The sequence below is a fragment of the Paenibacillus sp. FSL W8-0186 genome, from assembly GCF_037969765.1.
GTDB lineage: Bacteria > Bacillota > Bacilli > Paenibacillales > Paenibacillaceae > Fontibacillus > Fontibacillus woosongensis.
This window is the reverse complement of record NZ_CP150207.1, coordinates 4591028-4705433: the sequence shown is the minus strand read 5'-3', so window position 1 is coordinate 4705433 and position 114406 is coordinate 4591028. Positions and strand designations below refer to the sequence as shown.

The window sequence follows — 114406 nt, the reverse complement described above, 5'->3', positions numbered from 1 at the left end:
TACGGCTGCTTCGGAATAGCAGCTTATTATGCTGCGAGAAGCGCCGAGGGCAGGAAATTGCTGCAGGCAGGCTGGAGTATCATCGGATTGGTGCTCGGCGTAACCGGGCTTGCATCGGTTTACGGGCTATTTCCGTACCCGGGTGCTATTTTTCGTACGGATGAGACGGACCTTGCTGCAGGCGGCGCGCGGTTAGGCGGACTGCTGCAGTACCCGAACGCCTTCGGGGCGGTGATGGGAGCCTATCTCCTGGAGCGCCTGATGCTCCTGGCCCGGCTGAGAGCGGCGGACTTTACCCGCGGGTGCCACTGGAGAGGGTATATTGTTTCAGGCAGCGCATTTATTTATATGCTATGCCTGCTGCTGACAGAGTCGCGGGGAGCTAGCCTGGCGACCGCTGCTGCGGGGATTGCCGGGCTGTGCCGGCTGCGGCCTGTAGATCGGCTCCGCTTTGCGAAGCAAAGCGGATTGCTGCTGCTTTGCGGTGCGCTTGCCGCAGGCCCATTGGCCGCCTCGTCGCTTGCGCCGCCGCTGCTCCCCGGGCTGGTTCTGCTCGGGGGAACATCAGGCGCAGCCATCGTTGCGGCGAAGTATTTGGCAGGCCTGGGACGGCGCAAAAAACAGGGAAATATACATAAGCGCAGACACGGATATCGAAATCGCTCTCGATTTCTGCCGGCAGGCGGCATGCTGCTCACAGCTGCCCTTCTTGGCGCGGTGTTGAGCCCGGGACTGGTTGAGCGGTCAAGCCGGCTGGCGACCGCTTCCGCCCGTATCCACATGTATCGCGACGGAGGGAGCTTGTTTCTTCTCTCGCCGTGGTTCGGACAAGGGGGAAAGACATGGGAAGCGTCGTTCCGGAGCATACAGAGTTCTCCTTACGTCGGGGAGGAAGTGCATTGCGGCTATTTGAACATCGCGCTGGATACGGGGCTGCTCGGGCTGGCTATTACACTGCTCTGGCTTGGGGCGATCGGCGCTGCTTTGGCCCGTGCGCGCAGCAGAATGCTGCCGCCCTTCCTAGCGGTGCTTCTGCATAGCGCGGCCGACTTCGATATGAGCTACGGCCTGACGTGGCTGCTCATCATTTGGATGGCCGCCGCTGGCATCACCCGCACGCCAGGCTGCGCTGCGCAGCCTGCCTGCCCGTCAGCACTGCGCTTGCTGCCCCGCGGCTCCCTTATTGCCCTGGCCGGGCTGCTTCTGCTAGCGAGCGCGACGGGTGCGCGGCAGGCCGTCAGCCTGTCCCGCGAACGGCAAGCGCTGGCGGCTGCCGCCTCGGGCAATATCGGGCAGGCCACGGCTCTGTTGGAGCAGGCTCTAGCGCTGTGCCCTGCCCGGACCTCGGTCCGGCTGCATCTCGCCAGCCTGTCCGGTGCTGCCGCTCAGGCTGGCATGCTGCGGCAGGGGCTCGCCTATGACCGGGCCGATCCCGAGCTGTGGGCCGCCTTGGGGCAGGCGCTCTCCGGCTCGCGGCCGATGGAGGCTGTTGCCGCCTGGGAGCAGGCCGTGCAGCTCGATCTTTACAGCCGGCAAAGGCAGACGGAGGCGCTAAGCGCTCTTGCTTCCCTCGCCGGCAGGCTGCGAGAGCACTACCCGCAGGAAGCTGGCGCTGCCGCCGCGGCTGGATACAAACTGTACGTACGCTACGAAGAGCTTGCCATGCGGCTGGCGGGTACCGCTAACCTGCGCAATGACCGGCGCTTTACCGTGACGGCGGAAGCGAAAGACCGCGGGCGTGAGCTGGGAGAGTATGTGCTGCGCTACTCTCCCGTTCATCGCTAGCCGCCGAAGGCAGCCCGGAATGCCTTGCATAGCGCTTCGGTGTCCAGGCCCCACAGCCCGGCGAGCTCGGGGCCGACCTCCTTATCCCACCAGTCCGCCAGAAGCTTGCGGTTGCTGCTGTTTTCGCCGATCCAGAGGAGGTTGGCAATGACTTTTTTATAGTACAGCGCTTCTCCTTCCTTGAGCAGATCCTCGGGAATGTATACACCGAGCCGTTTGATCGTTCGGTATAGCTCTTTGCTGCATCCACGGCGGATTTTGCGCGGCGTCGGGAGGGCGGTTTTGTGCTTGCCATGCAGCTTGTTCAGAATGATCGCCTCCTTTGTTACAGCATATGCGCCCCGATTCGGGCGGGACACTCAGTGTATGTAGGCCCGGGCCGAATTTGGCCCAACTAGAAGGCATGTCTCAGGCTATGATAGAATAGACTAGGTATTAAGAAGATTTTGGGGAGAGGACGAGTATTGGAATGGTTGTCAAATATAGTCGGAGCCTTGTTTGAGTGGATACAGCAGCTTGGGTATTTCGGCATTATGCTGGGGCTCATGATCGAGGTCATCCCAAGTGAGATCGTGCTTGCATACGGGGGGTATCTCGTATATGCAGGGCGGATCAGCTTTATCGGCGCAGTAATCTTCGGCGTTATCGGCGGCGTCATCGCCCAGTTGTTCGTATATTGGATTGGACGCTATGGCGGCCGGCCGATTCTGGAACGGTACGGCAAGTACATTCTGATCCAAAAGAAACATATCGATTTATCCGAGGCATGGTTTCTGAAGTATGGCTCAGGCGTTATTTTTACCGCCCGTTTTATCCCGGTGGTTAGGCATGCCATTTCCATTCCGGCAGGCATGGCCAAGATGCCCGTAAGCAAGTTTCTATGGCTGACGACGCTTGCCGTCATTCCTTGGTCGATATTGTTTGTCTACTTAGGCATGGTGCTGGGAGAACAGTGGCAAGCGATTGATGAGAAGGCCGGGCCGTACATCATGCCGATTCTGCTCGTTGCTCTTGCGCTTTTGATCGGGTATTTTATCGTAAAATGGTATGGGGCGAATAAGAAGAAAGGAGCAAAGTAATATGAGTGTAAATTTAAAGGATAAGTTGGGCAAAGGCATTTCGCCGCAGCAATTCATGGAAGGAATGCAGCATAATCAAGAAGCGTTCCAATCCGGTTATGACAGCTTCAAATGGGTGAACGAGGATGACCGGCTGTTTTTTGAAGGACTGCAGAAAAAACGGGATGATTTCCGCGTGCTAATTCTTGCGGCAGACTGGTGCGGCGACGTCATTCGCAACGTTCCGGTCATTTTCCGGGCGCTGGAGACAGCGGAAATCCGAACGGAAATCCTTATCCTGGAGGAGCATCAGGACGTCATGGACCATTTCTTGACCATGGGCGGCCGCGCCGTTCCCATAGTGATCGTGGCGGACGCGGAAGGGCATGTGCTTGGACATTGGGGGCCGCGTCCGGCTGACGTACAGGAGCTCATGACCCGCTTTAAGCAGGAGAACCCGGATCGTGAAGCAGCGGACTATGAGGAGAAAATCGCCGTGGTTCGCAAGGAAATGGCCGTGAAATACGAAGAAGGAGCGGGAGTTAACGGCAAGGTCGTATCTGAACTGCGCGCGCTGCTCTCGAAATTTTAAAATGCTGAACATCGAGACATTTTCTTTGGGACCGCTGGAGACCAACGCTTATTTAATTCGCGGGAAAGAGGAAGGGAAAGCGATTATTGTCGATCCCGGAATGAATCCTGCTCCTTTGATCCGCAGAATTGAGGGGCTTGAAATCGAAGCGATTCTGTTAACGCACGCCCATTTCGACCATATCGGCGGAGTGGATGAGATACGCCGCTTAAAGCAGTGCCCCGTTTACCTGCATTCCCTGGAAAGCGATTGGCTCACAACGCCGGCGCTTAACGGTTCGCTTCGCTGGGCGGAGGTATCGCCGCCCATCCAGAGTGATGCCGCAGAGTATGAGCTTGCCGAGGGACAGAAGCTGAAGCTGATCGGTCATGAGTTTACTGTATTCCATACGCCAGGTCATTCTCCGGGAAGCGTCAGCTTCCTGTGCGGAAACGACCTTTTCTCCGGAGATGTGCTGTTTCGCATGAGCGTAGGCCGCACGGATTTGCCGGGAGGCCGGGAGGCCGACCTGTATAATTCCATCCGCGGCAAGCTGTACCGTCTGCCGGATGAGGTAACGGTATATCCAGGTCACGGTCCAAAAACGACGATTGGGTTCGAAAAAGCCAATAATCCGTACGTTTCCTGACCAGGTGATGCGAATTAGTGAGAATTTGCTACAAAAAGTACAAAAATACTAGACAAAACTACATTCCTTTGCTAGGATGTATATTAATTAAATGTTTGTAACCTTTGCGAAGCACGCAAGCTGTGGAATAAGTCCCGGTTTGCGTTCTTTTTTTGTCTTTTTCGGGTTGTGCAGCAATGCAGAAAAGCAGGCGAGCCGGCAGAATCAGGAAGGAGAGGGCAAGGTGAAGCGCAGTGTATCCTATATTACGGATGAAGGCTTTGGCTATGAAATGGGAAAGAATAAGGAGGACATAGCGATTGCAGAGTCTTCGGCATCCGACATTTTCCGTTCATGGCGTCAGGTTGTCATTGCTGCGGGGCTGATTAACCAGCCCTGGCACCATAAGCTGAGGCAAATACGCAAGGAACGATATGAATAGTCATGCTCGGAGGAGCTGAATGAGAGGTGCGGCATACCATCATTTAGCTCTATTTTTTTGGAAATCATTTTTTTATTGCCCGTATTGAACGATTTGTGCCGCCTGGGCGTATTATAGGTGTTATCGACAAAAGGGGTGACGCGATGCCTCAGGAGAGGGAATGGATCAAACGAGCTAAACAAGGAGATGCCGCCGCTCTCGCCTCACTAATACAACATCATTATTCGTATGTGTATAAATATTTGGTGAAGGTAACCATGGAGCCTAAAACGGCCGAGGATTTGACCCAGGACACGATGCTGAAATGCATGGAAAATATACAGAGATACGATGGAACCTCCGCTTTCTCCTCATGGCTGATGACGATCGCGACGCGGCTGTTCATCGATGTGACCCGCCGCCGGAAAAGGGAAAAGCAGTGGCTGGCGGATGAAGGCCGACCCGATCGGCTGAAATGGCATTTCGAGGCCAATCAGGAGGAATGGAGCGATTTGCTTGAGCTGCTCTCCAGGCTGTCTGCCGAGCACCGGATCGCTATCCTGCTGAAGCATTATTACGGATATAGCTATGATGAAATCGGAAGCATGCTGAATATTCCCGCAGGGACGGTCAAATCCCGAGTCGCTTATGGATTGCGAGAATTGCGAAAGGAGTTGAATCCCCATGAATCATAATGGACAAGACCGGGAGTTCGAGGACGAGCTTATTCATGAGCTGCTAAAGGACTTGCAGACGCTGGACCGCGTCGTTCCCGAGAAGCGCGGGCCTTCAGCGGAGTCTTGGGAGCTGATTGTGAAAGAGCGCTGGCGCACCATGACCTGGATGAAAAGATGGGAAGTGATGCTGTTCTGTCTCGTCGCCCTGCTGATGATTAGCGGCGGGTTTCTGTTCGCGCTGTCGACGCCGGTCATCTATGGGCTGCTGCAAGGCTTTGGAGTCATCGCGGCGGTAGTGGTTGCCGTGGCGCTGCGTCCAGCCAGAAGGGGGCGGGCGGAATGAATTGGTCGTTAATCGTTTCATCCGAGCCGCTGCCTCCGTGGTGGGTGTTCGTGATATCCGCCCTGCTGCTGCTGGTTCAAGGAACGTGGATGTTTATCGATGCCCGCAAACGGGGGAGAAAAGCCTGGTTCTGGGGGTTATGGGGGGTTGTCAATCTTCCCAGCCCGCTGATCGTATACTTGCTTGTCGTCGTGTGGGGCGATTATCGCAAAGCCAAAAGGAAAACGGGGGAATAGAAATATGGACATCGATATCAATTGGGGTTTGCTTGCGCCCGTAATCGCGCTGCAGCTCATTCTTATGATTACGGCCCTGGTTTCACTGCTCAAGGCACAAACCGTGCGGGGAACAAAATGGATCTGGGCTCTGGTCATTATTTTCGGAAATATGATCGGAAGCATCGTTTATTTTATTCTCGGAAGGAAGGAGACCTAGATGTCATTTCTTCAAGTTGACCAATTGACAAAGAAGTTCGGTTCGCGCATTCCGGTCAATGGGATTTCCTTTCAGCTGGAACGCGGAAGCTGCACCGCGCTGCTCGGGCCAAACGGAGCCGGCAAGACGACGACGATGCGCATGATTGCCGGATTGATCTCGCCGTCCGCGGGACGGATTGCCGTTCAGGGACGGCTGCACTCCAGCGGGGAATACCGCTCGTTGATCGGATACCTGCCGCAGCATCCTGCATTTTACGGCTGGATGACCGGGGAGGAATTCGTAATGTATGCAGCAGGCTTAAGCGGCCTGAACCGCCAAGATGCCCGGAAGCGGACGCTCGCGGTGCTGGAGCGTGTCGGCTTGAACCAGGCGGCAAAACGGCGGATTGCGGGATACTCCGGGGGAATGAAGCAGCGGCTTGGCTTGGCTCAGGCGCTGGTCCATCAGCCGCAGCTGCTGCTGCTCGATGAGCCGGTATCCGCGCTTGATCCGATCGGTCGCCGCGAGGTTATGGACTTGCTGCAGTCACTCCGGACGGAGACGACAATCTTATTCTCGACGCATGTGCTGCCTGATGCAGAGGAGGTCTGTGACCGGATCATGATGATGCGGGACGGAGAGATCGTGGAGAATGGAGAGCTGCAGGTGCTTGCGGATAAATATCGCAAACCGCAGCTTATCATACAGGTAGAGCGGAATAATGCTGCAAATGAATGGCTCCAGTCGCTCCGGAGCCGGCCGTTTGTCCAGAATGCGCAGATTCAAGGCAGCACTGCCCAGTTAACGGTCAACAATATGGAGGATGCCAGACGTCTTATTTTGGGCGAGGTCGCTTCGCGGAATATTCCTTTGCTAAACTTTGAAACGGGAGCAACCTCGCTGGAGGAGATGTTCATGAAGGTGGTGACAGCATGAGGCAGGCATGGTTAATATATCGCAAGGAACTGCTCGGCATGGCTCGCAGCTATCAGCTGCTGTGGGTTCCCGTCGTACTGATGCTGCTCGTCGTCATGCAGCCGGTCACTTCGTATTACTTGCCGGAAATATTGGCTGCTTCAGGCAGCATGCCCGAGGAACTGATTGCGGGCTTCCCGATTCCTGGGTCTGCCGAGGTAATGGCGGGCGTACTTGGCCAGTACAGCACGATCGGTGTGCTTATTCTGGTCATTGCCGGAATGCAGGTTGTAGCCGGCGAGCGTTACGGGGGAACTGCTGCCTTGGTGCTTGTCCGGCCCGTAAGCTCGGCTTCCTTCATTTCTGCGAAGTGGGCGGGGCAGATGACTTTGATGCTTCTCTCCTTTACTGCAAGCTACGCAGCATCCTGGTATTATACCGTGCTGCTGCTTGGTCCGGTAACCTGGCGAGAGGGATTGATTGCCGGAGGGTTCTATATTCTGTGGCTGACGTTTGCGGTATCCTTGACCGTACTGCTTAGCACTTTATTGCGAGGCAGCGCAGCCGCCGTGATTTCGCTGCTGCTCATGGGTGCACTGTCGCTAGGATATAGCCTAGCTCCCGCTTGGTTTACCTGGAGTCCGGGCCGATTGCTCGTGGAAGGGACTGCCGCATTCGGGGGTTCGCCGCTTAAATCGGCAATTTTTCCTAGTATAATGACCGCATTACTGAGTTTTGTTTGCATAATTAGTGCTGTATGGAGCCTGCGCCGGCAATCCATCCCTGATCTTAGGGGAGACTGAACCTTGAATTTCGCATTTTGCTGCGGAAGTCTATTAAATCCTTGAAACGCTTGACCAATCTCGCTTATTTTTAGTAGGATAGTAAAATAACTGAGAGTAAATATCAGGGAGGTAGACGATGCTGCAATTGGGAGAGAAAGTTGTTATCGTCGGCGATGCTTTTGAGCAGAATCTTCCTGTTGGGGAATATGGCTATATTATTGCTTATGACCGTAACCCGGACAATGTGTTTGATTACGTTGTGCGGTCTCCAAAGACGGGGCGAAATTATTTTGTCCCATCCCAGGATGTGGAATCTGAAGAGCGGCTGATTGAGCAAGAAGTAGAGCGCACCACCCAGGAAGCGTTGATCGACTACGCACTGGCTACGTACAACGAGAAGCTGTTTCATCAGATCATCAATGGAGAAGATTCTCAAGCGGAGGAGCAAGAAGAACCAACAAAGGAAGTTATGTCTCAGGCGGAATTCATCAAACAGGTGAATTTGCGAGCTTGGATTTAGAGAAAAAGGCCGGCTATGCCGGTCTTTTTTGAGTTTTGTTGTGCTTTGCGGCCGCTGTTTGAGTTTATTCATGCTTCGCGTTAACGGATTGAATTGTCGGATAATCTACAATATAATTTTAATCATCTATGCGGACATGTTAGAATGGACAAATCAAGTCCCGTCAGGGAAGGTACGAGGAGGATTACAGTATGAGCATCGAGACTAAAGATGTTGAGCATGTGGCCAAGCTGGCCCGTTTGAATTTAACGGATGAAGAGCGGGATATGTTCACAGAACAGTTGAACGCTATTTTACAATATGCGGAGAAGCTGAACGAGCTGGATACGGAGGGCGTCGAGCCGACGACTCACGTGCTGCTCCTCAGCAATGTCATGCGTGATGATGTTGTCCAGGACAGCTTGACGCAAGAGCAAGTATTCCGCAATGCTCCTGATGAAGAGGATGGGCAGTTCAAGGTGCCTGCCGTTCTGGAGTAAGCGGAGCGTATGCATAGGCTTAGTTCTGCAGACGAAGCGGCAAGCGCGTTTGAAAGTGCTGCCAACAAATGTGATGTCCCAGAGGACGCACTGCCAAATTACGGAAGGAGGAAGCGGTTGTGACGCTTTTTGATTTACGTTTACAGGATATACATAACCAGCTCCGCAGCAAGGAGTTATCGGTTACCGACCTCGTTAATGAAGCTTTTGCCAAGATCGGGGAAAGGGAGGAACGGATCGGCGCTTATTTAACGCTGAATGAAGCAGGCGCGCGCGCGGAAGCGGCGCGGCTGGATGACAAACTAGCTCGTGGAGAGGATCTGGGGCTTCTGTTCGGTCTGCCGATCGGCGTGAAGGACAATATGGTGACGGAGGGACTGCGTACAACCTGCGCAAGCCAGTTCCTGTCCAACTATGATCCGATTTACGACGGAACGGTGGTTTCCAAGCTGAAGCAGGCAGAATCCGTAATGATCGGCAAATTGAATATGGACGAGTTCGCAATGGGCGGCTCCAATGAGAATTCAAGCTTCCATCCGGTACGCAATCCTTGGGATTTGAATCGGGTACCGGGCGGCTCCAGCGGCGGTTCAGCTGCTGCCGTGGCTGCGGGCGAAGCTTATTTTGCTTTAGGCTCGGATACCGGCGGCTCGATCCGCCAGCCGGCTTCGTATTGCGGGGTTGTTGGCTTGAAGCCAACCTATGGCCTCGTCTCCAGATATGGTCTGGTGGCCTTTGCATCGTCGCTCGACCAAATCGGGCCGATCACCAAAAATGTGGAGGACGCCGCTTATCTGCTGCAGGCGATCGCCGGATACGATCCAAAGGACTCCACATCGGCCCAAGTGGATATCCCGAATTATGCCAGCGCGCTGACCGGGGATATCGCCGGGCTTCGCATCGCCGTGCCGAAGGAATACCTGGAGGGTGTTGATCCGCAAATCAAGGCTTCCGTGATGGAGGCACTACGTCTGCTCGAAAGCCTGGGCGCCGTGTGGGAGGAAGTGTCGCTTCCGCATACCGAATATGCTGTAGCTGCGTATTATTTGCTGGCTTCTTCAGAGGCATCTTCGAACCTGTCGCGCTTTGACGGCGTTCGCTACGGGGTTAGGGCCGACCATGCCGGCGGCCTGCTTGATCTTTACCACGAGTCCCGCAGCCAAGGCTTCGGGCCCGAGGTGAAGCGGCGTATTATGCTCGGAACTTACGCTCTTAGCTCCGGATACTATGATGCTTACTATTTAAAAGCACAGAAAGTGCGCACTTTGATCAAGCGCGATTTCGACCAGACCTTTGAGAAATATGATGTCATCGTCGGACCGACGACGCCAACGACAGCGTTCCAGTTAGGCTCCCAGGTGGATGATCCGCTGACGATGTATTTGAATGATATATTGACGATTCCGGTCAGTCTTGCCGGAGTGCCGGCGCTGAGCGTGCCATGCGGCTTTGCGGACGGGCTTCCGATCGGTCTGCAATTTATCGGCAAAGCGTTCGACGAAAGCACGATATTGCGGCTTGCTCACGCCTTTGAAGCGAATAGCGACCATCACAAGCGCCGCCCGGCGTTGTAAGGGATAGCAGGATTGTTTCACTAAAGTGTTCAGGAGGATCAATATGTCAACATCCAAATATGAAACGGTAATTGGGCTGGAAGTGCACGTGGAGCTGCATACGAAATCGAAAATTTTCTGCGGCTGCTCTACTGAATTCGGTGCCCCGCCTAACAGTCATACATGCCCGGTGTGTCTTGGACATCCCGGCGTGCTTCCTGTGCTTAACCGCCAGGCTGTGGATTACGCGATGAAAGCTGCGATGGCTCTCAATTGCGAAATTGCGGACGTCAGCAAATTTGACCGGAAGAATTATTTTTATCCCGACTCCCCGAAGGCTTATCAAATTTCCCAATACGACCAGCCAATCGGGGAAAATGGATATATCGACATCGAAGTTGACGGCAAAACAAAGCGCATTGGAATTACCCGTCTCCATTTAGAGGAGGACGCGGGCAAGCTAACCCATATTGATGGAGGTTATGCCTCGCTTGTCGACTTCAACCGCGTTGGTACTCCGCTGGTGGAGATCGTCTCTGAGCCGGATATTTCCTCGCCGGAGGAGGCGAAGGCTTATTTGGAGAAGCTGCGTGCGATTATGCAGTATTGCGACGTCTCCGACGTAAAGATGGAAGAGGGCTCGATGCGCTGTGATGCGAATATCAGCCTTCGTCCGGTAGGCCAGAAGGAACTGGGCACCCGGGCTGAGCTTAAGAACATGAACTCGTTCCGCGGCGTGCAGCGCGGACTGGAATATGAGCAATACCGTCAGGCTGAAATATTGGATGAAGGCGGAGAGGTTGTTCAAGAGACGCGGCGCTGGGACGAGACTCAGGGCAAGACATTCTCTATGCGCGGCAAGGAAGAAGCGCATGACTACCGCTACTTCCCGGACCCGGATTTAGTTACGCTCTATATCGATCAAGCGTGGAAGGATCGCATCCGGGCATCCATTCCTGAGCTTCCAGACGCCCGCAAGGCGCGTTATACCGAGCAGTTCGGCCTTCCTAGCTATGATGCTGAAGTCATTACCTCATCCAAAGCGCTGGCCGATTTGTTCGAGAGCAGCCTAGAGTTTACGAAGGATGCCAAATCGGTGTCCAACTGGATTATGGGCGATTTGCTCGGATATTTGAATACGAACGGGCAAGAGTTGTCCGATGTGAAGCTGACTGGCCAAGGCCTGGGCGAAATGATCGGCCTGATCGAGAAAGGAACGATCAGCTCCAAGATCGCCAAAACGGTGTTCAAAGAAATGCTGCAGAGCGGGAAGCTGCCTCAGCAAATCGTCGAGGAGCAGGGGCTTGTCCAAATAAGCGACGAAGGAGCTATTTTGGCGATCGTAAATGAAGTCATTGCCGACAATCCGGCTTCTGTCGAGGATTACAAGGCCGGCAAAGAGAAAGCGATTGGCTTCCTTGTAGGTCAAGTGATGAAGCGCAGTAAAGGAAAGGCCAATCCAGGGCTTGTTAATAAGCTGCTAGTCGACGTATTGAAAGGCTAGAGGTATGCGGTTCCTACACGTCTAAATGAAGAAGGGGGGCGGAAGCATGATTACACCGCTATCGCTGCGGGATCCGGAAATCGCAGAACAAATTTGGAGCTTACAGCATGCGGCGTACCGACTTGAGGCGCACGCGGTAGGAGTTAAGCATCTGCCCCCGCTTCCGGACACCTTTGAGTCTGTGAGGAACAGCCCTGATACTTTCTACGGAGAAGTAACCCCGGAGGGTGAAGTTCTCGGTGCGATTGCTGTTACCCTTAAGAAGGACGGGGCGGTTGAGATTACACGACTTATGGTACACCCTCAGCATCTCCGGCAGGGCATCGGCAGATCATTATTGCGGCATGTCATTGGAGAATATCCAAATACGGCGCTATTTGAGGTAAAGGCTGGGAAGTTAAACACTCCGGCCGTCTCGCTGTATGAGCAGCAGGGCTTCGTTGCCGCTGGCACATTAATGGCGGTACCGAATGTAGAATTGACGATATACCAGCTAGAACCTCTGAAACTCTCCTCTTTATAGGAGAGTTTCTTTTGCTTCCCTGGCCAGCCATAATGCAGGTACCTAGTCTTCGCCAGTACCTTCCAAGTTACGAACAGTCCAGAAATCGGTTATTATTAGTCAAAAGAGGAGGATGGATATGACACCGGATCAAATGACCGCCAGCGACACAGCGCGGCACAACAAAAAGTCCGTGCCAAAGGGAAAGATCAGACGTTACAGACCTCGGCGCCTCAAGCGGAAATTCATGGCCTGTATGCTCTCGGCTTTGCTTCCGGGTCTGGGCCACCTTTATTTACGAATGTTCTGGCGCGGCATAGCTATTATATATTTTCTACTCCTGGATGCTTCGGCATTGATTTATTTCTCGTCTGTGCGCATGACCATTAATATTCCTTTTCTGTTCCTGCTTGGAATATTAATCCCTATGATGTATTTCTACAGCATCTATGATGTGCTGCAATCTACGGATGTCGTCAATGCGAGAGTAAGAAGTGAAACTACTCAGAGAGAAGAGGCAGCCGGGGCGAAAGAGCATGTTTGGAAAGGGATTCTGTCGGGACTTTTGCTGATGGCGGGCGGCGGTCTGATCTTTCTGCTTAGCCAGAAGCCGCCATGGCTTGCTGCTGTCATTCAGGCCAATGCGGGTTATGCGGCAGCGGTGCTGCTTATTCTAAGCGGTGCGGCATTGATAGTTCGGGAAGGCCGCCGCCGCCGGTTTAGAACCGGTCGGATGACCGCCTCGCTGCTGCTTATAGGGGTAGGAATCATTCTTCTGATTGATGTGGCCACGGGAAGCAACTTTATGCTTCATTTGCTGAAGTGGTGGCCGCTGCTGTTCGTCGTCGCCGGATTAGAGCAAATCTATGTGTTCCTGTGGAATCGCCGAAAAACAGCTTATCCTTTGCGGCTGCTTCGCGTTGATCTCAAAGGGCTTTTACTATCGCTGTTTGTGGCGTTCTCCGTTTTTGCGGTAACCCAGCAGGATCATTATATGCATTTATGGAACAGGGTCAGTCTTGATTTAACGGCGGCCGGCACGGATTTCAGCGCAGAGGAAGGCTACTCCCTGATCAAGGAACAGCTGGAAATCCCCATTGATCTAAGCACGGAGCAGATTGTCCTTAATGGCATTAATGGAAATATTGACGTCAGGAGAGCGGAAATTGAAGGGATTCGCGTAGAGAGCACGGTATGGGTGGATCAATTGCCGGCTGAGGAGGCCAAGTTAGTGGCGGAGGAAACCGAGCTTCAGATAACCGAAGGGAAAACGTTGACCCTGAATGTGAAGGATAAAGTCTACGGCGCTTCCGGGAAAAGGCATCCTCGCATGAATATGACTGTATTTTTGCCAGAAAACCGTTTTTTGGATATCGATATAAGTACCTCTAACGGTAAAATCAAGATGAGCGGAGTTCGTGCCTTGAAGCAGATCAAGCTGCAGACGGGCAACGGGGATCTGAAGCTTTGGGACGTCAATGGCGATGTGACGGCAAAGACGCTAAACGGTGATGCGGAAATGTACCGGATATTCGGCAATGTCAGCGTGGATACTCAAGGCGGAAACATGATGGGGAATATGATCACGGGACAGGTGTCGATGTCCACGCTAGTCGGCAATATTGCACTAATGAATGCGGATGACGACATCCATGCGGCGACAAAAAATGGCAACATCGTTATCCATGGCGTTGCCGCGGCATTAAAAGCCGAGTCCTTAAACGGCAAAATCCAGATTGAATCGCCGCAGATCGAAGGGGATTGGAATGTGTACAGTGCGGTAGGTGAAATGACAATAACCATTCCGGAGGAAGGAGACTACACGCTGGAAGGTTCCAGCGGATATGGCGATATTATAACTGAGCTGCCTTTTGCCGTTGATAATAAAACCATCCATGGCATTGTCGGTTCCGGGGAATATTTGGTCAAGGTAGAAGGAAACAGTAATTTATATGTGAACCAACGGATAACCGATGAATCCGCACTCCGTTGACAAACGAATTATTGTAAAAGTACAATAAACTTGTAAGAAGAAGAAGAGGGACTGTAAACGACCTCTTAAAGGCGGTGGACATAATGACTACGCGGGTACAGCATGCTCTGGATCAATTGAAACAGAGCGGGGTTCGAATTACGCCGCAGCGTCATGCCATTTTAACGTTTCTTATGGAATCGATGGGCCATCCGACGGCAGATGAAATCTACCGTGCTTTAGCGCCCCGTTTTCCGAATATGAGCGTGGCAACAGTTTATAACAATCTTAAGATGTTTATAGAAGCTGGCATGGTTCGGGAGCTGACCTATGGGGATAACTCCAGCCGTTTTGACGCGGACGTCTCGAATCATTATCATGTAATATGTGAGAAGTGTGGAAAAATAAAAGACTTCACATACTCCTCGCTGGAGGATGTGGAACAAAAGGCCGAGGAGATGACCGGCTTCCAGGTGCACGGTCACCGATTGGAACTTTACGGGGTTTGCGGCGATTGCCGGAAACAATAATCATTTGACCTGCGGGTTTGGAAGAACGTGACGGATTCCTTCGTGAATTCTTCACGTTTTTGTTTTTTAGCCCCATACGTGGTGCTGTATCGCAATTATAATTTCTTTACTAATGGAGGTACTGAGGATTGAAGAATAGAAGAACGGCTCGCATGAGGCGCAAGCGCGGGGGCCGATTCAAGTGGTTCATCGTGCTTGTACTGTTTGTGGCCGGGGCGTATTGGGCCGTGTCTGAGCTTCTGCCGAGCTGGGAGCATGCCGACCCGGACTGGAAGGGGAAATTTGATAAGCCGATATTCGTAGCAGGCGAAGTGATGGATTTGCCCGCCTTGGATAGCGGGGAGGGGCTTAAGCTGCCTTTTTCCATGATTCAGTCGGAAATTGACCCCAATGTAAGATATGAAGAAGAGACGAAGTCAGTCATTTTGACTACGCAGCGCAAGCTTGTCTTGATGAAGACGGACGATATGAACGGAAAAATCAACAACAAGCCGGTTCAGCTGTTGTTTGCTCCGGTCGAAAAGGAAGGGAATTTATACTTGCCGGCCTATTTACTGAAGGAGTTATATGGCATCGAGGTACATGAAGATACCGCTTCCGGTACAGTGCTGGTATATCGGGCCGGGGAGACGATACGGAAGGCTCAAGTTCACAGTACCAGTCGAAGGAAGGATAGCACGGTGGCTTTAAGGCAGGGCGATAGCATTCATACCCCGATTTTAGCGGAGATGAAGCCGGGAGAGCAGCTGCGGATTTTGGACGAGACGGATAACTGGTATTATGTCCAGCTGAATAACGGCTATGCCGGATATGTGAAGAAAAAAAATGTCGCTCTGGAAGAGCAGATCGTGGTTCCACCCATAGAGGAGCAGGCGGTTCCTCCGGCCAAGCAGAAATGGCAGTCCAAAGCCGTCAATTTGACCTGGGAGGCCGTATATAACGTAGCGCCAAAGCCTTCGTCCATCGGTGAAATGCCTGGCGTGAACGTAGTCAGTCCGACTTGGTTCTCGCTTGTGGACGGCAAGGGAAATGTGCAAAGCAAGGCCGATCACGCTTATGTGAAATGGGCCCACGGCAGGGGCATGCAGGTGTGGGGGTTGTTCAGCAACAGCTTCGAGCCGGAAATTACGTCAGAATCCTTATCCACATTTGAACGGCGCATAACGACGATCTTGCAAATGCTGCATTATGCAAAATTGTACGATTTAGACGGCATTAATATCGATTATGAAAATGTTTATACGAAAGACGGGGCCAATTTGACCCAATTCATGAGGGAATTATGGCCCCTGGCACAGGAGCAGGGATTGGTGGTTTCCATAGATGTGACTCCGAAGTCGAATAGCGAAATGTGGTCTGCGTTTTTGGATCGCAGGGCTTTGGCGAAGGTTACGGACTATTTGATCGTGATGGCTTACGATGAACATTGGGCGGCAAGTCCGGTTGCTGGTTCTGTAGCATCCTTGCCATGGGTCCGTTCGTCAATGACGCGGATTATTAATGAGGATGATGTCCCCCCAAGCAAGCTGATTCTTGGCATTCCGTTATATATGAGGGTATGGACCGAAACCGTAGAAGAAGGGGCAACCAAGGTAAAGTCCAAAGCCATCGGCATGAAAAAAGCCCAGGAGATTATCAAGGAGAAGTCCTTGAAGCCTGAGTTTTCGGAAGAGACCGGACAGAATTACGTCGAGTATCGGGAAAACGGAGTTCTCCAGCGAATTTGGCTGGAAGACAAAGATTCGCTGGCTCGCCGGGTAGAATTGGCGAAGTCGCTGCAGCTCGGAGGGATAGCAACGTGGAATCGGAGCTTTGCATCGAGTGATGCCTGGGACGTGCTGAGCAAAATCGCGGAATAGGTTTAACACAAAGAAAGGCGGGAACCTTGGGAGGTTCCCGCCTTTCTTTGTGTTATCATCAGTCGGCTGATTGTGCCGCAGTTTTTTGTTGTTGCAGTTGATCCGCTGTGATGTTTGCCCGTTCTGGATCTAACGTTAACATGGTTCTGCAGAACATGCAGCGATCCGTTTTACCCAGCATTTTGGTTAATTTATGACATTCCGGGCACTCCAGCTGTACGGCAGAGGTGGACAGCATCCCGGCAATGAAATAAATGGCCAAGCTTCCGAGCATAGCGATAAGTCCGATGACAAGGCCGATTCCGGCAATGACTTTACCGGATTGTCCCCAGAAGACGATGCCGGCTGTTCCGAGGACCATAAGCCCCATGCCCATCATGGTCAGGAGTAGGCCCCATAGTCTGAATTCATTGATTTTGCTTGACTTGAAGAACATTTGAGCAAACCTCAATTCATGTTTTTTTTTAGGACGCTGCCTTAAAAAAAGCAGGAAACTTTAATATAGCGTAGAACTATATTATAACGAATTGGTTGAGTAACGCCAAGGTAGGGGGATATCGTGGAACCATCTATTTTTTCATTGGTTGATGAAGACAGCGTCGGCCGGCAAGCCTTAGGCGCTATCGGATACCGTCATGACAAAGGGGAATATCGCAGTTCGCTAGTATACGACTTTGAACTGGTTGTTATTACGGTATGTGAAGGGCGAAATGAAGCTGGCATCGAAATTGAACATTGCACGAACGGAGATGCTCAATACCAGTTGCTCTATATCGGTAACAATGATTTAAAACGCTGGGTAATGACCGGTGAGAACCGGGAAATTGTACAGTGTTTTTTACATGGAGAAATTATTTGGGATGTTGAAGGGGAATTGGCTCGATTGCGCAAGGAAATAATTGATTTTGGGGAGGATATGAAGGAACAACGCAAGTTTATTGAATTTGCCAAGTTTCTGAAAGTGTATATAGAAGCGAAGCGATATACCCAGGATCTTGATTTCCTCGATGCTTATTACCATGTACTTCAGGCTTTGAAGCATTATGCTAGGATCGAATTGATCGAACAGGGAATGCTGCCGGAGAATAGCGTGTGGGAACAGGTGCGTCCCCTTAATTCCGTCGTTTATAAATTGTTTGACGAATTGACGGATAATAAAGAGACATTGGAACAGCGCATTCAGCTGGTGCTTCTGGCTTGTGAGTTCACAATCATATCCAAAATGGCCGACTGCTGTGCGGTGCTGCTTCGCATATTATCAAGCCGCAAAGAGGGGTGGAGCATTCAAGAGCTTAGACAATTGCCCGAGCTTGTTCATGTCAGTGAGGAAGTTCCGATGATACTGCGCAAGCTGGTGCACCACTCCTTGGCGAAAGAGGTTACAAGAGATCCGAAAGGATGCGGCGGCGAGGACCGTGAGATCAAGTATTTAGCAAGCAAATTATGAAGTCATTCATTTCCAATAAAATAAATATAAATAGAGATTGACTCTTCTGTATAATCTGTGTTAAATTAAATCTCGCCCCTTCAAGGCAGCAAGTTCTGAAGAAACATATACAGGCAGCAGCCTAAAAAAGTTTTTAAAAAAACTTGTTGACTTAATTCGGGCGAACGTGATATATTATAAGAGTCGCTGCTGAAACAACGGCGACACGCGAAACAAGGTTGATCTTTGAAAACTGAACAACGAGTGAGCGGGTTTCACGGAAGTGAAATCTAAATAATAGAGTCAGATGCAAATCTGATCTCGTCAGATTCAAAATGAGCAAGTCAAACACCTTAGCTGAAAGAGATTTTACCATTGGTAAAACTTCCTTTCATCTCGGATGAAAGATCCCATCCATTGGATATGCGATGCTTTCATCCTTTATTGGAGAGTTTGATCCTGGCTCAGGACGAACGCTGGCGGCGTGCCTAATACATGCAAGTCGAGCGGAGTTATTTTGGAAGCTTGCTTCCGAAATAACTTAGCGGCGGACGGGTGAGTAATACGTAGGCAACCTGCCTGTAAGACTGGGATAACTGCCGGAAACGGTAGCTAATACCGGATAAATCATTTCGCCGCATGGCGGGATGCTGAAAGACGGAGCAATCTGTCACTTACAGATGGGCCTACGGCGCATTAGCTAGTTGGTGGGGTAAAGGCCTACCAAGGCGACGATGCGTAGCCGGCCTGAGAGGGTGAACGGCCACACTGGGACTGAGACACGGCCCAGACTCCTACGGGAGGCAGCAGTAGGGAATCTTCCGCAATGGACGAAAGTCTGACGGAGCAACGCCGCGTGAGTGATGAAGGTTTTCGGATCGTAAAGCTCTGTTGCCAGGGAAGAACGTCTTGGAGAGTAACTGCTCTGAGAGTGACGGTACCTGAGAAGAAAGCCCCGGCTAACTACGTGCCAGCAGCCGCGGTAATACGTAGGGGGCAAGCGTTGTCCGGAATTATTGGGCGTAAAGCGCGCGCAGGCGGTCATTTAAGTCTGGTGTATAAACTCGGGGCTCAACTCCGAGTCGCACTGGAAACTGGGTGACTTGAGTGCAGAAGAGGAGAGTGGAATTCCACGTGTAGCGGTGAAATGCGTAGAGATGTGGAGGAACACCAGTGGCGAAGGCGACTCTCTGGGCTGTAACTGACGCTGAGGCGCGAAAGCGTGGGTAGCAAACAGGATTAGATACCCTGGTAGTCCACGCCGTAAACGATGAATGCTAGGTGTTAGGGGTTTCGATACCCTTGGTGCCGAAGTTAACACATTAAGCATTCCGCCTGGGGAGTACGGTCGCAAGACTGAAACTCAAAGGAATTGACGGGGACCCGCACAAGCAGTGGAGTATGTGGTTTAATTCGAAGCAACGCGAAGAACCTTACCAGGTCTTGACATCCCTCTGACCGGCGCAGAGATGTGCCTTTCCTTCGGGACAGAGGAGACAGGTGGTGCATGGTTGTCGTCAGCTCGTGTCGTGAGATGTTGGGTTAAGTCCCGCAACGAGCGCAACCCTTAGGTTTAGTTGCCAGCACATGAAGGTGGGCACTCTAGATCGACTGCCGGTGACAAACCGGAGGAAGGTGGGGATGACGTCAAATCATCATGCCCCTTATGACCTGGGCTACACACGTACTACAATGGCCAGTACAACGGGAAGCGAAACCGCGAGGTGGAGCGAATCCTATCAAAGCTGGTCTCAGTTCGGATTGCAGGCTGCAACTCGCCTGCATGAAGTCGGAATTGCTAGTAATCGCGGATCAGCATGCCGCGGTGAATACGTTCCCGGGTCTTGTACACACCGCCCGTCACACCACGAGAGTTTACAACACCCGAAGTCGGTGAGGTAACCGCAAGGGGCCAGCCGCCGAAGGTGGGGTAGATGATTGGGGTGAAGTCGTAACAAGGTAGCCGTATCGGAAGGTGCGGCTGGATCACCTCCTTTCTATGGAGTACCTCGCTTCCGCAGCGAAGCGGTACAAATTTAGCTCGCTCGTTGGTCAGTTTTGAGAGTTCAACTCTCAAGCGTTTGGTGGCAATGGCGGAGGGGTTCCACACGTACCCATCTCGAACACGACCGTTAAGCCCTCCAGCGCCGATGGTACTTGGACCGCAGGGTCCTGGGAGAGTAGGACGTCGCCAAGCGCACCCCGTTTTATGGGTGTTATTTAAATTGAACATTCCTTGTATGGGCCCTTAGCTCAGCTGGTTAGAGCGCACCCCTGATAAGGGTGAGGTCGGTGGTTCGAGTCCACTAGGGCCCACCATACAACTCCATATTTGCTTACGCTTCTTATTGGAGTGATATGGGGCCATAGCTCAGCTGGGAGAGCGCCTGCCTTGCAAGCAGGAGGTCAGCGGTTCGATCCCGCTTGGCTCCACCATAAACAATATCTCTTCCATAACTTACCGCTTGAATGGTGAGTGCGGATTTGATAAGATAGTCTTCCGCCAGTCAAATGGCGAAAGAAACTTGATCCTTGAAAACTGGATATACGAAACGAAATTTGCGTTTTAGAAAATTCCTTTTAGCTGAACTTGTGTCAAAACAAGTTTAATTAAAAGTAGCTAGCGAACGTTTTGGGATAGGCGATCCTTTGGGAGTTACTTTCCACCTTGGTTGAATTTATTCGATCAGGAAAGTGACGGACAACAGAGCGAATAGCCCAAAATGAGAGCGATATGGTTAAGCTACTAAGAGCACACGGAGGATGCCTAGGCGCTAGGAGCCGAAGAAGGACGTGGCGAACAACGAAACTGCCTCGGGGAGCTGTAAGCAAGCTTTGATCCGGGGGTGTCCGAATGGGGAAACCCGGCTGTGGTAATACGCAGTCACTCACATCTGAATACATAGGGTGTGAAGAGGCATACCAGGGGAACTGAAACATCTAAGTACCCTGAGGAAGAGAAAACAAAAGTGATTCCGTCAGTAGCGGCGAGCGAACGCGGATTAGCCTAAACCAGAGAGCTTGCTCTCTGGGGTTGTGGGACGTCTCACATGGAGTTACAAAGGAAGAGGTTAGACGAACAGGTCTGGAAAGGCCGGCCATAGAAGGTAAAAGCCCTGTAATCGAAAGTCTGTTCCCTCCGAGACGGATCCCGAGTAGTGCGGGGCACGTGAAACCCCGTATGAATCTGCCAGGACCATCTGGTAAGGCTAAATACTCCCTAGCGACCGATAGTGAAGCAGTACCGTGAGGGAAAGGTGAAAAGCACCCCGGGAGGGGAGTGAAAAAGAACCTGAAACCGTGTGCTTACAAGAAGTCAGAGCCCTATTTATGGGTGATGGCGTGCCTTTTGTAGAATGAACCGGCGAGTTACGTTCCCGTGCAAGGTTAAGGTGAAGAGCCGAAGCCGCAGCGAAAGCGAGTCTGAATAGGGCGACTTAGTACGTGGACGTAGACCCGAAACCGGGTGATCTACCCCTGTCCAGGGTGAAGGTGCGGTAACACGCACTGGAGGCCCGAACCCACGTATGTTGAAAAATGCGGGGATGAGGTGGGGGTAGCGGAGAAATTCCAATCGAACTCGGAGATAGCTGGTTCTCCCCGAAATAGCTTTAGGGCTAGCCTCGGTAGGACAGTCGTGGAGGTAGAGCACTGATTGGGTGCGGGGCCCGCCAAGGGTTACCAAGCTCAGTCAAACTCCGAATGCCATAGACTGATTAACCGGGAGTCAGACAGTGAGTGCTAAGATCCATTGTCAAGAGGGAAACAGCCCAGACCATCAGCTAAGGTCCCCAAGTGTGTGTTAAGTGGGAAAGGATGTGGAGTTGCACAGACAACCAGGATGTTGGCTTAGAAGCAGCCACCATTTAAAGAGTGCGTAATAGCTCACTGGTCGAGTGACTCTGCGCCGAAAATGTAACGGGGCTAAACACACCACCGAAGCTATGGCTTGATGCATTGCATCAGGGGTAGGGGAGCGTTGTATGCGGATTGAAGTTGGACCGGAAGGACTGGTGGACTGCATACAAGTGAGAATGCCGGTATGAGTAACGAAAAGATCAGTGAGAATCTGATCCGCCGAAAGCCCAAGGTTTCCTGAGGAAGGTTCGTCCGCTCAGGGTAAGTCGGGACCTAAGGCGAGGCCGAAAGGCGTAGTCGAAGGACAACAGGTTGAAATTCCTGTACCACCGTAATCCGTTATGAGCGATGGGGTGACGCAGTAGGGTAGTGACGCGAGCTGATGGATGCTCGTCCAAGCAGTGAGGCTGATGTGTAGGCAAATCCGCACATCGTAAGGCTGGGCTGTGATGGGGAGGGAAAATTTACAGTACCGAAGGTCATGATCTCACACTGCCAAGAAAAGCCTCTAGCCAGGAGAAGGTGCCCGTACCGCAAACCGACACAGGTAGGCGAGAAGAGAATTCTAAGGCGCGCGGAAGAACTCTCGTTAAGGAACTCGGCAAAATGACCCCGTAACTTTGGGAGAAGGGGTGCCCCGGTAGTGTGAATAGCACGAGGGGGCCGCAGTGAAAAGGCCCAAGCGACTGTTTAGCAAAAACACAGGTCTGTGCGAAGCCGTAAGGCGAAGTATACGGGCTGACGCCTGCCCGGTGCTGGAAGGTTAAGGGGAGCGGTTAGGGAGCAATCCCGAAGCTGTGAACCGAAGCCCCAGTAAACGGCGGCCGTAACTATAACGGTCCTAAGGTAGCGAAATTCCTTGTCAGGTAAATTCTGACCCGCACGAATGGCGTAACGACTTGGGCGCTGTCTCAACGAGAGATCCGGTGAAATTTTAATACCTGTGAAGATGCAGGTTACCCGCGACAAGACGGAAAGACCCCATGGAGCTTTACTACAGCTTGATATTGAACTTTGATGCGATTTGTACAGGATAGGTGGGAGCCTAAGAATCCGGAGCGCCAGCTTCGGTGGAGGCATCGTTGGGATACCACCCTGATCGTATCGAAGTTCTAACCTAGGACCGTGATCCGGTTCGGGGACAGTGTCAGGTGGGTAGTTTGACTGGGGCGGTCGCCTCCTAAAGAGTAACGGAGGCGCCCCAAGGTTCCCTCAGAATGGTTGGAAATCATTCGCAGAGTGCAAAGGCAAAAGGGAGCTTGACTGCGAGACTGACAAGTCGAGCAGGGACGAAAGTCGGGCTTAGTGATCCGGTGGTACCGCATGGAAGGGCCATCGCTCAACGGATAAAAGCTACCCTGGGGATAACAGGCTTATCTCCCCCAAGAGTCCACATCGACGGGGAGGTTTGGCACCTCGATGTCGGCTCATCGCATCCTGGGGCTGAAGTAGGTCCCAAGGGTTGGGCTGTTCGCCCATTAAAGCGGTACGCGAGCTGGGTTCAGAACGTCGTGAGACAGTTCGGTCCCTATCTGTCGTGGGCGTAGGAAATTTGAGAGGAGCTGTCCTTAGTACGAGAGGACCGGGATGGACGCACCGCTGGTGCACCAGTTGTTCCGCCAGGAGCATAGCTGGGTAGCTACGTGCGGATGGGATAAACGCTGAAAGCATCTAAGCGTGAAGCCCTCCTCAAGATGAGATTTCCCAATTAGTAAGACCCCTTGAAGACGACGAGGTTGATAGGCCTGAGGTGGAAGTGCAGCAATGTATGGAGCTGACAGGTACTAATCGGTCGAGGGCTTATCCAAGATACCCCACAAAGTGAAGCGGAGGCTTCGAAGAGTATACCGAATACTTTTCGGGGGCCCCGGTGAACCAAGTAAGGGCTAACACGCAAATGAAGTTTCGTATCCAGTTTTCAGGTGATCAATTCATCTGAATATGATAATGTTCCCTGATAGCTCAGTCGGTAGAGCACTCGACTGTTAATCGAGTTGTCACAGGTTCGAGTCCTGTTCGGGGAGCCATATGGAGAGGTGTCCGAGTTGGCCGAAGGAGCACGATTGGAAATCGTGTAGGCGTCACAAGCGTCTCGAGGGTTCGAATCCCTCTCTCTCCGCCATCATTATTTTTTTAGTATCATAGCAGTGTGTGATACATATGTGGCCCGTTGGTCAAGGGGTTAAGACACCTCCCTTTCACGGAGGTAACAGGGGTTCGAATCCCCTACGGGTCACCATTATTTAACTGCTTCAATTGGGGATGAGAATTCCTATAAGTTTTTAAGAAAAAGCTTGATTTCTAACCGGGTAATATGATACAATAGAAATTGTCTTTCCTCGGAGGCTTAGCTCAGCTGGGAGAGCATCTGCCTTACAAGCAGAGGGTCAGCGGTTCGATCCCGTTAGCCTCCACCATATATAATTTATTACTGACGCGGGGTGGAGCAGCTCGGTAGCTCGTCGGGCTCATAACCCGAAGGTCGCAGGTTCAAATCCTGTCCCCGCAATTGCAATATCTAGTGTGGAGCCGTGGTGTAGAGGCCTAACATGCCTGCCTGTCACGCAGGAGATCGCGGGTTCGAATCCCGTCGGCTCCGCCATTATAACCTCAATCTAAGAGGTGAGAATCCGCAAGGATTCACAGCTTGCTCTGGAAACCGTCACTTTAATGAGCTGGTCGCAGCGGAATAGGTGAAGAGGATCCAACGAACTATTCCTATAAGGCTCGGTAGCTCAGTCGGTAGAGCAGAGGACTGAAAATCCTCGTGTCGGCGGTTCGATTCCGTCCCGAGCCACCATGATTTATCTGATAATTGAAAACGCCGGTGTAGCTCAATTGGTAGAGCAACTGACTTGTAATCAGTAGGTTGGGGGTTCAAGTCCTCTCGCCGGCACCACATGGAGGCTTAGCGAAGTGGCCAAACGCAGCAGACTGTAAATCTGTTCTCGTACGAGTTCGGTGGTTCGAATCCATCAGCCTCCACCAGTTTTACCACATAGGGGCATAGTTTAAAGGTAGAACAGCGGTCTCCAAAACCGTTAGTGTGGGTTCAATTCCTGCTGCCCCTGCCAGTAAAACAATAGAATATTTATATTATGGCGGTCGTGGCGAAGGGGTTAACGCACCGGATTGTGGCTCCGGCATTCGTGGGTTCAAGTCCCATCGATCGCCCCATTTTTATCTTAAAAATCACATATTGGGGATTAGCCAAGCGGTAAGGCAACGGACTTTGACTCCGTCATTCCATAGGTTCGAATCCTATATCCCCAGCCATATGTTGCGGACGTGGCTCAGCGGTAGAGCATCGCCTTGCCAAGGCGAGGGTCGCGGGTTCGATTCCCGTCGTCCGCTCCATTTTTATATACGGCGCCATAGCCAAGTGGTAAGGCACAGCTCTGCAAAAGCTTTATCCCCAGTTCGAGTCTGGGTGGCGCCTCCATTTAATTCCCTGCGGGAGTGGCGGAATCGGCAGACGCACAGGACTTAAAATCCTGCGGTAGGTGACTATCGTACCAGTTCAAGTCTGGTCTTCCGCACTTGTGAAGTGATGGATTTATAGTGTGCCGATGTGGTGGAATTGGCAGACACGCCGCACTCAAAATGCGGTGCCGAGAGGCTTGCCGGTTCGAGTCCGGCCATCGGTATTATCGATAAGAAGGTATATGAAATTGTTTCTAGGAGCAATTTCATATACCTTCTTTTTTGTGACTAATATTCAGAGGAACGAAATTTGACATTAAGGATCGTAAGGTTTATTTTGGTTAGGGAGACGATGGGCAAACGATTCAAATTAGAGGAGGCGTCATACGAGATGAATCACATTCAATCTATGGTTACCTTGTCCAATGGAAGACAAATGCCGTGGCTGGGCCTCGGTGTCTATAAGATGAGTGAAGGCCAGGAGGTCACCGCTTCTATAGAAGCTGCCATCCGCAACGGTTATAGAAGCATTGACACTGCTGCTTTGTACCAGAATGAAGAAGGGGTAGGCCAAGCGATTAAAGCATCCGGCATATCCCGCGAAGAACTGTTTATTACTACGAAGGTCTGGAACTCCGATCAAGGCTACGATAGTACGCTGAAGGCTTTTGACGCGAGCATGAGCAAGCTTGGCCTCGATTATTTAGATCTCTATTTGATTCATTGGCCAGTTAAGGGCAAATATAAAGAAACGTGGAAAGCGCTTGAGCAGTTACATAAGGACGGACGTGTTCGCTCTATTGGCGTATCGAACTTCCAGATTCATCATTTGGAAGACCTGCTGGCAAACGCAGAGGTAAGACCGGTAGTCAATCAGGTGGAGCTGCATCCGCTGCTCAGCCAAGTGGAATTGAGGGAATACTGCAAGTCGCAAGGAATCCAAATCGAAGCCTGGTCCCCTCTTGCCCAAGGCAAGCTGCTGGACAACGAAGTACTGAAGGCTATCGGGGCAAAATACGGCAAATCCACGGCTCAGGTTATTATCCGCTGGGATCTGCAGCATGGCATTGTAACCATTCCAAAATCATCTAATCCAAAACGGATTGTTGAAAATGCTAATGTATTTGATTTCGAATTGACTGCAGAGGAAATGAAGCAAATTGATGGTCTGAATCAAGATCAGCGCGTTGGTCCTGATCCGGACAATTTCGATTTCTAATATTCCGTTAGCATAATTTATAGTGCTAGAGAAAGTAAGAAGCGCCCTAAGTTCAATTGAAACTTAGGGCGCTTCTTCATGCCGTCAGAGAGGCAAGGTGCTTCTTATTGTAAACTTCGAATGATACTGTTACAGAAAAAACTAAGCACTTCCGTTCAGAAGAATCTGACGGATCTGCTGCTGGTGCAGACGTTCGCCGATTACGACAACCAATGCGCCGGCAGTAAGGAGCAAATCCGGTCCAGGATTGATATGTTTGGAATGATTGCTCTCAACGACAGCAATGATCGTGGCGCTGGAACGTTGACGAACGCGCAACTCGCCGATCGTCTTGCCGATCGCTTTGTAGTGAGGTTCAAGTTTATACCATTCAATAATGAGATCGCCTAACGCGACTTCGATATTCTCCAATGGTGTAGGCTTGTAAGTAACTCCGCCAATAATGGCAGAAACATACCGGGCTTCCTCGTCGGTTAAAGATATTTTAGAGATGCTGTCGTCCGGGTTATCCGCTCCATAGTGATAAACTTCACGACGACCATCATCATGGATAGTAATAGTTAATTTCTCACCACTGCGTGTTTCGATTTCGAATTTTTTGCCGATGCCTGGCAATTCGGTTTCTTTAAGATTCATTAGCTTCCGACCTCCAATATTAAGAAGTGTTATTTGTATAAGGTGTGTTTAATACAACCGCCGATCTTCCTTCACGAGCATGGGCGATAATTCTAGTTACTTATCATTTACATGTAAATCAAGCAGCATAAATGCTAGTAAATTTGATGGGTAACAGAAGGATTCGCTTCATGAATTGATAGAAAAATGGACGGAAATAGATCCCTGCCAAAGCAATTATACTACTGGCTGCGGCGGGGATGACTAACAGGTAAAACGGGGATAGATCGTTGCCAAGCTTGACATGTGCAGGCGTCAGAAGGGCTGCCTTGTTCTCCGATTTGCGGAGGGGCTGCTCAGCTTCAACGGCCGTATGTTCGAAACTTGCGACATGTCCTGGATTTAGAGCTGGATGAGGAATAAAGAAAATCATGATTAGCGCAAAGACAGAGGCAAAAAACCATACCATCGTTTGCCGAATATGTATCATGATGCTTATCCCCTCTCTAAAATAGCTGCTAACCTTAAGGATAGCACACAATCCTTAGTATCTCAAAAGAATGATGATAAATTATTCGCCCAATTTCAAGGAAATCCTTCCGGATGAGAGGACGGTACGATCCGGATGTATTCCCGGGGCTGAAACGCAGCTGGGTTTCTTAATCCAATATTTAATTGCTTGAAGTATAAGCGCGATTGTTCTAGGGACATGAGTGGCGACAGCTGGCGGGCAAGAAACGCGGCACTGCAAATAATCACGAGAAATATGGATGAGCAGACGAGGATTTGGCGGATCGGCATGGAAATCACTCTCCTTTACTATAGAAAGTGATTTCCTTAATGAGCTATATATATACAGTTAGATTCGTGTTTACAACCGCTCAAAAAAAGGATATACTTTTGGATGTGCTTCAATTGCACGACAGCCTTAACCACATATTGATTTATCGGAGGAGCCTGCCAAACGCGGGCTCTTTTTGTGTTTTTTCAGGGATACCGTATTTATGTTCTGATTTAAATATGGCTAAGCTGATGAGACACAGGTTATATAGCACGAGTAAGGAGGAAGCATGTTGTCTATTTTGCACGCAGCAATCATTTTACCATTTATTCTGGCTGCAGGAATGCCTCTGCTGAAGAGACTGCCGGGAAAACCGCACCCGGGATGGGCCGTTATGTTAGCGCCAGCCGTACTCTTTGTTTACTTCCTGAGGCAGATCCCCATTGTTCAATCGGGTCATGATATCGTAGCCGCAGTCCCCTGGATCACCTCGCTTGGCATCGAGTTCAGCGTTCAGTTGGACGGGTTGTCATTGCTGTTCACTTTGCTAATTTCGGGGATCGGTACACTGGTCGTTTTCTATTCCATTTTTTATATGGATAAGGAAAAAGAGGCCGTTCATCGCTTCTACGTGTATTTGCTTCTATTTATGGGGGCTATGCTGGGAGTTGTCCTATCTGATAATCTGATCGTGCTTTACGGCTTCTGGGAATTGACGAGCATCTCTTCCTTTCTGTTGATCGCTTTCTGGCATCACCGGGAGCGTTCCAGATATGGGGCGTTCAAATCCATGCTCATTACCGTGTTTGGCGGTCTAGCGATGTTGGCTGGCTTCGTATTGATTTATATTATGACCGGCACGTTCTCGGTGAGAGAAATCATTCAGAGCTCCGATATGATCATCGGCCATTCCCTGATGCTGCCTGCACTGCTGCTGGTGCTGCTCGGAGCCTTCACGAAATCTGCCCAGTTCCCGTTCCATATTTGGCTGCCGGATGCGATGGAGGCGCCGACGCCGGTGAGTGCCTATTTGCACTCGGCAACGATGGTCAAAGCCGGGTTATATCTGGTAGCGAGATTTACGCCGGTGTTCTCTGGACAAGCGTCCTGGTTCTGGCTCGTGTCGGGCGTAGGGCTTATTACGCTGATCTTTGGTTCGTTCAAGGCGATCAAGCAAACCGATCTGAAGGCGATGCTGGCCTTCTCCACGATTAGCCAGCTGGGATTGATCATGGCTTTGCTGGGGCTCGGTTCGGCCTCGGGGTATTACACGGACGTCCAGCAGTCTTTGTTCTATTCCAAGGCAACGATGGCCGCCATATTCCATTTGATGAATCATGCGGTATTTAAGGGAGCGTTATTCATGGTTGTCGGGATCGTAGATCATGAGACGGGAACGCGAGATATCCGCAAGTTGGGCGGATTAATGTCTATCATGCCCGTAACGTTCACGGTCGCTGTCATAGGAGCGTTATCGATGGCGGGCATACCGCCGTTCGGGGGCTTTCTTAGTAAGGAAATGTTCTTTACGGCAGTTCTGAATGCCCGGGAAATGGGCATATGGAGCATGGATACCTGGAGCAGCCTGTTTCCTGTGATCGCTTGGGCTGCCAGCGTCTTTACCTTTGCTTACAGCATGGTACTGCTGGTCAGAACATTTACCGGCAAATTCAAGCCGGAGCAGCTGAAGCTGCAGCCGCACGAGGCTCCGGTCGGTATGCTTATACCGCCAGTGATCATGGCCGCGCTTGCGCTCGTGTTCGGCCTGTTCCCCGGATTGTTGTCGTACTCGCTCATCGAGCCTGCGATGGCAGCAGTTATGCCGGGCCTGCTCGGGCCGGGAGAGAAATTCCTCGTATCCATAGAATTCTGGCATGGCTGGACGCCGGAGGTATTCATGACACTCGGCGTTATCGGCGCAGGCATTCTGGTCTTTGTTCTGCAGCCTAAGGTCAAGGTATTGAATAGCCCTGGATCACCCCGCTTCTCCTTGAACGGCGTGTATGATTCGGGCCTGGGGATGCTGGAGCGGTCGTCAAAGTGGTTAACGGATAAATATATGACCGGTTCTGTACGGCATTACTTGATTTATATTTTCACGTTTCTCGTAGTTGTACTTGGAGCCATTATGCTTGCGTTTGACGGCTTCAACCTGGATAGCAGCAGCTACGCTCCAGTCACGGTATACGAGGCAGCTATTTTGCTTGCCCTCATTATAGCCGCGATCGCGGTGCCCTTTGCCAATTCGCGTCTGCTGGCGATTATTTTGACGGGGGCCGTCGGTTACATGGTGTCCTTGTTCTTCGTCATATTCCGGGCGCCGGATCTGGCGCTTACCCAGCTCATCGTGGAGACGGTATCGGTCACGCTATTCCTTCTGTGCTTCTATCATTTGCCGAAGCTAAAGAAAGAGCTGTCCGTCCTTAAATTCAAGCTTACGAATTTCCTGATTGCGCTGGGAGTAGGGCTTATGGTCACCCTGATTGCACTCAGTGCTTTAAGCGCCGGGAACAGCCACCCCTTCGAGTCAATATCGAAGTTCTTTCTAGAGGCAAGTTACACACTGGCTGGCGGGAAAAATGTCGTCAATGTCATCCTCGTAGACTTCCGCGGCTTCGATACGATGCTGGAAATTGTAGTGCTCGGCATTGCGTCGCTTGGCATCTATTCCATGATTCGCCTAAGTTTGGACGAGAAGCAGGAGCAGCTCCCTCCCCGCTTAGGCTCTAACAAGCAATTGAGAGGCGGGCTTATACCGGTAAGAAGCAACGATGTCATTCTGCGGATGACCTCAAGGGTTGCCATGTTTATTATCCTTACGTTCTCCTGGTATCTGTTCTTTGCCGGCCACAATAATCCGGGAGGCGGATTCATCGGCGGACTGATGACTTCGGCCGCGCTCGTGCTGCTTGCAATCGCCTATGGACAAGAGGTTATGCGCAGCATCGTTCCGCTTAATTTCCAGAAGGTCATGGCCACGGGCCTGCTTATCGCTTTTCTAACAGGGCTAGGCTCGCTGTGGTTCGGCGTGCCGTTTCTGAGCCATGCGTTCGGACATGAGTATTTGCCGATTCTCGGGGAGGTCGAGCTGGCTACGGCGGTCATTTTCGACCTGGGCGTGTATTTAACCGTCGTGGGGGTCACGATGACGATTATTCTTGAGATCGGGAGGGATCGGTAATCATGGAATTAATGATGTCAATAGCCGTCGGCATCCTGTTCATGGTCGGAGTGTATCTGATCCTTACCAGGAGCTTGCTGCGCATCATACTCGGGACCTCTCTGCTGACGCATGCGGTGCATTTGCTGTTGTTAACAATGGCCCGTTTGAAGAAAGGGGCGCCTCCGCTGCTTGGAGAGCATGCCTCCGCCTATACGGATCCGGTTCCGGCGGCTCTTATATTAACATCTATAGTAATTAGCTTCGGAGTCACATCTTTCTTCTTTGTACTCGCCTATAAGGCGTACCAAAAACTGAAGACAGATGATATGGAGCAGCTAAGGGGGGACGAAGGTGAATAATTTACTCGTATTTCCGCTTATCATTCCTCTGCTGACTGCAGTTGCTCTTATTTTTGCCCATAGCCGGGTCATGCTGCAAAGATGGATCAATGCCACAGGGGCAGTGCTGAATATTCTCGCGGCGGTCCTCATCGTCCGAGAGGTTAGACTGAACGGTATCCAGACTTTGCATATGGGAGGCTGGGCGCCGCCATACGGAATCGTATTTACGGCGGATATGCTGGCGGCGCTGCTCGTATTAACGACGACAGTGCTAAGTACGGCTTGCCTGTTCTATGCGTTCGGCAGCATCGGAAGAGAGAGGGAGCGGCATTATTTCCATCCGTTCTTCCAATTTCTGATCGTAGGCGTAAACGGATCGTTCCTGACGGGGGATTTGTTCAATCTGTTTGTCTGCTTTGAGGTGATGCTAATCGCTTCCTACGCCCTGATCGTGCTTGGAGGCACGAAACGGCAGCTGAGGGAGACGCTGAAATATATTCTGGTCAACATCGTGTCCTCCAGCTTCTTTGTAGCGGCGATCGCCTATCTATATGGTGTTACCGGTACACTGAACATGGCACATTTATCGCTTCGCATAGCCGAGGTGGGACAGGGCGGGATAATTAATGTCATCGCCGTGTTATTTCTCATCGTATTTGCGCTTAAAGCGGGCCTGTTCCTGTTCTTCTGGCTGCCGGGCTCATACAGCGCCCCGCCAACGGCGGTGAAGGCTTTGTTCGGCGCGCTGCTGACCAAGGTCGGCATTTATGCGATTGCCCGAACCTTCAGCCTCATATTCTATCACCAGCCGGAGCTTACCCACTCGCTCATCGGTTGGATGGCTGTGGCGACGATGATATTAGGCGGGATAGGTGCAGTCGCTTATTCCGATATCCACCGGATCATCAACTATAACGTTGTGATCGGGATCGGCTTTATTTCCTTCGGAATCGCCACGGCGAACAAGACATCTATGGATGGCGTCGTCTTCTATCTGATCCATGACATGATCGCCAAAGCGCTGTTGTTCCTGCTGGGGGGAATGCTCATCAAGGCCGCGGGCACCAGTGACTTGAGGCAAATGGGCGGGCTGATAAGACGCTATCCGCTGCTGGGCTGGATGTTCTTTATCGTCACGCTCGCGATCATCGGTGTGCCGCCGCTCAGCGGCTTCACAGGCAAGCTGTTGATCGTCCAGGGCGGGTTTGCATCGGGGCATTATTTATGGACAGGAATTGCGCTTGCGTCCAGCCTGATCGTACTTTATTCGTTGATGCGTGTATTTATCGGAGCTTTTTATGGCGGCGGGGAGCAGCCTGCAGCCATCCAGGAGCCAGTCCGGATCAAAGGGCTGCTATCTAGTGCAGCTGCATTGTTCGCCCTTATCCTTGTGATCGGGATCGGCTCTGAGTGGGTATACTCTCTTGCGTCTCAGGCCGGGGATGTCTTAACGAACCCAGCAATTTATATCGATGCCGTGCTGAAGGAGTAGATGATATGGCGCTTCAAATTTTATTGAATTTCCTGATCGCTGTGATCTGGATGTTCTTGAACAATAACTGGTCGGCCTCTGGACTGATTGTGGGTTATATGATCGGCTTGGCCTTGATAGGCCTGTTCGGCCGCTTTTGGCCGCAGGGCTTCTATATGAGGAAGGTGTGGGCGATGATCAAACTGCTTGTGTTGTTCATTAAAGAGCTCTTTAAATCGAGTTTTGTGGTCATCGGACAGGTGCTGTCTCCGAAGCTGAATATTCGTCCCGGTATTTTCGCTTATAAGACCGAACTGACTGGCGATTGGGAAGTCACGATCCTGGCTAACCTCATTACGCTGACACCGGGAACACTAACGCTTGATGTATCCAGAGAAGGTTCTACCTTATATATCCATGCTATGGACATCGATGATGTCGATAAGCTCTGCAGCGATATTAGAAGCACGTTTGAAAAAGCAATCCTGGAGGTGACGAGATGATCGACGGGTTCTTGTTTGCAGCCCTCGTCATATTATCGTTGGCGATACTGGGATGCTTGTACCGTTTGATGAAGGGGCCTTCCATGGCTGACCGCATTACGTCTCTGGATACGATTGGCATCAATCTGCTGGCCATGGTAGCCGTACTCTGCATGCTGATGAGGACGGAAGCATATTTCGAAATCATTCTTCTGATCGGTATTCTATCTTTCGTTGGAACGACCGCCTTTGCCCGGTACATTGAGCGTGGTGTTGTCATTGAGCAGCGAGGTGATGATGATGATCGGTGAGCTTCTGATTGGCATGCTCGTGTTGTTTGGGGCCGTAGTCAGCGCGTTAAGCGCTTTTGGGCTGATACGGCTTCCCGATGTATATTTGCGGTCGCATGCGGCCACGAAAAGCACGACGCTTGGCGTATTATGCATATTGAGCGGGGCCTTCCTGTATTTCATGTTCTATCTGGATCATGTCAGCGCCAAGCTGCTGCTCGGTATCGTCTTCGTCTTCATTACCGCGCCGGTGGCAGGTCATCTGAACGGCAGGGCCGCTCACCGGACCGGAGTGCCTCTATGGAAGGGTAGCGTTCGGGACGACCTGAACGAGGCCATGAGACGGGAGAAGCAGGGACGGCAGATGCAGCAGGGAGACGGAAGCAAGCAGGAGTAAGACTGGCTAAATTAAAAGCAAGGATATATGACACAGCAAGAAGCAATAGCAACTACTGTATAAGCAACTGCAGGAGTAAATGTATAGATATTGCAGTACAATGGCGGTAATATACAGGAACAAGCGACCTGCACCAAGTCAGGTAACAGCAACTTCAATAGGAATGTGCAGCCTGCCCAAGTTACCCGGGCAGGCTGTTGCTATTTCTCCAGTAGTCGGACACCGGGTCTTCAGGGTCTTAAGGCCACCTCGACTTAGGTCTAGGAAGAAAAACCGTCCGTAGTCCGTTTTGAATAAACGCTTTTCCACCTACAATAAGGACATAAGGTTGATACTTACGAAAGGCGGTGACTAATAAATGAGAGCAAATCGATCAAGCGGGTTCGCAATCGTACTTATTGTCCTGGGGGGATTAATCCTGCTGGGCAAGCTTACCCCGCTGCTGGGCAGTCTATTCGGATTGTTGTTCGCAGTAGCATTGATCGGTCTTGGTTACTACGGTATTCGCCGGGGCAACGCATTTTTTGGATGGATTGTTCTCCTCTTTGGGATCATATCCTTAATGAACAAATTGGCGTGGCTCATCGTACCGGCAATCGGGATCGGCTTGATCGTCTTCGGCATTTATTCACTGAATGGAAGACGGCGGGGATATTGATCACATATATCGAATAATGATGAACCGATTTGGTTAGGAGGGATGGGATGTCATGAGTGTATTTCGTCGAGTACGGGATATTACGGTAGCTAATTTAAATGAACGGTTGGAGCAGTCTCAAGATCCGGTGCGGTTAATCGATCAATTCCTGATCGAGACCCGCCAGGAGATCGCCGAGGCAGAGAAGCTGCATCAGCAGTATGCGGGGCATACGAAGCAATTGAAGCAGCAGGTGGATCAGGCCAAGGTGATGCGCGACCGCAGGGAAGAGCAGGCGCTGCTTGCCCTTAAAGCGGAGGAAGAGCATCTGGCGAAGCTGGCTCTGCAGGAAAAAATGCTCTATGAAGAGAAGATCGAGCAATACTCTGAACTGTACGCACAAAGCCTGGAGTCTTTGCAGGAACTGGAAAGCCAGCTGAATGAATTGAAAACAGAATATCAAGTGGTATACAGCAAACGGCAGTATTACTACGCAAGAATGGAGACGCTCCGTCTGCAGCAGCGTATGAACCAGCGGATGAGTGGGTACGGTACACAAGACGTGCCGAAAATGTTCCACCGCCTGGAAGACCGGGTGTCCGATATGGAATGGGAAGCCCGCAGTCTGCGGGAACTGAGAAGATCAGGCCAGGATTTCCTAAATCAGGCTGGATCGGCTCTGCAATCGACATTGGAACAGGAGCTCTCCCGTTTGAAGCAGAAGCTGAATAACAAAGGAGAGGAGTAGGATCGATGGGAACTCTATACCGTTCCAGACGTGATCGTTGGTTCAGCGGTCTGATCGGCGGACTTGGCGAATATTTTGGCATCAGCGTAACCGCGCTTCGGCTGCTGGCGATTATCAGTGTATTCATTACAGGCGGAACTACCATCGTGATTTATCTGATTGCAACACTGGTGATTTCGAAAGAGCCTTATATTCCCCGCGATCCATACTACAATGGAGGCTGGCAAGGCGGCGGTCAGCATAACCACGGGTACGGCAATCCAGGCAACCCAGGCAACCCGGGCAATCCGGGCAATCCGGGCAATCCGTACCGCGACCCGCAGTATGCCGATCCGCGTTACGCCGGACCCAGCTATAACGATCCGCGTTACCAGCAGCAATCGGCATTCGGCGGCAGCGCATCGAATTTGGATTCGATGATGGAAGATATTGAGAAGAAAGCGATGGAGAAAGAGCTGGAGGAACTCCGCAGAAAATTATCCAAATACGAGAATGAGAAGGGAGATAAATAACCATGGGAGTATTCAAAAGAATAAAAGACATTACGAAAGCGTCCGTAAATGACATGCTTGATAAAGTAGAGGATCCGGTAGTGATGCTTAACCAGTACCTGCGCGACATGGAGACCGAAATCCGCGACGCAGAGGTAACGGTAGCGAAGCAAATGGCGAACGAGCGCAGAATGAAGCATCGTCTGGAAGAGGCAATCCGCATTTCCGCACAAAGAGAGAGCCAAGCTGAGGCGGCGCTCAAGAACGGGCAGGAGGAAGTAGCCCGTAAGCTGCTCGAAGAGAAGATTCTGTATGATCAAAAACAACTGGAGTTCAGTGATCTGCACGTCCAAGCGGAAGCACAGGCTCAGGAACTCAAACAACAGCTGCATGACATGAAGGATGAGTATTACAAGCTGCGCAACAAACGTAACGAGTTGGTCAGCCGCGCGCAAATGGCTAAAGCCAGAAAGCAAATGTCGCAAATCAATACGCTCAATACGATTGAAAGCGGCAGCGCCTCCCTCGGCTTCCACCGGATGGAAGAGAAAATCATGCAGCTTGAGGCAGAAGCTGAAGTAGCCGGAATCGGTTACCGCGGTGTTAGCAGCTCCGGCTCCTCGTACATCAGCCCGGCTGACGCTGAGAAACAGGTTAAGGTGGATGAGCAATTGGAAGCTCTGAAAGCTAAGCTGAACCCTTCTGCTAAACAAGCAGAAAGCAAGGAATAACAGCTACACGACTACAGGACATTGTGATATGCTATGTAATGGTAAAGCCATGCGGTATGATTTATACTGTTATGGCTTTTCCACTTACATTCTCACATATGAACTGATCTGGAGGTGCGGCATGGATAGGCATAGAAGCTTATTGGCCATCGGATTGATCGGGCTGGGCATATTTATTATTTTCGGCCAGGGGCTGGGCTTTTTTACCATCGTCGCGATTTTTATATTAGGCTATGGCATTTATAAAATCCGTCTTGGGGACGACGTGAAAATCGGTTATATTTTACTGGCGATTGGCGGAGGCATGATTCTGCTGCATCATTTTATGTTCGTAGTCGCCATTGTCATGATTTCGCTCGGTTTGTATTATGCAAAGATGAAGAAGGTAATTCCGGCAAGAAACCATGTTCAGAAGCAAAACGTTACATCGAGCATTCACTGGGATCGCGATCCGTGGACGCTGCGGAATACAAGCATGTGGCATGTGCTTGGGGAAGTGAACATCGATCTGTCGCTTGCCATGGTGGAAGACGAGAATAATGTGCTCATGTTCCAGGGAATTGTCGGCGACATTGATTTGGTCGTATCCGAGGATTACGGCGTGGAGGTTGAGGCCTTCGCTCTTTTCGGGCAAATTGATTTAGATGATGAGAAGGAAACGGGAATGCTGAATCGCGTATACTGGAAATCTCCGAACTACGAGCAACGGGATCAAAAGGTGAAAATTATAATTTCCTACCTTGTAGGGAATGTCGATATACATTTGACTTAATTACAGGAGGATTGACCTGCCATGAGAAAGAAAAAGCCGTCCAACATGGTATCTCGCAGTATGCGGGATGGGATCCTCCTGTCTTTTGTGCTGCTTGCGGGAATCATTTATATTTTGTATACATACGGGTATTTCTTACCCTCAACATCCTGGAAAACCGGCATTCAGGCCGGATTGACCTTATTTACTCTGCTCCTTGTCATTGGGGCGGTGTATGGCTTCCTTCAGGGCTACCGCGCCAAACGAAGGATCGATTTGCTTCGTGATTCTTTGCTGCAATGGGAGAAGGGGAATCAGACAGGAACGGTTCCGAAGCTGGGCGAGGATGAACTGGGCCGGCTTGGGGAACAGCTGGAGAGGATCGGGAAACGCTGGGAGGAGCAGGTAACCTCCTTGCAGCGTTTGTCTACGCATAATGCTCAGCTGGCCGAGCAGGCGAGGGTATCGGCGATCGTCGAGGAGCGTCAGCGGCTGGCCCGCGAGCTCCATGATGCGGTCTCCCAACAGCTGTTCGCGATATCGATGACGGCGACGGCGGTAGGCCGTACCTTGGAGAAGGATTTCGACAAGGCCCAGCGCCAGGTGGAGCTGATCGAGGAAATGGCCTCGGTGGCCCAGTCGGAGATGAGAGCTCTGCTGCTGCACCTCCGCCCGGTCTATCTGGAGGGCAAAGAGCTGTCTCAAGGTCTGCTGGAGCTGGTACGCGAGCTGAAGACGAAGGTTCCTATGGATTTAACGCTGGAAATCGATGAGGATTTGAAGCTCAGCAAGGGCATAGAGAACCATTTATTCCGCATTATCCAGGAGGCCATGTCGAATACGCTGCGGCACGCCAAGGCCGATAAGATGGAGATTCGGATCCATAGAAAGGCGGAGACGGTCAAGGTTATTCTCCGTGACAACGGGGTAGGTTTTGAGCTTGACGAGAAGAAGCAGGCGTCCTATGGCTTATCCACAATGCAGGAGCGCGTACATGAGATCGGCGGCTCGATTCAATTCATTACCGCCCCGGGCAAGGGGACGCGGATCGAAATTACCGTACCGTTAATGACCGAAGAGAGCGGAGAGGAGGAGTATCATGGAGATGGACAATGATATCAAAGTACTGCTGGTGGACGACCATGAAATGGTCAGGATCGGCCTGGCTGCCGTGCTCGGCACGGAAGAAGGCATTGAAGTGGTCGGCGAGGCCAGCAGCGGAGAAGAAGGAATCAGGCTCGCCCAGGAATACAAGCCGGACGTCGTACTGATGGATCTCGTCATGGAAGGAATGGACGGAATCGAGACGACGCGGCAGCTGCTTAAGCTCTATCCTGATTGCAAGGTTATCGTCCTGACGAGTTATCTCGACGATGAGAAAATGTACCCCGTCATCGAGGCGGGTGCGTTCAGCTATCTTCTAAAGACGTCGCGCGCTTCCGAAGTGGCCGACGCGATTCGTGCTGCGGCGCGTGGCCAGTCTGTTCTCGAATCGCAGGTCGCTTCCAAAATGATGAACCGGTTCCGGCAGCCGAAGACCGAGACGCCGGCTCATGAGGAGCTTACAGAACGGGAGATGGACGTGCTGCGCCTGCTCGCTCAAGGGAAATCCAATCAGGATATCGCTGACGATCTAGTGATCGGCATAAAAACTGTGAAGTTCCACGTCACGAATATTTTGGCCAAACTGGGTGTAGAAGACCGCACTCAAGCCGCTATCTATGCTTACAAAAACGGGCTGGCGGAATAGGGTTAACTGTTGCATGGCTAATGATATTTGAGCTTGTAGGTGCTGGAATGCATCAGCTTCACATCTACGTCCGTATCTTCAAGCTGTAACGATGAGAAAAGGTGATCCTGGCCTCCCGGGCCGGCGGTCATCTTTTTCCATTGTTTGTTGAACCTTCGATATAGAATGTCCTCAATCCCGTAAATATCGATTTTTTTTGCCTTGGCGGCATGGAAATTGCCGGTGATTTGTTGTTTGATTTGAGCGGCTGCGGCTTCCTTGATTTGGAGGGAAGTGGGCGTAGGATCTCCAGCCACCTCGGAAACCGCAGCTTTTACTTTGATTTTTACCGTAAATTTAATTTCCCCTCCGTCCAAACGCACCCTCACCAATGGCTTCGAATTTAGAATATTGATTTGGGCCTGGCCTCCGTCTTTTATTTTCAGCAGCAAAGGATATCTGTGCATGTTCTTGAAGGCCACCCATCTGGCTCCGCTCAGCAGGCCGTCATCCAGAAACCCCTTATTCTCACCCTTGGAAATCACGTAAGCCCCATCCAGCCTGACCAGCGAAATAGGCTTCTCCTTCGATGACCATACCTGATCCGTCAGCTTAATGGACGGGATTAATACGGTTGCAGCAGGCTCCCTAATCCCGTTCATCAGCTTAATGAGACGCAATGGCTCTATCGTGGAGAACTGCTCATATACCTCCCGGGGATCCATCAGCTCGGAGTTTAGGGCGGACTGATTCAATAGCGATACTCCAGATAAAATAGAAGGAATGTCCTGATCGGTTCCGTAGACCCAAGGCGTATAGCGCAGCTCGCTGGAGCGCAGGAGAGAGTTCAGGCACTCGGTCAGATTGCTGTTAAGCAGCGATTTGGAGAAGACGATGGCTTTGACATGAGTCCATAACGTCTTCTGCTGCGAAGCCGGGTAGATGCTCATAAGAGCTTTCGAGATTGTCTCGCCTTTGCCAGTAGCAATCCATACATGAGTCTCTTCCGTGTTAGCGGAGCTTTCCTGCTTGGAAATGTCGCCGAAGGCAAGAACCTGCGCATAGATCGTATATTCTCCTTTAATGTAATCAATGCCTAGTGCCGTAACGAAATTGACGCTCTGGGGTTCTTTGGCGTCCCAGCAGCCGGATAACAGGACAGCCATACAAGCGGCGATGAGGGCAAACTTTCGTTTCACCGGCTATTCTCCTTTCGAAGTATTATCCCGAGGCTGAAATGTCTCTGCCCGCTGATTACTGCTGCCAGACGGCCTATTTATGATGGCTTGGACGATATCCTTCCTGTGGAACGGAGACAGCGGTGACAAATAGGGAACGCCGTATGACTCGAGATAGGCTAAATAAAAGACGAGGCCGATAACGCTGACCAAAAATCCGAACATGCCCAGGATGGAAGAAACAAACAGAATATACAAGCGAAACTGCGATACCGTTCCTGTAAGTGATTGGTTCACAAGGGTGTAGGTCGCTACCATTGAGATGGCAACCGCTACGATAATCGTCGGCGAGGTGATGCCCGCCCGAATGGCGGAATCGCCGATGATCAGTCCGCCGACAACGGTTACCGTCTGTCCCACAGTCTTGGGCAAACGCCGTCCGGCTTCATTGAAAATTTCAAACAAAAACAGCATGATGAAGGCCTCCATCTGAACGGGAAAGGGAAGGCCATGCCGTGAGTTGCTGATCGTTGCCAGCAGGGGAAGCGGTATCTGCTCCAAATTAAAGCTTGTGAGCGCGACATAAAACCCTGGCAGCAGCATGGAGATCAGCAGGCCCAAAACGCGGAGAATTTTCTGCATGGCTACAATGTAGCTGGAAGTATTCTCATCCTCCGGTGAGGTAAAAAGGGTGATGATCGACACGGGAGCAAGGATGGCCACTGGAATGCCGTCCACGATGACGGCAAATTTCCCCTTGAGCAGTGCATCAACGGTAAAATCAGGCCGCCCGGTGTAATCTGATAATGGGAAGAAGGCACTTTTTTTATTCGCTACGATACTCTCAATGTAAGATGTGCCTACAATCGCGTCGGTGTCAATTTTGCTTAAATTTGTACGTATTTCCTGCAGTATTTCTTCGTTAATAATGTCCTGAATATAAAAAAGGCCGATCTTATTCTCGCCGCGCCTCCCGGCAGTAAAATGCTCCACGCAAAGGGAATGTGTCCGCAGGCGCTTGCGCAGCAGTCCGGTATTTGTAGTCAGTTCCTCGGTGAACCCGTCATGCGGCCCCTTGATGGAGGGTTCCGTTGTAGGCTCCTCGGGGTTCCGGGCCGGCGGGGCGGCAATGTCGAGACTGAAAAAGGCATTCTGCTTCTGAAAATAGATGATTAAGCTTCCGCTGTACACCTTCGCGGTCAGATCCCGCAGCAATGTGTTTTTGGGCAGCAGGCTTAGAGGAAGATGGCGGTTACGCTCGATATTTTGAACTGTCGGTTCGGGGAATTCCTCGAATAGTGCTGTCGGCCGGGCAGGGCAGTCTGGTTCAACTGCTTCGTGTCCGTTACGGCTTCGCAATATATGATGGTGACAGGCTGTTTTGCCTCTTTGTCCCCTCCTTCCAGGTCGTGAACGAGAACATCGGCCGATTTCGAGAAATATTCCCGCAAAAAAGAAGTGTCGATATGCTCGGGTTCTCTCAGTGCCCGTGATGACGATGGATCAAGTATCATGTGCCGGATTCTCCTTTCTTATGGGCTGAAATAAAGACGGCAAAGGCTAGCAGCAGGGTAACGATCAGAATGAGGCCCGTATTGAACGGAAACATGAACCGGATCATCAGATGCTGAAATTGGATATCCGTAAAGGTGGTGAGGCACAGCAGGGTCAAGCCAACGGCGTAGAACAACAGCAGTGCACTGCGCTGGCGCTTCTTGCTGATATTCCATATGTCCGTCGCGATGAATAAAGCTACGGCAATACGGACAGTTACTCCGGCCAGCCATTGGTAGATCGAGAAGAAATCGGTCTGGGAGACGTACTTTCCAAACCCTGCGATCCTCCACTGTTCATAGGCGGGATAACGCTGAAGGGACGCTTCGTGCGGATTGAATTCCGCGATGGAACCGGTGAGCGGGCCAAGTGTTAGACCGACAAGAATGAAGCCAACGATCATAAAATGCTTGTTGGTCAAAGGTGTTTTTAAATAAGGCTGCAGAAACAGAAGAAAAAAAATCTCGAACAATCCCGTACATGCGTAAATGATACCCTTTAAGGGCGGAGCCCAGCCATGCTCCAGAAGGGGCAGCAATTGGTGGTAATCTTTGTATTGAACATTAACCGTCGCTACATAAAATCCCAAAAGAACAACGAACGGCAGCAGGACGCCGGAGGCGTAGGCCATGGAGTTAACTCCCAGCTGAGCGGCAATCAGGCAGATCAGCATTAACACGGCGGCCGTGATGACCATCGGCGTGTAGGGCAGGAACGTTACCTTCGTCCACATAATGGTGTCGAACAGAGCGAACCAGGCCGTGCCAAGAAAATAGGCGGCGGAAATGAATTTGAACGGAATGGACAGCCTTTTCCCATAATTGCTTTCGAGCCAGTCAGGCAAGGATTTACCTTTGGTACGGGCAGAAATATACGCAATCAGCAGGGTAAGCAGGGCAAATGGCACGATCGATAGAATGACGGAAAACCAGGCATCCCTCTTAGCGACCTGAAGCAGCGCGGGAATAATAAATACATGGTTCGTGATGCCGACCGTGAGCATGATGGTCATGATGGCTTGCAGGGCCGTAGGTTTCGGGGGGTTCATTCACATCAGCCTCCAGTCGGGTTCAGGTGCGCTTAGTATTTTCCAGGCAGAGGAAGGATATGCAGACGTATAAATTTCTCTCTATCTGGCAAATCTATTGATAGATTTGTAACATGCTTGGGGAGAGATGGTGCGTGAAAAATCGTTGGGGAATTCTCATGGTGGTTATTGTTGTCGGAGCAATCATTATCAAGTCGTTGAACACAGCTGGCACAGCCGCTATGGCAGATGCCGCAAATTCGGCCGAGGCTGCATCATCCCGGACGCAGCTCAGCCAACTGCTGGCTGCAAGCGAAGGTCTGATCCAGGGCAGCAGGCAGGCCACCGTAAAGTGGCAAGGGGAATGGCATACGATGTTGTCCTTGGAGGCAGCGGGGGAGCGGCTCGCTGATCGTTTGGGACTGGCGGATCGTTATACGGAAAAAGTGCATGGAAATCAGGTGTTTTACGCTGAGGGATCTTCCGGAGAGGCGGAAGACGTTATCCATGGCAAGCTGGCGTTAACGCTGCAGGAGGAAGGGAGCTATTATGTCATTCTGCGGCTGGAGAATGGAACGGACGAAAGCTTGCAGCGGCTGCCAGAGGCCGGAGAGTCCTGGGGAGAGTTGCTTCTCAGAGAGGGAGTACGCGCTAAATGGAATGCCGCCCTTCAGGGGGAGGCTGCTGTCGTTAGTGCGCCGGACTGGCCAGATTTTTGGCAAAATGATTCCGCCGGAGCAGGAGAGGCCAATCCTATGCCGGCCCTGGCTGCCTTTGCCAAGCTTGAGTCGCGGATAAAGGAGCAGTTGAAGCTGCGGGCGGTGGAGAGTTTTGCGGACGAGCGGACGGTCAGCAAATCTTATTCTACCGAGGACTTGCCGATTAAGGCACGGAGTGCCGGACAAGAGATCAGCCTGCAGATTGGACTGCATTGGAATACAGAGTCGGAGCGTTATGACGTATCCATCGGTTCGCCGTTGTTGACTGTCGAATATTAACTGATCTTAGATAAATATTAGATGAATTTTCGATGGACATAACTAAATTTGATATGAATTTGATGGCATCCTTGTAGTGAATATGCTAAAATATCATCACATGCTTTGATGCTGTATAAGGTTAAGGCATTGATGGGAGAATGAATAAATATACACTATATTACATAGAAAGAATGAGGAGCCATGACTGAAATACAAAATCTAGATTCAGTGAAGACACCAGGGGCGGTATATTTCATTTTTGGAGCAACCGGAGATTTAGCTCGGCGCAAGTTGTTTCCCGCAATATACTCGTTGTATCGCGAAGGGAAGCTCGGTGAAGATTTTGCGGTTATCGGTGTGGCGCGACGTCCCCGCTCAGGAGAAGAATTCCGTGATGATGTATATCGTTCCATTCAGGAATTTTGCCGTTATTCGGTCGAGGATGATGCGGAGTGGAGTCGTTTTGCAGAGCATTTTTCGTACAAATCACTCGACATTAACAATATAGACGGGTACCGGGAGCTTTTGCAGCAGACTGAGGAAGTAGAGGCGCGCTTCGGCATCCCTGGCAATCGTCTGTTCTATCTGGCGCTTGCTCCGGAACTGTTCGGCAACGTATCCTTCAACTTGCAGAAGGGCGGCATGCTGGACAGCAGCGGATGGCATCGCCTTGTGATCGAGAAGCCGTTCGGCTACGATTTGATCTCCGCTCAGAAGCTGAACGAAGAGTTGAACCAAGTGTTCAAAGAGGAAGAGATCTACCGGATCGACCATTATCTCGGTAAAGAGATGGTACAGAATATCGAAGTAATCCGCTTTGCGAATGCATTCTTCGAGCCGCTTTGGAACAACAAGCATATTTCCAATATTCAAATTACGTTGAGCGAGACTGTCGGTGTGGAAGAGCGCGGCGGGTATTACGACAATGCCGGGGCGCTGCGGGATATGGGGCAGAACCACATGCTTCAGCTGCTTACGATGATTGCCATGGAGCCGCCAAGCCGACTGCTTGCCGAGGATATTCGCGATGAGAAGGTGAAGGTGCTTCGTTCGCTTCGCCCTTACGCATCGGCGCAGGAAGTGAAGGAGAACGTGGTGCGCGGACAATATGCCGAAGGCGAAAGCGGCGGCAAGACGCTGCCGGGCTATCGTCAGGAGGATAAGGTAGATCCGAATTCCAATACGGAAACGTATTTCGCAGCCAAGGTCTATGTGGACAATTTCCGCTGGGCTGGGGTACCATTCTATATTCGCACGGGCAAACGCCTTCCTGTCAAGACGACAGAGGTCGTTGTCGAATTCAAGCAAATGCCTACCAACGTATACTTGGGCCAGAAGCACAAGCTTGAGCCGAACCTGCTCGTTATCCGTGTCAACCCGATGGAAGGGATCTATATCAAGATCAATGCGAAGAAACCGGGAACGGAATCGCAGATCAGCCCGCTGGCAATGGAGTTCTGCCAAAGCTGCCAGGTCGGCATCAACTCGCCTGAGGCTTACGAGCGATTGATCCATGATGCCGCCAACGGCGATTCGACTTACTTTACCCGCTGGGATGAAGTAGCTACCGCGTGGGCGTTCGTAGACCGCATCGCATCTGCCTGGGCACAGGAGTCCGGCGATATCAGCACCTATGCGGCTGGATCGTGGGGACCGGAGGAAGCTGATCAGTTGCTTGCGCAGGATGGTTTCCACTGGTGGCCGGTTAACGGACAGGAAGAAGATAACGTTATCTGGATCAAGGGTTAACATGAAAGCCGTCTGTCAGCTTTAGGCTGATGGGCGGCTTCGTTTATTGACAAATGCAGGGTGTCTTGTTATTGTAGAAAACAACAAAATAATTATTCTCATATGAATAGTTAGGATTATAGTCGGCCATTCGAATGGAGGCATTCCCGGAATAAGGGGATGCCTCCATTTTGTTTGGCAGGAGGTGAATGGCATGCGGGAGAAGAGATTTGATTTATCCGCGGACGTATTGATTATCGGCGGCGGACCGGCTGGTGCCTGGGCGGCAATTACAGCTGCAAGGAAAGGAACTCAGGTCGTTCTGGTCGATAAAGGGTATTGCGGCACGAGCGGGGCGACAGCCCCGTCAGGTACGGGCGTATGGTACGTCAAACCAGAGGCGGCCGCCCGGGAAGAGGCGAAGCGCAGCCGTTACTTTCTGGGAGGGCAACTGGCCGACGCACAATGGATGAACCGCGTGCTTGATCAGACGTATGACAACATGGGCATGCTCGCCGAATGGGGATATCCTTTTCCCGAAGATGGGCAGGGGCAGCAGCATCGGCGGGGATTGCAGGGTCCGGAGTATATGCGCTTAATGCGCAGGACGGTGAAACGGGCGGGAGTGAACATATTGGATCACAGTCCCGCCCTGGAGCTGCTGGCCGATGAATACGGTGTGGGAGGGGCTGCGGGGATTCGCACTCGGACTGGGCAGACCTGGTCCGTTCGTGCAGCCGCTGTCGTCATTGCCACCGGAGGATGTGCCTTCTTGAGCAAAGCCCTAGGCTGCAACGTACTGACAGGAGACGGTTACCTGATGGCCGCCGAAGCCGGAGCGGAATTCTCGGGCATGGAGTTTTCCAATGCTTATGGGATTTCGCCTGCCTTTGCTTCCGTAACCAAGACGGCTTATTACCAGTACGCCTCGTTCTACTATGAAGACGGGTCGCTGGTCGAAGGAGCCGGATCAAAACAGGGGCGCTCCATCATTGCCCAAAATTTGCTGGCCGGCCGGCAGGTGTATGCACGGCTTGACTTGGCGCCCGCGGAGATACGGCCGCTGCTGCGGGTAGGCCAGAGCAATTTTTTTCTGCCCTTCGACCGCTGCGGGATCGATCCGTTCGAGGATTTCTTTCCCGTTACGCTGCGCCTAGAGGGAACAGTCCGCGGAACCGGGGGCATTCATATTGTCGACGCATCATGTGCGACGAAGGTGGCGGGGCTGTATGCCGCCGGAGATGCGGCGACCAGGGAGCTCATTTGCGGCGGATTTACCGGCGGAGGCAGCCATAACGCCGCCTGGGCGATGTCGTCCGGCAGCTTTGCCGGAGACGGCGCTGCGGAATATGCCCGGCGGCTGGGGCCGCGTGCTGCTCAGCGGCGGGTTAAGGGGCTGTCATCCCTCTCGCTGCCGCTGGACAGCCGTGCCTCAGAGAGAAGAGGGCATACTCCGGAGCAGTATGCAAAGATGGTGCAGGAGGAGGTCATGCCTTACGACCGGAATCTGTTTCGCTCTGAGGCAGGGCTGGAGGCGTCGCTTGCACGGCTGGAACAGGTGTGGCATACGCTCCGGAATGACCGGGCCGGATGGGATCGTGAAGGCGTGAAGCTGCGCGGGGCGGCGGCGATGACGGCTACGGCACGATGGATGTATCAGTCCGCGCTAGCCCGCCGTGAGTCCCGGGGGATGCATAGGCGCGACGATTATCCCCAGCAGGATCAGACCCAGCACCACCGCTTGATCACCTGGGGACTGGATGAAATCAGCGTCAGGCCGGAGCCGATCGGCAAGGAGGCTGTGCTGCAATGATCGAACTGATTAGCGAGAGCCGCTGTGTGAAATGCAATCTTTGTGTCAGCGTCTGCCCAACTGACGTCTTTGATCAAGGAGTTAACGGCACTCCGGTAATTGCCCGTCAGGACGATTGCCAGACCTGCTTCATGTGCGAGCTGTATTGTCCCGCCGATGCGATGTACGTATCGCCCTTTGCGGAGGGGCGCGAGGAGGTGCAGGAAGCGGTGCTGGAGGATCGCAGGCTGCTTGGCGGCTACCGCGAGAAGGTCGGATGGGGTCCGGGGCGCAAGCCGGTGTCATCGCATGAATACATGCATCAATTGGCCGTTCGTGCGATTCCATAGAAGCATCCATTAGAACCCTGCATATCGAAAAGTAAAATAAATAACTTATAGCCATAATGAGAGGAGTATCAAAGTATGAGTCATTCGGAACTAGCAACCATACCTGTATCGGCAAATTCTATGAAGGAAGAGGCTCTGTCCCGCATAGCGGAACATGGAGCCGACCCATTATTCGTTAACCGCTGGTCATCCCGCGCATTTGCCGCCCGGCCGGTGGCAGAGCAAACGCTGCTGGCGATCCTGGAGGCTGCGCGTTGGGCTCCTTCCTCCAATAATTTTCAGCCGTGGCGTTTTATCGTAGCCAGGGAAGAGAGCCAGTTGAAACTGTTCCACGAGTTTATTGTTCCCGGCAATCTGGAGTGGGCGGCTCAGGCGCCTGTGCTTATCCTTCTATTATCCTCAGTGCAAGAGGATGGGAAGATGAATGGGGCGCATGCTTTCGACACAGGGGCAGCATGGGCAAGCATTGCACTGCAGGCCTCCTTGCTAGGACTGAACACCCGGGCCATCGGCGGATATGACCGGGTAAAGGCCAGGGAGCTGCTGAGCATTCCGGCAAATTTTGAGCTGCATGCTGTAGTTGCACTCGGATATCCGGGCAGCACGGAGCTGCTCCCGGATAAATTCAAGGATAGGAATGTGCCGAGCGGCCGCCGTCCACTGCAGGAAAGCATCATTTGGGGAGATTTTTCTACCGAATCTAATGGCCAAGTGACCAAATAGCGCCTGTAAGCATAAGCTAATACCGGGCAAGCACAAAAGCATCCTCGACATCTCCCAAGATGTGAGGGTGTTTTTGCGTACAAAGAGACAAAATATGTTACAATATACAACGTGAATTTGTGGAATGAGAGGACTAGTGATACATGAGCAAAGCATTGGGGCAAGTGCTGCAGGAGGAAGTGAATAAGCGGCGGACGTTCGCGATCATTTCCCACCCGGATGCCGGGAAAACCACATTAACCGAGAAATTATTGCTGTTCGGCGGCGCGATCCGTCTGGCAGGATCCGTTAAGGCTCGCAAGGCAAGCAAGCATGCGACAAGCGACTGGATGGAAATCGAGAAGCAGCGCGGAATTTCCGTCACTTCTTCCGTCATGCAGTTTGACTATAACGGCCATCGGGTCAACATACTGGATACGCCGGGCCACCAGGATTTCAGTGAGGACACCTACCGTACATTGACTGCTGCAGATGCAGCTGTCATGCTGATTGACGTGGCCAAAGGCGTCGAGGTACAGACGATCAAGCTGTTCCAGGTTTGCGCCAAGCGGGGCATTCCGATTTTTACCTTCATCAACAAACTGGACCGGGAAGGCCGGAATCCGTTTGATCTGATGGAGGAGCTGGAGCAGGTGCTGGGCATCCGCTCTGTGCCGATGAACTGGCCAATCGGTTCGGGACGCGAGCTGTCGGGCATTTACGACCGGATGAACAATCAGGTTGAATTGTTCCAGGGGAATGATCATTCCCAGATCCAAGTGAAGAAGGTCGAGAATTATCAAGACCCTGTGATCCGTGAATTGGCCGGGGAATACCTGCATGATCAGCTATGCCAGGACTTGGAGCTCCTTGATGTAGCGGGTGATCCCTTCGATATGGAGAAAATCAGCCGCGGTGAGCTGACTCCGGTCTTCTTCGGCAGCGCCGTCAATAATTTCGGTGTCCAGACGTTCCTGGAAAACTTCCTGCGTCTTGCTCCAAAGCCGGAGCCGCGCCATAGCTTGACCGGATTGGTCGAGCCGACAAACGAGAAGTTCTCCGGCTACGTGTTCAAAATCCAGGCGAACATGAACCCGGCGCACCGCGACCGAATCGCTTTCCTGCGCATCGTGTCGGGCAAATTCGAGCGAGGCATGTCGGTGAAGCATGTCCGGGCAGGCAAAGAGATCAAGCTGTCCCAGCCGCAGCAATTCCTGGCTCAGGATCGGGATATCGTCACCGAGGCTTATCCTGGCGATATTATCGGGCTGTTCGATCCCGGCATTTTCCGGATCGGCGATTCGCTCAGCCAAGGAAGCGAGATCGAATTTGATGAGCTGCCGACCTTCTCGCCGGAGATTTTTGCCAAAGTCACCGTAAAGAATGCTCTGAAGCATAAGCAGTATCAGAAGGGGATCGATCAGCTGACGGAAGAAGGGACCATTCAGGTGTTCACGACGGTAGGCTTCGAGGACATGCTGCTGGGTGTCGTAGGGCAGCTTCAGTTCGAGGTGTTCGAATACCGTATGAAGGCTGAATACGGCGTCGATGTCCAACTGCAGCGGATGCCGTTCCAATTCGCGCGCTGGATTGTCGCGGATAAGGTGGATCCTTCGAAATTCCGGATTAATTCAACGCTGGTGACGGATAAGAAGGGCAATTATGTCGTCTTGTTCGAGAACGAGTACGCGATGAGAACTGCGATGGAGAAAAATCCGGATGCGAAGTTCCTGGAGACAGCGCCATAAGGCAAAAATGAGCCGGAAAGGCTCATGCTATAAGCCGAGGCTATGCTTAGTTTCGCTCCAGTACTATACAACAAAGAAGCCTCCTTACAGGATCACAGGTAAGGAGGCTTCTTGTGTTGCGATGATGGCGGGCTATCCTTATTTCAATGGCTTCAGCTCGGCAGAAGCAAGCTCTCTGCTCAGGAGAGAGATCAATTCATCTTTCTTCGCGTCGTCGATATGCTTCCAGATGATCTCAAAAACGACGCCAAGGCCGGGAAGCGCAGTCTCCTGGGCATCGATCGAGCCCTCTACCATATCCCGCAGGCCTGCTTCGTTTTTGCCGTGCATTTTATGCACAACCGCTTGTCTAAGGTCAAGAGTAATTGGCATATCTATACCTCCTTGAAATAGTCATTGCCCGGTGTTAATGTTCCCGGCTCTTGCTCTGAAAATACAAGTTTGGGACGGGTTGTGGTATACTATTTCGCATAAATATGGACTCGGGTAGGTGGAAGCATGGCACAATCCGCAAAAAAACAATACGCTGTCATCGGCATGGGCCGCTTTGGGCTCAGCGTGGCCAGCGCTTTAAGCAATATGGGCTTTGATGTCCTGGCGATCGACGCCAACGAGCAGCGCACGCAGGCCGTATCCAATATCGTGACGCATGCCGTATCCGCAGACTCTACGGACGAAGAGGCGCTTCGCGCGCTGGGCATACGCAATTTTGATGTCGTGGTCGTGGCGATCGGCGAGAATATTCAAGCCAGCATTTTGACGACGCTGATCCTTAAAGACTTGGGCGGGCCAATCATTATCGTTAAAGCCCAGAATGAGCTGCACGGCAAGGTGCTGAATAAGATCGGTGCAGACAAGGTGATCTATCCGGAGCGGGATATGGGGCTTCGCCTGGCCCATCACCTGACCTCGCCGAACATCCTCGACTACATCGAGCTGTCGGACGAATACAGCATCGTTGATCTGCAGATCACGAAGGCGATGGTTGGCAAGAACCTGAAGGAGCTTGATATTCGGGCCAAGTTCGGCTGCAACGTCATGGCGATCAAGACGGGCAGCAAAATGAACATTTCGCCGGCGGCCAACGACCGGCTTGAAGAAGGCGACGTGCTTGTCATTGTCGGCGAGAAGAATGATTTGACGAAGCTTGAGCTGGCTTATTCGGAATCATAATCGAAGGGGTTGAACGACTGATGCAGCAAATTACTTCTCCGAACAATCCCCGCGTGAAGGAATGGGCCGGACTGCTTGAGAAGAAAAACCGGGATAAGCAACTGAAATACGTAATTGAGGGCATTCATCTGGTGCAGGAAGCGCTGAAGGCGCGGGCTGATCTGGAATGCGTATGCTATGAAATTGAGCGGGGGATCCCCGCCGAGCTGTCAGAGGCGGCTGCCGCCTCGCTGGATGTGGAGTGGATCGGTGTAACGGCAGCTATCATCGCCAAATGCACCGATGCAAAGACGCCGCAGCCGGTGTTCGCGATCGCCCGCAAAAACCGCGGCGAGCTTGAGCCCTTGCTGACAGAGGAACGCAGCCTCGTCGTCGTGCTGGACGGTGTGCAGGACCCCGGGAACGTCGGCACGATCATTCGCAGCGCGGATGCCGTTGGTGCGAGCGGCGTGATCGTCGGCCTAGGCTGCGCGGATATATACAACCCGAAAGTCATTCGTTCAACCATGGGCTCCTTATTCCATTTGCCCGTCATTGAAGGTGACCTGGCCGACATTCTGCCCCAGGCCAAAGCCCGGGGGATCCGGCTGGCCGGAACGAGCCTGCAGGCGGCAGCGAGCTGCTACGCATATGACTTTACAGGGCCGGTATGGCTGCTGTTCGGCAGCGAAGCAAGAGGCCTGAGTGCGAACGTGCGTGAGCTGATGGACGACGGGCTGCTTATCCCGATGCGGGGGCAGGCGGAATCGTTGAACGTGGCCATGGCCGCTTCGGTGCTGCTGTTTGAAGCGCAGCGGCAGCGGTATTATAGACAATGAAAATGCTTTTTGCCTCATAAAAGGGCTGGGGCGTAGATGGTTTCAGAGTTGGACGCCAGATTATTTTCCACCCTAACTTATGCTTATGTAAATTTCATATCAGTAAAAAACGCCCAACCTCTGTTGAAGAAGAGGTTGGGCGTTTTGCGGCAGATTATAGCTCGGGAAGATCCTGTGGATTATTCTTCTCATCTGGTCTTTCCAGCAGTCCGCCGATGCCGTATTCGCTGACATTTTTGATGAACTGCAGAGCTTCAGCGCGCGTTAAGGCGCTTTTGCCTTCATAGCTGTCCACGCTTACGATATTCGGGTCTTTACCCGTAGCGAGCCCGAAGGCAAGCACGTAGTGGATGGCATGATCGCCGCTGAAGTTGACGCCTTCCGTGGCGGTGACCAATTCGGCAACCTGCTCCCGGGAAATCGGTTGATTTCTAGATAAAAGCTCTTTGTAGCCGATGACCGGATAATTTAGCTGCTGCGCCCGGTTATAATAAGCATCCACCCAATGGCCTTGCTGGGCGGAGGTGACCAGCTCCGGCTCGAAAGCCCGCAGCAGCATAGCGAGGAATTCGGCTTCGCTTACCGTTTGCTGCGGTTTGAATGTCCCGTCAGCGTACCCTTTGACCATATCCTTGGAAACGGCCCATTGCACCGTCTCTTCATACCAGGAGCCCTTCTTAACGTCCGTGAAGGAAATCTGCTCTGCAGCATGAAGGCCTGACGGTAGGGCTGGTCCAAGAAGAGACAGGCCCATTGCAGATGTGATGACTAGTTTTGTAAGTGTTCGAATTTTCATAGTTGCAAACCCCTATCTTGTTGTGAACTCTAAAATCAACGGGTTTTTCAGTTCAAAGCTGTCAGACGCACTCGGATCCGGCTTGCCTTTTACTGTCGTGTCCATAATGATGGTGTAGGTTTCTTTGGCAGCGAACTTGCCTTTCTTCGGCGTTACATGAATTCGATTGAACAGTATTTTGATCTCTACCGTATCGTGTACGGCTTCCCCTTTGCTGTTCAAGACGAAGATGTTCTCGCCAGGCTTTAGGGACGATGGATCAATGTATTTATAGTTTGCGCTTTTCATGGCCACTTGAAGACTGATGCCGATCGGTATAGTAGAACGAACCCCTAGTTTGGACGGCAGATCCTGAATGCTCAGCTCTTCCTTGAGGCGATTCAATTCCTGCCGGAACTCTTCGCGCTTCTCTTGGTCAGTCAGCCTTTGAACGGCCATTTTAGCCTGGACGAAGTCACCGATGGTTAGCGTCTGCTTGGCCTTATCTAGCGATGCTTTGGCTTCTTGAAGCTGGTTCCCTGCAGCTGCATCCGCTTCGTCCTGCTCCCCGACTTGTGCCGTATTTCCTGCCGGGGCAGGTGTTACGTTAACCGGAACCTGAATGATACCGCCTCCCGGAGCTGATGGTCCTCCTGACGCAGGAGGCGTCGAAGGTGCGGGATGATTTACGGCCGGAGCGGGTTGCGTCCTTGCCGTTAGCGAAGCTCCATCAGATACGTTGCCATGGGTGTCTACGGTCTTGACCACGATCTTATAGGCGGTGTCCGCAAGCAAACCGTTGAATTGGTATGATGAAGCTGCTGTATCCGTAATGTAATTATTGTTGATGTATAGCTTGACCATGGCAAAATCGGGATCTGCCGGGTTGCTCCAACCGACCTGCAGCGATGAGCTTGTCGCTTTAACCAGCGCCAATTGAGTTACTTCTGCTGGAGCCGTTGTATCCGCTGCAGGCGGCTCATGACCAGGGCCTGCTGGATCAGCAGCACCTGCAGCTAGGGTGGAGGCAGTAATACTCAAGCCGGATGAAATATTGCCAGCAAGGTCTGCTGTTTTTACCCCAAAGCGATAGCTTGTATTCGGGGTCAACCCTTCGAATTTATAAGATGTTTCTGCAGTCTCGTGTACCTTGGTTCCGTTAAGGTAGAGATGGACTTTTGCAAAATCAGGTTCTGCAGGATTGGTCCAACCTAGCTTCACGTAGGTGGAGGACGTTGCTGTGACCACGAGATCTGATACTTCTGCCGGGGCAGTCGTATCCGGAATTCGAGGAATATTGTCTGTAATGACCGTGACTGTTTCCCCAGAAGATTCGTTTCCGCTCCTATCCGCCGATTTAACGGTAATTGAATAGGACGTGGTTGGCTGCAGTTGGGTCAAGGTATACGTTTGGCCCGCTGCGCTGCCTGCATAAACGCCATTGGCGTAGATATTATTGGTTGCAAAGTCCGAATTCACCGGATTATTCCAAGCAATCGAAATCTCTGAATCCGTTTTTCCTAGGACTTGAAGATTCGTGACATTCGCAGGCGGGGTCTGATCAAGTGACCGGTCGAAGCTCACCATACCGTAGCCATATTCGATATCCCGTCCGGCGGGTCCCAGATCCATTGCATATTTTTTGATTTCCTCGCGAAGCTGTACGTTCGTCATTCCGGGATCTTTCTGTTTGAGCAGAGCAATCATGCCGGAAACATGCGGAGCAGCTTGCGATGTTCCGCTGGATAACGCATAAGCGGGAGCGCCGCTGCTTACATAAGTCGATAGGATGTCCACGCCAGGTGCTGCGACTTCAACTTCATCGCCGACTGAGGAGAAAGCGCCGCGTGCGTTATTGGCATCCACCGCCGCAACAGCAATTACGCTGTCATATTTAGCGGGGTAATTGATTGTATAAGTGCTTAAGGGAACAGGGACGATATTGCCGTTCGCATCTTCCGTCGTCTGGCTGTTGCCTGCCGAACCGACGACGACGATACCTTGGGCATTTGCTAGGTCTACCATCTCTTTTAACAGCTCGGAATGCGTATCCGTTCCGAGAGATAGGTTAATAATATCCATATGGTTTTGAATCGACCATTCGATGCCTTCAAGGACGTCCTGAAGCGTTCCTTCGCCGTTCTGATCCATCGTTTTTACGGCATAGAGCTGGACGCCGGGCGCGATACCTACTGTTCCGCTGCCATTGCTTTTGGCGGCGATAATGCCTGCGACATGTGTGCCGTGTCCGTTATCATCCGTGTAACTATTCGTGTAATCTACGGTCGATATCCCCCCGGCAATCGCTAGTTCAGGATGCGGATAAATCCCGGAATCAATGACGGCCACTTTGACGCCTGTGCCCGTATAGCCTGAGTTCCACATCAGGGTTGGCTGAACAGCCTGAAAGCCCCATCCGTTTTGCTCGGAGGGAATGGACGCTGTTTTGAATTCCCCGCCCGTTATCCGAAAGGTAATATTGCGTTCGATCAGCGCGATATTCGGATCGGCTGCCAATGCAGGCAGATCGTGATTGCTTACCGTAGCAGCTACGGCAGGGATGGTGTCGAATTCATGAAGAATATCAATACTTTCGTTGTATACTGTGTCCTTGCCACCCTCGTTTTTATAAACGACAATGACCTCCTGCTGCATTCCGGACAGCGAGGCGTTGGCATTTGCCGACCCTAATCCTAGGGTCCCCAAATGGAGCAGCAGCAAAATGGCGAGAACAGATGCGATAATCTTGTTTGTCAGTCTGCTCATAGAGTGTAAATCTCTCCCTCTTATTTATCTGTTAATACTAAGAAGCATTTGAAGTAGAGCACCCCTTTCTGCTTGAATAATATGCGGTTCAATCATTATATCGGCAGGTAGATGAACGTTTTTAATAGAATCAAAGACTTTAGACCTATGGAAAAACATGACTATTGACCTTCCTCTCCTCATGGAGCTCGCTGCATTTTCAGCAACAAAAATTCCCGTCCAACGCTTAAATAACTGTCTCTGACTAAAAATAACTGTCCCTAACAAGCAAAAGACCGGAAGAGGATCAATCCTCATTCCGATCTTTCACAGTCTTTTTTTACTGGTTAGAGCAAAGTTGCCTCTGCGCATAAATTTTATAAAGGGCTGGGATACTATTCTATAGCGCTAACTAAAAATTACAGGAGAGAAAACCTTCAATGGATAAACAAATTGAACATGGCAATGATTACCATTATATTCCGGTTACCTCTGTAGGCAGTGGTGTTGGTGTGGAAGTCGTACCAGATTTATATAGCTATACCATTCAAATTGTTAACATCGGCTTGGTTGGTCAGCGGGACTCGAAGGAATTCGTATTAATTGATACCGGAATGCCGGAATCAGCTGGTGAAATCATTGCTGTCACTGAAGAACGTTTTGGCGCAAACAGCCGTCCTAAGGCAATTATTTTAACGCATGGTCACTTTGATCATGTGGGAGCTGTGGTTGACCTGGTAAAACATTGGAATGTTCCTGTATATGCTCATGAATTAGAGTTGCCGTTCTTGACAGGGCAAATGAGTTATCCAGAGCCGGATGCCACTGTTGAAGGCGGGGCGGTAGCCAAGATGTCACCCTTCTTTCCGATTGAACCAGTCAATCTAGGGGATCAGGTCAAAGCCCTTCCTGCTGACGGAACTGTACCTCATTTGCCTGATTTTCGCTGGATTCACACCCCGGGCCATTCACCAGGACATGTGTCATTGTTCAGGGATAAGGATCGCTCCCTTATTGCAGGAGATGCCTTCGTAACAGTAAGACAGGACTCGCTGTATAAGGTGTTTACTCAAGAGGTAGAGATTAATGGCCCGCCAAGATATCTTACGACGGACTGGCCAGCGGCATGGGATTCAGTTAAGAAATTGGCGGCGCTAAACCCATCTGTGGCGATTTGCGGTCACGGAATGCCTGTGTCTGGCGAGCTATTGTCCAGAAATCTTGAAAAACTGGTAAAGCAGTTTGACCAAATTGCGATTCCTGATTACGGCAAATACGTAAATAAGCATTAGACAGCAAAGATATAGGGCGCTGAGGGCTGCAATGAGGCAGTCCTCTTTTATTGTGTTTAGCCTGCTGCTTGGATGGTACCCTGAATTACTTGTGATATGTACGTTCGTTTGCAGCATACCTCCAGGGAGTATTTTATGATACCATATAACTACATTGAAAATATAAGGGCGCGTTTCATGCATCCTAATCATGAAGCCAGTAAGCAAAATTTCAACGGGTAATTCCATTGCTTAAATACCCAGTATAGGTATATGTGGGGTGATGATTTCACCGTCAGTATACAACTGGGAAACCTGGTTTAATGGATATTTAAACGGGGTATTATAATGGTGAATTCAGATTGAAAAAATAAATCTTAAAAAGATATCAATATCATATTGAAATACCCTACGGGGGTATGGTAATATGTAAATGAAATTAGTTATACAATTAAAATTCACTTTTTGGAGGGAGAAGCCATGGAACAAACAACACTCCATGTTAAAGGGATGTCCTGTGGACATTGTATCAACTCTATAGAAGGTAATGTCGGAAAAATGAACGGTGTGGAGTCCGTCAAGGTAAATTTGAATGAAGGAACTGTGGCTGTATCATTTGATCCTAAGGCTGTGTCCTTGAAGGAAATTAAAGAGGTCATTGACGAGCAGGGTTACGAAGTGGATGGAGCGCACGTCTAAAGGCAATCTCTATAAACTGCGGTAAGAAGCTGTACATTGAGAGTGGTAAATGGAATTCAGAAAATAAATCGTGCTGCCGAGGCACGATTTATTTTTGAAACTCTTTTCATAATAAAATTAAAGCTTATGAGCAAAGCTTGGCTCATACATGACCATTAAGGAGTGAAAAGAATGAGCGATACCAAAGAAATCAATCTGCAGATTTCCGGCATGACCTGCGCGGCTTGTGCGGTAAGAATAGAAAAAGGTCTTAACAAGCTGGAGGGCGTAGAAGAGGCTAACGTGAATTTTGCCCTTGAAAAAACGAAAATCAAATATGACCCGAGTAAGACGGATGTGAGTAAGTTTCAGCAAAAGGTCGAGTCGCTGGGCTATAAAGTTGTGACTGAAAAAGCTGAGTTTGATATATCCGGCATGACCTGCGCGGCATGCGCAGCTAGGATAGAGAAGCGGTTAAATAAACTGGATGGCGTTAACAAGGCGGCCGTAAACTTTGCCGTTGAAACAGCCCTTGTAGAATACAATCCTGATGAAGTATCCACTGCAGATATGATGGAGGCTATTAAAAAGCTGGGGTATTCTCTCATCCTGAAGGTGGAGAATGCTGAGAAAGGCGACCATAAAGAACGAGAAATCCAGCAGCAAAAGGGAAAGTTTATCTTTTCAGCTATTCTGGCCTTCCCGCTGCTATGGGCAATGGTAAGCCATTTTGAATTTACATCCTTCATTTGGCTGCCGGAGATGTTCATGAACCCTTGGGTGCAGTTAGCGCTTGCCACACCGATACAGTTCATAGTAGGGGGACAATTTTATATCGGTGCCTATAAAGCCTTGAGAAATAAAAGCGCCAATATGGATGTGCTGGTGGCTCTCGGCACGTCTGCGGCTTATTTTTACAGTCTCTATTTGAGCTTTGCTTCCATCGGGTCGGACTCCCATATGGTGGAGCTCTATTATGAAACAAGCGCTGTGCTCATCACTTTGATCATTCTGGGGAAATTATTCGAAGCCAAGGCCAAAGGGCGATCCTCTGAAGCCATCAAGAAATTAATGGGGCTGCAAGCAAAGACTGCCACAGTCTTAAGAGACGGCCAAGAAATAAGCATTCCCATTGAAGAAGTACTGACAGGGGATATCGTATATGTAAAGCCAGGCGAGAAGGTGCCTGTAGACGGCATTATTGCTGAAGGCCGCTCCGCTTTGGATGAGTCGATGATCACCGGTGAAAGTATACCTGTTGATAAAACGATCGGCGACACAGTCATAGGCTCAACCATTAACAAAAACGGGTTTCTCAAAATCGAAGCAACGAAGGTTGGCAAAGATACGGCTTTGGCGCAAATTATAAAAGTAGTGGAGGAAGCCCAAGGCTCGAAAGCTCCGATCCAGCGTCTGGCCGATACGATTTCCGGAATATTTGTACCGATTGTTGTAGGCATAGCCATTGTTACTTTTTTAATCTGGTATTTCTTTGTAACACCTGGCAATTTCGCTGAATCCTTAGAGAAGTTCATTGCCGTTCTCGTTATTGCTTGTCCTTGTGCCTTGGGCTTAGCCACTCCAACGTCCATTATGGCCGGTTCAGGCCGGGCTGCGGAGTACGGAATCCTATTTAAAGGCGGCGAGCACCTGGAGACCGCTCATCGGATCGATACGATTATTTTGGATAAAACAGGAACGATTACAAACGGCAAACCAACGCTGACCGATGTCATTCTGGCCAATGAGCACAATGAGCCGGAATTCCTGCGGCTGGTCGGGGCAGCTGAAAAAAGCTCCGAGCATCCGCTTGCTGAGGCCATTGTTGAGGGAATTAAAGAGAAGGGAATTCCGCTTGGGTCCTCCGAAAGCTTCGAAGCCATCCCAGGATTCGGTATTCAATCACGGGTAGAAGGGAAGGATTTATTCATAGGAACGCGCAGGCTTATGAAGAATCATAACATTTCAATTCCAGATGCTCATTTAGCCCGAATGGAGGACTTGGAGAAGCAAGGGAAAACGGCGATGCTAGTGGCGGTAGACAACGAATTTGCCGGAATCGTAGCTGTAGCGGATACCGTGAAGGATACCTCCAAGGAGGCGATTGCCCGCCTGAAAAAATTGGGGCTGGATGTAGTCATGATTACAGGCGACAATACGCAGACAGCCAAGGCTATTGCCCATCAGGTCGGGATTGACCATGTGATCGCCGAAGTTCTGCCGGAAGGAAAGGCAGAGGAAGTGAAGAAGCTTCAGCAGGCCGGGAAAAAGGTGGCTATGGTAGGCGACGGCATCAACGATGCTCCTGCTTTGGCAACAGCCGATATCGGCATGGCTATCGGGACAGGAACGGATGTGGCGATGGAGGCGGCAGACATTACGCTAATACGTGGAGATTTGAACAGTATTGCCGATGCCATTTACATGAGTAAAATGACAATCCGGAATATTAAACAAAATCTGTTCTGGGCGCTTGCCTATAACAGCCTCGGGGTGCCGATTGCAGCACTAGGCTTCTTGGCTCCGTGGGTTGCCGGGGCAGCCATGGCATTTAGCTCTGTATCTGTAGTACTGAATGCCTTAAGATTGCAGCGAATCAAATTGATAGCTTAACAAGAATGGGGGATAAGCCATGAAGCCAAAGACGGTTCTATACTGGACTCTTTCCGCTGTCCTGTATCTGGGGATAGTTATCGGAGGGTACAGCATATATGCTAGCGCCAGCACCTCATCTGACACCCACGAGATGGACGAAGTATCCGGTCATTCAGACATAAACGATCATGAGCATTCGCCGAACGGAACAGGTGCGGTTAGTGAAGTAAATGTAGATGTCGGTTATCAAGATCATGTCATTACGATTGATTTGAAAGATGCCAACAATAGAGCGCCACAGCTGGAAATCAGCCATGAGAAGGTGATGCATCTTATTGTTGTAAGCGCAGATCTGGAGGATTATTATCATCTGCATCCAGCCGATCAAGGAAACGGGGTATTCACACAGGAGGCTGACTTGAAGGATAATTTATATAAAGTCTTTGTAGATATTAGCCCCAAGGACGTAGCTTACCAGGTCAGCCCTGTAGAATTGCATGTAGGTGAGCGTACCGCTCTTCATGAAGGGAACCAGCTTCAAGCCGACACTCTAATGGAGAAAACCATTAACGATAAAACGGTTGAATTGAGGATCGATTCTCTAGCAGCCAATCACCCCACGACGCTGACCTTTGTGAGCAAGGACGGAACACCGGATCCTTACCTGGGCGCTCTGGGACATGTTGTTATTCTCGACGAGGAAGGAGAGCAGTTTATCCACGTTCATCCAGCCTCTGATGATGCAACAGTCTTTAACACGCAATTTAATCAGCCGGGCACCTATAAACTCTGGGCAGAGTTCAAATTTGGCGATCAGGTTAACGCCTACCCGTTCGTTATCCAAGTAAATTAACCTGTAACGGGAGAAGCCGTATTTGAGGATAGATTAGAAAAACGCAAATGGCAGGAGCTGTTCGACCCCTGCTATTTGCGTTTTTCCTTTGTTTTTAATGCGGATGAGCATGCGCATGGGCATGTGGCGTATCTGCTTTGGTGGTGCAGAAAATGGAGTTTTCATGATTATGCTTTTCCGATTCGGCCTGCAAGGTCACGTGCCTAATCTCTTTATGCTCTAAAATATGTTCAATTTTTTGCAAAATGGCTTCTGTCTCATAAATGGTCTTGTCTCCGTCGACCACGATATGGGCTGTAAGAGCATTCAGGCTGCTTGTAATCGACCAAATATGAACATCGTGAACTCCCTTTACTCCGTCTACCTGCTGAATAGTATCCGTAATCTCATTTAAATTTACATTTTGCGGCGTCCCTTCCATCAGGACATGCAAGGACGATTTAGTAACAAAGTAACCGCTTCGCAATACAAGGGCAGCTACGATCACACTAGCCAGCGGGTCCGCCCAGCCCCAGCCGAAGAAGATCATCAGCAAGGCTGCGGCAATGGCACCAACAGAACCAAGCATATCGCTGATGACGTGTAAAAAGGCGCCGCGCATATTCAAGTTGTTCTCCGTGTCGCCTCCGCGCATCATAATCCACGCGACCAGTATGTTGATCAGCAAACCGATAATACTAATAATCAGCATACCTGTGGTGGCAACCTCTGGAGGATGACTAAAGCGCTGAATGGCTTCATAAAAAATATATACCGAAATGCCAATCAACGTTATGCCGTTAAGGGAGGCCGCTAAAATTTCGAAACGTCTGTACCCGTACGTTTTCCCTGTATTTACAGCCTTTTCTCCGAACCAGAAGGCCAATAAAGCAATGGCTAGAGCAATGGAGTCGGATAGCATATGACCCGCATCGGAGAGCAAGGCCAAGCTATTGGTAACCATGCCGCCAACGGCCTCTACGATCATATAAAGGGTAATGATGAGGAATGAAAAAAACAGTGTTTTCTTATTATTGGTGTGAACATGGCTATGCCCAGCATCATGACTGTGGCCGTGGTTATGGTGTTCAGACATATTCGACAGCTCCTTTTATACATTAACATATGATCATCTGTTCATATGTTTTATTATCTTTATTAATATCATGTTCAAAAACGAATGTCAACCAAGTTTCTATTTTTGGAAGCAGAATATATAATAAGCCCTATAGGCGGTGATTGAATAAATGGACAAACCCGTTAAAACAATTAATAAATACGATGCGGCCTGCCCGGAAGAAGAGGCGAATCTGCAATCCCTGCGCACTTCACTTATGGATCAGGAGACCTCTTCGGAGATGGCCAACTGGTTCAAGACCTTTAGTGACCCTACTCGTCTTCGTATTATGGATGCTCTGCTGCAAAAGGAATTATGCGTGCAGGATCTCACGGTGCTTCTCGACATGGGGCAATCGGCCATTTCCCATCAACTGAGAATACTCCGCAACATGCGCATTGTTAAGAGGCGGAAGGAAGGCAAGACGGTGTTTTATTCCCTGGATGATGAGCATATCGAGCAGATTTTTCTGCAAACGCTCCAGCATATTAAACATGGCTAGCTCATTTTTCGGATGCACTGTGGGCATTCCAGTGATGGCTTGCTTTAAGAATATATGCAAAGTACGAAAGCTGCTGGATGTTGTTCCAGCAGCTTTTTATATTCCGTTGAATACCCACCGGGGGTATGTTATTATTGTTTTTGGGTTATGAATGTTTTTAAATGAGAAGGAGGGAGAGGGTATGGAGGATTCGAATGTTAAGATAGCCATTAATGGCGGCATTGGATTCGGTTCAAAATTGAATGCAAAACAGCTGGCTGTTATTACAAAATACATGCATGAAAATGACGAATTAGAGTTAACCACTTTTCAGCAATTATATATTACGGTGCCTGAAAGCGATGTAGTGATGCTCAAGGAGGAGTTTGAGCAAGTTGGACTTGCGTGTTATCCTGTTGGAAACTTTGTAAAAAGCTTAAGGACCTGCAATTTTTGTAAAGGAGCTGAGGAAGAAGGCATGCCGGTAGCCGTCGAGCTGAATAGAATATTGGCGGGCAGGCCAGTTCCTTTTACGCTTCGTCCGGCGTATACAGGCTGTCTCATTGGGTGCGGCGAGCCTTTAATTCATGATATAGGCGTAATGAAGGTCAGAGGCGGGTACAATCTTTATATTGGCGGCAAATCCAAGGGGGCAGATGCCAGGGTCGGTGTTTTGCTCTTGGAGGAGGCGACGCCAGAGGAGCTGTATGGTGCTGTTGAACAAATCATTGAAATCTATTCGGGGCAGGGTAAAAGAAGAGAGCCCTTTGCTAAGTTCGTGGACCGGTACGGATTTGAAAATATATACCATGCAATCACAGGTTCAAGTCCCCAGTAATTGGGGACTTTTTACGCTGCGATCTGAGTTCTGTTGAAGATGAGCATGGTACAATAAACGGGCAGACAGAGGGCAAATCGCGACTTGGGCAAGTTTCTACGGAAAGATGGCTTTTCAAGCCGTTTGGGGTAATGATAAGTTTATAGAGAGGTAGAAGGGAGCTACGTATTAAAATGTCAATCGATCATACTCAAAAACAAATCACTGAAGCATTACATGTCAAGCCGAGCATCGATGTACAAGCGGAAATCCGCAGCCGGATCGACTTCTTAAAAGCTTATTGCAAAAAGGCTAGTGCGAAGGGTTATGTTCTAGGCATTAGCGGAGGCCAGGACTCCACGCTGGCCGGCCGGCTGGCGCAATTGGCGGTAGAGGAGCTCCGTGCCGAGGGGTACGAGGCGACATTCTATGCGGTGCGCCTGCCTTATGGGGTGCAGAAGGATGAAGCCGATGCCGTGGCGGCCATGGAATTCATTCAGGCGGACCGGGAATTTGTCGTTAACATTCAGGAGCCTGTCTTGGCTCTGGCTAACGTGGTAGAACAGAGCACCGGCCAAAAACTATCTGATTTCAATAAAGGCAACGCCAAAGCGCGCATGCGCATGATCGTACAATATGCCATCGGCGGAGAAACCGGCTGTCTGGTCGTAGGCACAGATCATGCCGCTGAATCGGCCACGGGCTTTTTTACGAAGTTCGGTGACGGGGGGGCCGATGTGCTGCCGCTGGCTGGACTGACTAAGGGGCAAGGACGCGAGCTTCTGATGGAGCTCAAGGCAGCTGAACAACTCTATCTGAAAATACCGACGGCCGATCTGCTGGATGACAAACCTCTGCAATCCGACGAAACCGAGCTCGGCATCTCCTACGAGGTGCTGGATCAATATTTGACGGGAAATGCCGTTGACCCGCAGGATAAAGCGAGCATCGAGAAGCGGTATGCCATTTCCCGGCATAAGCGGGAGCTTCCGGCCACGCCTTTTGATACGTGGTGGAAATAGGTGATGCAGCAAGAATACCCCTTTTTTATACGCAAAAAACAGCAAATTGCTGTTCATCTCAATGAAGTGCAGCAGCAGGCGGTTCTGCATACGGAGGGCCCCTTGCTGCTGCTTGCTTCGCCCGGCTCGGGAAAGACGACGACGCTGCTGATGCGGATCGCTTATCTGATTGAGGAGAAGGGAGCACAGGCTTCGCGAATTAAGGCGATTACCTTCAGCCGGGCGTCAGCCGGGGATATGAAGGAGCGATATCAGCGATTTTTTCCGGAGCTGCCGCCCGTTGATTTTTCCACGATCCACAGCCTGGCTTTCGAAATTGTGCGTGAATCCTTCCGCATTCAAGGATTATCCTTTCAATTGATCGAGGGGCATGGGGCGAATCATGATGTAGAACCGAGAGAGGCAGATGAACTGGCAGCTCCCTACTTGCATAAGAAATTGATATTGCGCGATATATTCAGGGCAGTCACAGGAGAGAACATTACAGATGACCAACTGGAAGAGTTAACGACATATATTAGCTATATTAAAAATAAAATGATCCCGGAGAACAAGCGGGGCGATGTGTCCTGCGGCGTGCGCCATGCGGAGCAAATCCTCAGCGAATACGAAAAATATAAGATAAAGCATCCAAGCGGTTTGCTCATCGATTTCGATGATATGCTGACGATGGCTAATGATATTCTCGGCAAAGATGCGAGACTGCTTCGCAAATATCAGCGGCGCTATGATTACTTGCTCACAGACGAAAGTCAGGATACGTCGCTGGTGCAGCATGCGATCGTTGAAAAGCTGGTAGCGGTGCATCGGAACTTATGTGTGGTAGCGGATGACGACCAATCGATTTATAGCTGGCGAGGAGCGGAGCCGTCCTATTTGCTGGAATTTCAGCAGAAGTATCCGGAGGCGCGGATTCTATATATGGAACAGAACTATCGTTCCTCAAAAAATATTGTCGAGACAGCCAATCAATTTATCCAACGGAACAAAAGCCGTTATAACAAGCAAATGTTCACGCACAACGCTGAGGGGCAGCCGATCTCTATCAAGCTCTTGCCCGACTATAAGCAGCAAACCAAGTATTTAGTCGAAGAAATTCGCAAGCTGGGTAATTTGGGCGAGGTAGCGGTACTATATCGGAACAATGCTTCCTCCATTGATCTGATGAATCAATTTGACCGCGCCGGGATTCCGTTCTACATGCGTGATGCGGATAATCGTTTTTTTTCGCATTGGGTGGTACAGGATATTCTTAATTTCATGAGGATGTCGTATACCGACCGGAGGCCGGATATACTGGAAGCCATTCATACGAAATTCAACGGCTATATTACAAAGCAGCAGATGGCTGCATTAAAGGATATAAACAACAATGAATCCGTATTTGATAATTTGTTGAATTACGTGCCATTGCAGGATTACCAGCAGAGGCAGCTGCCGCAGTGCAAGTGGATTTTTGAACAGATGAAAGGCATGCCGCCTTTAGAGGCGATAGATGTCATTCGGACGAAGCTGGGTTATGACAAGGCCCTTGATAAAATGTGCGAGCGTCTCGGCTTCCGGAAGGAATATTTGCTGGGCATCCTTAATTCGCTGGAGGAGATTGCGGATTCCTTGAACACAATGGAGGAGTTCGCGCAGCGCCTCAAACATTTGGAGGCTTTGTTGAAGTCCTCCAAATCTAGAAAAGGTCAGCATGCCGTCACGTTTTCGACCTTCCACAGCGCCAAAGGCCTGGAATTCAAGCATGTATATATGATCGATCTGATTAACGGCATTATTCCATCCAAAGAGGATTTGAAGGGAGGCGACCGTAACGGCGCGCTGATGGAGGAAGCGGCCCGGCTGTTCTATGTCGGCATGACAAGAGCCAAGACGCAGCTTGAGCTGCTGACATATCAGCAAAGGGAAGGGGAGAAAGCGACGGAATCTGTGTTCCTTACCGAGGTTCGGACGATTCTGCATCCTCCGCGGCTTCAAGTGAGTCTGGACTCCGGGCGGCAAATAGCCAGCGGCGGGGCTGTTGCTGCGGCTCCCTCGATGAACGCGAATACAATCCGTTCGGCAGAAGAACTGTCCCCTGGAATGCAGGTTCTTCACCGGGCATTTGGGTCGGGAGAGGTGATCAGGGTATCCGGTCCTGCCGATCTGATCGAAATGCGGTTTGCTGCTGGAACCAAGCGGCTTTCCGTTCGGACATGCCTGCATATGGGCCTGCTTGAGCTTCTGGAGCCTGTGGAGATTTCGGGGTGATGGAGAAGGTACAGACCGGGAGTTAGTCCTTCTTTTTCATGATAGTTCTGCATAAACTGGGTGGTGAAGCAATTGAGCGCTGCCTGGGGGGATAGAGAATGCGGATCAGAAGGGGATGGCACAGCCGAAGAAGAGGAAAGCTCAGCAGGAGAAATATCTGGTTTATTGTTTTCGTCTTTTTGGTTACGGCCTTCGTGCTGTTTGGCCAATATGTGGAGCGTAATATGATCGGTCCCATCAAGCACCTGGCTCAGATCCGGGTGAAACAAATTGCCACTGAATCGATAAATGAGGCGATTACGGCCCAAGTGGCCAACCGGGAGCAAATCGATAACCTGATCGATTGGAAGACCGATTCCTCCGGCAAAATCACCGGCTTCATGCTGAATTACTCCGCGCATATGCAGATTACGTCTGATACGATTCAGACGGTTCGGGCTACGATTGATGATGTGTCTAGGTTATCGGAGCATATCCCTTTAGGACAGGCGCTGGGTAGTCCCATTCTGGCCTCCTTCGGCCCCAACATCCCCATCCGTATCGAGCCGAAAGGCGACGTAAAGGTCGATCTGAACACGCGCCGCCAGGAGGCAGGAATCAATATGATTCTCGTGGAGGTGTTCCTGCGGGTGCGGACGGAGCTGGCGGTCGTCGTTCCATTCGATATGGGAGCTCAGGCCGTGGAGACGGAGATCCCGGTATCCTATATGCTGGTAGTCGGAGATGTTCCGATGTATTACTACGACAGCAAAGGCAATCCCGTCGGCGAGAATGGCGTGAACGCACCGAATATCGCTTTGCCTTCGATCCCGGAGCAGCCAGGAGCAAGTTCAGGCACGGAACCCGGACATGAGTGAAAGAAATAAAATATTAGGAAAATAAGGGTGGCCCATCAGGAGGCTCCCTTGTTGTTTTGCTTCTTCACTTTTTCAGATTTTTCCCATTGCTGGAGCAGGGGGAAGGGGTTAAACGCCCAGTCCCTCGTTCCTGTATCTTTATAGATGCCATAGTGAAGATGGGGCGGGAATCTTCCTTGTGTACCCGGAGGGCCGTAGCCGCTGCTGCCTACCCAGCCAAGCATCTGGCCAGGGCTGACTGTGTCGCCGATATTGATTTTCTTATCGAAGCCTTGTAAATGTGCGTAGTAATGGTAGCGATTGTTCAAGTCGCGAATTCCGATTCTCCAGCCTCCGTAAGGATTCCAGCCTTTGGTTTCGACGATGCCGTAGCAAACGCTGCGAACGGGCACGCCATAGGAGGCGAACAGATCCGTCCCTTCATGCGTGCGCAGTCCGCCCCAGCCGCGCCGGTCTCCCCACGTGTCCCGGTATGTATAGGTGCTGGTTACGGGAAGCGGAAAAGCGTTATCGGAAAGGTCGATGCGGTTAAAGGTTTTGTATATTTTAGCAAACTGGCGAATCCGCTCGACGGACGAATCGTTCTGGTAATAGCGCCAGAGGGCGATGCGGATATCGTCGTCGCTATAACCGAAGTGAAGCAAATAAGCCGCCATCGTATATAAAGCATCCCGATCATTTGTGGGGTCGGCTTTTGCGTCTGAAGAAGCATCTTTGCCGATGCCGCCGAACAGGGCGATCGTTGCGGGATTGATATCATTGGGGTTGGGATTTAAGGGACCCGCCCACACGGCTTCCTTAAAGCGGATTCGGATCATTCTATGGTTCATCTCCGCCTGCTGGCTGCGCGGAGTGATCGACCGCTCATACTGATCGATCGCGGCCAGCCAGTGCCAAGGAATCTGCGTCAGCAAACCAATTTCTTCGTACAAGCTCCGTCTAAGCTCATAATCGTTTTTGGGGAGAGACGAGCCCGGCTTGCCGGGGGCTTCTGCTGCTGATGCGCCAAAACCGGGAATGTTCCATAATGACGTCAGTACCGTCACCCCAACGAGGCAAGGAATAATCCTGCTGACGAAGAATAAACTCGACCTCAAGATGAGATCTCCTCCTTTAAAAATCCGTCGCCGATTCTCCATAGGGAAACAGCGTTTTTTTAGGTTGGGATAAAAGATGTTTTTTTATTCCATTTGTCAATGAGGTTTTTCCATAGGATTCATGGTATAATAATGGCGCTATAGCCTATTCCAAGAGAAGGAAGGTCTCTATTCTTGTCCAAACTAGCTAAAGAACCGAAACCGGATTGGATTCGAATCAAACTGACGACCGGCGATAATTATCAGGAAATCAAAGAGATGATGCGTTCCAAGACGCTGCACACGGTATGCGAAGAAGCGCGTTGTCCAAATATATATGAATGCTGGGCCAACCGTACGGCTACATTCATGATTCTTGGCGATATCTGCACGAGAGCCTGCCGCTTCTGCGCAGTCAATACCGGGCTGCCTACGGAGCTGGATTTGCAGGAGCCCGAGCGCGTTGCCGAGGCTGCAGAGAAGATGGGGCTGCGCCACTGCGTAGTTACCAGCGTCGCAAGGGATGACTTGAAGGACGGAGGGGCATCTATCTTTGCGGAGACAGTCCGCGCTGTGCGGAAGCGCATGCCGTTTTGCAGCGTAGAGGTGCTTATTCCCGACTTCTTAGGCGACGAGGATTCGCTGCGGATCGTCATGGACGCGAAGCCGGATATTTTGAACCATAACATTGAGACGGTCGAACGTCTTTCGGATCGTGTACGCGCTAAGGCTAAATACCGCCGTTCCCTGGAGCTGCTTCGACGTGCCAAGTCGATGCAGCCGGATATACCTACGAAATCCAGCATTATGCTGGGGGTAGGCGAGGAATGGTCCGAGATTTTGCAGGCGATGGACGATTTGCGGGCCGTGGACTGCGATATTTTGACGATCGGTCAGTATTTGCAGCCTTCGCCGCAGCATTTAAATGTGGAGAAATACTACCGGCCGGAACAATTTGCCGAGCTGAAGGAAGAGGGCATGAAGCGCGGCTTCAGTCATGTGGAGTCCGGCCCGCTTGTACGCAGCTCTTATCATGCCCACGAGCAGGTTAAGTCGGCAAAGAGCCGTCAGGAAGTCGTTCCGGCAGAAATTTGAGGGCAAGGCAAGAGGGGGATACCGAATGATCCAAATCGGTGGCAGATCATACGAACTGATTCAGAATTACAAGAATGCTTGGGATGCCGAAGCCTTCAAGCAGAGGTACAGCGAAGTACTGGATCGGTACGATTACATCCTTGGGGACTGGGGTTACGAGAAGCTGAGGCTCAAAGGCTTTTTGCGCGATAATCATCCCAAGGCGAACCGGGATACCGCTTTCTCGGGAATCACGGATTACATCAATGAGTACTGCAATTTCGGCTGCGCTTATTTTGTACTTCAGAAGACAAAGGACGCAAGGGACAATAAGGAGCATAAGGAACACAAAGAGCCAAGAGAACAGAAAGGCAGCACCAAGGCATCCGCTTCCCCGAGTCCAGAGAATGCCTCTGAGCAACTGTAGGACAGGCTCTTGCAGAGCAGCTGCATATTATTTACAACCCAACAATGAAAGACGTCCTTCGAAATTCGAAAGGACGTCTTTTTTGCTGCCGATATAGCGTAGCAGGGATCATCTTAATCCATCTGTATAATTGCATGATATGCCGAGGACTGCTACTTCGTTTTCACCTTCAGCTTCAATAGTCCCTGCTGGTAGCTCCAATCGACATTAGGATAACTTTTCTTGAATACGCCAAGTTCGATAAAGGTTTCGTCGTTAAGAATTTTGACGCTGCCCGCATCCCGTTTGAATTGCTGTTTTTTCCCCGAACCCTCGGTGATCGTCAGCACGCCGGTATTTGCTGTCCAGGATACCTGGCCTTGAACGAGCGCAGCGAGCACACGGGAGGATGCATAGACTTTGCTGCCGTCCTGTATCACGTCAAGATAGCCGCTGAAGGATATGTTGTTAATGTCCAGCTCCCAGGGATTTCCGCTGATTTCCATGTTTGTAAGACCGATTTGATGCATCGCTGTAATGAGTTGGGCGGTCTGATTGAGATTCACTTCTACGTCCGGCTCAAGGCCGATATAGTTGAAATCCTCGCGCTTTGGCGTTAAGTATTTCATAATTGTCATCTTCAGTGAGCCGCCGTTTGACAATGAGTAAATGTTCTGGATCCGCGCTTTGCCGTAAGTCTGGGTCCCTACGACCTTGGCGATGCCATTATCCCGCAGCGCTGCGGTCAAAATCTCCGAGGCGCTGGCCGTCCACTCGTTGGTCAAAATGACGACCGGCATGTTAAGCGAACTGCCTTCCGAAATTTTAATGGCTTCCAGGATGCCGTTCTGGCTCTCGATATACATAAGCACGCCGTCTTTAATAAAATGCTTGGCGATGTTTTGCGCCGATTCCACGTATCCCCCCAAATTATCCCGGAGGTCCAGAACAAGAGATTTCATGCCTAACTTGCGCAGCTTGCTCAAATGAACAGCGAACTCTTCATCCGCTTGGTCAGAGAACGAAGATATGGCGATGTACCCGATATCTCCTGCCGATATCATGCGGCTGGAAACGGCCGGAAGAGCGAAGTGGGATCTTGCAATCTGAAAGGAGAGCTTGCTGCCGCCCCGGTTAATCGTGATGCTAGCCTTCGTATTCTCTTCGCCTTGAATGAGGTAAATATCATCCACACTGGTCACGGGATAGCCGTCTACGCTGGTAATGACATCCCCTTTGCGCACACCTGCCGCTTTCGCCGGAGAGCCGTCGAGCACCTCAGTGACGTAGAGCTTGCCTTGGACATACCGGAGCAGTATCCCGATGCCGACGTATTCCTGATTAAGATCATTCTCAAACTCCTGGAGCTCTTCCTCCGTGTAATAATCCGAATAAGGGTCATCTAAAGTGTAAACCATGCCCCGTATGGCGTTTTCAATGAATTCTTCCCTTTGAACCCCCTCAAGGTTGTTGTCATTCAATAATTGCAGAACCTCTTGCAACACCTCGAGGTCACTGGCCTCCGCCGCCTCAATTGCGCTGCCGTCTGCATATACCGCCTTTGGCAGGCAAAGCGCAAGAAGAAGGAGGGTGATTACAGCTGACTTGTACCATGATTTCAACATAATCATAAAAACGTCCTTTGCTATGTATTAACTGAAATATAACTCTATCATACAAGTAAAAAAAAGAAATTTATATAGGAAAACGGATGTTTCTGCAACATCCGTTTACTGGTGGCAAGGCGCCTATGAGTAGTATCTTATCCGAGGAAGGCGTTGCGGACGCGGTTCCAGAAAGGAAAAGGACGATAGCGTACGAAGCTGACGCTCTGCTTCGCGACTTGGCAGCGAACGGAGATAAGGTCGCTGATCGGGTAATTAATATGATCCAGAGTAAGCAGCAAATTCTGTTCCTTCCGCGAATAAATATCGCAATGATGATGCTTCGGCAGCACCAGGGAAGACCCGATCGTCCGGAAAACCCGGTTGTTGATCGAGGCGATTTCGGAAATTTGCAGGGCTTTGATCGAGGGATGGATGATGGCTCCGCCCAGGCTTTTATTATAAGCCGTGCTGCCGGAAGGCGTAGAGATGCAAAACCCGTCTCCCCGGAACATTTCGAACATTTGATCATTGATATCAACCTGGGCGACAATCGTGCCGTCCACGCCCTTCAAGGTGAATTCGTTCAGGCAAATATACGAGGAGGTCCCTGATTTCTTCTGAATCTCCAGCTCAATAAGCGGATAATGCACAATCCGGGGCTTGAGCAGGGATTCATCTTTGTGCCGGGTAATCATATCGACGAGCTCAGGAATTTCATTGGCTTGCCAATCAGCGAAAAAACCGAGGTGCCCGGTATGTACCCCCACAAACGAGATCGACGGTATACGGTCAATGAACGTATGGAAAGCGTGGAGCATCGTCCCGTCTCCTCCAATGGAAACAACGATGTCCGGTGACTCTGCATCCAACTGAAGACCTTGTTTTGCGGCCAATTGGTGGAATTTTTCGCTCAATTCAACCGACAATTGATCGCCACGGTCAAGAACGTAATATCTCAAGATGACAGGCTCCTTTGTAATAGATATCAGAAAGAATAACTTCGAAGCAAGTGCTTCCTGGTATCGCAAGAAAAAAACTACCGTTCGTAAAGATCATAATCAATTCTGGAGCAGAACACAACGTTCATTTCCTTGTTCTCCCTTCGGTTCGGGCAAGTATCCAATGAATGATTCGGGCGAGCAGAGATAAAATAAGAAGAACCGCTATCCATTTCAGAAAAATGACAAACGCGTCAGGAACGCTGCTCCATCCCACCGATATTTCTTCTTCCGGCGAGACCGGCAGCATGGCTGCCGAGCCGGTGCCCATCATTGGAGTCCAGAGGAGCAGCAATAAGGATGCCGCCAGGATGCCGTGGATCAGGCGAGCGGCCAAAAAGGGGAGATAACGCAAATCCGCTCCGTTCAGAATGCTGGCCACCTGAGCGTGGACGGACAATCCTCCCCAGGATAAAATGAATGCCGCCGCTGCGGCTTTATACATGAGCGGAACGCCGGGCGGAGCCGCGGCTGCTTTGGCGCCGAGGGTTACCTCGAACATTCCGCCCACGAAGGGCTCGGCCAGATCAGCTGGCAGGCCGGCCGTAACTAGCAAGGATTGAATGCCTGCATAAAGCAGGCTCATGATGCCGGAAGCGGTGAGCAGCTTCAGGACGACCGAGAAGAAAACGACGAGACCGCCGACCACGGCCATCAGCTGCAGGGAGGAGGAGACAGCCTGCTTCAGCAGCTCGCCCAGGCTGCGCCCGTCATTTAACCGGGCCTCGTGCATCGCTTGAAGCGCGGAACGCAGGCTGAACTTTGCCGGGGAGGAGGACATTCTATCGGACGGAGCGGAGCCTTGATCCGGTATCATGTCTATGGCGCTTCCCTGAAGCAGGCTCTCCTCCTCCCTGGTACCGTAAAACCTAAGCAGGATGCCCAGAAGGAGGGCGCTTCCGTAATGGGCAAGCGCCAAAATGCCCGCCAGCTGGGAGCTGCCAAAGAAGCCGACCGATACGGCCCCGATGAGAAAAATCGGGTCCGAGGAAGTGGTGAAGGCCACGAGCCTTTCCCCTTGCACGCGGCTAATGAGGCGCTGCTCCCGAAGCTTGGTCGCCAGCTTGGCGCTGACCGGATAGCCGGAGGCAAAGCCCATGGCCGCCACGAAACCGCCGCTGCCCGGAATTCGAAACAATGGCTTCATAAGGGGATCCAGTAATTTTCCTAGAAAATGGACGATCCCGAACCCAAGCATCAGTTCGGAGATGACGAAGAAGGGAAAGAGGGAAGGAAATAAAACCTCCCACCAGATCGCTAGCCCTGTCACCCCGGCTTCCCAGGAAACGGCGGGATAGCATACCATCAGGACGCCGAGCGACGTCATCGTCAATATAATGAGCGAAATGGCAATTCGCGTCAGGTTCATGAATAACGCCTCCACAAAGTTCATAGTGGAAGTGTATGATTAGATTAGGACAAACAGCACAAAAAAAGGAAGAAAGCGATTACAATTTATACTGTATTTTTGAAAGAGATGTGTTAGAATAAAAATCACAGATGTACACGTCACGGGACAAAAATCTCTGATGGATGGAGTGTTGGCTATGAGTTTTGTAGCAGGTGTGCTTGTATGCGCCTTTGTGTATGTGATCCGCGCTTCTCGCGTCCATTCCAGTGAAGAGGATTGGCGAAGTTATTGACATAACAGACAGGTTAATCCAGTTGGTACGTAAGGGCTCCGGTAGGAGCTTTTATTTTTTTTTGCTATACTTAATAGGAGCACCAAAATACAATGTGGAAGTTGGAGAGGAATCCCGTGAATCCAAGTTTAAGCATTTATGATAACCTGGGCGGCGAGGAGGTCATCCGTCAAATCGTGGAGGCCTTTTATCCCAAAGTGAAGGCGAATCCTCTACTTGGGCCTTTGTTCCCGGAGGATATTAACCCCGTGATGGAGAAGCAGTTTATGTTCCTGTCGCAATTTTTTGGCGGCCCCTCCCTGTTCTCGGACGCCTACGGCCACCCGATGATGAGGGCGAGGCATCTGCCATTTCCGGTCACGCGCGAAAGGGCGGAGGCTTGGCTGGCGTGCATGACGGAGGCGCTGGAGGAAGTTGGAATTGAGGAAGAATTAAAGGATTTTGTCATTAAACGGTTGTCTGGACCTGCTTTTCATTTCGTAAACACGCCCTAAGGATAAAGACGAAAGTGATGATATAACGTCTTACAACGGCGATGAAAGGAAGTAATCGTGTGGAACTGGAACCTCTTTACAAAATCAAGGTGACCTGCGCTTATTGCCAGAATGAATTTTCGACATCGCGAGTCAGGCCCAGCCTGAAGCGGTCGATCCGGACAGATACGGACTTTTGCGGCTATTACCGCGATGAGAATCCCGATTATTATGTGGTGCGAGTGTGTCCATCTTGCGGCTTCGCTTCGACGGAGAATTCGAATGACCGCCTGACGGAACGGCAGCGCCGCGAATTCGAGCAGAATATTAGCAACCGGCTCGTAAAACGGAGCTACGGCGGAGCAAGAACCTGGGAACATGCGCTGGAGACCTACAAACTCGCCCTGCTCTGCGCGCAGACGATCGGTGAGAAGGAGCGGATTATCGCGAGCTTGCTTCACCATATTGCCTGGCTGTACCGTTATCGAGAGGACCATGAACAGGAGCAGCGCTTTTTGAAACATGCCTTGAGTTCTTACATAAAGGTATTCGAAAACGAAGGGATTAGCGGCAACGATGCGCGCCTCATGTATTTGATTGGTGAATTAAACCGCAGAATCGGAGCATATAATGAAGCTGTCAAATGGTTCTCAAAAGTGATCAACGATAAGAAAATCATCGATGCCTCAATGATTCGCGCCTGCCGTGAGCAATGGGCGCTGCTGCGGGAAGAAATGCTCAGCAAAGGGGAAGAGCTGACGGAAGAGATTACGGGATAAGCCCGTTGATGTGCTTGTTGATCTTAAGCTTATAGCACCGAACTACGGGGCCGTTCATGGGGAAGAGGGAACGGCCCCTTCTGCCCTTTGAAGGCTGCTGCTCACCTGCGCACGACCGTATCGGTCAGCAAGTAATCGGAGTCGCTGTCCAGCAGCGTCAGCTTATTCTTGCAGCATGGAAAGACGAGCAGCTTCTTCTTTCCTTCGTGCACGCTTTGCACTTCACGAGGCTTCAGGGGAAGAAGGACGTTCTCTTGTCCACAAAAAGGGCATTTCGGCGCATATACATCGCCCATTAAGATATCGTAAGGCAGAGCCCTTTCAAAAGGTATCATGAGGACGCACCCGAATCGTCCGAAGGTGAAGGCTTGTTCGCTTCTTCTTTGGCAAGCTCCGCGATTTTTTGCATTAAAATATGCTGCGGCATATGCATAAGGTGCTCGAGAGGCACCTTTAATTTTTCGGCTAGTTTAACGGCAGTTTCCGGTGAGACTTGCAGTGGTTTCAAATGATCCCCTCCTGTCGATCTGGTTTCTATATCATACACTTTTAATGCCGGTGGCATCAACATTGGCATAAGGAAAGGATGCGTAATATGGCACAATTGACAAATCCGGTACAACAGACCTGGGAGCTGGATTCTATTTTTGCGGGAGGCTCTTCATCAGCAGACTTTGAGGCATTCCTGCAGCAACTTCAGAAGGATATCGCGGCGATGCACCAGGAACTGCAGCAATTCAGCGCCCCGGGAAGCCTGGAAGAGGCAGCGGGCCTGGATCGCCTGATTGCCGGGCTGCAAAGCGCAGCAGGCAGAATCGGCGAAGCGAGCAGCTTCGTGGCCTGCCTAACGGCAGAGAACCAGCATGATAAGAAGGCTGTTCAGCTCTCCAGCAAAGTAACTACCTTGCGTGCCGCCTATGAGAACGCGATGACCCTGTTTCAAAATGTGCTGCGCAACACAGATGACGAGCTTTGGGAGCTGTGGATGTCTCGCGAGGAGGTCGCCCCGATTTCGTTCGTGCTGAGTGAAAAGCGCGCCGCTGCCCGTGAGAAGCTCGCTCCGGAGCTGGAGAGCCTGGCATCCGATTTGGCGATCGACGGTTATCACGGCTGGGGACAGCATTACGACACTATCGTGTCGAAAGTAGCGGTCCCTTTCGAGGATGAAGACGGCAGTCAGACGTCCCTGTCCGTAGGCCAGGCGGCCAATAAGCTGGGGGACAACAGCCGCGCAGTGCGGGAAGAGACATTCAAAAACTGGGAACAGGCCTGGAGCGATGTCGCGGACTATTGCGCTGATACGCTCAATCGGCTGGCAGGCTTCCGCATTAAGCTATACGAAAAACGAGGCTGGAGCGATATCCTGAAGGAACCGCTGGACATTAACCGGATGTCCAAAGCGACGCTGGACATGATGTGGCAGGTCATTGAAGAGAATAAGCCCGTGTTCGTGGCTTATTTGAACCGCAAGGCCAAGCTGATGGGATTGGAGCAGTTGTCCTGGAGCGATGTCGATGCGCCCCTCGGAGAGTCTGCGGACAAAATCTCCTATGAGGCGGCCGCAGAGGAGATTGTGAAGCAATTCCGCAATTTCAGTCCGAAGCTGGCGGATTTCTCTGCCGAGGCGTTCAACAAGCGCTGGATCGAAGCGGAGGATCGTCCAGGCAAGCGCCCGGGCGGTTTCTGTACGTCGCTTCCGGTCAGCGGACAGACGCGCATCTTCATGACCTTCGGGGGGACGGTATCCAACGTCTCTACGCTGGCGCATGAATTGGGCCACGCTTATCACCAGTATCTGATGGATGAACTTCCGCAGTTCAATCAGGATTATGCGATGAACGTAGCGGAAACTGCTTCGACCTTTGCGGAAATGATCGTGGCGGATGCCCTCGTGAACAATGCGGCGGACGACAAGCAGAAGCTGAGCCTGCTCGCCGACAAAATCAGCAGCAGTGTCAGCTTCTTCATGAACATCCATGCGCGATTCCTGTTCGAGACGCGCTTCTATGAGAGAAGAAAGCAAGGGGAGCTTAGCGCCGGCGAGCTGTCAGCTTTAATGGAGGAAGCGCAGCGTGAAGCATACCATGGGGCGCTAGCCTCCTACCACCCTCACTTCTGGGCGTCCAAGCTGCATTTCTATATTACCGATGTGCCGTTCTATAACTTCCCTTACACGTTCGGGTACATGTTCAGTACCGGGTTGTATGCAAGAGCGCAGCGGGAAGGACAGAGCTTTGCAGCGAAATATGATGCTTTGCTTCAGGATACGGGACGAATGACTGTTGAAGAGCTGGCCAGCAAGCATCTTGGAGTCGATCTAACGCAGCCGGACTTCTGGCGAGAGGCTATGGCCCTGGCTGTAGCTGACGTCAAGGCGTTCTTGGAACTGACAGAATAAATGAATTCAGCGGGGCGGGGCTTTTGAACAGAAGCCCCGCTTTTTTTTGCCGAAAATCATCATTTTGTCGGAATCATCAGAAATAACAGCTAAATGGATGGGTATAAAGAACTAGTTTATGCCATGTTGATTTTACATGTTGACATTCTGTAGTGCAAAATATGTCACTGCTTATACTGAAATTTACATCAGGCGTATGAATGCAAAATCGACTTTGTCCCGAACAGGGAATAAGCGCGAAAACCCTGAAAAATAAAGGGAAGAAAGCTGTCGTAAAAGTGTGTAATTTGGCGAACAAGCTAATTTATAATTGTTGAAAAAACTATAGATATAGTAATAAATAACCATTTTTGTTTTATATTGTTGATCGGCTAGTCATATTGGAATATAATGAGGCGTAAGCCCTAGATGGGGAATTATATGTGAAGGGAGGGTGGATATGCTGAAGACGGACCAGCTTTCACTTGCCAGGCAGGTTGACATGGTGTTTAAGGAGCTTGAAGAAGAATTATCCGGCATGACCTCGGGAACTGTTTTTATTCAAATTCGCAATAATGCCATTGGGAAATTCGGTATCCGCCATAATCCGATTGCAGGTCGTAACGGACAATTGTCTGAGGAGGATAGAGGATTAACAAATCAGCAGTTGAAATCGTTTAAAGCGATGGCTATTGAAGCCTTGAGGTTCAAACGTTACTGGACGCACGGGGAAATTAGCTATGAGTTTGCACTGCGGCAGGATACGATTATTGTGGATGCTATCTTGGAATCCAATTACAACATGGCGAATTTGATGATACAGCGCTATTCGAGAAAGGACCCGGCGAGTACATATCATGATATCTCATAACATGCCTGTAATAACGTGTGTAATCATACGCTTGAAACGATGGGAAAGGCAGGCGACCTGCTAAATTGCAGACCGCCTGCCTTTTTATCGGCGAATAGAACAAGCTAATTACTGGTTAGAACGACCCGACAATTGCTGTTCAGCGATTTGAACCAGACGTTTTGTAATATAACCTCCGAGAGACCCGGTCTCGCGGGAAGTATAGTTACCGTAGTAACCATCTTGTGGAATTTGAACGCCCAGTTCTTGTGCAGCTTCATATTTCAGCTGCTGCAGAGCAGCGTTCGCTTGAGGAACGACAAGGTTGTTGGAACGGCTTCCGTTTGCCATGTTTGTCACCTCCTTTGCCTTTGTGAATTTAGTATGGATTTCGTGAGCTAAAATATGCAGTCTTGTTTCTAGCTATAGCTCTGGTAATTATTGCAACGCACAAAAAAGCAATTCTCCGCAGAGAATTGCTTGCTTCATTCCATAGATCCCGTTCAAAGCTGCAGATAGAACTTAATTAGGTTCGGGGTGGATCATTTCCAACTGCAGGTTAAGCTCCAGACTTTGCTCGGGCTGAAGCTCGATGAGCCCTGTATCTTCGTTGGGCAATCCCGAATTAGGCGCATCCGGGAGCCAGGTATAAGGTTCGATGCACAGAAACTGATCGGCTGCTCCCTTCGTATACAGCACCCAATGCTTGAAATAAGCGGGGTCGGCCGAGTAGACCAGGCCATATCCATCGTCATGCATAAGCGTGGCCCGGACAGGGTTGTCGCCGATCCTGAACATCGTATCGAAATCCATCCCCTGCAGCTTCAACCCACCGGTGAGCTCCTCAAGCTCGCCGAGCGGCTCGACTTCACCAGTTGTAATCAGTTCCTCGTCTAATTTATATTTCCCGGAGACGGGCAGCGTAATCGTCCACTTATCAGGCTGGCCATCCAATAAAAACCAGGTATGCAGGCCAAGCCCGAAAGGAGCAGGACGATCTCCCAAGTGGTGAATCCGGAACGTTTGCATAAGCTTCGCCCCTTGCAGGCGTAATGTCATTTCCAGCTTAAGCGGTACTGGGAACTGCCGAACCCAATTCGGGTCGTCTGAAGTGATGAATTCCGTAGTAATCGAACAGCCCTCATCGTCTTCTTCGATGTCGCTGACGCACCAGGCTTGCGTACGGTGAAGACCGTGAATATGGTTGTCATTGGCCGTATTGCGGTCAAATTGGTATTCCTGTCCGGCATAAGTAAATTGTCCCCTACGAATTCTTCCGGGCGGAATCAACAGAGGAATCCCGAAATGATACGGCTTTTGCAAATAGAAATCGAGTTCACTTTCGTCTGGGCGGCGAAGTACATCGCGTTGCTGGACATGATCCCATATGCGGATGACATTATTGCCAAGGCGGGGCAGCAGCGTGACATCAAGCTCACGGCTATGTAACGTATAAGTATCGTAACCGTTCCATTGCCCTTTGGTCACTTTTTTCATATCGATGCTCCTTTTCCCACAAATAATCGAATTCAAATAACTAGCCTTATCATAACACTTTTTCCTGGGGACGAGAAACGGAAGTTGACACGTAAGCCGTACGGCGAGTATCATTGGACATATAATTTTAACAATAGTCAACGCGATGACAGGGACAAGTAAGCGAAGCGGACTTCTTCCGCAGAAAGCCGGTGGGTGATGCGAACCGGCGGAGCTGCTTAGGCTGAATGGACCCTGGAGCGCCGAGCGTAAAAGACAGTTCGAATGATCCGTCCCAGTAAGCCGGCCGGCTATGCTCCACGTTACGGAGCTTCAAGGTCAAGACTCTGCTTGTCAGCGGTTAGCTGCTTTACGGGGCTTGACGAATAAGGGTGGCACCACGGTCTCACGTCCCTTGCGGGCGTGGGGCTTTTTGTGTTTCTGCCTAATTTACCAAATATCGAGGAGGAAGTTATGGTGAAAAAAGTTCTTTCTGGCATTCAGCCCAGCGGAAAATTAACTCTTGGGAATTATATTGGCGCACTGAGAAACTTCGTAAAACTCCAGCATGAGCATTTGTGCAACTTCATGGTCGTCGATCTCCATGCGATTACGGTGCCTCAGGATCCGGCTGCTTTGCGGGAGCAGTCCGAACAAGTGGCGGCATTGTTCGTTGCGGCCGGTATTGATCCAGCTAAAGCAAATGTGTACCTGCAGTCCCATGTCCTGCAGCATGCGCAGTTGGGGTGGATCCTGACTACGCAGACCGCCATGGGAGAACTGGAGCGGATGACTCAGTTCAAGGATAAGTCGGCGGGCAAGGAATCCGTCGGCGCGGGGTTGTTCGTGTATCCTTCACTGATGGCAGCGGATATCCTCGTATACAATGCAGATCTGGTGCCCGTAGGTGATGATCAGAAGCAGCATTTGGAGCTGACCCGCGATTTGGCTGGACGCTTCAATAGCAGATTTGGAGAATACTTTACCATTCCTGAGCCGTATATTCCGGAGGTAGGAGCCCGCATTATGTCGCTGGATGACGCTTCGAAGAAGATGAGCAAGAGCAATCCGAATCCGGGGAGCTATATTTCGCTCCTGGACTCGCCGGCCGATATCCGCAAGAAGATCAGCCGCGCGACGACCGACTCGGGCAGCGAAGTGAGATTCGATCGGGAGAACAAGCCGGAGGTAAGCAATCTCATTTCAATTTACAGCCAGTGTGCTGAAATTCCGGTGGCTGAAGTCGAGCGTCTCTATGAGGGCAAAATGTATGGCGCCTTCAAGAAGGATCTGGCTGAAGTCGTAGTTGGCCTCATTGAACCGCTGCAGCAGCGATACCGTGAGATCAGGGAGACTGGAGAAATTTTCGATATTTTGAAGCAGGGAGCAGAGAGAGCATCGGAGATGGCGGAGCAGACGCTTTCAGACGTTCAGCGCATGATGGGGTTTATTACTAAATAAGCAACAAGCTAGGTGAAGGGCCAGGCTGAAAACAAGAGAACCCGGATGAAAATCCGGGTTTTCTTTGCTGTCGTCACGGAATTGTCATAATAACTTGATCATTATGTAACGATTGTCAGAGACTTCGATGTTTTGATATGATAAAGTTTATAGCAAGAGGGTATATTCATTAGAAATTTAATTGATCTTATATATATAAGCATAGGAGGAAGATATAACGCATGGAAAAACCACTAGGCTATACTGCTCCATCGGATTCCCCTGCGTTGTCCGTGAGACCAACTCCTCCGGGAGAAACGGCAACTTGGAAAGATTTCATAGCCTTAACGAAACCGGGGATTATCCGCTCTAACGTCATTGCGGTATTTGCCGGGTTTTGGCTGGCCTCTCAATGGGATTTGCAATATGGGAAATTAATCTGGACGATACTGGGAGCCGTTCTTGTAATGGCTTCATCTTGTGTGTTCAACAATTATTTCGACCGTGACTTCGACATGAAGATGGAGCGGACGAAGAAGCGGGCTTTGCCTACCGGCAAACTGTCGCCGCGAATCGTATTATGGTATGCGATTATTCTCGGCATATTTGGTTTAGCAGTGTTGTTCAGCTTCTCCGGCCTGCTCGCAGGATTATTCGGCGCTGTAGGGATGTTCGTCTACGTCGTCGTGTACACGCTGTGGCTGAAGCGTACGTCAACCTGGAGCACCTCGATTGGTGCAATATCAGGAGCAATGCCGCCGGTGATCGGCTATGTGGCCGTTACAGGCAAGGTGGATCTGGGAGCCTGGCTGCTGTTTGCGCTCCTGTTCTTGTGGCAGCCTCCGCACTTCTGGGCACTCGGCATCCGCCGGGTCGAGGAATACCGGGCAGCCGGTTATCCGCTGCTTCCAGTCGTCAAAGGAATTCCAAGAACGAAGCTGCAGATGATTCCATATCTTGCACTGCTGCTTCCCATACCTGTATTAATGTACGTTTACGGTTATACGGGGATCTGGTTCCTGATTATCGGAGAGGCGCTGTCCGTCATCTGGCTGTATATGGCGCTTAAGGGCATTCGTTCGCAGGATGATGATACCTGGGCCAAGAAAGTGTTCATCTTCTCCGTGAATTATTTGACGATCAGCTTGATCGTGATGATTCTGGATACCGTACGGATTTAACCGGTCTGACAGCAAAGGAAATGATGGAGGCACTGTAATGACCTTGTTAAAAAAATATAAATGGACATGGATCATGCTGGCCATCTGCGTGATCCTGGCCGGATATTTGCTATGGAGCTCCCTCGCTAAACCAAAGCTTCCGGTAATCGGCACCGTTGCTCCGTTCTCGCTGGAGAACGTGGACGGCAATAACGTGGCGCTTGAGGATACGAACGGGAAGGTAAGGCTGTTCTATTTCTTCTTCTCCAACTGTCCGGACGTATGCCCGGTTACGACCTTAAGGCTTTCCCAGGTGCAGGATGAACTGAAGGAGAAGGGATTGTTCGGCAAGGATGCGACGATCGTGTCGGTGACCTTTGATCCGGAGAGGGATACGAGGGAGCGGCTTAAGGAATTTGGCGACAAATTCAAGGCGGATTATTCCGGCTGGTATTTTTTGCGGGGAGATCAGCAGCAGGTTATCGATTTGGCAATGAACTCATTTAAAATACTAGTGAACCAAGACAGGGACGGCAACTTTGTCCACATGGATCTAATAGGGCTTGTCGACCGCAAGGGGAACATTCGCGAAATGTTCCGTCCTGACGCTACCGCGGAGGAAATTGCGAGTGTCGTGGCGAGATTGGCGAAGGAATAAGGGCTCATGCGAAGCCGGGCGGGGGATAGTTGATGTAATCCTCCAGCCCGGCTTTTTCTAATTGCGCGATCAGGTATTCTTCCGGCGTTCCTTCCACCCCGGCGTAACCCCTTCTAGTATAAATATGCCCGGCATCGGGAAACGCATCGCGAAGTATTCCGCGAATTCGCTTGCCGGAGGAATCGTTATCCATAAACAAGAATACCTCGTCATCCTTGATTTGCTTGCGAAGCGACTCCAATTTCAAGGAGTTCAAAGTGCCGAAAGTGCACAGGATCGTTATTTCCTCGCTGAGTATGCGCCGCAGCTTGCTCCGGTCGTTCTTTCCTTCAACAATGATGTAGATCGACAATGAGATCACCTCTGGCAGGATGTTATCGATAAGAATGGCTGGATAGTATCAGATCCCCTCTAGTGTATACCGCAACAACAGATCATGCAAAAACGAACCAAAGCAAACGGCCTGCCAACGGCAGACCGCCAATAGTGAAGCGCAATTGTTTTAGAACAGAGGAGCTCGCAGGATGATCACCAGTAAGATGTACAGTACAAGGATAACGCCCGTTGATGTCCAGAAACCGCCGGGTGCAATCGGTCCGGGTCCGCAAGCAGCGATATTGCCCATTTGTTTCACCTCACTTTCGCCAACTGTCGGTGACTACAGTTATACTATGTGCATTCGTCGCCATTGCACTGTGCAGCAGCCTAAAGCTTGGAAAAGAAGCCATGGGAAGCACGGAGTCGCATCCGCCAAGCACCGCTGCCATTCGAAATTAGCGGAGGTTTGTCGGCGTGGGCAGCGGCGGAAGGCTTAGACCCTTTTTGCGCGCTGGCGGCACCAGGATAATAACGCTCATCAAGAGCAGGAAAGCGGCAAAATAGGGAGAAAACGAGCCGTGAATCGCCCCGGCGGCAATGGGACCAACGAAGGAACCTACCGACATGGCGATCGATTGCAGGGAGAATACCGTTCCTAGCCGCTCTCCGCCGCTCAGATCAATGAACAGGGATGACATCGCAGGATACACAACGCCTTTGGCAATCCCGAGCGCGAATAGCGACATAGCGAGCGGAACGGTATCCAGTGCCGCAAGGGAGAAGAAAGACAGGGCGAGGCCCAATATTCCTAGATGTGTCCGCAAATAGGGGGAGTAGTGGCTTAGGAACAACATTGACAGGGTGACCAAGGCTCCCAGGCTGATAATCGAAAAATGAATGCCAGTATGCATAATCCCTTCTGTGCCCCCGAGCTGCAGCGGGAGCTCGAAGAACAATATTCCCTGCGAACAGGAAACGGCGAAGGGCAATAAGAAATACCTGAAGGGAATTACCTGAAATACCGCGGGCCCGTGTTCGTTCTTGAGAACGGCCCCTGTGCTTCGAATGCCTGTAGGGCGGGGCTCATGAACCATAAATATGGCGATGATCCCCGTAACGATCAGCAGCCAGCCCAGGGACTGGAAGGTCATAGCGTAGCCGCTTTGCGCGACCAGAAAGGCGCCAGCTGCAGGGGAGACAACGGAGGCGAGCGTATGCACTACGCCATGTCCGGCCATCAGCTTGCCTTGGCCGACGGGATCTTTAGATAGCGAAGCGAGCAGAGCCAGACAGGCCGGAGATAAAAACGCCAGCACAAAACCGCTGATGGAGCGGAGAACGAGGAGCTGCCACGGCTCAGTAACCTGAGCCTGCAGCAGCAGGATGATTCCGGCGGAGATCAGGCTGAAGATCATGTAGCCTTTGCTCCCGTGCTTGTCGACCCCCTGTCCGGCAATCAGGTTGCCGGGCAGATGCGTGAGCGCGTAAATTCCCATCATCCAGCCGATGAACACGGGAGCTGCGCCTATGGAAAGGGCGAAGGGGGTTAGAATCGGGTATTGCGCATGCAAATCAAAGAAAGCGAGGAACAAAAAAAAGTAGAGCCAAAATGCCATTTTCATCATACCTTGCCTCCTGAGTAATTCCCTTATGCTCTACTTGTACGTTGCAGGGGACGAACTTATACCCTTTTAAATCAAAGGCAGTCCGTAATCCTGGAATACTTGGAAATATAACGAGGGTTAGCTGACATCGCTTAGGCCGATCATGTATAATAACTTACACTGTGGAATCCTACAAATTTGAGATGAAACTAAGTGCGGGTTTGATACGTTTAATTTAAGAGAAAATGAGACGGTAGAGGTGCGGAAAATGATGGATGTACAGGTATGGACTGAATTTCTGAAGCAGAATTGGCTCGTGATTGTCATTGCGCTGGTCGTTTTGCTTCTCGTCGTGAATTTAGTAAAGACGGTTGTGAAGTGGGCGCTGGTTCTCGTTATCGCTGCTTTTATAGTCATTTACAGCGGCATTTCGCTGAAGGATATCGGGGATGCCGTTAGCACGGTAAAGGATCAGGCGGTGGAATACAGCAGAAATGAAGTGCTGAACGCGATGAAGAACGAAGCCAAGGACGCCAAATGGGTTCAGAACGGCGACGGAACCTTTACGATCACTACCCCAAACCTGGAAGTGACCGGGACGCTGGGGAAGGACAAGGTGAAGGTCGCGTTTCGCGGTGTCTCCCTAGGCGAATGGAAAATGAACGATACGCTTGAAGCCTTCGTCCAAGAGGCACAGAAACACGCAAAATAATATGACGACAGGGGGCGGACATGACGGAAATCTGGATAGACGGGTTGCGGGAATACAACATGATTTCCGCCTTGCTCATGCTCATTATGGCTATTTCAATACTGCAAGGCCTGCTGCGGGGGGCTTCCCGCTCGGCAGGCCGGCTCTTTACGCTTTTTAGCGGCGGGCTGCTGTCACTGCTCAGCTTGGTGTTCTCTGTTCCGTTCACGATGTGGATTGCTCCGAGGGTGCAGCAGTGGCTAAGCGGCTATGCCCCGCCTTTGCGGGAGCTCTCGAAATGGGAGCAGCTTTATTATACGTTAGTTACGGCGGTAAGGGATTTTCCGTTAATGCGCCTTGCCGTTGTATTCATACTCAGTTACTGGCTAATTCGTTCGATCATGGGGCTTGTCTGCGCCTTTGCATTCGGGAGCGATTCCTTATTCGGACGGATTGCTTCGGGCCGTGAAGGAACTGCATCGTTGCTCAGCCGCCTAGCGGGAGCTGGAATCGGCGGGGTCATAGGAGCTGCGCGCTGCCTGATGGTTATCGCAGTGTTGTTCATCCTGGTGACCTTGTTTCCGAACAGCAGCTTCAGCCGCTACGTTGAGGCCTCTCCCGTATACCAGCAAGGAGCCCGGACCGTTATCGAGCCTCTTACCGGTGAGCTGATCAAGGACAAGCTTCCGGTATTTACCCGGGGAGTCGGGGAGGAGCTAGAGGGGATTCTGCAGCGGCGCTACGAGGTTATCGATGCAGAAATTCCCCGCGACATCGAACAGACTGCAGCCGCAATCACGGTAGGGGCAAGGAGCGACGAGGAGAAGGCGCGCCTGCTCTATGAATGGATCGGGACAAGAGTAGCCTATGATTACGATAAGGTCCGGGATTATGAGGAGAAGGGCATTTGGAACGAGCAGACGCCGCAAATGACCTATGACAGCAAGCGGGGAGTGTGCATCGATTATTCCCGGTTGTATGCGGTGATGGCCCGTTCGCTGGGGCTGCAGGTCAAAGTCGTAACAGGGCTTGGATATGACGGCCGCGGCGGCTATGGCCCTCATGCCTGGAACGAGGTATATCTGTCCGAGAAGGACGTTTGGGTTCCGTTGGACGCGACTTGGGCAAGAAGCGGGGACTGGTTCAATCCGCCCGCATTTAATGATACCCATATCGCGGATAAAGTAATTTAAGAGAGAAAGTCCGGACCGGCCAGCACTTGAAATGACTGCAAGCCGGTATGTTACAATAAAGGTATCAATGTTCGAACATAAGAAAGCGAGACTTCGGCCATGAAAAAAGTGTATTCAGATGATCCGCGCGAGCAGGAAATAGAGCTGCAGCGTCATTTTAATATTCGCCTCAATTTATTTTTTTTCAGCGCGTTTGCGATTTTTACGGTGATCATCGTCCGGCTGGCTATTCTGCAGTTTGTGGAAGGGCCGACGCTGGCCCAGCAGGGAACAGGCCTTAGAGTGAAGGATGTTCCGCTGCCGCCGACGCGGGGAACGATCTATGCAGCCGGCGGCGAGAAGCTGGCTTATTCTACGCCGGTGCAATCTTTGTATATCACGCTGCAGAAGGACTACAGCAAGAACTCGACACGGGGGAAAGAGAATCGTCCTGAAGCTATAGCTTTGGCAGAGAAGCTGAAGGAGGCCTTTGATAAATACGGCGATCCGAACGGTACGCCGATGACGCTTGATGACATCGTCGATGCCATGGATTTGGAATACCGGCGCGCCAACGGCTTTGCGCCCCGCCGGATCAAGATTGATCTGACGGACCAGGAGATCGCTTATTTCCTGGAGCGCAAGGATCAGTTCCCGGGACTCGATATCGTAGAGGAGAGCATTCGCCATTATGACGAGGACCGGGTTGCCGTCCAGACGATCGGCTATCTGCGGAAGTTCAGCTCTACGCTGGACGTATCCTGGTACGATTCGGTCCGGGAAACGATGGCCGCCGAGAACAAAGATCCCGGGCTGGAGTATACGGCAGAGGAATTTGTGGGCTTCGACGGATTGGAGATGCAGTACCAGCATGAGCTCCGCGGCAAGAACGGGTACAAAAGCGTTCCGATTGACCCGCGAAACATGGCGACGGGCATTCCGGAGCTGACCGCTCCGCAGAAGGGGTATGATTTGCATACGACGATCAACAAGAATGTCCAGTTAACCGCCCAGCAGGCCATCACCGACCAGCTGAAGTGGCTGCACACCAATCCGGTATCCGGCAAGCTGCACCCTAATGCAAAGACAGGTTATGCCGTAGCTATGGAGGTAGAGACTGGCAACATCATCGCGATGGCCAGCATGCCTGATTACGACTCGAACGTATGGAAGAGCGGCGGCGTGAGCGGCGAGGTGTGGAAGGAAATCGAGAATAGCTATAAGAACGGGACGATTACTCCGTTCGGTTCAGGCCGCTCGGGCCACAACTTCGAATCAACCATCCTGCTCGGATCAACAATTAAGCCGCTATCTGTGCTGATTGGATTAAATGAAGGGTTGTTCACAACGAATACAACCTACAATGACAGAGGGATCGCCTATTTTGGGCGTAACGACTCCTCCAGAGTAAGAAACTCCGGAAGCCATGCTTATGGCTCGATGGACCCGTCTAGAGCCATTTATAAATCCTCGAACACCTTTATGGTCGATATGGTCGGGAAGAGGCTGTACAACAAATACGGTGCTGAAGGAATCGACGTATGGGATAAGTACATGAAGGATTTCGGACTTGGCGTATCAACCGGCATCGATTTGCCCTCCGAATATTTGGGCAAGCTCGAATACAAGGATGAGAACGAGACGCCGCTGGCGAGACTGGTCTATGCTTCTTTTGGCCAGCAGGGAAAATATACCGCCATGCAGCTGGCTCAATTCACGGCTACCCTGGCGAGCCGCGGCAAGCGGATGGAGCCGCATCTCGTCAACAAAATTACCGATTCCGATGGCACCATCGTCAAGAAAATCGAGCCTAAGGTTCTGAATGAATTGAACTTCAAACAGGAGCACTGGAACGAGGTAATCAGCGGGATGAAGACGGATGTCTCCGCATTCAACGGCTTCCCTTATGATTTTGCCCGCAAGACTGGAACATCAGAGCAGAGCTATCGTGGCAAAATGATCGATAATGGTGTATTTATCGCCTTTGCACCGCGGGAGAATCCTAAGCTTGCTGTAGCAGTTGTTGTCCCTGAGGGCGGGTTCGGCTCAATGAGCGCCGCGCCGATCGCGCGGAAAATCTTCGACGCGTACGATCAGGAATACGGATTGGACGGCGTACCGAAGAAAGCAAAACAAACGGAAACGGAGCAGAATTCGCCTGTTAACCCGTGATTCTATGAAGATATGGCAGGCTCAATGAGAAGATAGAGCGGCTTCCCGGCTATAAGCCAGGCGAAGCCGCTTTTTTATTTCTGGATCTATTGTTCGCTGCAAAGATAGCTGGCTCTTTTCTCAACCGTCATGTTACAATTATTTCATATTATGAGATATTAATGAAAGTTGAGAGCGATGCGATGAAGAGGTATTACTCGGAGGATGTCCTGGAGCAGGAGAGCAGGCTGCAGCGGCACTTTAATATTCGCCTGAATTTTTTCTTTTTTAGCACATTCCTGATTTTTACGGTGATGATCGTCCGTCTGGCTATTCTGCAATTTGTTGAGGGGCCATCCCTGGCAGAGCAGGGGGTGGATTTGAAGCTCAAGGATGTTCCGCTTCCGCCGATTCGGGGGACGATCTACGCTGCCGGGGGAGAGAAGCTGGCTTACTCTATGTCGGTGCAATCTCTGTACATTACGCTGCAGAAAGATTATAGCCAGAGCACGGAGCGTGGGAAAGAGAATCGCCCTGAGGCCATAGAATTAGCGAAGAAGCTAAAGGCTGCTTTCGATGCGCATGGCGATGCAAACGAAGGAGCGCTCACGCTTGACGAAATTATCGATGCTTTGGATTTGGAATATCGGAAGGCTAGCGGCTTCGAGCCCCGGCGGATCAAGATGGGGCTCAACTCAAGGGAAATCGCTTATTTTTTGGAGCGGAAGGATCAATTCCCGGGGATCGAGGTGCTGGAAGAGAGTGTCCGTTATTATGACCCGGATCAAGTGGCCGTCCAAACGGTCGGATACATGAGGAAGTACGCGAATGCGTCAACGAATTTGGACTTCTACAAGGAAATTAGAGCATCAGGCGAGTCCAATCCGGCTTTGCAGTATACGGAGACCGAACATGTGGGATACGATGGGCTGGAGCTGTATTATCAAAACGAGCTGCGTGGTAAAAACGGCTTCAAGAAAATTGCTGTAAATTCACGGAACATGGTCAAGGGGATTCCAGAATGGACTGCGCCCGAGAAGGGGTACGATCTGCATACGACCATTAACAAAAGTGTACAGCTGGCTGCCCAGCAGGCCATAACCGATCAGTTGAAATGGCTGCACAGCAACCGGGTCTCCGGCAAGCTGCATCCGGATGCCAAAACGGGATATGCGGTAGCCATGGAAGTGGAGACCGGGAATATTGTGGCGATGGCCAGCATGCCCGACTATGACGCAAACGTATGGCAGAGCGGGGGGATATCAGCCGAGGATTGGAAGCGGATCGAGAATAATTACCAGAACGGGACGGTTACTCCCATCAGCTCGGGACGCTCCGGGCATACTTTTGACTCTACCGTATATTTAGGATCGACGGTCAAGCCGTTGTCGGTTCTTATCGGGTTGAATGAGGGCCTGTTCTCGGCAAATGCTCAATACAATGACAAGGGGATCGTTTATTTCGGAAAAAACGACTCCTCCAGCGTCCGGAATTCCGGTCGTGCTGCCTACGGCCCGATGGATCCGTCCAAGGCGATATACAAATCCTCGAACGCTTTTATGGTTGATATGGTAGGCAAGAGGCTTTACAGAAAGTACAGGAGCAAAGGAATCGAAGTATGGGATGAATATATGAAAGAATTTGGCCTTGGTGTGTCGACCGGCATCGATTTACCGAGAGAATTCTATGGTATACTGGATTACCGGGACGAGGGGGAGAGTGAACTGGCAAGGCTGGTCTATGCCTCCTTCGGCCAGCAGGCGAAATATACTCCTCTGCAATTAGCTCAGTATACTGCTACCTTGGCGAGCCGCGGCAAACGGATGGAACCGCACCTGGTGAGCAAAATTACCGATTCAAACGGCAATGTGGTTAAAGTATTCGAGCCGAAAGTACTGAATGAAGTGAACTTTAAAAAGGAGCACTGGGATAAGGTCATCGCTGGGATGAAGACGGATGTGTCAGCATTTAACGGCTTCCCGTATGATTTTGCCCGTAAGACGGGAACCTCGGAGCAGGACTATAAGGGCCGTAAGATCGATAACGGGGTGTTCATCGCCTTTGCTCCCCGGGAGAAACCGAAGCTGGCCGTGGCCGTCGTTGTCCCGGAGGGCGGCTTCGGGTCGACGAGCGCCGCGCCGATTGCCTGCAAAATTTTTGAGGCATACGATTGGGAATACGGGCTGGACGGCGCGCCTAAGAAGCAGGGCCGGAAGGAATAACCCACGCCGAATCAGGCGTATAAGCCGGAGGATGGAAGCAAGAGAAAATTTTTCTCTTGCTTTTTTGTATGGGTATGCCTTAAAATTTGCACTAGGGAAACTTTATTTTATAGGGCAAACAATTGAGGCGACGGGAAACATATGTTTCCCCGCTCAACAACACAAAAAATAATAAATTGACCGGGATATTTGGGAGGGAATGGAATGGATCAGTTAAAAGTCAAGAAGGGTCCGCTGCAGCGCTTGAAAATGACGCTTAGCGTACTGGCATTGATCATAGTGGCAGCATGCTCCAAAGTCGAGGGGGGGATGATTCATGCCTTGCGGGGAGAAGAACAGGAGATTATTCAGGTTGTGGCAACAACGGGCATGATCGCTGACCTCGTTCAGCAAATTGGCGGTACGGAGGTTCAAGTCACGGCACTGATGCGTCCGGGGGTTGACCCGCATTTATTCAAGGCTTCTCAAGGAGATATCCAGAAGCTGGATAAGGCGAACATGGTGTTTTACGGCGGGCTGCATCTCGAAGGGAAAATGACGGAAATTTTGGAGAAGCTGGGACGGCACAAGTACACGGTTCCGGTCTCGAAGGATATTGATCAGGCTCTGCTTCGATCTGGGGCGGATATCAATGGCACGCAATTCGATCCGCATATTTGGTTTGACGTCAAGCTGTGGATTTCTGCAGCGGGGACGGTTCGGGACACGCTTGCCGCTTACGATCCGAATCATGCAGAGCTGTACCGGCAAAATGCCGAGGCATACATCGAAGAGCTGAATGCCCTGGACGCCGAAATCAAGGACAAAATTAACGAAATCCCGGAATCCGGACGGGTGCTGGTCACCGCACATGATGCCTTCGGATATTTCGGGGACGCCTATGGCATGAAGGTTATGGGTTTGCAGGGCATTAGCACGGCAGCCGAATACGGCTCCAAGGATGTCAGCAATCTGCGGGATTATTTGGTCGAGAATAAAATCAAAGCCGTGTTCGTGGAATCGAGCGTTCCCCCTAAGGCAATGGAAGCGGTCATCGCGGGGGCGAAGGAGAAAGGGCATGCCGTCATCATCGGCGGCGAGCTGTACTCTGATTCGCTGGGCGAACCGGGTTCGGGTGCGGATACGTATATTACGATGGTTCGCCATAATGTTAACACCATTGTTGAAGCGTTGAAATAAAATGTAGGATGTCAGCCATTGCCTATGGAAATAAAGGAGCGATAGCAGATGAATTCATATCCGTTGGAAGTACAGCATTTAACGGTGGCTTATCAGAAGAAACCGGTTTTGCGCTCCGTATCTTTTCAAATTCCCTCCGGGAAGCTTATTGGGGTACTCGGGCCAAACGGGGCGGGGAAATCCACACTGCTTAAGGCGGTGCTCGGCCTGATCCCGAAGGTGGACGGGGAAGTGAAAATTTACGGGAAGCCCTATGAAGAACAGCGCAAACTGGTCGGGTATGTTCCCCAGCGGGAGTCGGTGGATTGGGATTTTCCGACGAATGCGCTGGATGTCGTGATGATGGGGAGGTACGGCCACTTAGGCTGGTTCCGCCGTCCCGGGGCAGAGGAACGGAGGATTGCGTTGGACTGTCTAACCAAAGTCGGTATGGCCGACTTTGCCGACCGTCAAATCAGTCAGCTGTCCGGAGGCCAGCAGCAGAGGGTGTTTCTCGCCAGGGCTCTTGCCCAGAATGCTCAGCTGTATTTCATGGATGAGCCCTTTGCTGGAGTGGATGCGACGACGGAGAAGGCGATTATCGGGCTGCTTCACGAATTAAAGGAGCAGGGCAAAACCGTATTGGTCGTCCACCACGACTTGGCTACGGTCAAGGAATATTTCGACCATGTTCTCCTTCTTAATGGAGAGCTGGTTGCGGAGGGGACTACCGAGGATACATTCACCCCGCAAAATTTGCAGAGAACGTACGGAGGGCGGATTGCCATGATCCAGGACTTCGCCGCCGTACCGATAGAGATGGAGTGATTAAGGATGCTGGTATCTATACTCGGATGGTTCAGCGATCCAAATATGAGATGGATCCTGATGGGCTCCCTGCTGCTCGGTTTAGGCAGCGGAGTGATCGGTTCCTTTACGTTTCTGCGCAAACAGAGCCTGCTCGGAGATGCGCTGGCCCATGCAGCATTGCCCGGCATCTGCATCGCCTTCATGCTTAGCGGCGTGAAATCGGTGGGACTGTTCATGATTGGAGCAATCTTGTCAGGCATGCTGGCAACATTCGGCATCCATTTCGTGACCCGTTACTCCAGAATCAAGCAGGACGCCGCGTTAGGTATCGTTCTTACAGTCTTCTTCGGCATCGGAGTCGTCCTGATGACGAAAATTCAGCATAGCGGAAACGGCAATCAGAGCGGTCTTGATAAGTACATGTTTGGGCAGGCTGCCTCGATGATGCTATCCGACGTTTATTTAATGGGGGCTGTCTCCCTTGCGCTCGTCTTGGTGTGTCTGCTGTTCTTCAAGGAATTCAAGCTCGTCAGCTTCGATCCCGGCTTTGCCCGGGGGATGGGACTGAAGGTCGGCTTGTATGAGCAGTTGCTGCTCCTGCTCACGGTTGTCGCCGTAGTCGTCGGCATTCAGGCGGTCGGCGTCGTACTCGTAGCGGCCTTGTTGATTACCCCAGCGGTAGCTGCGCGTTACTGGACGGATGCACTTGGCGTCATGGTCATTCTAGCCGGTCTGTTCGGCGCCCTGTCGGGCGTTACGGGCACATTGATCAGCTCGACATTGTCCAATTTGCCGACAGGACCTGTAACAGTGCTTGCCGCAACAGCTTTATTTGCTGTGTCGCTCGTATTTGCGCCGCGAAGAGGGCTGCTTGCGAAATGGATACGGCATAGGCGCACGCAAAAGGATGTGCGCGAAAGACTGGAAATTCATACGGCTACTGTGACGATTAGCCAGCATACGGCCGAAAAGGGGGCGGAATGATGTCCGATTTCTGGATTATTCTAACCGGAACGCTTGTTGCCGCCACCAGCGGCATTCTTGGCTGTTTTCTCGTATTGCGCAAAATGTCGCTGGTCGGCGATGCGATCAGCCACTCCGTGCTGCCGGGGATTGCGATCGCCTTTATGGTGGGCGGCTCCAGAGACTCGCTGCTCATGATGATCGGCGCGGCCGTGCTCGGCCTGATTACGGTATTTCTCATTCAGTTGCTGCAGCAGGGTGGGCTGCAGTCGGATGCCTCGATTGGCATCGTCTTCACGGCGCTGTTTGCCATCGGCGTTATATTGATTAGCAGGAACGCCGCGAATATCGATCTCGATCTGGATTGCGTCCTGTTCGGGGAAATTGCCTATGTGCAATGGGATATTCTCATTATCAACGGCTACAACATGGGTCCTGCCGCGGTTTGGTTTCTCGGCATAACCTTGTTTATTGTGCTGCTTGTGATCGGCTTGTTCTACAAACAGTTCAAACTGTGCGCCTTCGACCCGGCGCTGGCCGCTGCTCTAGGTATCCCTGTCGCGCTGTTCCATTATCTGCTCATGGGGCTCGTGTCGCTCTCTACGGTGGCTTCCTTTGAAAGCGTGGGCGCCATTCTCGTCGTCGGCATGCTGATCGTTCCGGCGTCGACGGCCTACCTGCTTACAGACCGTTTGAGCCGAATGCTGCTGTACAGCGTAATCATCGGTGCGCTTAGCTCGGCTGGAGGATATTATTTTGCCAAATGGCTCGATGCATCTATTGCCGGCTCCATGATTACCGTAGCGGGTCTGCTCTTCCTGCTGGCTTTTCTGTTCTCCCCGCTGCATGGCCTGGTTGCACGGTATAATAAACGGCGCCGCATGAAATCCATGACGGTATAAAGGCATAATAAGGTGTAACGGCCTGGCTTCAAAAGCTGCAATTCCGAATTTTGCGGAATGCGGCTTCTTTTGCTTTTTAAAAGTGTTGAATGTTGATCAAGGAGTAATGTAATGTATTAATAAATACTGTGGAGCAAAGGAGTTGTTGGCGCTTGCTGATCAAGCTGGACGTTGCGAATTACGATACAGCCAAAAAAATGATTGATATACAGATTCCTGCCTACAAGGTTGAAGCTGAGCTGATCGGTTATGACGGCATTCCTCAATTGCAGGATACCGTAGAAACGATGATGCAATGCCGGGAGAAGTTCGTCGGATATTTGCTGGGCGGGGAGCTTGTGGCCTTCATCTCTTATGAGGAGACGGAGCAAGAGGTCGAGATTTGCCGGCTGGTCGTGCATCCGTATCATTTCCGCAAGAAAATCGCCACCATTCTCGTTGAGCATATCGTGGAGACGATCTCGCAAGGCCGTTCGATTCGCGTAAATACGGGAGCATTGAATTTTCCTGCCAAGGGATTGTACCAAATGTTCGGCTTCCGGCAGGTCAAGGATATCGAGGTTGCCCCAGGAGTATTCATTACCGAGCTCAGGAGAAATTAGGCAAACCGTATGTCTTGATGGGGATTATGGTAGAATGGCGTATATATAGAGAAAACATTGCATCTAGGATTGGAGGAGCAATAATTGAAGTACAAATTGCTAGCACTGGACATGGATGGAACCTTGCTGAACAGCAATCATGAGATTTCCCCGAAAACGGAGGAATGGCTGCGCAAAGCGATGGCTGCGGGCGTTCATGTTTGCTTGTCGACGGGAAGAAGCTACGATGAAGCCGTCTCCTACGGTGAGCAGCTGGGACTCGATACCCCGATGATCACCGTCAACGGCAGCGAGGTATGGCGAACGCCCCATGAGCTGTATCATCGTGAATTGTTCGACTATCGGCTGATTGGCCAAATGCATGAAATTGCCAGAAAGAAAGACGTTTACTTCTGGGCATATGCCGTGGAAGGCCTATATAGGGAAGATAATTGGGACCCGAGCCTGCTGGAGCGCAACCAGTGGCTTAAATTCGGTTATACGACGAACGACGATCAGCTTCGCCATGAGATTAACATGGAGCTGCAAAATTTAAGCGGGCTGGAAATCACCAACTCCTCCCCTTATAATCTTGAAATCAATCCGGAGGGGGTCAACAAAGCGAGCGGGGCGGCCATGGTCTGCAAGCTGCTTGGCCTGCAAATGTCGGAAGTCGTCGCAATCGGCGACAGCTTGAATGATCTGGCGGCCATTCAGGCCGCAGGCCTTGGCGTAGCCATGGGGAACGCGCAAATCGCGGTCAAGGAGAATGCAGACGTGGTTACGGCTTCCAACGATGACGACGGCATTGCCTTGATTATTCGCGATTATATTTTGACGGAGGAGTGATCCGCCTTTGGATATACTCGGCTGGATTATTGTTATCGCGCTGTTCGTAACCGGGATGGCCGGGGCGGTGTTCCCCGTGCTTCCGGGCGTACTGGCCATTTATGCGGCCTTTTTCGTCTACGGGTGGTTTTTCTCGTTCGAGGCATTGGGCCCGGTCTTCTGGATTGTCCAGACGCTGATCGTTGTGGCTCTGCTCGTGGCGGATTACGCCGTCGGCGCCTGGGGCGTCAAGAAATACGGGGGCAGCAAGCTGTCGGTCTGGCTGAGCACGATTGGAATTATTATCGGCCCGTTTGTCATTCCGGCGTTTGGGCTTATTCTTGGCCCGCTAATTGGAGCGATGATCGGGGAACTGATTAAGGGCGAAAGCCTGTCCAAGGCGTTTAAGGTTGGAATCGGCTCTGTCGTCGGCCTGCTCAGCAGCATGGCTGTGAAGATCGTGCTGCAGCTTGCGATGATTATCCTGTTCGTGATATGGATCGCATCTTTTTAGGGGGAAGGCTAGATTCTTGCCTAATCGAGTGGAAAGAAGGAAAAATCGTTGTCCAAGAAGGAATCATTTGTTAAAGGAACGTTGATTTTAGCTGGTGCCGCGCTGATCGCAAGGCTCCTTGGCCTATTTCAGCGCGTACCGTTAGAGCATATATTGGGAGACGTCGGGAACGCATCTTATGTCCTTGCTAACGGGATTTATTTTATGCTTTTGCCGCTCGCTACCGCGGGCCTGCCAAGCACGCTAAGCCGAATGGTCTCCGAACGCCATGCCCTTAACCGGCCAGCCGAGTCGGAGCGGATATATCAGGCGGCGCTCTGGTTTGCTGCTGTTACCGGCATTGTTATGTCTTTGCTGCTATATTTTGCCGCGCCTTATTATGCGGCGGCTTCCCGCGTGCCGGAGGCGGCTATCGCGATCAGGACGCTGGCTCCTGCCTTGCTGATTTTTCCACTGATTGCAATCATGCGCGGTTATCTGCAAGGGCGCAATATTATGATTGCGGGCGGCATATCGCAGGTCATTGAACAAATCGTACGCGTGGGCTCGGGAATTTCGCTGGCCTTTGTGCTGTACCATATGAACGCCAAGGGCGAGGAGATTGCCGCGGCGGCGACGTTTGGAGCTGTGCTTGGGGGCGTGGCTGCGCTGATCGTCATGCTGTATTTCAACGCAAAGACGAAGCGTCAGGACAAGAAGGACGGCTTGCTGCAGGCTAAGGATGATCCCAACCGGCTGCCTTTCTCCAAAATTTATTTGGAAATCTTCAAGCTGTCGATTCCGATCGTGCTGTCTTCGCTGACCGTGCCTGCGGTCAATTTCATCGACGGCTCGATTCTGAAACCGCTGCTCAGCCAGCATATCGGTTCGGAGCAGGCGACATATATTCTCGGTATCCTTGGAAACCGCGCCCAAATGATCGCGGGCATTCCGCCGATTCTGGCGATCGCGCTCAGCACGTCGCTGCTGCCGATCATTTCGGCTGCATTTGCCCGGAAGGACGAGGAGCATCTCCATCAGCAGGTCACGCTCGCGATGCGAGTGTCGGTATTGACGGGGATGCCTATGGTCATCGCGCTGACTACAGCGGCTTATTCCGTCAATGGGCTGCTGTTCAGTACACGTGACGGCAGCAGCATTATCGCGATGCTGACCTTCGGGACGATCTTTCAGATCACGATGATGATCAGCAATTCCATCCTCATCGGGGTCGACAAGGTGAACCTCTCTATGGTTCACGTTGGCATCGGCGTAACGGTGAAGCTGGCGCTCAGCTTGCTGCTTGCCCCGCTGCTGGGGATTTACGGCATCATCCTCGCAACGATTCTGTGCTTCCTGACGATTACGCTGCTGAATGTCAGAACGATGAAGAAAATCGTGCCTTTCTCCATCATGGGCGGCCGCTGGACGGGCTTCCTGTTAACAGTCGCCCTGCTGTCCGGCGTCGGCTACGGCCTCAATCAGGCGGGCATCCACCTGGTATCCGTGCTGCCGGACCGTCTGGCCTTCTTCATTACCTGCTGCATCGTCGGTTTGGCGGTCGTCGGCCTGTACCCGGTGCTGCTGGTCGTGCTCCGCGTTGTCCGGAAAGACGAGCTTGCAACTTATCCGGGGCCGCTGCGCAAGCTGCTGTCCCCGCTGATGCGTCTGCAGCGCGGCGGACAGCCGAGCCAAGGCCGCTAATCCGTCTTGATGGATTCGGCAGCATCATGGGCGAGCGCGGTCTTCAGCACGCCCGTCCGGTGCTCGCGGCTGATGTCGCAGAGCAGCGGCGTCTGAGGCGCGCTGATGCCGTCCAGCGCGCTCGTGTCCTTGAGCCAATCCTCACGGGATATTGGCTCATAGGGCGTGTCGCCCCAAGCATCCAGGAGCTTGGGGCTGTAGAGACGCTCGCCGGGCGGCAGCGTCTCGCTCTCAAGAAGCTCTGACCCCTGCAAGGGTGTGGTCAGAGCTTCTTCTTTATTGGCCGTGAAGATGTCCGGCCAATAATCGGCGCGCGAGCCGCTGTGCGGCACCGCTCGCGCGAAGGCCTCGGCGCCGCTGCGCACGGCGCCAAGGCCCATGAGCATCGCGTACAGGCTTTTGCCTAGCGCGATGCGGGCGGGGAGGCTGCCGAAGTCGGTGACGGTTCGGCCGGCCAGGCGGGTCACGCTCGTCCCCTCGCGAAGCGGGATGATCAGCTGGTTGAGGCCGGACAAACTATATAGATGGAAGTTTGATTTCTCGGTGACATGCCGCTGGTAGAAAGGGTGACGGATAACCCGCTGCTCGATATAGTTCTGCTCATTGATGATCAGGCCGACGGTCAGCAGCGCGCTGCCCCGGTCAATCCAGAAGCGCTCCCAGAAAGGCCTCATGAACCGCGATACGCTGAAATACCGCAGCAGATGGAACTGGCTTGCGCCAAGTTCGCGGCTTTTCCGGTACAGCAGCAGCTGCGGGTAGGCATCTTGAAAAATAAGCGCATTGCTGCGCTCCAGAAACCGGTAAGTGGCCCGCTTGCCTTCTTCGCTCAGCATATCGGCGACCCGGCTCCCGCGGAGGTCGGTCATATTCCAGCCCGCGTTCCGGGATACGATGTGGGCCAGAAAGGCCCAGTGCAGCTCCGGGCAGGCCTCATAGCATTCCAGATATGCGGCGGTGCGCGTAATGTTGCTGATTCCGGCGCGGCTCGTAGCCGTCTGAATATCCTCGGCCAACTCCCGGTCGGTTCGGGTTAGTTCCTCGTCGTCCTGATTCCGGTAAGCCGCCCCCCGCTTCAGGAGTTCCTCGATCTCCCCGGAGACGGTGCGGGCGGCTGCTTCGTTCCAATCCAGCGGGAGAGGGTCCCCGCGGAGCTTGGTGGAATTGGCGATGTCCTCCGCTTTGCCGCGGATTGCATCTCTGACCGCAGAAGGCAGGTTCACCAGCAGCTGTGTAAGACGATTCTGCTTCATGTGAGTCCCTCGCTTTATTTTCACACGTTGTTATTACAAAGTATGGCCTAAAGATTTGACTTCCACTCTTCATTTTGATTGACTTAATTAAAGAACGATACACAGAAGGGAATGGTCCAAGTGAAACAAGTGGCATCCGCCGCAGAATTCAACGTCAGCATTCAATCCAGCAATTTGGTCGTCGCCGTGTTCAAAGCGGACTGGTGCGGCGATTGCAAGTTTATCGATCCTTTCATGCCGGAGGTCGAGGAGAAGTATGCGGATCGCTTGACTCTCATCGAAGTCGACGTAGACAAAGTGGGTGAAGTCAGCCAGGAGCAGAACATTCTGGGCATTCCAAGCTTTGTGGCCTATGCCGATGGAAGAGAATTGGTCAGATTCGTAAACAAGCTGCGGAAGTCGCGCGAAGAGATCGAGGATTTCCTGAACAAAGCGCTGGATGTATATCACACGCTTCATGATACGCCCGAAAGAAAAGAGTAGGCAGCCGCGGAGTTATTCAGTTCAAACAGCTAATCTCAATAACAAAAATCACATCGCCCTTCGAAATCACCGGGGGGCGATGTTTTATTTTTGAATATTTTGTCACAGTTTCACTATGTCGTCCCGTTCCTTATCGGTTATAATGAAGAATGATTTATGGGAAAACGAATAATTGATAAGAAACACGGTTCTTATTATCCTAAATTGCAGGTGAGAAACCTTTGAACACGAAGCAACTGAAATGGATCGCTTATATTTCCTGTTTTGTTATGTTTTTGGCTACTTTGGGAGGAAGCGTTGTCACCAAGACGGAATCGGGCCTTGGCTGCGGCAACGAGTGGCCGCTCTGTCATGGGAAATTCGTTCCGGCCCACACGGTAGCCTCATTGATTGAGTACTCGCACCGGGCGGTCAGCGGGGCTGCCGGCCTGCTTGCCGTCGCGGCGTTCGTGGCCTTCTGGAGGTACCGCAAGAATCGCAAAGACCTGCAGACCTACGCGCTGCTGGCCCTAATATTTGTAATGGTTCAGGCTTTTATGGGCGCGATGGCCGTCGTTTATCCGACGTCGTCGGCGGTCATGGCGCTGCATTTCGGCTTTTCGCTGATCGCCTTTGCCAGCTCGATCATGCTGGCGCTTGGCATCCGCGAGGATGAAGCCAGGCAGGGACGGGCTCCTTCGGCTCCGGCCGTCCGGGTGTCCAAGGCCTTCCGCAACCTTGTATGGGCGGCGACGGGTTATACTTATATCGTCGTATACATTGGCGCATACGTGAGCCATACCGATTCCGCAGGCGGGTGTCTGGGATGGCCGCTTTGCAACGGTCAACTGGTTCCAGAACTGACGGGCGGCGTGGCGATTGCCTTTATCCACCGGGTGGCCGCTGCACTGCTGATGATCCTCATTGCGATCATGGGGCATATTGCCTACTGGAAGCATCCGGGCAACGGCGAGGTGCGTGCTTTGGGATTGACGGCGACGATTCTTGCAGTCATTCAGATATTTACCGGGGCAGGCATCGTCTTTACGATGAACAATTATCACGTTTATTTGTTTACGTCGCTAGCGCATATCGTCGTGTTGGCAGCCCTGTTCGGAGTGCTATCCTATTTATGCGTACGAACCTGGCAAATGAGCCGCCTGCATAGCGAGCAGGCGCAGGGACAGAAGCAGGAAACAGCGATCAAACCCGGCCAATCGTAAGCTATTGAAGCACGGTCTTATGAGTTAGTTCAATGCCTGTCACACTAAAGCTGTGATCTCATCCAGGGAAGCGAGGAATGGATATGCTGCGCGCACTGCTTGGCGAACCACCGAGACGGAATGAAGGAATATTGGCGGATACGATGGAAGCCATGGACAAGACAATCAAGCTGCTTCGAAAAGAAATGGAGCTGCATCAAGATCCCTCGCATGATTTTCGCAAGCTGGAAATATGGATTTTCGGCTTGGTTTCTTCCCTTGATGAGCTGGAGCAGTGCAAATATGCGGCTAATTATTTTCGGCGGAAGGTTACGCATGATTATTTGGAGGATATGCCTCCCGCTGAGAAGAATGATTATGCCCGGTACGTGTACTTCTACAAGGATGGGTTCATTCGCGTTTTCTCCATATTGGACAAGCTGGGAACGGTGCTGAACGAGCTGTTTGATCTGAAGACGTCCAAAGTGAAGGCGCATTTTTCCTATTTCACAGTGCTGCGTCAATTCAGGTATTTGAAGGTGCATCCGGAGCTGGCGAACGACCTGTTTGCTATTAAGGACAGGCACAAGGAAGCGATGAGCGTGCTGCGCCGCCGCCGCAATACCGAAATCCACTATATGAACGCGGAAATGCAGGATGACTTGTGGCAGCGGCATCAGGGGCTGAACAACAAGCTCGAGCTAGAAGACCTCGACAAGAATCTGGACGATTTGGAGCATGGGTATAGGATGGTGTGCGAGACATTGCATACGGTATTTGTTTACACGAACCAAAGATGGAAAAAAGTTAAACAGATTCAGCGCCTAGATATAAAGTAATTTCCTTTGACAAACGCAAGGAAAGAATCTATACTCTATTTCTAGAATAGTTTCAGAAAAATTCAATGATGTTCTTTCATAAAATTTCATATTTTCTTATCAAGAGAGGCGGAGGGAAAGGCCCGATGAAGCCCAGCAACCGATTTGCAAAGAAGTGTGGCATGGATACCGCAGCTTTCGGCAAATGTCATGGTGCTAATTCCTTCAAGATCGCAGGCGTGAAAGAGCGAGCGGTTTTGGTAGATGAGAAGGCATTGTCTTTACGTAAAGAGAGCCCTCGGAATCTGCAGGGCTCTTTATTTATATGATCGGCAGTACGCGGAAGGGTTAATTTTATAAGGAGTCTATTTATGTGTAACGGGGGGACACTAGCTTGATTGAACTCAAACAGCTCACTAAAACATACGGCAACAAAAAAAAAGCGACCACTGCTTTGTCCGGGCTGAACCTTACCGTGAAAAAGGGCGAAATATTTGGGGTCATCGGTCATTCCGGGGCCGGCAAAAGTACGCTCATCCGCTGCATTAATTTACTAGAGCGGCCGACGGAGGGCGAGGTTTGGGTAGGCGGCGTGGAGTTGACCAAGCTGAAGCGGAGAGAGCTTCAGCAGCAGCGCCGGAAAATCGGGATGATTTTTCAGCATTTCAATCTGCTGTCCTCGGCGACCGTATATGATAATATCGCATTTCCGCTGAAGCTGATGGGCGTTCCGAAATTGCAAATAGCCGCTAAAGTGAACGAGCTTCTGGAGCTCGTCGGCCTGACTCAGCATCAGAAAAAATATCCTGCACAGCTGTCCGGAGGCCAAAAGCAGCGGGTCGGCATCGCCCGGGCGCTCGCCAGCGACCCTGACGTGCTGCTCTGCGACGAAGCGACGTCAGCCCTGGATCCGCAGACGACGGATTCTATCCTGAATCTGCTGCTGGAGATTAACCGCAAATTTCATCTGACCATTCTGCTGATCACGCACGAGATGCATGTCATTCAGCGTATCTGCGACCGGGTTGCCGTCATTCATCAGGGCGGCATCGTTGAGGAGGGGCCGGTGACCGAAGTGTTCCTGAAGCCGCGGCATACGGTTACGCGCGAATTCATCAGCCGGGAGCTAGCCGGCGACGAAGGCTTTAGACAGACCTCCTCGGTTCCGCTGCCAGCATGGGCGCGATTGGTCAGAATCACGTTTCTGGGCGCCAAAACCTATGAATCCGTACTGTCTCAGGTCGTCCGGGAGACGGGGGTCAACTTCGCCATCCTGCAGGGCACGATTTCAACGATTAAGGATACGCCATACGGTCAGCTGACGGTATCCTTCGAAGGAGACAATGCCAAGGTAGATGAGACGCTGGAGCTGCTGCGGCAACGCGATCTTGATGTGGAGGTGATCGGGTAATGTCGAATTTGGATTTTTCCAAAGTGAACTGGGACGAGATGCGCGTCGCCACGGGCGATACGCTGCTCATGATGGGCTATGCGACCTTGTTTACCTTTCTGATCGGCCTGCCGCTCGGGATTCTGCTGTACAGCTTCTCGCGCTCGAACCATTGGTTTATCGGCCTGCTCTATAGAGTTCTGTCGCTGATCGTCAACATTCTCCGGTCGGTTCCATTCGTCATCCTGATCGTGGCGCTTATTCCGCTGACCCGGGCTATCGTTGGGGTATCGATGGGCGTACAGGGAACGATCCCGCCGCTGGTCATCGGAGCTGCTCCGTTCTTCGCACGTCTCGTTGAGACTGCGCTGCGTGAAGTCGACCGAGGCGTTATCGAAGCCTCCCAAGCGATGGGAGCCTCCCCGCTGCAGGTCATCCGCAAGGTGCTGCTGCCTGAGGCGCTTCCCGGCCTGATCGCCGGAATGACGATTACGGCGGTAACGCTCGTCTCCTACACAGCGATGTCCGGGATGGTCGGAGGCGGCGGACTTGGCGACTTGGCGATCCGGTACGGTTATTACCGCTACCAGATGGAGGTTATGATCGTATCGGTTGTCTTTATGGTCATTCTCGTGCAGCTGCTGCAAATGATTGGCGATCGTTTTGTCATTTATTTTACGCGGAAATAAGGAATTACAATATATATCGTGCTGCTAAAGATCTAGCACATCCTTATTCAAAAAAACATATTCATTAGGAGGGCATACTGCAATGAAAAAATGGACATTATCTTTCTTGACGCTGGCGCTTGTTCTGGTACTTGCTGCTTGCGGAAATGCCAAAAACAATGGCAACGGTGCGGCAGAGGCTCCGCAGAACAACGCTGGAAACGCGGAGCAATCCGCACCGGCAGAATCGGTTAAACTGGTTGTGGGCGCTACTGTGCCGCATGCTGACATTCTGAAGTTCGTCGCTCCGAAATTGAAAGAGGAAGGCGTAGAACTGGAAGTCAAAGAATTTACGGACTATGTTCAACCGAACGTGCAAGTGTTCGAGAAGCAGCTGGATGCAAACTACTTCCAGCATCAGCCGTACCTGGATGATCAAAACGAGAAAAACAGCATGGATTTGGTTCCTGTAGTAGGCATTCACGTGGAGCCGTTTGGCGCTTACTCCAAAAAGTATACATCCGCTGATGAAATTGCCGACGGAGCGAAGGTTGCTATTCCCAACGATGCTACAAACGGCGGACGCGCGCTCCTGTTGTTGGAGAAACAAGGTTTGATCAAGCTGAAGGAAGGCGCTGGCATTGCGGCAACGAAAGCAGATATCGTCGAGAACTCTAAAAATCTAGATATTAAAGAGCTTGATGCGGCTATGCTGCCTCGCCAATTGGATGAAGTAGACTTCGCTTTGATCAACACGAACTATGCGATCGAAGCAGGCCTGAACCCGGTTAACGATTCCCTCTTCATCGAGGATAAGGAATCTCCTTACACCAACCTGCTGGTAGCACGTCCAGACAACAAGGATTCCGATGCGATCCAGAAGCTGGCGGCAGCTCTGACTTCGGATGATGTAAGAAAGTTCATTGAAGAGACGTATGAGGGAGCATTGGTTCCTGTATTCTAAATCGTCCTTTTGTATAATATCCAAGTCCCGCCTCCCTTTATGGGAGGGCGGGATTTTTTAGTGTTCCATATGATCCGGTATCGAATCTAACAGGATAAATGGATTTTTGGTATATAAGATTTGAAAACTGGCGTAAAATGTACATCTAAGTGGATCGCTTGTCATTAAAATGAATGCTGAGGCAGGATGACACGAGTCAGCCTTATTTTAATGCATGGTTTCCATTTAATTCTCTGAACATGAATCTATGCGCTAAAATAAATACAGAGGATCCTCTAAACCCGTATCCCCATCACCTTCATCCTGCTCTCGTTCCTTTGTCTGAAGAAGCTGCTTTAACACGATAAGGGATTGTAGTTGGAAGCTGCTCTTTTCCGTTACATCATGATTAGCTGTAGCTTGATTAGCCGGAGCTTGAGCTTCTGCTTTATGGTCTGAACCTTGTTGTTTGTGGGAATGCTTCAAATCTTTTATACTTGATATATGTGTATGTAGGATGAGGAGGAGAAGGACATTGAAGGGAAAAGTCGCCCTGATCACCGGAAGCGCCAAAGGACTCGGAAGAAGGACGGCGCTGACGCTTGCGGAACAAGGATGTCATATCGCACTGAACTATGTACATAGCGAAGCTGAAGCATTTGACCTGAGAAGGCAGATCGAAGGGCTGGGGGTATCCTGTATTGCCATAAAAGCCGATATTTCGCAGCGCGAAGAAATCGAGGCGTTGGCCAATGAAGTTGCGGCCCAATTGGGAACCGTCGATATTCTCGTCAATAATGCAGGTCCGTTCATTCGGGAACGGCGTTTGTTTGCGGACTATACCCAGGCTGAAATATTGTCCATGATTGAAGGGAATCTGGTAGGAACTATGCTGCTGGATCATTTCGTACTGCAGGGAATGCGGAACAAGGGCTGGGGGCGAATCATTCATTTCGGCTTCGGACATGCGGCGGAGTCACGGGCCTGGCCGCATCGCGCAGTATATGCCGCGGCCAAAACGGGGCTCGTATCCTTTACGAAGACGCTTGCGGTAGAGGAGGCGCCTTATGGAATTACCGTGAATATGGTCTGTCCAGGCGACATTCGCGGGGACAATAAAGAGATGTCGATCGAAGAAGCACGCCAAATGCAGGACGGGGAAACGCCCTTGGGGCGGCCGGGCAGCGGTGAGGATATTTCCAGGGTTATCGCCTTCTTATGTCATAAAGATTCCGATTTCATTACGGGCAACATTATGGATATTTCCGGCGGACTCGATCCGATCCGGCCATGGATCAAGCCCACCTGACGATGACGGTCCTGGCGGACAGATTCGCCAAATAAAAGAAAACTCGGCCTTTCCGGGGATCCGGAGAAGCCGAGTTTCTTAAAATTATGGAAGCTGTATGTCAGCAGAGCCGACGATTCCATAATTGAATCCGAGTTTGTATCTGAAGGAGTTATTTGCGTTTAGAATACTTGGACGACCTCTTGTACGCCTTCCACTTCTTCAAACAGCGCGCGCTCGATACCCGCTTTCAGGGTGATGGTGGAGCTTGGGCAGCTGCCGCATGCGCCGACCAGCTTCAATTTAACGATGCCATCTTCAACATCGACGAGTTCAACGTCGCCACCGTCACGTTGCAGGAAGGGGCGAAGTTTATCCAGAACTTCCAATACTTCGTCATACAATTTATCTTGTACATTTTCGCTCATTGTTTTCAACTCCTTTCCTCTTTATATTATAGTACAAATAAGGTTAAAATTAAATGGTTCATAAAATGGGGGGATGCCCAGATTGAAGATAATCCTAGAATTTTGCGCGAACAATGCCCATTTCGGAACGGATGAAATTATGAAAAGGCTGGAGCAGCATCCGGATTGCGAGGTTTACGAATACGGCTGCCTCACCGGCTGCGGCATGTGTTACATGACGCCTTATGCGCTGGTCAACGGCGAGACCGTGGAGGCCGAGACAGCCAGCGCTTTATATGATGCCATCATTCGCAGGATAGCTGACGTGAAATCGGATAACGGCTAGCCAATATGATGCCGGGACAACCAGAGAACACCGCTCTTCAGAATACGCGGAACTCTTCCGGTTACTTGCCTTTTGCCCATCAATCCGAAGCCAGCCTTTTTGCCCAGCGAACCAAGGGTGCCTTTCAGCTTCAGCTTCTGGAGCTTCGGCTGCTCACCGCGCCATAACGCCGAGGCGATCTGGGCGATTTGCTGGCCTTGCCCTTCGGCTGCTTGAGCGCTCGGAGCAAAGGGAAGGCTGGCGCAGTCGCCGCATACGTAGACTTCGGGATGCTCGGGAATTTGATAGTATTCGTTCAGCAATACCCGTCCCTGACGATCCTTGCCGACTTCCAGGTTTCGCACGAGGGCAGGGGGCTGGATCCCTGCGGTCCAAATGGTTACGTCGGAAGCGATCTCGCCGTCCGCATGATAGATGACTCCCTTTTCCAGCCCGGTTGTGGAGATGTTTGATAATGTCTCTACATCATGCTCCTCGAACCAATTGGTAACATAGCCGGACACTTTGGGAGGGAACGCTGACAGTACCCGTGCGCCGCGGTCGATGATGCTGATATTGAGATCCGGGCGGCTCTCCCTCAGCTCGGCGGCAATTTCCACTCCGCTAAGTCCTCCGCCTACCACGTTCACTTTGCCGTAGGGCTTGATGTTGTTAAGCTGCAGGTAGGCTTCACGCACAGCGGAGAAGGACTGAATGCCATAGGAGTGCTCCTGTGCTCCAGGAATGCCATGATAATTATCGGTACAGCCGAGAGCGATAACGAGCTGATCATATTCCAGCGGATCGCCCTCTTCAAAATGAATGAAACGGCTGTCTAAATCGATCGAGCTAATTTCCCCATATTTGATCTGTAATCCCGAGTAGCTCGGAAACGGTACACGCAGCTCATAATCGGAAGCCGTTCCAGCGGCTAAAGCATAATATTCGGTCTTCAAGCTTTGAAACGGCATCCGGTCTACTAAAATGACTTGAACGTCGGAGGGAATAAATCCCTTGAACAGTTCATGAATAACGGCAGTTCCACCATAGCCCCCACCAAGAATAACGAATTGTTTCATCTCACCGATGTCCTTTCTAGTCCGGTTCTTCAGAGCGCTCGCTGTGTTGCATCGTGAAGCCTGAAGGCTGTCAGTGATGCTCTATTCGTAAATCTGAATCTCGTTATAGAAGGTATCCCGTTCTACCGGTATGCGTCCGGCCCCTTGAATCAGCCAAATCAGCTCTTTGCGGGTCAGTCCTTCCGGAGTGAGTGCCCCCGCAGCATGGCTGATCCGTTCTTTAATGATCGTTCCGTGCACGTCCGAAGCGCCGAAGGTTAGCGCGACTTGGGTCAGCTGTACGCCGATGTTGATAAAATAAGCTTTGATGTGCTGAATGTTATCAAGCATCAGCCTGCTGATCGCGATCGTCTTCAAATCCTCATAGGCCGAGTTGCGGCGGGTAATGCCGGCATTTTTGTTCCGCGGCTGCATCGACAGCGGGATGAAGACCATGAAGCCGTTCGTCTCATCCTGAAGATCGCGAATCTGCAGCATGTGGCGGATGCGGTCCTCGTGGGTCTCGATAGCTCCGTAGAGCATTGTCGTATGTGTCTTCATGCCAAGCTGGTGCGCTGTACGGTGAACATCGAGGTATTGGTCAACGTTCGCTTTATCGACTTTCATTTTTTCTCGGTATTGGTCGGATAGGATTTCCGCTCCTCCGCCTGTCAGGGACTGAAGCCCGGCCTTTTGCAGTTCTATTAATACTTCCCGTGTACTCAGGCCGCTGATTCGCGTGAAGAATTCAATTTCCGCTGCGGTATAAGCTTTGAGCGTTACTTCCGGGAAGCGCTCATTCAGCGCTTTGAGAGAATCTACATAATATTGAAACGGCACATGATTGTTGTGGCCACCAACGATATGGAATTCACGGATGCCCGGGTGAATGTGCTGCTCTACATAAGCGACCATCTCTTCGCCGGATAGTGTATAAGAGCCTTCCTCTCCTTGATCCTTGCGGAAATTACAAAAGGCGCAGTAGGATTCGCATACGTTCGTAAAATACAAGCTCATATTTTCGATAAAATAGACTTTGCGGCCGTTCTTCCTGAGATTGACCTCGTTAGCTAACTGACCGATGGTCAACAAATCATCGCTTTCATATAAATATACCCCATCCTCCAGCGTCAGACGCTGTCCTTGCCGGACCTTCGCTACGATGTCCGCCATTTTGCTGTCGATATTCGGGCTGATTGCAATAGACATGAAATAATAACCTCCGTTTCCATAAGATGACTCCGGCGGCGCTGGCATAATCGGATGAGAGACCCGACCGCCGGCTTCGTCGCAGCTGGAGAGCATCCAATTAGTCAGTATGTACCACCACCTCCCCTATTATAAACTTCCCATTGTAAGTGGGCAACAAAATGTAATAAAAATCACATATCTTGAGGGGGACGATGATGTGGAGTATACTTTAATAAAGTAAGGATAAGGAGTGTGAAGACAGATGATTAACATTTCAGATAGCGCAATGGCCCGCATTAAGCAGATGCTGGAGCAGGAGGAGACACCGGATATGTTCCTTCGTCTTGGTGTGAATGAGGGCGGATGCAGCGGTTTCTCATATGGAATGGGCCTGGATGACCAGGAGAGCGAGGAAGATGTGCATATGGATGTTAACGGCCTGAAGGTCGTTGTGGATAAAGACAGCATCCGCTACTTGAACGGGCTGGAGATCGATTTCAAGGAATCCGGCATGAGCGGCGGCTTCACGATCCATAATCCGAATGCGATAGCTTCCTGCGGCTGCGGCCAGTCGTTCCGCATGCGGGACGAGGAAGGCAAACCGGAAGTTTGTGATTGATAGATAGGTTTAACTACTCTCATATATTGCAAAACGCTCTAAAGGACTATCTTGGTGTCAGTGACCGGAAAAAGCCGCGATAAGCGAAACAAACAAACCGCTTTCCTCGAGGAAAGCGGTTTGTTTGTGTTATTCCTGCTCTTCCTTGCCTGTGCCTTGGCCGGCTGGAGCACCTACGTTAACGGTTACCTCTACATTCGCTAGGTTCTCGCCGGCATCCCCTTCCTCTTCATAAAGCTTAGAGCGATGTTCAAACCATTGGAAGAGATGGGTGCAGATGACCTTTAGCACAGCATAGCCAGGAACGGCAAGGATGACGCCGAGCACGCCGAACAGATTGCCCGCCGTCAAGATCACGAAGATGATCGTGATCGGATGAACCCGCAGCGTTTTGCCCATAATTTGCGGGGAGATGAACTTCCCTTCAATCAGCTGGACAACGGTCCATACGATAATCAGCTTCAGAAGCATGAACGGGGAAGTAACGATCGCGATAATCAAGGCAGGCGTAATCGCGATGGCCGGACCCAAATACGGAACGATGCTGGTAAAGGATGCGATAATCGCCAGCACCAGGGAATAATCGAGCCCGATAATGAGGAAGCCGATATACAGCAGCACCCCGATACAGAAGCTGACGATGATTTGCCCGCGAATGTAGGAGCTGATTTGCCCATTCGCTTCCGTCATCACACGATGGGTCTGCTCGCGGAGCTTCACTGGCACGAAGCGAAGGATATAGTTGGGCAGCTTCTTCCCGTCTTTCAGCAGATAGAACAGGATGAACGGCACTGTCACCAAGGTAAGCACGATGTCGACGACTGCACCGACAAACCCGCCGATACTGCTGAAGGCATTCTGCGCAATCGAGGACGCCCGCTCGGACAGCTTCTGGGCCACATCGGTCAGATTGAAGCCGGTGGACTGCTGAAATTGATGATAGAAATCGCTGCCGATAAGGGCCTCGAACTGAAGCTGCACTTCATAGCTGTATTTCGGGAAGTTTTGAATCAGGCCGTTCACCTGCTCTTGAACGAGCGGGATAACGGAGATGATCACAATAGTAATTATCCCGATAATGAACAAATATAGCGCTACGATCGTATAGGCGCGCGGAATGCCTTTGCGTTCCAGCCAATTTACGAGCGGATTCAGCAAGTAGAAGATCGCTCCCGTCAACAGCACGGGAATCAGTACGGTCTTCAGCAGTACAATCAGAGGTTTGAATACGAATGATATTTTGGTCAGAACGAAGATATTCAAACCAATCAGCAGCAGCACAAGCAAAAACAATACGAAGCGATTATTAATGAAGAACTTCTTGAACCGGTGATTCCAGCCTTCCGTACTACTCATGAAAAAATGGCCCCCCTGTCAGCAACCTAGTTGTTTCTATTATTAGTAATACGTATAAATAAAATTTGGTTTCAGCAAAATTCAAAAAAAAAGATCCATGCCTCTGCCTTGGTAGAGTTAGAGCCGCATGAATCCACTGGCGCATGGAGCTTTTAATTAAAAAAATTGCCTCTTTACCATAACTATGATCATGGCTGCGGCGATGAGCGAAAACAAAATGGAGCCTCCGCCCAGCAATTTACGCGAGCTTTTGATAAATTTAATGCCTATGGCGAATACCGCAACAGTAATTGCAATGAGTACGAGTGACATCGCAATCATAGCAACCCAGTACAATACCCCGAACAGCGACGCGGTAAAATCCGTTTCCAAAACATGATCCTCCTTTTCCCTTTCCGAAATAACACTGCACCAAAATTACTATACGTCAAAACCTGGATTTTGCAAAGAAAAAACGGCTCTGATAAAACAGGCGTCCGCTGTCGGACAATCATACAAGAACAACAGCCTTGTCCTGAATACGACTATAGTATAACGCCAATATAAACGCCAGAAAGGGGAGAGTGTCATGGCGGGAAGACAGTTGGCCGATAAATGGTTGAAAACCGAAGCACTGCTAAGAAACCCCGAGGTAGCGGTTCATGTGCCGCAGACTCGGATATATAGTGGAGAAGCTCTGCGGAGCGTGCTGCAGCAGTTCGGGATGGCGGTTATTAAACCGGTTCGCGGCGGCGGCGGATACGGAGTTATAAAGGTTACCCAAAAGGGTGGAATCTACGGTTTCACCTATATGTCCCAAAGCCGATATTTTAAAAGCTTTGACGCCATGTTTCAAGCGTTGAATAGAACTAGAGTTGGCCGAAAATATATCATTCAGCAGGGCATCCATCTCGCGAGAATCCAGGGAAGACCTATCGATTACCGGGTCAAGGTTGTCAAGCAGAACGGAAAGTGGGTATATCGCTCCATGCTGGGACGGCTTGCCCGTCCGGGGCTGTTCGTAACGAATCTGTCCAAAGGCGGCACTCAACTTAGCGCGGGAGAAGGCTTAAGACGTTCTCTCGGCAATGTCTCCACCCGCAAAAAGCGCGCAGAAATGCGTTCCTTGACCAATAAGTGCATTGCCATCATGGAGTCGGCTTTCCCTGGCGTTGGACAGCTGGGCTTTGATTATGGCATTGATACAAGCGGAAGGATTTGGATTTTTGAAGTTAACACTCGTCCACAATAACATTACAAAAATGTGTTTATTTGGGTAATATTTTAGGTAAGTATTAATAGAGTGTTTATTTACAATTAAATTTTTTTTGACGAAAAAACGGGCTGTGTAACCTGTGAATAACTTTTATCCACATTACCCCAGTATATAATTCAACTGTTTTAGACAATTACACACATGTTATTCACAGGATTTCCACAGCTGTTTGTGGATAACAGAACGCTTGTTCCACTCTTCATTTCTTGATATGATCTTTATATGAAATTAGGAAAAAAATAGAAGGGATGTGTTACCAATGGCGATGTTAACAGACGAAATGCTTCTCGAATCCTATCATATGGCTACAGAATTGCAACTAGACATGGAGTTCATTGCTCTTCTGTTGGCAGAAATCCATAAGCGCAACCTGGAAATCAATCTAACGATAGTACATTAATTGACCAATCTTGTGGCAAAGCGTTATCTTAAGGCGCTGGCCATGCGTTGACATGATAAATATAAGCTTCATGACATTGCGGACACTGCACGACATGCTCACAGCCCTCGGGCTGGAGAGAGGAGATGACCGAGTTGTACTGGTCGGCTGAGCCATAGGGGCTGTAGGGACCAGCGTAGTCCTGCTTCCTTCCGGCATGCTCCAGCGTGCTGCCGCAGTCGGGACAAGCTGCTGTCAGTGGAGCTAATCCGTTGCATAACGGGCATATATAAGACAAAGGGTATCCCTCCTTTACGGCATGATGTCATCCGTATAGGTAAGATACCCTTTGTGGACCGTTGTTATGACTCTACAATTTCAAATTGCTGCTGTGACCTGGGGATAACTTAGCTTCCGGGTCGACGTAAACTTTGGCGTTATTTACAGCCGTAGGGGCTTCGCCGAATCCGACAGCAATCAAGTCAAGCTTGCCGGGATAGGTCGTAATGTCGCCAGCGGCAAATATGCCAGGGATCGAGGTTTCCATTCTGGAATCGACAACGATGGAGTTAGATTCGATTTCAAGCCCCCACTCGGCGATCGGACCAAGCGC

The 114406-nt window shown here is 51.1% G+C and carries 115 protein-coding genes, 18 tRNA genes, 3 rRNA genes and 1 riboswitch (2 of these 137 cut by a window edge); of the genes, 105 read left to right on the top strand and 31 right to left on the bottom strand.

What is annotated here, in order from left to right; genetic code table 11:
* Window positions 1–1785: the 3' portion of an O-antigen ligase family protein gene (locus MKX50_RS21125; RefSeq protein WP_339157721.1), read on the top strand. Its footprint begins 447 nt before the window's first position; only the last 1785 of its 2232 coding nucleotides appear in the window; its start codon lies beyond the left edge, outside the window; it ends in the stop codon at window positions 1783–1785.
* Here MKX50_RS21125 and MKX50_RS21120 read toward each other — a convergent pair.
* A complete protein-coding gene (locus MKX50_RS21120) occupies window positions 1782–2084 on the bottom strand; it encodes a dehydrogenase (protein WP_213594065.1) in 303 nt (100 codons plus the stop codon). The two genes, MKX50_RS21125 and MKX50_RS21120, sit on opposite strands and share 4 nt — an antisense overlap.
* Window positions 2085–2249: 165 nt before the next feature.
* Here MKX50_RS21120 and MKX50_RS21115 point away from each other — a divergent pair, with 165 nt between their 5' ends.
* The 18 genes from MKX50_RS21115 to MKX50_RS21030 all read left to right on the top strand — a co-directional run bounded on the left by MKX50_RS21115 (window position 2250) and on the right by MKX50_RS21030 (window position 16519).
* Window positions 2250–2864, top strand: coding sequence for a DedA family protein (locus tag MKX50_RS21115; RefSeq protein WP_213593800.1), 615 nt, complete (start codon window positions 2250–2252; stop codon window positions 2862–2864).
* A gap of 1 nt (window position 2865) precedes the next feature.
* The gene (locus MKX50_RS21110) at window positions 2866–3435 is read left to right on the top strand and encodes a thioredoxin family protein (protein ID WP_213593798.1); all 570 of its coding nucleotides are present in this window, start codon (window positions 2866–2868) and stop codon (window positions 3433–3435) included.
* 1 nt (window position 3436) lies between these two features.
* Window positions 3437–4063, top strand: a complete 627-nt coding sequence (locus tag MKX50_RS21105) for an MBL fold metallo-hydrolase (RefSeq protein WP_213593796.1) — start codon at window positions 3437–3439, stop codon at window positions 4061–4063.
* 91 nt (window positions 4064–4154) lie between these two features.
* Entirely contained in the window at window positions 4155–4484 is a 330-nt protein-coding gene (locus tag MKX50_RS21100; protein WP_155611984.1) for a hypothetical protein, read from the top strand.
* 143 nt (window positions 4485–4627) lie between these two features.
* The gene (gene sigY, locus MKX50_RS21095; protein WP_213593794.1) at window positions 4628–5158 is read left to right on the top strand and encodes an RNA polymerase sigma factor SigY; all 531 of its coding nucleotides are present in this window, start codon (window positions 4628–4630) and stop codon (window positions 5156–5158) included.
* Window positions 5148–5483 (top strand): DUF5345 family protein, encoded by a 336-nt coding sequence (locus MKX50_RS21090; protein ID WP_155611982.1) that lies wholly within the window; start codon window positions 5148–5150, stop codon window positions 5481–5483. Before sigY ends, MKX50_RS21090 begins: the two co-directional genes overlap by 11 nt.
* Window positions 5480–5719, top strand: coding sequence for a hypothetical protein (locus MKX50_RS21085; RefSeq protein ID WP_213593792.1), 240 nt, complete (start codon window positions 5480–5482; stop codon window positions 5717–5719). The genes MKX50_RS21090 and MKX50_RS21085 overlap by 4 nt, the downstream gene beginning before the upstream one ends.
* Window positions 5720–5729: 10 nt before the next feature.
* Entirely contained in the window at window positions 5730–5918 is a 189-nt protein-coding gene (locus MKX50_RS21080) for a PLD nuclease N-terminal domain-containing protein (protein WP_213594063.1), read from the top strand.
* A complete protein-coding gene (locus MKX50_RS21075; protein WP_213593790.1) occupies window positions 5919–6836 on the top strand; it encodes an ABC transporter ATP-binding protein in 918 nt (305 codons plus the stop codon).
* A complete protein-coding gene (locus tag MKX50_RS21070) occupies window positions 6833–7618 on the top strand; it encodes an ABC transporter permease subunit (protein ID WP_213593788.1) in 786 nt (261 codons plus the stop codon). The genes MKX50_RS21075 and MKX50_RS21070 overlap by 4 nt, the downstream gene beginning before the upstream one ends.
* A gap of 118 nt (window positions 7619–7736) precedes the next feature.
* The gene (locus MKX50_RS21065) at window positions 7737–8120 is read left to right on the top strand and encodes an ATPase (protein ID WP_155611977.1); all 384 of its coding nucleotides are present in this window, start codon (window positions 7737–7739) and stop codon (window positions 8118–8120) included.
* Between the two features lie 191 nt (window positions 8121–8311).
* Window positions 8312–8599, top strand: coding sequence for an Asp-tRNA(Asn)/Glu-tRNA(Gln) amidotransferase subunit GatC (gene gatC, locus MKX50_RS21060; protein WP_213593786.1), 288 nt, complete (start codon window positions 8312–8314; stop codon window positions 8597–8599).
* Between the two features lie 119 nt (window positions 8600–8718).
* Window positions 8719–10173 (top strand): Asp-tRNA(Asn)/Glu-tRNA(Gln) amidotransferase subunit GatA, encoded by a 1455-nt coding sequence (gene gatA, locus MKX50_RS21055; RefSeq protein WP_213593784.1) that lies wholly within the window; start codon window positions 8719–8721, stop codon window positions 10171–10173.
* Between the two features lie 43 nt (window positions 10174–10216).
* Complete coding sequence (gatB, locus tag MKX50_RS21050; protein ID WP_155611974.1) at window positions 10217–11656, top strand: Asp-tRNA(Asn)/Glu-tRNA(Gln) amidotransferase subunit GatB; 1440 nt, start codon at window positions 10217–10219, stop codon at window positions 11654–11656.
* Between the two features lie 46 nt (window positions 11657–11702).
* Window positions 11703–12179 (top strand): GNAT family N-acetyltransferase, encoded by a 477-nt coding sequence (locus MKX50_RS21045; protein WP_213593780.1) that lies wholly within the window; start codon window positions 11703–11705, stop codon window positions 12177–12179.
* Between the two features lie 118 nt (window positions 12180–12297).
* Complete coding sequence (locus MKX50_RS21040) at window positions 12298–14151, top strand: DUF4097 family beta strand repeat-containing protein (RefSeq protein ID WP_244996754.1); 1854 nt, start codon at window positions 12298–12300, stop codon at window positions 14149–14151.
* 83 nt (window positions 14152–14234) lie between these two features.
* Window positions 14235–14660: a Fur family transcriptional regulator gene (locus tag MKX50_RS21035; RefSeq protein ID WP_155611972.1), complete on the top strand. Its 426-nt coding sequence runs from the start codon at window positions 14235–14237 to the stop codon at window positions 14658–14660.
* Window positions 14661–14812: 152 nt separating this feature from the next.
* On the top strand, window positions 14813–16519 hold the full coding sequence (locus MKX50_RS21030; RefSeq protein WP_213594059.1) for a glycosyl hydrolase family 18 protein: 1707 nt from the start codon (window positions 14813–14815) through the stop codon (window positions 16517–16519).
* Between the two features lie 58 nt (window positions 16520–16577).
* Here MKX50_RS21030 and MKX50_RS21025 read toward each other — a convergent pair whose 3' ends face one another.
* Entirely contained in the window at window positions 16578–16955 is a 378-nt protein-coding gene (locus MKX50_RS21025) for a YgzB family protein (RefSeq protein ID WP_213593778.1), read from the bottom strand.
* A gap of 123 nt (window positions 16956–17078) precedes the next feature.
* Here MKX50_RS21025 and MKX50_RS21020 point away from each other — a divergent pair, with 123 nt between their 5' ends.
* From MKX50_RS21020 to MKX50_RS20910, 23 genes are all read left to right on the top strand, one after another.
* Window positions 17079–17966 (top strand): nucleotidyltransferase-like protein, encoded by an 888-nt coding sequence (locus MKX50_RS21020; protein ID WP_213593776.1) that lies wholly within the window; start codon window positions 17079–17081, stop codon window positions 17964–17966.
* Between the two features lie 420 nt (window positions 17967–18386).
* A 16S ribosomal RNA gene (locus tag MKX50_RS21015) occupies window positions 18387–19942 on the top strand.
* An 83-nt stretch (window positions 19943–20025) separates the two neighbouring features.
* Window positions 20026–20142, top strand: a 5S ribosomal RNA gene (rrf, locus tag MKX50_RS21010).
* A 45-nt stretch (window positions 20143–20187) separates the two neighbouring features.
* A tRNA-Ile gene (locus MKX50_RS21005) sits at window positions 20188–20264 on the top strand.
* Between the two features lie 41 nt (window positions 20265–20305).
* Window positions 20306–20381 (top strand) — tRNA-Ala (locus MKX50_RS21000).
* A gap of 300 nt (window positions 20382–20681) precedes the next feature.
* Window positions 20682–23611 (top strand): 23S ribosomal RNA (locus MKX50_RS20995).
* Together the 16S, 23S and 5S rRNA genes with 18 tRNA genes alongside form the textbook arrangement of a ribosomal RNA operon.
* A gap of 143 nt (window positions 23612–23754) precedes the next feature.
* Window positions 23755–23830 (top strand) — tRNA-Asn (locus MKX50_RS20990).
* Between the two features lie 3 nt (window positions 23831–23833).
* Window positions 23834–23925: transfer RNA gene (locus tag MKX50_RS20985), tRNA-Ser, on the top strand.
* A 42-nt stretch (window positions 23926–23967) separates the two neighbouring features.
* Window positions 23968–24042: transfer RNA gene (locus tag MKX50_RS20980), tRNA-Glu, on the top strand.
* A gap of 102 nt (window positions 24043–24144) precedes the next feature.
* Window positions 24145–24220, top strand: a tRNA-Val gene (locus MKX50_RS20975).
* A gap of 18 nt (window positions 24221–24238) precedes the next feature.
* Window positions 24239–24312: transfer RNA gene (locus MKX50_RS20970), tRNA-Met, on the top strand.
* 16 nt (window positions 24313–24328) lie between these two features.
* Window positions 24329–24405, top strand: a tRNA-Asp gene (locus MKX50_RS20965).
* A gap of 122 nt (window positions 24406–24527) precedes the next feature.
* Window positions 24528–24603: transfer RNA gene (locus MKX50_RS20960), tRNA-Phe, on the top strand.
* A gap of 23 nt (window positions 24604–24626) precedes the next feature.
* Window positions 24627–24702, top strand: a tRNA-Thr gene (locus MKX50_RS20955).
* 3 nt (window positions 24703–24705) lie between these two features.
* Window positions 24706–24791, top strand: a tRNA-Tyr gene (locus tag MKX50_RS20950).
* A gap of 12 nt (window positions 24792–24803) precedes the next feature.
* A tRNA-Trp gene (locus tag MKX50_RS20945) sits at window positions 24804–24877 on the top strand.
* 27 nt (window positions 24878–24904) lie between these two features.
* Window positions 24905–24980: transfer RNA gene (locus tag MKX50_RS20940), tRNA-His, on the top strand.
* A 23-nt stretch (window positions 24981–25003) separates the two neighbouring features.
* A tRNA-Gln gene (locus tag MKX50_RS20935) sits at window positions 25004–25079 on the top strand.
* A 6-nt stretch (window positions 25080–25085) separates the two neighbouring features.
* Window positions 25086–25160, top strand: a tRNA-Gly gene (locus MKX50_RS20930).
* 11 nt (window positions 25161–25171) lie between these two features.
* Window positions 25172–25245, top strand: a tRNA-Cys gene (locus MKX50_RS20925).
* 11 nt (window positions 25246–25256) lie between these two features.
* Window positions 25257–25342 (top strand) — tRNA-Leu (locus MKX50_RS20920).
* A 26-nt stretch (window positions 25343–25368) separates the two neighbouring features.
* A tRNA-Leu gene (locus MKX50_RS20915) sits at window positions 25369–25450 on the top strand.
* 167 nt (window positions 25451–25617) lie between these two features.
* The gene (locus tag MKX50_RS20910; RefSeq protein WP_213593091.1) at window positions 25618–26445 is read left to right on the top strand and encodes an aldo/keto reductase; all 828 of its coding nucleotides are present in this window, start codon (window positions 25618–25620) and stop codon (window positions 26443–26445) included.
* A gap of 141 nt (window positions 26446–26586) precedes the next feature.
* Here the strand turns inward: MKX50_RS20910 and MKX50_RS20905 are convergent, their stop codons facing one another.
* Both MKX50_RS20905 and MKX50_RS20900 read right to left on the bottom strand, forming a co-directional pair.
* The gene (locus MKX50_RS20905) at window positions 26587–27081 is read right to left on the bottom strand and encodes a cation:proton antiporter regulatory subunit (RefSeq protein ID WP_155612604.1); all 495 of its coding nucleotides are present in this window, start codon (window positions 27079–27081) and stop codon (window positions 26587–26589) included.
* A 118-nt stretch (window positions 27082–27199) separates the two neighbouring features.
* Window positions 27200–27529 (bottom strand): hypothetical protein, encoded by a 330-nt coding sequence (locus MKX50_RS20900; protein WP_339157720.1) that lies wholly within the window; start codon window positions 27527–27529, stop codon window positions 27200–27202.
* A gap of 604 nt (window positions 27530–28133) precedes the next feature.
* On the opposite strand from MKX50_RS20900, the gene MKX50_RS20895 reads away from it, so the two are divergent.
* The 13 genes from MKX50_RS20895 (at window position 28134) to MKX50_RS20835 (ending at window position 39093) form a co-directional block, all read left to right on the top strand.
* Window positions 28134–31022, top strand: coding sequence for a Na+/H+ antiporter subunit A (locus MKX50_RS20895; RefSeq protein WP_339160228.1), 2889 nt, complete (start codon window positions 28134–28136; stop codon window positions 31020–31022).
* A 2-nt stretch (window positions 31023–31024) separates the two neighbouring features.
* Entirely contained in the window at window positions 31025–31363 is a 339-nt protein-coding gene (locus tag MKX50_RS20890; RefSeq protein ID WP_055105936.1) for a Na(+)/H(+) antiporter subunit C, read from the top strand.
* Window positions 31356–32837, top strand: a complete 1482-nt coding sequence (locus tag MKX50_RS20885) for a Na+/H+ antiporter subunit D (protein ID WP_213593098.1) — start codon at window positions 31356–31358, stop codon at window positions 32835–32837. The genes MKX50_RS20890 and MKX50_RS20885 overlap by 8 nt, the downstream gene beginning before the upstream one ends.
* A gap of 5 nt (window positions 32838–32842) precedes the next feature.
* On the top strand, window positions 32843–33319 hold the full coding sequence (locus tag MKX50_RS20880; RefSeq protein ID WP_339157719.1) for a Na+/H+ antiporter subunit E: 477 nt from the start codon (window positions 32843–32845) through the stop codon (window positions 33317–33319).
* Complete coding sequence (locus MKX50_RS20875) at window positions 33316–33609, top strand: Na(+)/H(+) antiporter subunit F1 (protein ID WP_213593102.1); 294 nt, start codon at window positions 33316–33318, stop codon at window positions 33607–33609. The genes MKX50_RS20880 and MKX50_RS20875 overlap by 4 nt, the downstream gene beginning before the upstream one ends.
* Window positions 33593–33985, top strand: coding sequence for a monovalent cation/H(+) antiporter subunit G (mnhG, locus tag MKX50_RS20870; RefSeq protein WP_213593487.1), 393 nt, complete (start codon window positions 33593–33595; stop codon window positions 33983–33985). The genes MKX50_RS20875 and mnhG overlap by 17 nt, the downstream gene beginning before the upstream one ends.
* Before the next feature lie 358 nt (window positions 33986–34343).
* Complete coding sequence (locus tag MKX50_RS20865) at window positions 34344–34643, top strand: hypothetical protein (protein ID WP_213593104.1); 300 nt, start codon at window positions 34344–34346, stop codon at window positions 34641–34643.
* A 52-nt stretch (window positions 34644–34695) separates the two neighbouring features.
* Entirely contained in the window at window positions 34696–35370 is a 675-nt protein-coding gene (locus MKX50_RS20860) for a PspA/IM30 family protein (RefSeq protein ID WP_213593106.1), read from the top strand.
* Window positions 35371–35375: 5 nt separating this feature from the next.
* Window positions 35376–35882: a PspC domain-containing protein gene (locus tag MKX50_RS20855; RefSeq protein WP_339157718.1), complete on the top strand. Its 507-nt coding sequence runs from the start codon at window positions 35376–35378 to the stop codon at window positions 35880–35882.
* 2 nt (window positions 35883–35884) lie between these two features.
* The gene (locus MKX50_RS20850) at window positions 35885–36592 is read left to right on the top strand and encodes a PspA/IM30 family protein (RefSeq protein WP_339157717.1); all 708 of its coding nucleotides are present in this window, start codon (window positions 35885–35887) and stop codon (window positions 36590–36592) included.
* Between the two features lie 121 nt (window positions 36593–36713).
* Entirely contained in the window at window positions 36714–37364 is a 651-nt protein-coding gene (gene liaF / locus MKX50_RS20845) for a cell wall-active antibiotics response protein LiaF (RefSeq protein WP_339157716.1), read from the top strand.
* A 21-nt stretch (window positions 37365–37385) separates the two neighbouring features.
* Window positions 37386–38459 carry a sensor histidine kinase gene (locus tag MKX50_RS20840; RefSeq protein ID WP_213593113.1) on the top strand — a complete coding sequence of 358 codons (1074 nt, stop codon included), beginning with the start codon at window positions 37386–37388 and terminating at the stop codon, window positions 38457–38459.
* Window positions 38443–39093, top strand: a complete 651-nt coding sequence (locus MKX50_RS20835) for a response regulator transcription factor (protein WP_213593115.1) — start codon at window positions 38443–38445, stop codon at window positions 39091–39093. Before MKX50_RS20840 ends, MKX50_RS20835 begins: the two co-directional genes overlap by 17 nt.
* A gap of 17 nt (window positions 39094–39110) precedes the next feature.
* Here the strand turns inward: MKX50_RS20835 and MKX50_RS20830 are convergent, their stop codons facing one another.
* From MKX50_RS20830 to MKX50_RS20820, 3 genes are all read right to left on the bottom strand, one after another.
* Complete coding sequence (locus MKX50_RS20830; RefSeq protein ID WP_339157715.1) at window positions 39111–40271, bottom strand: Ger(x)C family spore germination protein; 1161 nt, start codon at window positions 40269–40271, stop codon at window positions 39111–39113.
* Between the two features lie 3 nt (window positions 40272–40274).
* Entirely contained in the window at window positions 40275–41609 is a 1335-nt protein-coding gene (locus tag MKX50_RS20825; protein ID WP_339157714.1) for a spore germination protein, read from the bottom strand.
* Window positions 41610–41760: 151 nt separating this feature from the next.
* The gene (locus tag MKX50_RS20820) at window positions 41761–42852 is read right to left on the bottom strand and encodes an endospore germination permease (protein WP_339157713.1); all 1092 of its coding nucleotides are present in this window, start codon (window positions 42850–42852) and stop codon (window positions 41761–41763) included.
* 134 nt (window positions 42853–42986) lie between these two features.
* Here MKX50_RS20820 and MKX50_RS20815 point away from each other — a divergent pair, with 134 nt between their 5' ends.
* From MKX50_RS20815 to MKX50_RS20790, 6 genes are all read left to right on the top strand, one after another.
* Window positions 42987–43829, top strand: a complete 843-nt coding sequence (locus MKX50_RS20815) for a YwmB family TATA-box binding protein (RefSeq protein WP_339157712.1) — start codon at window positions 42987–42989, stop codon at window positions 43827–43829.
* A gap of 183 nt (window positions 43830–44012) precedes the next feature.
* Window positions 44013–45560, top strand: a complete 1548-nt coding sequence (zwf, locus tag MKX50_RS20810) for a glucose-6-phosphate dehydrogenase (protein ID WP_155612620.1) — start codon at window positions 44013–44015, stop codon at window positions 45558–45560.
* Window positions 45561–45753: 193 nt separating this feature from the next.
* On the top strand, window positions 45754–47352 hold the full coding sequence (locus MKX50_RS20805; protein ID WP_339157711.1) for an FAD-binding protein: 1599 nt from the start codon (window positions 45754–45756) through the stop codon (window positions 47350–47352).
* A complete protein-coding gene (locus MKX50_RS20800; protein ID WP_213593123.1) occupies window positions 47349–47681 on the top strand; it encodes a ferredoxin family protein in 333 nt (110 codons plus the stop codon). The genes MKX50_RS20805 and MKX50_RS20800 overlap by 4 nt, the downstream gene beginning before the upstream one ends.
* A 75-nt stretch (window positions 47682–47756) precedes the next feature.
* Entirely contained in the window at window positions 47757–48404 is a 648-nt protein-coding gene (locus MKX50_RS20795) for a nitroreductase family protein (RefSeq protein ID WP_339157710.1), read from the top strand.
* 143 nt (window positions 48405–48547) lie between these two features.
* On the top strand, window positions 48548–50131 hold the full coding sequence (locus tag MKX50_RS20790; protein ID WP_213593125.1) for a peptide chain release factor 3: 1584 nt from the start codon (window positions 48548–48550) through the stop codon (window positions 50129–50131).
* Window positions 50132–50269: 138 nt separating this feature from the next.
* Here the strand turns inward: MKX50_RS20790 and sspI are convergent, their stop codons facing one another.
* Window positions 50270–50503 carry a small acid-soluble spore protein SspI gene (sspI, locus tag MKX50_RS20785; protein ID WP_213593127.1) on the bottom strand — a complete coding sequence of 78 codons (234 nt, stop codon included), beginning with the start codon at window positions 50501–50503 and terminating at the stop codon, window positions 50270–50272.
* Window positions 50504–50629: 126 nt separating this feature from the next.
* Here sspI and MKX50_RS20780 point away from each other — a divergent pair, with 126 nt between their 5' ends.
* A complete protein-coding gene (locus MKX50_RS20780; protein WP_213593129.1) occupies window positions 50630–51304 on the top strand; it encodes a TrkA family potassium uptake protein in 675 nt (224 codons plus the stop codon).
* Between the two features lie 20 nt (window positions 51305–51324).
* Entirely contained in the window at window positions 51325–52122 is a 798-nt protein-coding gene (locus MKX50_RS20775; RefSeq protein WP_213593131.1) for an RNA methyltransferase, read from the top strand.
* Window positions 52123–52276: 154 nt separating this feature from the next.
* On the opposite strand, the gene MKX50_RS20770 is transcribed toward MKX50_RS20775, so the two are convergent.
* Together MKX50_RS20770 and MKX50_RS20765 are read right to left on the bottom strand one after the other, a co-directional pair.
* Window positions 52277–52918: an S-layer homology domain-containing protein gene (locus MKX50_RS20770; RefSeq protein ID WP_339157709.1), complete on the bottom strand. Its 642-nt coding sequence runs from the start codon at window positions 52916–52918 to the stop codon at window positions 52277–52279.
* A gap of 12 nt (window positions 52919–52930) precedes the next feature.
* The gene (locus MKX50_RS20765) at window positions 52931–55663 is read right to left on the bottom strand and encodes a S8 family serine peptidase (RefSeq protein WP_339157708.1); all 2733 of its coding nucleotides are present in this window, start codon (window positions 55661–55663) and stop codon (window positions 52931–52933) included.
* A gap of 419 nt (window positions 55664–56082) precedes the next feature.
* On the opposite strand from MKX50_RS20765, the gene MKX50_RS20760 reads away from it, so the two are divergent.
* The 4 genes from MKX50_RS20760 (at window position 56083) to MKX50_RS20745 (ending at window position 61039) form a co-directional block, all read left to right on the top strand.
* Window positions 56083–56934 carry an MBL fold metallo-hydrolase gene (locus tag MKX50_RS20760; protein ID WP_339157707.1) on the top strand — a complete coding sequence of 284 codons (852 nt, stop codon included), beginning with the start codon at window positions 56083–56085 and terminating at the stop codon, window positions 56932–56934.
* 459 nt (window positions 56935–57393) lie between these two features.
* Entirely contained in the window at window positions 57394–57612 is a 219-nt protein-coding gene (gene copZ / locus MKX50_RS20755) for a copper chaperone CopZ (RefSeq protein WP_339157706.1), read from the top strand.
* Window positions 57613–57783: 171 nt separating this feature from the next.
* Complete coding sequence (locus tag MKX50_RS20750; RefSeq protein ID WP_339157705.1) at window positions 57784–60204, top strand: heavy metal translocating P-type ATPase; 2421 nt, start codon at window positions 57784–57786, stop codon at window positions 60202–60204.
* 19 nt (window positions 60205–60223) lie between these two features.
* Window positions 60224–61039, top strand: coding sequence for a hypothetical protein (locus MKX50_RS20745; protein ID WP_339157704.1), 816 nt, complete (start codon window positions 60224–60226; stop codon window positions 61037–61039).
* A gap of 94 nt (window positions 61040–61133) precedes the next feature.
* On the opposite strand, the gene MKX50_RS20740 is transcribed toward MKX50_RS20745, so the two are convergent.
* Window positions 61134–62114, bottom strand: coding sequence for a cation diffusion facilitator family transporter (locus MKX50_RS20740; RefSeq protein WP_339157703.1), 981 nt, complete (start codon window positions 62112–62114; stop codon window positions 61134–61136).
* Between the two features lie 151 nt (window positions 62115–62265).
* Here MKX50_RS20740 and MKX50_RS20735 point away from each other — a divergent pair, with 151 nt between their 5' ends.
* From MKX50_RS20735 to yunB, 5 genes are all read left to right on the top strand, one after another.
* The gene (locus tag MKX50_RS20735; protein ID WP_339157702.1) at window positions 62266–62637 is read left to right on the top strand and encodes a metalloregulator ArsR/SmtB family transcription factor; all 372 of its coding nucleotides are present in this window, start codon (window positions 62266–62268) and stop codon (window positions 62635–62637) included.
* 181 nt (window positions 62638–62818) lie between these two features.
* Window positions 62819–63454 (top strand): nitrite reductase, encoded by a 636-nt coding sequence (locus MKX50_RS20730; RefSeq protein ID WP_339157701.1) that lies wholly within the window; start codon window positions 62819–62821, stop codon window positions 63452–63454.
* A 173-nt stretch (window positions 63455–63627) separates the two neighbouring features.
* Window positions 63628–64455 carry an ammonia-dependent NAD(+) synthetase gene (nadE, locus tag MKX50_RS20725; protein ID WP_339157700.1) on the top strand — a complete coding sequence of 276 codons (828 nt, stop codon included), beginning with the start codon at window positions 63628–63630 and terminating at the stop codon, window positions 64453–64455.
* A 3-nt stretch (window positions 64456–64458) separates the two neighbouring features.
* Complete coding sequence (locus MKX50_RS20720) at window positions 64459–66708, top strand: ATP-dependent helicase (protein ID WP_339157699.1); 2250 nt, start codon at window positions 64459–64461, stop codon at window positions 66706–66708.
* 98 nt (window positions 66709–66806) lie between these two features.
* Window positions 66807–67565 (top strand): sporulation protein YunB, encoded by a 759-nt coding sequence (gene yunB / locus MKX50_RS20715; RefSeq protein WP_339157698.1) that lies wholly within the window; start codon window positions 66807–66809, stop codon window positions 67563–67565.
* A gap of 35 nt (window positions 67566–67600) precedes the next feature.
* Here yunB and MKX50_RS20710 read toward each other — a convergent pair whose 3' ends face one another.
* On the bottom strand, window positions 67601–68662 hold the full coding sequence (locus tag MKX50_RS20710) for a M23 family metallopeptidase (RefSeq protein WP_339157697.1): 1062 nt from the start codon (window positions 68660–68662) through the stop codon (window positions 67601–67603).
* Window positions 68663–68836: 174 nt separating this feature from the next.
* Between MKX50_RS20710 and lipA the strand changes: the two genes are divergently transcribed.
* Both lipA and MKX50_RS20700 read left to right on the top strand, forming a co-directional pair.
* The gene (gene lipA, locus MKX50_RS20705) at window positions 68837–69736 is read left to right on the top strand and encodes a lipoyl synthase (RefSeq protein WP_213593156.1); all 900 of its coding nucleotides are present in this window, start codon (window positions 68837–68839) and stop codon (window positions 69734–69736) included.
* A gap of 25 nt (window positions 69737–69761) precedes the next feature.
* Window positions 69762–70142, top strand: coding sequence for a YutD family protein (locus MKX50_RS20700; protein ID WP_244996696.1), 381 nt, complete (start codon window positions 69762–69764; stop codon window positions 70140–70142).
* Window positions 70143–70294: 152 nt separating this feature from the next.
* On the opposite strand, the gene MKX50_RS20695 is transcribed toward MKX50_RS20700, so the two are convergent.
* From MKX50_RS20695 to ylbJ, 3 genes are all read right to left on the bottom strand, one after another.
* A complete protein-coding gene (locus tag MKX50_RS20695; protein ID WP_339157696.1) occupies window positions 70295–71752 on the bottom strand; it encodes a S41 family peptidase in 1458 nt (485 codons plus the stop codon).
* A 131-nt stretch (window positions 71753–71883) separates the two neighbouring features.
* The gene (locus MKX50_RS20690; protein ID WP_155612642.1) at window positions 71884–72687 is read right to left on the bottom strand and encodes an NAD kinase; all 804 of its coding nucleotides are present in this window, start codon (window positions 72685–72687) and stop codon (window positions 71884–71886) included.
* A 124-nt stretch (window positions 72688–72811) separates the two neighbouring features.
* Entirely contained in the window at window positions 72812–74095 is a 1284-nt protein-coding gene (gene ylbJ, locus MKX50_RS20685; protein WP_339157695.1) for a sporulation integral membrane protein YlbJ, read from the bottom strand.
* 390 nt (window positions 74096–74485) lie between these two features.
* On the opposite strand from ylbJ, the gene MKX50_RS20680 reads away from it, so the two are divergent.
* Together MKX50_RS20680 and MKX50_RS20675 are read left to right on the top strand one after the other, a co-directional pair.
* Window positions 74486–74863 (top strand): globin, encoded by a 378-nt coding sequence (locus tag MKX50_RS20680; RefSeq protein WP_213593163.1) that lies wholly within the window; start codon window positions 74486–74488, stop codon window positions 74861–74863.
* 59 nt (window positions 74864–74922) lie between these two features.
* Window positions 74923–75621 (top strand): DUF2225 domain-containing protein, encoded by a 699-nt coding sequence (locus MKX50_RS20675; protein ID WP_213593165.1) that lies wholly within the window; start codon window positions 74923–74925, stop codon window positions 75619–75621.
* 101 nt (window positions 75622–75722) lie between these two features.
* Here the strand turns inward: MKX50_RS20675 and MKX50_RS20670 are convergent, their stop codons facing one another.
* Window positions 75723–75956, bottom strand: coding sequence for a hypothetical protein (locus MKX50_RS20670; RefSeq protein WP_283925743.1), 234 nt, complete (start codon window positions 75954–75956; stop codon window positions 75723–75725).
* Window positions 75953–76129 (bottom strand): YycC family protein, encoded by a 177-nt coding sequence (locus MKX50_RS20665; RefSeq protein WP_213593168.1) that lies wholly within the window; start codon window positions 76127–76129, stop codon window positions 75953–75955. Before MKX50_RS20665 ends, MKX50_RS20670 begins: the two co-directional genes overlap by 4 nt.
* An 87-nt stretch (window positions 76130–76216) precedes the next feature.
* Here MKX50_RS20665 and MKX50_RS20660 point away from each other — a divergent pair, with 87 nt between their 5' ends.
* On the top strand, window positions 76217–78019 hold the full coding sequence (locus MKX50_RS20660) for a M3 family oligoendopeptidase (protein WP_213593170.1): 1803 nt from the start codon (window positions 76217–76219) through the stop codon (window positions 78017–78019).
* A 439-nt stretch (window positions 78020–78458) separates the two neighbouring features.
* Window positions 78459–78869 (top strand): O-methyltransferase, encoded by a 411-nt coding sequence (locus MKX50_RS20655; RefSeq protein WP_155612649.1) that lies wholly within the window; start codon window positions 78459–78461, stop codon window positions 78867–78869.
* Window positions 78870–78977: 108 nt separating this feature from the next.
* Here MKX50_RS20655 and MKX50_RS20650 read toward each other — a convergent pair whose 3' ends face one another.
* From MKX50_RS20650 to MKX50_RS20640, 3 genes are all read right to left on the bottom strand, one after another.
* Complete coding sequence (locus tag MKX50_RS20650) at window positions 78978–79199, bottom strand: alpha/beta-type small acid-soluble spore protein (protein ID WP_019635874.1); 222 nt, start codon at window positions 79197–79199, stop codon at window positions 78978–78980.
* A gap of 171 nt (window positions 79200–79370) precedes the next feature.
* A complete protein-coding gene (locus tag MKX50_RS20645; protein ID WP_339157694.1) occupies window positions 79371–80345 on the bottom strand; it encodes an aldose 1-epimerase in 975 nt (324 codons plus the stop codon).
* 127 nt (window positions 80346–80472) lie between these two features.
* The gene (locus MKX50_RS20640; protein ID WP_339157693.1) at window positions 80473–80661 is read right to left on the bottom strand and encodes a hypothetical protein; all 189 of its coding nucleotides are present in this window, start codon (window positions 80659–80661) and stop codon (window positions 80473–80475) included.
* 140 nt (window positions 80662–80801) lie between these two features.
* Between MKX50_RS20640 and trpS the strand changes: the two genes are divergently transcribed.
* The 3 genes from trpS to MKX50_RS20625 all read left to right on the top strand — a co-directional run bounded on the left by trpS (window position 80802) and on the right by MKX50_RS20625 (window position 83582).
* Window positions 80802–81785: a tryptophan--tRNA ligase gene (gene trpS / locus MKX50_RS20635; protein ID WP_339160225.1), complete on the top strand. Its 984-nt coding sequence runs from the start codon at window positions 80802–80804 to the stop codon at window positions 81783–81785.
* Window positions 81786–82006: 221 nt separating this feature from the next.
* On the top strand, window positions 82007–82945 hold the full coding sequence (gene cyoE / locus MKX50_RS20630; protein WP_213593174.1) for a heme o synthase: 939 nt from the start codon (window positions 82007–82009) through the stop codon (window positions 82943–82945).
* Window positions 82946–82982: 37 nt separating this feature from the next.
* Window positions 82983–83582, top strand: coding sequence for an SCO family protein (locus MKX50_RS20625; RefSeq protein WP_339157692.1), 600 nt, complete (start codon window positions 82983–82985; stop codon window positions 83580–83582).
* Window positions 83583–83586: 4 nt separating this feature from the next.
* On the opposite strand, the gene MKX50_RS20620 is transcribed toward MKX50_RS20625, so the two are convergent.
* Together MKX50_RS20620 and MKX50_RS20615 are read right to left on the bottom strand one after the other, a co-directional pair.
* A complete protein-coding gene (locus MKX50_RS20620; RefSeq protein ID WP_213593178.1) occupies window positions 83587–83934 on the bottom strand; it encodes a toprim domain-containing protein in 348 nt (115 codons plus the stop codon).
* Window positions 83935–84084: 150 nt separating this feature from the next.
* Complete coding sequence (locus tag MKX50_RS20615) at window positions 84085–84174, bottom strand: YjcZ family sporulation protein (RefSeq protein ID WP_244996716.1); 90 nt, start codon at window positions 84172–84174, stop codon at window positions 84085–84087.
* On the opposite strand from MKX50_RS20615, the gene MKX50_RS20610 reads away from it, so the two are divergent.
* A complete protein-coding gene (locus MKX50_RS20610) occupies window positions 84147–84359 on the top strand; it encodes a hypothetical protein (protein ID WP_339160260.1) in 213 nt (70 codons plus the stop codon). The two genes, MKX50_RS20615 and MKX50_RS20610, sit on opposite strands and share 28 nt — an antisense overlap.
* Here MKX50_RS20610 and MKX50_RS20605 read toward each other — a convergent pair.
* Window positions 84356–85522 carry an MFS transporter gene (locus MKX50_RS20605; protein WP_213593489.1) on the bottom strand — a complete coding sequence of 389 codons (1167 nt, stop codon included), beginning with the start codon at window positions 85520–85522 and terminating at the stop codon, window positions 84356–84358. The genes MKX50_RS20610 and MKX50_RS20605 overlap by 4 nt on opposite strands.
* A gap of 253 nt (window positions 85523–85775) precedes the next feature.
* Here MKX50_RS20605 and MKX50_RS20600 point away from each other — a divergent pair, with 253 nt between their 5' ends.
* The 12 genes from MKX50_RS20600 to MKX50_RS20545 all read left to right on the top strand — a co-directional run bounded on the left by MKX50_RS20600 (window position 85776) and on the right by MKX50_RS20545 (window position 99179).
* Window positions 85776–86216, top strand: coding sequence for a hypothetical protein (locus MKX50_RS20600; protein WP_155612657.1), 441 nt, complete (start codon window positions 85776–85778; stop codon window positions 86214–86216).
* A gap of 20 nt (window positions 86217–86236) precedes the next feature.
* On the top strand, window positions 86237–87388 hold the full coding sequence (locus MKX50_RS20595) for a transglutaminase-like domain-containing protein (protein WP_339157691.1): 1152 nt from the start codon (window positions 86237–86239) through the stop codon (window positions 87386–87388).
* 99 nt (window positions 87389–87487) lie between these two features.
* A complete protein-coding gene (locus tag MKX50_RS20590; RefSeq protein ID WP_213593182.1) occupies window positions 87488–89539 on the top strand; it encodes a penicillin-binding transpeptidase domain-containing protein in 2052 nt (683 codons plus the stop codon).
* 182 nt (window positions 89540–89721) lie between these two features.
* A complete protein-coding gene (locus tag MKX50_RS20585) occupies window positions 89722–91740 on the top strand; it encodes a penicillin-binding transpeptidase domain-containing protein (protein WP_339160222.1) in 2019 nt (672 codons plus the stop codon).
* A gap of 204 nt (window positions 91741–91944) precedes the next feature.
* Window positions 91945–92919 carry a zinc ABC transporter substrate-binding protein gene (locus tag MKX50_RS20580; protein WP_213593184.1) on the top strand — a complete coding sequence of 325 codons (975 nt, stop codon included), beginning with the start codon at window positions 91945–91947 and terminating at the stop codon, window positions 92917–92919.
* 48 nt (window positions 92920–92967) lie between these two features.
* A complete protein-coding gene (locus MKX50_RS20575) occupies window positions 92968–93726 on the top strand; it encodes a metal ABC transporter ATP-binding protein (protein WP_155612661.1) in 759 nt (252 codons plus the stop codon).
* 6 nt (window positions 93727–93732) lie between these two features.
* Window positions 93733–94692, top strand: a complete 960-nt coding sequence (locus MKX50_RS20570; protein ID WP_213593186.1) for an iron chelate uptake ABC transporter family permease subunit — start codon at window positions 93733–93735, stop codon at window positions 94690–94692.
* Window positions 94692–95573 carry a metal ABC transporter permease gene (locus MKX50_RS20565; protein WP_280530426.1) on the top strand — a complete coding sequence of 294 codons (882 nt, stop codon included), beginning with the start codon at window positions 94692–94694 and terminating at the stop codon, window positions 95571–95573. The genes MKX50_RS20570 and MKX50_RS20565 overlap by 1 nt, the downstream gene beginning before the upstream one ends.
* Before the next feature lie 152 nt (window positions 95574–95725).
* The gene (locus MKX50_RS20560) at window positions 95726–96175 is read left to right on the top strand and encodes a GNAT family N-acetyltransferase (RefSeq protein WP_196427261.1); all 450 of its coding nucleotides are present in this window, start codon (window positions 95726–95728) and stop codon (window positions 96173–96175) included.
* Window positions 96176–96259: 84 nt separating this feature from the next.
* Window positions 96260–97003, top strand: coding sequence for a Cof-type HAD-IIB family hydrolase (locus MKX50_RS20555; RefSeq protein WP_213593190.1), 744 nt, complete (start codon window positions 96260–96262; stop codon window positions 97001–97003).
* A 7-nt stretch (window positions 97004–97010) separates the two neighbouring features.
* The gene (locus MKX50_RS20550; RefSeq protein ID WP_155612665.1) at window positions 97011–97496 is read left to right on the top strand and encodes a DUF456 family protein; all 486 of its coding nucleotides are present in this window, start codon (window positions 97011–97013) and stop codon (window positions 97494–97496) included.
* Between the two features lie 48 nt (window positions 97497–97544).
* Window positions 97545–99179, top strand: coding sequence for a polysaccharide biosynthesis protein (locus MKX50_RS20545; RefSeq protein WP_213593192.1), 1635 nt, complete (start codon window positions 97545–97547; stop codon window positions 99177–99179).
* Here the strand turns inward: MKX50_RS20545 and MKX50_RS20540 are convergent.
* A complete protein-coding gene (locus tag MKX50_RS20540) occupies window positions 99176–100432 on the bottom strand; it encodes a DUF2515 family protein (RefSeq protein WP_213593194.1) in 1257 nt (418 codons plus the stop codon). The two genes, MKX50_RS20545 and MKX50_RS20540, sit on opposite strands and share 4 nt — an antisense overlap.
* Window positions 100433–100552: 120 nt before the next feature.
* Here MKX50_RS20540 and MKX50_RS20535 point away from each other — a divergent pair, with 120 nt between their 5' ends.
* The 7 genes from MKX50_RS20535 (at window position 100553) to MKX50_RS20505 (ending at window position 107224) form a co-directional block, all read left to right on the top strand.
* A complete protein-coding gene (locus MKX50_RS20535) occupies window positions 100553–100915 on the top strand; it encodes a thioredoxin family protein (protein ID WP_213593196.1) in 363 nt (120 codons plus the stop codon).
* A gap of 221 nt (window positions 100916–101136) precedes the next feature.
* Window positions 101137–102117 (top strand): heme A synthase, encoded by a 981-nt coding sequence (locus MKX50_RS20530; protein WP_213593198.1) that lies wholly within the window; start codon window positions 101137–101139, stop codon window positions 102115–102117.
* A gap of 83 nt (window positions 102118–102200) precedes the next feature.
* Window positions 102201–102935: a Cthe_2314 family HEPN domain-containing protein gene (locus MKX50_RS20525; RefSeq protein WP_213593491.1), complete on the top strand. Its 735-nt coding sequence runs from the start codon at window positions 102201–102203 to the stop codon at window positions 102933–102935.
* 93 nt (window positions 102936–103028) lie between these two features.
* Window positions 103029–103185: riboswitch (SAM riboswitch) on the top strand.
* Window positions 103186–103308: 123 nt separating this feature from the next.
* Window positions 103309–104325, top strand: a complete 1017-nt coding sequence (locus tag MKX50_RS20520) for a methionine ABC transporter ATP-binding protein (RefSeq protein ID WP_213593200.1) — start codon at window positions 103309–103311, stop codon at window positions 104323–104325.
* Complete coding sequence (locus tag MKX50_RS20515; RefSeq protein WP_155612671.1) at window positions 104325–104993, top strand: methionine ABC transporter permease; 669 nt, start codon at window positions 104325–104327, stop codon at window positions 104991–104993. The genes MKX50_RS20520 and MKX50_RS20515 overlap by 1 nt, the downstream gene beginning before the upstream one ends.
* Window positions 104994–105075: 82 nt before the next feature.
* The gene (locus MKX50_RS20510; RefSeq protein ID WP_283925733.1) at window positions 105076–105936 is read left to right on the top strand and encodes a MetQ/NlpA family ABC transporter substrate-binding protein; all 861 of its coding nucleotides are present in this window, start codon (window positions 105076–105078) and stop codon (window positions 105934–105936) included.
* 514 nt (window positions 105937–106450) lie between these two features.
* Entirely contained in the window at window positions 106451–107224 is a 774-nt protein-coding gene (locus MKX50_RS20505; RefSeq protein WP_339157690.1) for an SDR family oxidoreductase, read from the top strand.
* Window positions 107225–107385: 161 nt separating this feature from the next.
* Here the strand turns inward: MKX50_RS20505 and MKX50_RS20500 are convergent, their stop codons facing one another.
* Window positions 107386–107631 (bottom strand): NifU family protein, encoded by a 246-nt coding sequence (locus MKX50_RS20500; RefSeq protein WP_055105863.1) that lies wholly within the window; start codon window positions 107629–107631, stop codon window positions 107386–107388.
* Window positions 107632–107704: 73 nt separating this feature from the next.
* Here MKX50_RS20500 and MKX50_RS20495 point away from each other — a divergent pair, with 73 nt between their 5' ends.
* Window positions 107705–107956 carry a YuzB family protein gene (locus MKX50_RS20495; protein WP_283925730.1) on the top strand — a complete coding sequence of 84 codons (252 nt, stop codon included), beginning with the start codon at window positions 107705–107707 and terminating at the stop codon, window positions 107954–107956.
* Here the strand turns inward: MKX50_RS20495 and MKX50_RS20490 are convergent.
* On the bottom strand, window positions 107953–109014 hold the full coding sequence (locus MKX50_RS20490; RefSeq protein ID WP_155612675.1) for an NAD(P)/FAD-dependent oxidoreductase: 1062 nt from the start codon (window positions 109012–109014) through the stop codon (window positions 107953–107955). The two genes, MKX50_RS20495 and MKX50_RS20490, sit on opposite strands and share 4 nt — an antisense overlap.
* Window positions 109015–109095: 81 nt before the next feature.
* Window positions 109096–110202, bottom strand: a complete 1107-nt coding sequence (mqnE, locus tag MKX50_RS20485) for an aminofutalosine synthase MqnE (RefSeq protein ID WP_155612676.1) — start codon at window positions 110200–110202, stop codon at window positions 109096–109098.
* A gap of 244 nt (window positions 110203–110446) precedes the next feature.
* On the opposite strand from mqnE, the gene MKX50_RS20480 reads away from it, so the two are divergent.
* Window positions 110447–110803 (top strand): iron-sulfur cluster assembly accessory protein, encoded by a 357-nt coding sequence (locus tag MKX50_RS20480; protein ID WP_155612677.1) that lies wholly within the window; start codon window positions 110447–110449, stop codon window positions 110801–110803.
* A gap of 129 nt (window positions 110804–110932) precedes the next feature.
* Here the strand turns inward: MKX50_RS20480 and MKX50_RS20475 are convergent, their stop codons facing one another.
* Together MKX50_RS20475 and MKX50_RS20470 are read right to left on the bottom strand one after the other, a co-directional pair.
* Entirely contained in the window at window positions 110933–112159 is a 1227-nt protein-coding gene (locus MKX50_RS20475; protein ID WP_339157689.1) for an AI-2E family transporter, read from the bottom strand.
* Between the two features lie 156 nt (window positions 112160–112315).
* On the bottom strand, window positions 112316–112531 hold the full coding sequence (locus tag MKX50_RS20470; RefSeq protein ID WP_155612679.1) for a hypothetical protein: 216 nt from the start codon (window positions 112529–112531) through the stop codon (window positions 112316–112318).
* 196 nt (window positions 112532–112727) lie between these two features.
* On the opposite strand from MKX50_RS20470, the gene MKX50_RS20465 reads away from it, so the two are divergent.
* Both MKX50_RS20465 and MKX50_RS20460 read left to right on the top strand, forming a co-directional pair.
* Window positions 112728–113390, top strand: coding sequence for a YheC/YheD family protein (locus MKX50_RS20465; RefSeq protein WP_213593213.1), 663 nt, complete (start codon window positions 112728–112730; stop codon window positions 113388–113390).
* Window positions 113391–113673: 283 nt separating this feature from the next.
* Complete coding sequence (locus tag MKX50_RS20460) at window positions 113674–113814, top strand: sporulation histidine kinase inhibitor Sda (RefSeq protein ID WP_148499871.1); 141 nt, start codon at window positions 113674–113676, stop codon at window positions 113812–113814.
* Window positions 113815–113842: 28 nt separating this feature from the next.
* Here the strand turns inward: MKX50_RS20460 and MKX50_RS20455 are convergent, their stop codons facing one another.
* Window positions 113843–114091, bottom strand: coding sequence for a hypothetical protein (locus MKX50_RS20455; RefSeq protein ID WP_213593215.1), 249 nt, complete (start codon window positions 114089–114091; stop codon window positions 113843–113845).
* 72 nt (window positions 114092–114163) lie between these two features.
* Window positions 114164–114406, bottom strand: the final stretch of a protein-coding gene (locus tag MKX50_RS20450) for an NAD(P)/FAD-dependent oxidoreductase (protein WP_213593217.1). Its footprint extends 759 nt past the window's final position; only the last 243 of its 1002 coding nucleotides appear in the window; the start codon falls outside the window, past its right edge; the stop codon is at window positions 114164–114166.

Excerpts from the sequence above, each read along its gene's own strand:
- MKX50_RS21105 (WP_213593796.1), top strand. The coding sequence starts at position 3,437 with ATGCTGAACATCGAGACATTTTCTTTGGGACCGCTGGAGACCAACGCT.
- MKX50_RS20650 (WP_019635874.1), bottom strand. The coding sequence starts at position 79,199 with ATGGCAAACGGAAGCCGTTCCAACAACCTTGTCGTTCCTCAAGCGAAC.
- MKX50_RS20800 (WP_213593123.1), top strand. The coding sequence starts at position 47,349 with ATGATCGAACTGATTAGCGAGAGCCGCTGTGTGAAATGCAATCTTTGT.
- MKX50_RS20780 (WP_213593129.1), top strand. The coding sequence starts at position 50,630 with ATGGCACAATCCGCAAAAAAACAATACGCTGTCATCGGCATGGGCCGC.
- MKX50_RS20910 (WP_213593091.1), top strand. The coding sequence starts at position 25,618 with ATGAATCACATTCAATCTATGGTTACCTTGTCCAATGGAAGACAAATG.
- yunB (WP_339157698.1), top strand. The coding sequence starts at position 66,807 with ATGCGGATCAGAAGGGGATGGCACAGCCGAAGAAGAGGAAAGCTCAGC.
- MKX50_RS21090 (WP_155611982.1), top strand. The coding sequence starts at position 5,148 with ATGAATCATAATGGACAAGACCGGGAGTTCGAGGACGAGCTTATTCAT.
- sigY (WP_213593794.1), top strand. The coding sequence starts at position 4,628 with ATGCCTCAGGAGAGGGAATGGATCAAACGAGCTAAACAAGGAGATGCC.
- MKX50_RS20475 (WP_339157689.1), bottom strand. The coding sequence starts at position 112,159 with ATGAGTAGTACGGAAGGCTGGAATCACCGGTTCAAGAAGTTCTTCATT.
- MKX50_RS21035 (WP_155611972.1), top strand. The coding sequence starts at position 14,235 with ATGACTACGCGGGTACAGCATGCTCTGGATCAATTGAAACAGAGCGGG.
- MKX50_RS20795 (WP_339157710.1), top strand. The coding sequence starts at position 47,757 with ATGAGTCATTCGGAACTAGCAACCATACCTGTATCGGCAAATTCTATG.
- gatC (WP_213593786.1), top strand. The coding sequence starts at position 8,312 with ATGAGCATCGAGACTAAAGATGTTGAGCATGTGGCCAAGCTGGCCCGT.
- MKX50_RS20465 (WP_213593213.1), top strand. The coding sequence starts at position 112,728 with ATGGCGGGAAGACAGTTGGCCGATAAATGGTTGAAAACCGAAGCACTG.
- MKX50_RS20695 (WP_339157696.1), bottom strand. The coding sequence starts at position 71,752 with ATGATTATGTTGAAATCATGGTACAAGTCAGCTGTAATCACCCTCCTT.
- gatB (WP_155611974.1), top strand. The coding sequence starts at position 10,217 with ATGTCAACATCCAAATATGAAACGGTAATTGGGCTGGAAGTGCACGTG.
- MKX50_RS20480 (WP_155612677.1), top strand. The coding sequence starts at position 110,447 with ATGATTAACATTTCAGATAGCGCAATGGCCCGCATTAAGCAGATGCTG.
- mnhG (WP_213593487.1), top strand. The coding sequence starts at position 33,593 with ATGATGATGATCGGTGAGCTTCTGATTGGCATGCTCGTGTTGTTTGGG.
- MKX50_RS21030 (WP_213594059.1), top strand. The coding sequence starts at position 14,813 with ATGAGGCGCAAGCGCGGGGGCCGATTCAAGTGGTTCATCGTGCTTGTA.
- MKX50_RS20600 (WP_155612657.1), top strand. The coding sequence starts at position 85,776 with ATGGATGTACAGGTATGGACTGAATTTCTGAAGCAGAATTGGCTCGTG.
- MKX50_RS20880 (WP_339157719.1), top strand. The coding sequence starts at position 32,843 with ATGGCGCTTCAAATTTTATTGAATTTCCTGATCGCTGTGATCTGGATG.
- MKX50_RS20570 (WP_213593186.1), top strand. The coding sequence starts at position 93,733 with ATGCTGGTATCTATACTCGGATGGTTCAGCGATCCAAATATGAGATGG.
- nadE (WP_339157700.1), top strand. The coding sequence starts at position 63,628 with ATGTCAATCGATCATACTCAAAAACAAATCACTGAAGCATTACATGTC.
- MKX50_RS20590 (WP_213593182.1), top strand. The coding sequence starts at position 87,488 with ATGAAAAAAGTGTATTCAGATGATCCGCGCGAGCAGGAAATAGAGCTG.
- MKX50_RS20575 (WP_155612661.1), top strand. The coding sequence starts at position 92,968 with ATGAATTCATATCCGTTGGAAGTACAGCATTTAACGGTGGCTTATCAG.
- MKX50_RS20515 (WP_155612671.1), top strand. The coding sequence starts at position 104,325 with ATGTCGAATTTGGATTTTTCCAAAGTGAACTGGGACGAGATGCGCGTC.
- MKX50_RS20890 (WP_055105936.1), top strand. The coding sequence starts at position 31,025 with ATGGAATTAATGATGTCAATAGCCGTCGGCATCCTGTTCATGGTCGGA.
- MKX50_RS20525 (WP_213593491.1), top strand. The coding sequence starts at position 102,201 with ATGCTGCGCGCACTGCTTGGCGAACCACCGAGACGGAATGAAGGAATA.
- MKX50_RS20670 (WP_283925743.1), bottom strand. The coding sequence starts at position 75,956 with ATGATACCTTTTGAAAGGGCTCTGCCTTACGATATCTTAATGGGCGAT.
- liaF (WP_339157716.1), top strand. The coding sequence starts at position 36,714 with ATGGATAGGCATAGAAGCTTATTGGCCATCGGATTGATCGGGCTGGGC.
- mqnE (WP_155612676.1), bottom strand. The coding sequence starts at position 110,202 with ATGTCTATTGCAATCAGCCCGAATATCGACAGCAAAATGGCGGACATC.
- MKX50_RS20835 (WP_213593115.1), top strand. The coding sequence starts at position 38,443 with ATGGAGATGGACAATGATATCAAAGTACTGCTGGTGGACGACCATGAA.
- cyoE (WP_213593174.1), top strand. The coding sequence starts at position 82,007 with ATGGAAAAACCACTAGGCTATACTGCTCCATCGGATTCCCCTGCGTTG.
- MKX50_RS20645 (WP_339157694.1), bottom strand. The coding sequence starts at position 80,345 with ATGAAAAAAGTGACCAAAGGGCAATGGAACGGTTACGATACTTATACG.
- MKX50_RS20770 (WP_339157709.1), bottom strand. The coding sequence starts at position 52,918 with ATGAAAATTCGAACACTTACAAAACTAGTCATCACATCTGCAATGGGC.
- MKX50_RS20790 (WP_213593125.1), top strand. The coding sequence starts at position 48,548 with ATGAGCAAAGCATTGGGGCAAGTGCTGCAGGAGGAAGTGAATAAGCGG.
- MKX50_RS20660 (WP_213593170.1), top strand. The coding sequence starts at position 76,217 with ATGGCACAATTGACAAATCCGGTACAACAGACCTGGGAGCTGGATTCT.
- MKX50_RS20820 (WP_339157713.1), bottom strand. The coding sequence starts at position 42,852 with ATGAACCCCCCGAAACCTACGGCCCTGCAAGCCATCATGACCATCATG.
- ylbJ (WP_339157695.1), bottom strand. The coding sequence starts at position 74,095 with ATGAACCTGACGCGAATTGCCATTTCGCTCATTATATTGACGATGACG.
- MKX50_RS20875 (WP_213593102.1), top strand. The coding sequence starts at position 33,316 with ATGATCGACGGGTTCTTGTTTGCAGCCCTCGTCATATTATCGTTGGCG.
- MKX50_RS21100 (WP_155611984.1), top strand. The coding sequence starts at position 4,155 with ATGTTTGTAACCTTTGCGAAGCACGCAAGCTGTGGAATAAGTCCCGGT.
- MKX50_RS21075 (WP_213593790.1), top strand. The coding sequence starts at position 5,919 with ATGTCATTTCTTCAAGTTGACCAATTGACAAAGAAGTTCGGTTCGCGC.
- MKX50_RS20730 (WP_339157701.1), top strand. The coding sequence starts at position 62,819 with ATGGAGGATTCGAATGTTAAGATAGCCATTAATGGCGGCATTGGATTC.
- zwf (WP_155612620.1), top strand. The coding sequence starts at position 44,013 with ATGACTGAAATACAAAATCTAGATTCAGTGAAGACACCAGGGGCGGTA.
- MKX50_RS20495 (WP_283925730.1), top strand. The coding sequence starts at position 107,705 with ATGCCCAGATTGAAGATAATCCTAGAATTTTGCGCGAACAATGCCCAT.
- copZ (WP_339157706.1), top strand. The coding sequence starts at position 57,394 with ATGGAACAAACAACACTCCATGTTAAAGGGATGTCCTGTGGACATTGT.
- MKX50_RS21070 (WP_213593788.1), top strand. The coding sequence starts at position 6,833 with ATGAGGCAGGCATGGTTAATATATCGCAAGGAACTGCTCGGCATGGCT.
- MKX50_RS20540 (WP_213593194.1), bottom strand. The coding sequence starts at position 100,432 with ATGAAGCAGAATCGTCTTACACAGCTGCTGGTGAACCTGCCTTCTGCG.
- MKX50_RS21040 (WP_244996754.1), top strand. The coding sequence starts at position 12,298 with ATGACACCGGATCAAATGACCGCCAGCGACACAGCGCGGCACAACAAA.
- MKX50_RS21045 (WP_213593780.1), top strand. The coding sequence starts at position 11,703 with ATGATTACACCGCTATCGCTGCGGGATCCGGAAATCGCAGAACAAATT.
- MKX50_RS20720 (WP_339157699.1), top strand. The coding sequence starts at position 64,459 with ATGCAGCAAGAATACCCCTTTTTTATACGCAAAAAACAGCAAATTGCT.
- MKX50_RS21085 (WP_213593792.1), top strand. The coding sequence starts at position 5,480 with ATGAATTGGTCGTTAATCGTTTCATCCGAGCCGCTGCCTCCGTGGTGG.
- MKX50_RS20850 (WP_339157717.1), top strand. The coding sequence starts at position 35,885 with ATGGGAGTATTCAAAAGAATAAAAGACATTACGAAAGCGTCCGTAAAT.
- MKX50_RS20655 (WP_155612649.1), top strand. The coding sequence starts at position 78,459 with ATGCTGAAGACGGACCAGCTTTCACTTGCCAGGCAGGTTGACATGGTG.
- MKX50_RS20700 (WP_244996696.1), top strand. The coding sequence starts at position 69,762 with ATGATCCAAATCGGTGGCAGATCATACGAACTGATTCAGAATTACAAG.
- MKX50_RS21110 (WP_213593798.1), top strand. The coding sequence starts at position 2,866 with ATGAGTGTAAATTTAAAGGATAAGTTGGGCAAAGGCATTTCGCCGCAG.
- MKX50_RS21065 (WP_155611977.1), top strand. The coding sequence starts at position 7,737 with ATGCTGCAATTGGGAGAGAAAGTTGTTATCGTCGGCGATGCTTTTGAG.
- MKX50_RS20860 (WP_213593106.1), top strand. The coding sequence starts at position 34,696 with ATGAGTGTATTTCGTCGAGTACGGGATATTACGGTAGCTAATTTAAAT.
- MKX50_RS20805 (WP_339157711.1), top strand. The coding sequence starts at position 45,754 with ATGCGGGAGAAGAGATTTGATTTATCCGCGGACGTATTGATTATCGGC.
- MKX50_RS20855 (WP_339157718.1), top strand. The coding sequence starts at position 35,376 with ATGGGAACTCTATACCGTTCCAGACGTGATCGTTGGTTCAGCGGTCTG.
- MKX50_RS20565 (WP_280530426.1), top strand. The coding sequence starts at position 94,692 with ATGTCCGATTTCTGGATTATTCTAACCGGAACGCTTGTTGCCGCCACC.
- MKX50_RS20735 (WP_339157702.1), top strand. The coding sequence starts at position 62,266 with ATGGACAAACCCGTTAAAACAATTAATAAATACGATGCGGCCTGCCCG.
- MKX50_RS20900 (WP_339157720.1), bottom strand. The coding sequence starts at position 27,529 with ATGGTATGGTTTTTTGCCTCTGTCTTTGCGCTAATCATGATTTTCTTT.
- MKX50_RS20865 (WP_213593104.1), top strand. The coding sequence starts at position 34,344 with ATGAGAGCAAATCGATCAAGCGGGTTCGCAATCGTACTTATTGTCCTG.
- MKX50_RS20625 (WP_339157692.1), top strand. The coding sequence starts at position 82,983 with ATGACCTTGTTAAAAAAATATAAATGGACATGGATCATGCTGGCCATC.
- MKX50_RS20745 (WP_339157704.1), top strand. The coding sequence starts at position 60,224 with ATGAAGCCAAAGACGGTTCTATACTGGACTCTTTCCGCTGTCCTGTAT.
- MKX50_RS20605 (WP_213593489.1), bottom strand. The coding sequence starts at position 85,522 with ATGAAAATGGCATTTTGGCTCTACTTTTTTTTGTTCCTCGCTTTCTTT.
- MKX50_RS20750 (WP_339157705.1), top strand. The coding sequence starts at position 57,784 with ATGAGCGATACCAAAGAAATCAATCTGCAGATTTCCGGCATGACCTGC.
- MKX50_RS20765 (WP_339157708.1), bottom strand. The coding sequence starts at position 55,663 with ATGAGCAGACTGACAAACAAGATTATCGCATCTGTTCTCGCCATTTTG.
- MKX50_RS21025 (WP_213593778.1), bottom strand. The coding sequence starts at position 16,955 with ATGTTCTTCAAGTCAAGCAAAATCAATGAATTCAGACTATGGGGCCTA.
- MKX50_RS20740 (WP_339157703.1), bottom strand. The coding sequence starts at position 62,114 with ATGTCTGAACACCATAACCACGGCCACAGTCATGATGCTGGGCATAGC.
- MKX50_RS20595 (WP_339157691.1), top strand. The coding sequence starts at position 86,237 with ATGACGGAAATCTGGATAGACGGGTTGCGGGAATACAACATGATTTCC.
- MKX50_RS20840 (WP_213593113.1), top strand. The coding sequence starts at position 37,386 with ATGAGAAAGAAAAAGCCGTCCAACATGGTATCTCGCAGTATGCGGGAT.
- MKX50_RS20585 (WP_339160222.1), top strand. The coding sequence starts at position 89,722 with ATGAAGAGGTATTACTCGGAGGATGTCCTGGAGCAGGAGAGCAGGCTG.
- MKX50_RS20510 (WP_283925733.1), top strand. The coding sequence starts at position 105,076 with ATGAAAAAATGGACATTATCTTTCTTGACGCTGGCGCTTGTTCTGGTA.
- sspI (WP_213593127.1), bottom strand. The coding sequence starts at position 50,503 with ATGCCAATTACTCTTGACCTTAGACAAGCGGTTGTGCATAAAATGCAC.
- MKX50_RS20775 (WP_213593131.1), top strand. The coding sequence starts at position 51,325 with ATGCAGCAAATTACTTCTCCGAACAATCCCCGCGTGAAGGAATGGGCC.
- MKX50_RS20905 (WP_155612604.1), bottom strand. The coding sequence starts at position 27,081 with ATGAATCTTAAAGAAACCGAATTGCCAGGCATCGGCAAAAAATTCGAA.
- MKX50_RS20500 (WP_055105863.1), bottom strand. The coding sequence starts at position 107,631 with ATGAGCGAAAATGTACAAGATAAATTGTATGACGAAGTATTGGAAGTT.
- MKX50_RS20460 (WP_148499871.1), top strand. The coding sequence starts at position 113,674 with ATGGCGATGTTAACAGACGAAATGCTTCTCGAATCCTATCATATGGCT.
- MKX50_RS20760 (WP_339157707.1), top strand. The coding sequence starts at position 56,083 with ATGGATAAACAAATTGAACATGGCAATGATTACCATTATATTCCGGTT.
- MKX50_RS20490 (WP_155612675.1), bottom strand. The coding sequence starts at position 109,014 with ATGAAACAATTCGTTATTCTTGGTGGGGGCTATGGTGGAACTGCCGTT.
- MKX50_RS20580 (WP_213593184.1), top strand. The coding sequence starts at position 91,945 with ATGGATCAGTTAAAAGTCAAGAAGGGTCCGCTGCAGCGCTTGAAAATG.